Below are 113280 nucleotides of genomic sequence, written 5' to 3' on the forward strand. Positions count from 1 at the left end.
CAGGCGGAAGCCGTGGGTCTTGGCGCGGCGACGGTTGTTCGGCTGGAAGGTGCGCTTGCTCACTCGGGGGCTCCAGAAATGATTCGTTGGCGGCGGGACATCGCCTGGCTGTCACCGTGCGCCCACGAGTAGCTCGCGTATACGCCCGTGTGCACCGCTTCACGATCACAGATCGTGATCTTTGCCCATCGGAGGCAGGCGGCAGCAGCCATCGACAACTCGACCTGGTTACGGTACGCGCGGCTACGCCATCCGGTCAAACCGGCGGCTGACCGGGCCTCGGTATGCACAGGCTGTGGACAACAACTTGAACCACGTCAGTGGGCCCGACTACCGTGGCTGAACTCCGAATCTTTTCCCCATCTGTCCTTGCCTGTCTGTCTGTGCCAACCCATCCCGTCCCGAGAACCACACATTCGTGGGACCTGCGAGAGAGCGTGCCCTGTGGCTGACGTACCTGCCGATCTTGCCGCAGTGTGGCCACGAGTGCTGGAGCATCTCCTCGGGGAGGGGCAGCAGGGCATCGAGTCCAAGGACAAGCAGTGGATCGAGCGCTGCCAGCCGCTCGCACTGGTCGCCGACACCGCGCTGCTCGCCGTACCCAACGAGTGGGGCAAGCGCGTCCTGGAGGGCCGGCTCGCCCCGCTGATCAGCGAGACCCTGAGCCGGGAGTGCGGCCGCACCATCCGGATCGCGATCACCGTCGACGACTCGGTGGGCGAGCCCACGCCGCCCGCCCCGCAGCAGCCCTCCCAGCAACAGCAGCAGCCGCGCTACCAGGACGACCCCTACGCCCGGCCCGCCGACGACGGCCTGCCCACCGTGCGCCCCGCCTACCCCGGCGAGTACCAGCAGCGCCCCGAGCCCGGCTCCTGGCCGCGCGCCCAGGAAGACCTGTGGCAGCAGCCCCGCCTCGGCGGCTTCCAGGACCGCGACTCCCCGGGCGAGCAGTGGCGCGAGCCCTACGGCGGCGCCCGCCCGCAGCAGCCCCAGCACGACTACCGCTCACAGCAGCGGCCCGAGCGCGGTCAGTACGACCAGGACCGCGGCCAGTACGAACAGGGCCGCCCCTCCTATGAGCAGCCCAAGGCACAGCAGTACGAGCAGCAGCGGCCCGAGCGGCGCGAGCTGCCGGACGCACAGCCCCCGCAGCGCGGCGGCTCCGGCCACCTCGCGCCGTCCCCGTCCGGCGGGGCGCCCGCGCAGGGCGGCCCGGGCGAGCCGCACGCGCGGCTGAACCCGAAGTACCTCTTCGACACCTTCGTCATCGGCTCGTCGAACCGGTTCGCGCACGCCGCGGCCGTCGCGGTCGCCGAGGCGCCGGCGAAGGCGTACAACCCCCTCTTCATCTATGGGGAGTCGGGCCTCGGCAAGACCCATCTGCTGCACGCGATCGGGCACTACGCCCGCAGCCTGTACCCCGGCACCCGGGTGCGCTACGTGAGCTCCGAGGAGTTCACGAACGAGTTCATCAACTCGATCCGCGACGGCAAGGGCGACACCTTCCGCAAGCGCTACCGCGATGTCGACATCCTGCTGGTCGACGACATCCAGTTCCTGGCGAGCAAGGAGTCGACGCAGGAGGAGTTCTTCCACACCTTCAACACGCTCCACAACGCCAACAAGCAGATCGTGCTGTCCTCGGACCGGCCGCCCAAGCAGCTGATGACCCTGGAGGACCGGCTGCGGAACCGTTTCGAGTGGGGCCTCACCACCGATGTGCAGCCGCCCGAGCTGGAGACGCGTATCGCGATCCTCCGTAAGAAGGCGGTGCAGGAGCAGCTCAACGCCCCGCCGGAGGTGCTTGAGTTCATCGCGTCCCGGATCTCGCGGAACATCCGCGAGCTGGAGGGCGCGCTGATCCGGGTGACGGCGTTCGCCTCGCTGAACCGGCAGCCGGTGGACCTCGGGCTCACCGAGATCGTGCTCAAGGACCTGATCCCCGGCGGCGAGGACTCGGCGCCCGAGATCACCGCGAGCGCCATCATGGCGGCGACCGCCGACTACTTCGGTCTGACGGTGGAGGACCTCTGCGGATCCTCGCGCAGCCGGGTCCTGGTGACGGCCCGCCAGATCGCCATGTACCTGTGCCGCGAGCTCACCGACCTCTCCCTGCCCAAGATCGGGGCCCAGTTCGGCGGCCGCGACCATACGACGGTGATGCACGCCGACCGCAAGATCCGCGCGCTGATGGCCGAGCGCCGCTCCATCTACAACCAGGTCACCGAGCTCACCAACCGCATCAAGAACGGCTGACGCAGCCGGCACGGACACTCCGAGGGGCGCCCAGGGATCCATTCTCCGGGCGCCCTTCGGCGTTCCCGGCCCCCGATCCGAGCCCCGTCCGGACGCCCGAGAGCCCTCCAAGAGGCCCCTCGATACGTGCGTACGACGCCGAAGGAAGCGTGTGTACGAGTCCGGCGGAGCCCCCGGCGTTCGAATACCGGCTGGTCAGAGGCGGTTCTCCACAGATCTGGGGACTTTCCTCCGTCCACACCCTGGGGACTGTGAAGTTGTCCAGATTGCTTCCACAGGCACGGCGGCTGATACTCCATCACCCCAGGTCAACAGCCTGTGGATTTGTGGGCAGGCTCGCTCCACAGCTTGTGGACGAATCCTCTGTCCACAGCCTGTGGGTTCAGTTGTCCACCGGCGGCCCACAGGTCTTGATCCGTTGTCCCCAGCTTCTCCACACCCCTGTCCACTGTTCGGCAACGAAACACCCGGGATCACCGGACCGAGTGAAAGCCATCACACGAAGGGGACGGGTTGGCCTGTGGGGAACCTGGGTAAAGCTGGGGACAGCGTTGGGGAGAAGTACCCCTGTCCTGTGCATTGGATGTGCAGAACTTTCGGGCGTCCACAGAAACCCTGAGTTGTCCACCGGCTCCACCCACAGGGGCGGTGGACAAAAAAGTGGGCTTGACCTGCGCAAACGGGGTTATCCACGGTTTCCACAGGCCCTACTACTACTCCCACTCAGAGTTAGCTAGGAATCCGTTTCGAAGTGGGGCCTGTGCACAACTGGCCGCCGGAGCTCCTGGCGCCGCTCGACGCGACTTGACCCCGACTCGCACCGACTGTCAGCGGCGTACGTCAGACTGGTCCCCGGCGATACAGCCGACGACGAAAGCCAGCAGGGCGAGCCAGCAACAGCAGGAGGCGGTTCCGGTGAAGATCCGGGTGGAGCGCGATGTACTCGCGGAGGCGGTGGCCTGGGTGGCCCGCAGCCTCCCGGCCCGTCCGCCCGCGCCCGTACTCGCGGGCCTTCTTCTGAAGGCGGAGGACGGCGCGCTCAGCTTCTCCAGCTTCGACTACGAGGTCTCGGCGCGGGTCTCGGTCGACGCCGAGGTCGACGAGGACGGCACGGTGCTCGTCTCCGGCCGCCTCCTCGCCGACATCTGCCGCGCCCTGCCCAACCGGCCGGTGGAGATTTCCACAGACGGTGTACGGGCGACCGTGGTCTGCGGCTCCTCGCGATTCACACTCCACACCCTCCCTGTGGAGGAGTACCCGGCGCTGCCGCAGATGCCGACCGCCACGGGCACCGTTCCCGGTGAGGTCTTCGCCTCCGCCGCCGCCCAGGTCGCCATCGCGGCCGGCCGCGACGACACGCTGCCCGTCCTGACCGGTGTACGCATCGAGATCGAGGGCGACACCGTCACCCTGGCCTCCACCGACCGCTACCGCTTCGCGGTCCGCGAGTTCCTGTGGAAGCCGGAGAACCCGGAGGCCTCCGCCGTCGCCCTGGTGCCCGCCAAGACGCTCCTGGACACCGCCAAGGCGCTCACGAGCGGCGACACGGTCACCCTGGCGCTGTCGGGCTCCGGTGCCGGTGAGGGCCTGATCGGTTTCGAGGGCGCCGGCCGTCGCACGACCACACGTCTTCTTGAGGGCGACCTGCCGAAGTACCGGACGCTTTTCCCCACCGAGTTCAACTCGGTCGCGGTGATCGAGACCGCCCCGTTCGTCGAGGCTGTCAAGCGCGTGTCCCTGGTGGCCGAGCGCAACACCCCGGTGCGGCTCAGCTTCGAGCAGGGCGTCCTCATCCTGGAGGCCGGTTCCAGCGACGACGCACAGGCTGTGGAAAGGGTCGACGCCAACCTGGAGGGCGACGACATCTCGATCGCCTTCAACCCGACCTTCCTGCTCGACGGCCTGAGCGCCATCGACTCGCCGGTCGCCCAGCTCGCGTTCACCACCTCGACCAAGCCGGCGCTGCTCAGCGGCAAGCCCGCCCTGGACGCCGAGGCGGACGACGCGTACAAGTACCTGATCATGCCGGTGCGTCTTTCCGGCTGAGTGGCTTGAAGACGTACGCCCCGGGGAGCCCGGGGCGTACGTCTGAGCGGCTGACCCCGCAGGTGTGTACCAAGGCCCCGGCGTAGGCTCGGACGCGGGTACGAAAACGCCACAACGTCAAAGGATCATGTGATGGAGCTCGGTCTCGTCGGCCTCGGCAAGATGGGCGGCAACATGCGCGAGCGCATCCGCCGCGCAGGCCACACCGTCATCGGTTACGACCGCAACCCGGACGTCGCCGATGTCCACAGCCTCAAGGAGCTTGTGGACAGTCTCAAGGGCCCGCGGGTCGTGTGGGTGATGGTCCCGGCGGGCGCCGCGACGCAGTCCACCGTGGATGAGCTCGCCGAGCTCCTGTCGCCCGGCGACATCGTCGTGGACGGCGGCAACTCCCGCTGGACGGACGACGAGAAGCACGCCGTCGAGCTGGGCATCAAGGGCATCGGCTTCGTCGACTGCGGCGTATCCGGCGGCGTCTGGGGCCTTGAGAACGGCTACGCGCTGATGTACGGCGGCGACGCCGAGAACATCGCGAAGGTCCAGCCGATCTTCGACGCGCTGAAGCCCGAGGGCGACTTCGGTGCGGTGCACGCGGGCAAGGTCGGCGCCGGCCACTTCTCGAAGATGGTCCACAACGGCATCGAGTACGCCATGATGCAGGCCTACGCCGAGGGCTGGGAGCTCCTGGAGAAGGTCAACTCGGTCACCGATGTGCGCGAGGTCTTCCGCAGCTGGCAGGAGGGCACGGTCATCCGTTCCTGGCTGCTCGACCTGGCGGTCAACGCGCTCGACGACGACGAGCACCTCGACAAGCTGAAGGGCTTCGCGCAGGACTCCGGCGAGGGCCGGTGGACCGTGGAGGCCGCCATCGACAACGCCGTGCCGCTGCCCGCGATCACCGCCTCGCTGTTCGCGCGCTTCGCATCCCGGCAGGACGACTCCCCGCAGATGAAGATGATCGCCGCGCTGCGCAACCAGTTCGGCGGCCACGCGGTCGAGTCCAAGTAGCTGTAAAGAGCAGTAGGTAAGCCGGGGGAGGTCGGCGACACCATGCACGTCACGCATCTCTCGCTGGCCGACTTCCGCTCGTACGCCCGGGTCGAGGTTCCGCTCGACCCGGGCGTCACCGCTTTCGTGGGGGCGAACGGGCAGGGCAAGACCAACCTCGTCGAGGCCGTGGGCTATCTCGCCTCGCTCGGCAGCCACCGCGTCTCCTCGGACGCGCCGCTGGTGCGCATGGGCGCCGAGCGCGCCGTGATCCGCGCGGCCGTCACCCAGGGCGAGCGCTCCCAGCTGATCGAGCTCGAACTGAACCCGGGCCGCGCCAACCGGGCCCGTATCAACAGGTCCTCGCAGGTCAGACCCCGCGATGTGCTGGGGATCGTACGGACCGTGCTGTTCGCGCCGGAGGATCTGGCGCTGGTCAAGGGCGACCCGGGCGAGCGGCGCCGCTTCCTCGACGAGCTGATCACCGCGCGCTCACCGCGGATGGCGGCCGTACGGTCCGACTACGACCGGGTGCTCAAGCAGCGCAACACCCTCCTGAAGTCCGCCGCGATGGCCCGCAGGCACGGCGGCCGTGGCATGGACCTGTCCACTCTCGACGTGTGGGACCAGCACCTGGCCCAGGCCGGCGCCGAGCTCCTCGCCCAGCGCCTCGATCTGATCGCCGCGCTCCAGCCCCTCGCGGACAAGGCGTACGAGCAACTCGCCCCGGGCGGCGGCCCGTTGACGCTGGAGTACAAGCCGTCGGCGCCCGGCCCAGGACACACCCGCGAGGAGCTGTACGGCCAGCTCATCGCGGCCTTCGCGGACGTCCGCAAGCAGGAGATCGAGCGCGGTGTGACGCTGGCCGGGCCGCACCGCGACGACTTGGTGCTGCGCCTCGGCGAGCTGCCGGCGAAGGGGTACGCGAGCCACGGCGAGTCCTGGTCGTACGCGCTGGCCCTGCGGCTCGCCTCGTACGACCTGCTGCGGGCCGAGGGCAACGAGCCGGTGCTCGTGCTCGACGACGTGTTCGCGGAGCTGGACGCCAAGCGCCGCGAGCGGCTCGCGGAACTGGTGGCTCCGGGCGAGCAGGTCCTGGTGACGGCCGCGGTGGACGACGACGTTCCGGGGATCCTCGCGGGCGTCCGGTACGAGGTCGCGGCGGGCGAGGTGAGGCGGGTATGAGCGAGGAACCCGGACCGGCCGAGCAGCCGAAGGTGCCCGAGGCCTCCGGCATCGACCTGGCGCGGGTCGCGCTGCGCGCGGCCAAGGAGCAGGCCAAGGCGCGGGGCGAGGCCGCGCAGCAGCGGAAACAGGCCCGACGGGGCGGCGGGCTGCGCTCCGGCGCCCGCGCGGACGGGCGCGACCCGATGCCGCTCGGCTCCGCGATCAACCGGCTGATCAGGGAGAGCGGCTGGGAGACGCCGACGGCGGTGGCCGGGGTCCTCGGCCGCTGGCCGGAGATCGTCGGCGAGGAGCTCGCCAACCACACGACGCCCGGCCCGCACGACGCCGAGGAGGGAATCCTCGTCGTGCGGTGCGACTCGACGTCCTGGGCGACCCAGCTGCGGCTGCTCGCGCCCCAGCTGGTGGCACGCATCAACACGGACCTGGGCCACGGCACGGTCCGGCTGATCAAGGTGTACGGCCCGAGCGGGCCGCCGCAGCGCTACGGCAGGCTGCGGGCGCCCGGGAGCACCGGGCCCGGCGACACCTACGGGTGAGCCGCCCCGGCGTGCTCCTTCGGGCGCGCCGGCCTCTTCGCGCCCGCCTCTTTTAGGGGGCGTCGCGCCCGCCTCCATAGGAGGCGGCCGTCCGCACGTTCCGAGTGTCTCCCCCGCCCCTCCCCGGCAACCCCTGTGACGTGCGAAAACGGGGCGCTGGAGGGCTCTGGAACCCGGTGGGGAACATGAGGCGTCCCTCACGGTAGTCGGAGGTTGACAGGCCGAAGCGCTGAAAGCCCGTGTGAGGCTCTTGGGGCCCCTCCCCGAATATGGGGAGTCGGTCGGCGCCCGCTCAGGGCGGCACATGCGGACTCAGGTACCGGCAAACCCCCATTCATGTCGGCGCTACCGGTAGACTGGTCAATAATCCCGCCGTCCTCGCGGGACCCACCGAAAGACGCGGTCGGACGCTTGCCGCCACGGCAACGTCCGACGCTGACCATCGCTGAACGACGCAGCCGCTCCTGCCTGTACAGGGGAAGGCTTGTGCTGTGCCAGAAAGGGCGCTTCGTGGCCGATTCCGGCAACCCCAACGAGAACTCCCCGTCCACTGCCGTCGGCGAGAACGGCGAGGTCACCGCCTCGTACGACGCCAGCGCGATTACCGTCCTCGAAGGTCTGGACGCGGTCCGCAAGCGACCCGGCATGTACATCGGCTCGACCGGTGAGCGGGGTCTGCACCACCTGGTGCAGGAGGTCGTCGACAACTCCGTCGACGAGGCCCTCGCCGGTCACGCGGACACGATCGACGTCACGATCCTGCCGGACGGCGGCGTGCGCGTGGTCGACAACGGGCGAGGCATCCCCGTGGGCATCATCCCCTCCGAGGGGAAGCCCGCCGTCGAGGTCGTACTCACTGTCCTGCACGCGGGCGGCAAGTTCGGCGGCGGCGGTTACGCCGTCTCCGGTGGTCTGCACGGCGTCGGTGTGTCCGTCGTGAACGCGCTGTCCACGAAGGTCGCGGTCGAGGTCAGGACCGATGGCTACCGCTGGACCCAGGACTACAAGCTCGGAGTCCCGACGGCGCCCCTGGCGCAGAACGAGGCCACCGAGGAGACCGGCACGTCGGTCACCTTCTGGGCCGACGGCGACATCTTCGAGACCACCGAGTACTCCTTCGAGACGCTCGCCCGGCGCTTCCAGGAGATGGCCTTCCTCAACAAGGGCCTGACGATCAAGCTGACCGACGAGCGCGAGTCGGCGAAGGCGGTCTCGGGCGCGGACTCCGCGGAGGAGGCCGAGGAGCAGCAGCCCCTCTCGGTGACGTACTTCTACGAGGGCGGCATCGTCGACTTCGTGACGTACCTCAACTCGCGCAAGGGCGAGCTGATCCACCCGACCGTGATCGACATCGAGGCCGAGGACAAGGAGCGACTCCTCTCGGCCGAGATCGCGATGCAGTGGAACTCTCAGTACAGCGAGGGCGTTTACTCCTTTGCGAACACCATCCACACGCATGAGGGGGGTACGCATGAGGAGGGATTCCGCGCCGCGCTCACGGGCCTGGTCAACCGGTACGCCCGTGACAAGAAGCTGCTGCGCGAGAAGGACGACAACCTCTCGGGCGAGGATATCCGCGAGGGTCTGACGGCGATCATCTCCGTCAAGCTGGGCGAGCCGCAGTTCGAGGGCCAGACCAAGACCAAGCTGGGCAACACCGAGGCGAAGACGTTCGTCCAGAAGGTGGTGCACGAGCACCTCACCGACTGGTTCGACCGCAACCCCAACGAGGCCGCGGACATCATCCGCAAGTCCATCCAGGCGCAGACGGCCCGCGTCGCCGCCCGCAAGGCGCGTGACCTGACCCGCCGCAAGGGGCTCCTCGAATCGGCGTCGCTGCCCGGCAAGCTCTCGGACTGCCAGTCCAACGACCCCACCAAGTGCGAGATCTTCATCGTCGAGGGTGACTCCGCCGGTGGTTCGGCGAAGTCCGGCCGCAACCCGATGTACCAGGCGATCCTGCCCATCCGAGGCAAGATCCTGAACGTCGAGAAGGCGCGGATCGACAAGATCCTGCAGAACACCGAGGTCCAGGCGCTGATCTCGGCGTTCGGTACCGGGGTCCACGAGGACTTCGACATCGAGAAGCTCCGCTATCACAAGATCATCCTGATGGCGGACGCCGACGTCGACGGCCAGCACATCAACACCCTGCTGCTGACCTTCCTGTTCCGCTTCATGCGGCCGCTGGTCGAGGCCGGGCACGTGTATCTGTCGCGTCCGCCGCTCTACAAGATCAAGTGGGGCCGGGACGACTTCGAGTACGCGTACTCGGACCGTGAGCGCGACGCGCTCGTGGAGCTCGGCAAGCAGAACGGGAAGCGGATCCGCGAGGACTCGATCCAGCGCTTCAAGGGTCTGGGTGAGATGAACGCCGAGGAGCTGCGCGTCACCACCATGGACGTAGAACACCGGGTGCTCGGCCAGGTCACCCTGGACGACGCGGCCCAGGCCGACGACCTGTTCTCGGTGCTGATGGGTGAGGACGTCGAGGCACGCCGCTCGTTCATCCAGCGCAACGCCAAGGACGTCCGCTTCCTCGACATCTGAGGTCGGTCCTCGCTGACCGCTTCGAAAGGACTTGAGAACCAGCAATGGCCGACGAGAACACTCCCGCGACCACTGAATCCACCGAGGAAGACCCTGTACTGCGCATCGAGCCCGTCGGGCTCGAAACGGAGATGCAGCGCTCCTACCTCGACTACGCGATGTCCGTCATCGTGTCGCGCGCGCTGCCGGACGTGCGGGACGGCCTGAAGCCCGTCCACCGCCGTGTGCTGTACGCGATGTACGACGGCGGCTACCGGCCCGAGAAGGGCTTCTACAAGTGCGCCCGCGTCGTCGGCGACGTCATGGGTACGTACCACCCGCACGGCGACTCCTCGATCTACGACGCGCTCGTCCGCCTCGCCCAGCACTGGTCGATGCGCATGCCGCTGGTGGACTCCAACGGCAACTTCGGCTCCCCCGGCAACGACCCGGCCGCCGCCATGCGGTACACCGAGTGCAAGCTGATGCCGCTGGCCATGGAGATGGTCCGGGACATCGACGAGGAGACCGTCGACTTCCAGGACAACTACGACGGCCGCAACCAGGAGCCGACGGTCCTGCCGGCGCGGTTCCCGAACCTCCTGGTCAACGGCTCGGCCGGCATCGCGGTGGGCATGGCCACCAACATCCCGCCGCACAACCTGCGCGAGGTCGCCGAGGGCGCCCAGTGGTACCTGGCGAACCCGCAGGCCTCCCACGAGGAGCTCCTGGACGCGCTGATCGAGCGCATCAAGGGCCCCGACTTCCCGACCGGCGCGCTGGTCGTGGGCCGCAAGGGCATCGAGGAGGCGTACCGCACCGGCCGTGGCTCCATCACGATGCGGGCGGTCGTCGCGGTCGAGGAGATCCAGAACCGCCAGTGCCTGGTGGTCACGGAACTCCCGTACCAGACCAACCCGGACAACCTCGCGCAGAAGATCGCCGACCTGGTCAAGGACGGCAAGGTCGGCGGCATCGCGGACGTCCGCGACGAGACCTCCTCGCGCACCGGTCAGCGCCTGGTGATCGTCCTGAAGCGGGACGCGGTCGCCAAGGTCGTCCTGAACAACCTGTACAAGCACACCGACCTGCAGACCAACTTCGGCGCCAACATGCTGGCGCTGGTCGACGGCGTGCCGCGCACGCTCTCGATCGACGCGTTCATCCGCCACTGGGTGACGCACCAGATCGAGGTCATCGTCCGGCGTACGAAGTTCCGGCTGCGCAAGGCCGAGGAGCGGGCCCACATCCTGCGTGGCCTGCTCAAGGCGCTCGACGCGATCGACGAGGTCATCGCGCTGATCCGGCGCAGCGACACCGTCGACGTCGCGCGCGAGGGCCTCATGGGCCTGCTCTCCATCGACGAGATCCAGGCCAACGCCATCCTTGAGATGCAGCTGCGCCGGCTCGCCGCCCTGGAGCGCCAGAAGATCGTCGCCGAGCACGACGAGCTCCAGGCGAAGATCAACGAGTACAACGCGATCCTCGCCTCGCCGGAGAAGCAGCGGGCGATCGTCAGCGAGGAACTGGCCGCGATCGTCGACAAGTTCGGCGACGACCGGCGCTCGGCCCTGGTGCCGTTCGACGGCGACATGTCCATCGAGGACCTGATCGCCGAAGAGGACATCGTCGTCACCATCACCAACGGCGGCTACGTCAAGCGCACCAAGACCGAGGACTACCGCTCGCAGAAGCGCGGCGGCAAGGGCGTACGCGGCACCAAGCTGAAGCAGGACGACATCGTCGACCACTTCTTCGTGTCCACCACGCACCACTGGCTGCTGTTCTTCACCAACAAGGGCCGCGTCTACCGGGCCAAGGCGTACGAACTGCCGGACGCCGGACGTGACGCGCGCGGCCAGCACGTCGCCAACCTGCTCGCGTTCCAGCCGGACGAGAAGATCGCCCAGATCCTCGCGATCCGCGACTACGACGCGGCGCCCTATCTGATCCTGGCCACCAAGGCCGGCCTGGTGAAGAAGACGCCTCTGAAGGACTACGACTCGCCCCGTTCGGGTGGTGTCATCGCCATCAATCTGCGGGAGACCGCGGACGGCGGCGACGACGAACTGATCGGCGCGGAGCTCGTGTCGGCCGAGGACGATCTGCTGCTCGTCAGCAAGAAGGCGCAGTCCATCCGCTTCACGGCGACGGACGACGCGCTGCGCCCGATGGGCCGCGCCACGTCCGGCGTCAAGGGGATGAGTTTCCGCGAGGGAGACGAACTGCTCTCGATGAATGTCGTCCGGCCCGGTACGTTCGTCTTCACCGCAACCGATGGCGGGTACGCGAAGCGCACTCCCGTCGACGAGTACCGCGTCCAGGGTCGCGGCGGCCTCGGCATCAAGGCCGCCAAGATCGTGGAGGACCGGGGCTCGCTGGTCGGCGCGCTGGTGGTCGAGGAGAGCGACGAAATCCTCGCCATCACGCTCGGCGGCGGTGTGATTCGCACGCGAGTCAACGAGGTCAGGGAGACGGGCCGTGACACCATGGGCGTCCAACTGATCAACCTGGGCAAGCGCGATGCCGTGGTCGGCATCGCCCGTAACGCCGAGGCGGGCAGCGAGGCCGCAGAGGTCGACGGGGCCGACGACGCCGAGGGCGCTACTGCCGAGTCTGCTGCCGAGGGCGCCCAGCCCTCGGCCGGGGAGCACGAGGAGTAAAGCGTGAGTGGAGCCACGGGCGCCGGAGCGGCCGCTTCCGGAGCGAACGGTGCCCGTGGCTCTGCCGCGGACTCCCAGGGGGTAACGGTGACGGACACCCGGGGGCCTCAGGGCCGCGCGGAGTACGAGAGCGGGGCGCTGCCCGGCGAGCGCGGGAAGCCGGCCGGCGGCCAGCAGCCCTATCACCCGCCGCAGGCCTACCCCGCGCCGCAGCGCGGCGCCGAGGGCGTGCGCCGGCCGCGCACCGGGGCACGTACGGCGCCCCGTACGCGCAAGGCGCGGCTGCGGGTGTCCAAGGCCGACCCCTGGTCGGTGATGAAGGTCAGCTTCCTGCTGTCCATCGCGCTCGGCATCTGCACGGTGATCGCGGCCGCGGTGCTGTGGATGGTCATGGACGCCATGGGCGTGTTCTCCACGGTCGGCGGCACGATCAGCGAGGCCACCGGCTCGAACGAGTCCAACGGCTTCGACCTCCAGTCCTTCCTGTCGCTGCCGCGGGTGCTGCTCTTCACCTCGGTCATCGCGGTGATCGACGTGGTGCTCGCCACGGCGCTGGCGACGCTGGGAGCGTTCATCTACAACCTCTCGGCGGGCTTCGTGGGCGGTATCGAGCTCACGCTGGCCGAGGACGAGTAGCCGCAGTTCACAGCCGCTCGGCTATCGATTTTGGGACTGGCCGTCCCGTGCGCTAATCTTCAGAGGTCAGCGCGCGGGACATCCCGCAAAGCGCGGCGGGGCTATAGCTCAGTTGGTTAGAGCGCATCCCTGATAAGGATGAGGCCACAGGTTCAAATCCTGTTAGCCCCACAGAAGCAGTACCAGTGAAGAGGGCGTCTCCCCAGGTGGGAGGCGCCCTCTTTGCGTTTCCGGCTGCGCGCGGGTGTCGGCTTGCGTCGGTCTGGCCCGGAGATCGTGGGCGCGGCCCCACTTGATCGTCTCCCAGATTTCTCCCACGCCCCCGCCAGCGGGCCCTGTGCGCCTCGGAGGGCCGTCATTGCTCCCTCATGGGTCTGAGTGCCGGACGCGACGGCGAGGATCCCCTCCGCCCGGCTGGATCCTGCCTGGCGTGCTCAGCAACTGAGGGGGACATAGAAATGCCCGACCGCTGGCGACGGGGGATGCACCAGCGGTCGGGCTGTAGGTAACACTAACAACGCTGCTTGTGGGGCGGGAGCTGACTGCTCGTCTGAAATGACGAATTGTGACTGGGATCACGGCTACTTGGTCACGTGTCGCAAGGTGGCGCGTATGAGAGGCGAGGCAGATTCTCGTGCCACTTCTCCGGTGTCAGGACGCCCCGAGTGGTTGAACAGATGCGGCTAATGGCCTCGCTGGCGTCCAAGTTCCACAGCCGGACGGTGTCGCTGCCGCTCGATACCCCGAGCATGTGACTTTTGGGACTGAACGACAGGAAATTCCCCGTCTTGGCGTTGGGGCTCATCGATTGGCCGATCGGCGAGGCTGTGGACGGGTGGGCGATGTCCCAGAGCCGGACCGTGTTGTCGTTGCCGCCGCTTGCCAGGGTGCGGCCGTCCTGGCTGAACGTCAGGGACACGACCGCTTCGGTGTGGCCGATGAGCGGGGAGCCCAACCGGCTTGCCTTGGACGGGTGGGTGATGTTCCAGAGTCGGACGGTGTCGTCGTCGCTGCCGCTGGCCAGAGTCTTCCCGTCGGGGCTGTAGGAGAGCGTGTTGACGGGTCCCAGGTGCCCCGTGAGAGGTGACCCGAGCAGTGCCGCGTGACGCGGGTCGGCCACGTTCCAGAGCCGGATGGTGTCGTCCGCGCTGCCGCTGGCGAGAGTTCGGCCGTCCGGGCTGAAGACGAGGGAGTTGACGTAGCCCTTGTGGCCGGTGAGCGGCGCGCCGAGTGGAAGATGGTGCGACGGGTTGCTCATGTCCCACAGCTGGATGGTGCGGTCGTCGTAGTTGGTTGCCAGCGTCCGCCCGTCCGGGCTGAAGGCCAGCGCAGCGGGGCCCGAGAATCGGGTCCGCAACGCGACGGGCGGCCCGTAGGGGACGGGCCGAGTCGGGTCGGAGACGTTCCACAGCCGTACTGACTGGTTGCCCATCAGCACCGCGAGCGTGTGGCCGTCGGGGGAGAACACCAGCGAACGCGCGTCGCCTTCCCCGGGCGTGAACGGATTGCCCAGCGACACAGGCCGACCCGGAGCATCCACGTTCCACAGCCGAACCCTGTTGTCTCGCGCGGCCGTCGCGAGAACCCGCCCATCCGGGCGGAACGCTCCGACTCGGCCGATCATGTCCGACGTCGGTATCGACCACAGGCGGACCTTACTGTCACCACTTCCCGTTGCGAGGGTTCGGCCATCGGGGCTGAAGGCCAAGGCGTACATCTCGCCACTGCTCCCCGCGAGAGGCTCGCCGACCTGCGACGGGTATGCCGGATCGCTGACGTTCCACAGGCTCGCCGTGCTGTCCGCGCTGCTGGCGCCGAGCACGGTCCCGTCGGGGTTGAAGGCCACCGACCAGATGGGACCGGTGTGGCCGGTGAGCGGCGAACCGATCGCCGCCGGGTGACGTGGGTCGGCCACGTTCCACAGGCGAACGGTGTCGTCCGAGCCCCCGCTGGCGAGAGTGTGGCCGTCGGGGCTGAAGGCCACGGAGTGCACCGTGCTCGTGTGGCCGGTCAGTACCGTGTCGAACTGCACCGGATGATCCGAATTGGTCATGTCCCACAGCCTGATCGACCCGTTGTCGCCACCCGCTGCCAGCGTCCGTCCGTCGGGGCTGAACGCCACGGAGCGTACGGCGGTGGTGTGACCCGTCAGGACGCCACGCTCCCTTGGTTGGCGTGGGTCGGCCACGTTCCACAGGCGAACGATGTGATCTTCAGTGGCGCTGGCCAGAGTGCGTCCGTCTGGGCTGAACGCCAGGAGGTAGATCGTGCCGTCATGACCGGTCAAAGGCGCACCCAGCGGTTTCGGGTGGCTGGGATCCCGTACGTCCCACAGCCGCACCGTGCCGTCGTCCGAAGCGCTGGCGAGGGTGTGGCCGTCCGGGCTGAAGACGGCGCTGCTCACCCAACTCGTGTGGCCGGTGAGAGGTTCGCCCAACTGCTTGGGGCGAGCCGGGTCCGCCACGTCCCACAGCCGAACGGTCCGGTCGTAGCTGGCGGTGGCCAGGATCCGTCCGCTCGGGCTGAAAGAGGTGAGGTAGACGGCGCCAGTGTGGCCAAGGAGCGGCGTGGCCAGGGGCGCGTTGACTATCGAGATCAGCCGGTTTTCCGCGCCCTCGTCGTCCGGCCGCAGGTTGTGTGCCACCAAGGCGAGCTGAGCCGACAGTGACGGGTCCGTGTGCTGGACCCGATCGGCTTCGGCGACGACCTGCTCGAACACGGCATCGTCCCGCTGCTGCCATGCGACCACCGCCGCACCGACAGCCAGCATCGCCAGGACGACAAGAGCCGCAATCGCACCGCGCATGATCCAGACAGTGCGCTTGCGCAGCTTGACCGAAGCGGCCAGGAACTCCACCGCAGCCCGAGTCAGAAAGGTGTCGCCAGCAGACTTTGCCCAGGTACGGGTCTGTTCCAGACGCGACCCCCGGTAGAGCAGGGACGTGTCACGGTTCGATTCCTCCCAGGCCCTGCCGTCCTCCTCCAGCCGCTGGCGCAGCAGGTTGCCGGCCCTGTCCTCGTCGATCCAGTCACGCAGGCGCGGCCAGGCGTGGAGCAGCGCTTCATGGGTGATCTCCACGGTCTCGGCGTCGAGCGTCACCAATCGGGCGCGAACCAGTGCCTCAAGCGATTCCTCCGTCTTGTTGGAGTCCGTTGACTCCTCCGCCAGCTGGCGACGTGTCCCCCTCCTGCGGGTGGCCTGGGTGTCTTCGCCCAGCCTGACCAGCCTGAGGAGGAGCAGCCTCGCGGCTGTGCGTGCTGCCGGGTCGAGGTCCGACCAGGCGCGCTCGGCGGTCGCCGCCACCGCTCCTTGGATTCCGCCCGCCGCGCGGTAGCCGGCCAGCGTCAGCTTTCCTCCCTTCCGCCGTTGCCAGGTGGCGAGCAGGGCGTGGGAGAGGAGTGGCAGCGCACCCGCGTTCTGTGCCCCACGGGGGCCGTCGGTGCTCACCTCCCGGACGATCAGCTCCGTCAGTCCGGGTTCGAGTTCCATGCCCACGGCCTTGGCCGGGCCGATCACTGCTTCACGCAGCTCCGTGGTGGTCAGGGGGCCGAGCACCATGTGCCGGTGCTGCAGCGCATCGGCAAGTTCCGGATAGGCGAGGCATTGCTCGTAGAAGTCGGCGCGTATGCCGAGGACGACAAGCACGGGGGCCGGGCTAACCGAGTCGGCGGGCGTGCAGGCTGCATGCAGCAACTGGATGAATTGGCGCTTGTTCGCCTCGTCGGAGCAGAGGGTGAACGCTTCCTCGAACTGGTCCACGATGATCACTGGAGGGGCGGCAGGAGATGCCTGGCGTTGCCCCCAGGCCGAGACGGCCTGCCGCACCGCATGCCCGAATTGCGGCGTGCTGGGCGCCTCGTCGACTGGTTCCTTCACGGCAGAGACGACGGCTGCGAGCTCAGGGATCCGGTGGGCCAGCTCCCCGACAGGATCGGCTCCTGGTACGAGTTGAAGTACCTCCCGCGCCTGACCGTTTTCGCCGCTCAGAGTGCCGTCCTGCAGTGTGGGCACCAAGCCGGCGTTCAGCAGGGACGATTTTCCTGCCCCTGAGGCGCCCACGAGCATGACCAGGCCGCCCGTCTTCTCCACCGCGCGGAGCTGAGCAACAAGGGCATCCGTGCTCCGCTCTCGGCCGAAGAACCACCGGGCGTCTTGCTGACGGTACGAAGCCAGGCCTCGGTAGGGGCACACGCCACCAGGGACGGCCGGGGCTTCGGCTGGCGGCTGTTCCTTCTCTTCCGCGGATGGCGCGGGGCGGTCGCCGATCGGGTCGGCAACCGCGCGCTCCCACAGGCGCTGCCAGTGAGCCAGGTCGTACAGGCCCGGGGACACAGGGGCGGGCCGCGAGCGCCGCGCTTCGGGTATCAGGATGTGCAGCACCACTGCGAGGGCGCCGAACTGGGCAGGCACGTTCCTGGCCCGTCGCCAGTCGCTGATCCGCTGAGCGGACACCCTCACGGGTCGCCCTCGTTCGTCGACCCGCTGAAGCCGGACGACCCCCTCAGCGACGCGCTTGAGGGGAGGGTCGCCGGCTTCCTGGTACAGCAGCGCGAGACGTTCCGCGAAAGCCGTGCGTGCCCCTGAGCCTGAACTCAAGGTCTCCTCCACCTCTCACTAGCCCCCGCAGCTGGCACAAGCATCCGGACCGGAAAACTCACCCTATAGGGCTGACCTGCGGCTAAGCCGCTGGCGCGGTGTCCGGACCTCCTCGCCCGAAGCCGTACCTGGCAGGATCTCGCCGTAGCAGGGCAGCAACAGGACGTAACCCAGTCAGGCCACCAGCAAGTGCTCGGAGAGGTCAATCATGACGTCGCATGTTCTCGGTCAACTTACGTCGGAGTAACGAGATGGCGGCGACGGTCTCGTCGTGTGGGCTTGAGGATCCTGAGAGGCAGTCCGATGTGGACTGCTGTGGTGTCGACCACGGGTCCGGCCTTTTCTTGATCCGTGCCGCACTGGCTCGGATCGGCGTTGCCCGCGTGGTGCGGTACCGGTCCCAACAGGGGAGGGACCGGTGCCGCAGCATACGGGCGGTATGAGAAGCAGTGGGCGGCCGACGATGACGCCGACCGTGGACGACGTAGAAATAGAAGAGGCTGCTCTCTCAGAGAGCGGCCTCTTCTGCGTTTGCCGGGACGAGACCTCGGTCAGGCGCGTCAGAAGTGCATCATCGCCATCACGTCGGCGCTCCTGGTGCCGGTCGAGACCTCCTGAATCCGCTCCCCCGGGCGTATCCAGTCGGCGGCCTCGGCGGCTGCAACGGCGGCTTTCTCGGCCGCGTCTGCCTCGGCATTCAGGGTCTCGTTCTCGCCCAGGGCCCCCGCCACCGCAGCGGCCCCGGCGGCTTGGGCCGCTTTGACGGCAGCTCGGGAGGCTGCCGCGGAAGCCTCGCTGCCGGCGTCGTGAAGTTGGCCCATCTGGGCGGCTTGAGAGGCTGCCGCAGCGGCGTTCCTCGCGAAGCGGGAGTCGGCCGCAGGATTGGGTTGGCTTTCAGAGAGAGCGGCGAGAGCCTGAGCGGCCACGCGGGCAGCGTGGTTGGCCTTGAAGAGGATCTCGGCCCTTGCAGCCCCGTCCGAGCGCTTCTCGTCGGCGGCAGGCCCTTCGATGTGCTGGAGCACCGCGGCGGCACGTGAGGCAGCGCTCTGAGCGCGTGCCGTGTGGCTTGCCCTGAAGGGGTTCGCCGTCTCCTGATGCTCGGCACCTTCGGCCTGCGTGCCCGGTTCTTGGTCGTGGTTCTGCTCGCTCATTGCCTTCTCCTCGTCGACCAGGACGACAGTGCGCGTGACGCTCTCCGCCGGATGATCACGCCGGAGAGCAAACGATGCCGGGCAGGGTGGCATGGCGGGCACCAACAGACCAGGGATACGCGTCGGCGGATCCGGTATGCGCGGCGATCTGGCCGAGCGTCACGTCATGAGGCGGAGCGAGGAGGCGGAAGCAGGAGATCGCGCTCCGGATGCTGTTCGCCGGTCACGCTGCCGCTGACGCCGAGGTCTGCACGAGCGGCCTCGTGGAACGAGTTGATCGACCGGAAGACGGCACGGTTGCGGTCGCGCCAGTCCTCCAGGCTTCCGGAGGTTTTTCCGTTCGCCTGCCAGTCGACTTGGAGCCCCGCGGCGCTGAGGTCGTGTGCCGCCTCGACTACGTCGTCCCCGCCGAGCAGCATGACCCGTTCGAAGGCTCGCCCCCGCAGACGGCCGGCCTCCTTCATCTCCGCCAGGATCTCGGCGTCAGGCTGCTCGCGTTCGCGGAGACCTTCCTTCGTCTCGTAGAGCTGGACCGCGAGGAATATGCAGGAGCGGACGCTGTCGACGTACCTGTCGTAGGCATCGAGCTTCTTGTCGTCCCAGCGCGTCGTGAGCTGGTACTTCATACGGCTCCGCTCCATGAGGTGGTTCGTGACATGCGTCGTGACCGCACCCAGCAGCACGGCAGCGATCGTCACGAGCTGCTCGCCGGTCCCCACGAAATCCCCCCACCCCGAGGCCTACTCCTAAAGAGGCCTGGACGATCTTAGGAGTGCGGGTCGGCATGGGGTAGGGGCTTGGCTGAAACAGGGGGGGTATCACGGCTCGTCACGGTCGGCGGCGGTCTGGTTGCGGGGCGCGTGACGCTGTGACCGGTGTGACAGCCCCCCACTGTTTCAGCGTCTCTTTGAGGCTTCCGCTCGAACTCTGAGGCCGTCGAGAAGGGGCGATCACGGCGGTCCCCGCCTGGTTGTCCACCCGACAGCGGGCACCCGGCTCGCAGATCTACGTTGCGTACGACGGAGCGGCCACCCGCTACCTCCTACGCAGTGTTGGGTCTGCGAAGGAGAGGCAGGTGGCCGTAGGACCGCCTATCCCGGGCCTGTCTGCAGAAGTCGAGGGTGAAGCCGCGGTTTGGCTGCGGTTGCACTGGTGTCTGCGCAGGCGTGCAGGTGCTTGTACTCCGGCCGTGTCTCCACGCGCCGCGCCGTTGTGCGCTGCCGGGCGCCCCGTCAGCCGAAGAATTGGAGTCGCTATAGGCGGCCGAGTGGAGCCAATTGAGGGGGTCAGCCACGGGGCAGAAGGAGGCGGGAGAGGGCGGTGGTGGCGAGGAGGAGGGCGGCGACCGTGAGGAGACCGATGCGCATGCCCGGGAGGGAGAAGTCTCCGCCGGGGCCGGAGAGCAGACTGCCGAAGAGGGCGACAGCAAGCGCACCGCCGGTCTGGCGGAACGAGTTGAGCAGCCCCGACGCAGTCCCCGCGCGCTCTCCTGGGACGGCGTCCATCAACAGCGCGGTCAGCGCGGGCACCACGAGCGCGCCGCCGATGCTCAGCGGCAGCAGCAGGACGAGCACCAGCCATACCGGAGTTTGAGCAGCCAGCGGCAGCATGGCCAGCATCGCTCCGGTGAAGATCACCTGCCCGGCGACGATCACCGGCCGCCGCCCGATCCGCTCCGCCAGCCGCGGCGAGACCAGGTTGGTCGCCGTTACCACCGCCGACATGGGGATGAACATCAGCCCGGCCGTGATCGCCGACATCCCGCGCAGCTGCTGGTAATACAGCCCGAGCAGGAAGATCCCGCCGTAGAAGGCGGCGTTGACGGCGAAACCGACGACCAGGGGGACGCCCACCCGGCGGTCCGTCAGCATGTCCAGCGGGACCATGGGTCGGCGGTGCCGGGCCTCCACCAGGCAGAAGGCACACCCGGAGGCGACGGCGAGCGCGGTGGCGGCCAGCACGGGTCCGCTGGTCCAGCCCAGGTGGCCGCCCTCGATCACCGCGAAGACCAGCCCGGCGAGGGTCAGTACGGCGGTGAGCTGGCCGCCGCCGTCCACTGCGGCGGGCCGGCGCGCGGAGCGCGGCACCCGGACCAGCAGGCTCAGGATCACCGCGCCCACCGGGAGGTTGAGCAGGAAGACCGCTCGCCAGCCGACCGACTCGGTGAGCAGCCCGCCCAGCAGCGGACCCGCGGCCATCGCCACCGAACCACCGACCGTCCACAGGGCGATGGCGCGGGCACGCGCCCGGGCGTCCTCGTAGGCCTGCCGGATCAGAGCCAGCGAGGCCGGCATCACGACCGCGGCGGCGGCGCCCTGCGCCACACGCGCACCGACCAGCACGCCGATGCCGGGCGCCAGTGCGCAGCCGAGGGAGGCGAGGGTGAACAAGGCCACGCCCCAGGCGTAGGCGCGGCGGGCGCCCGCGCGGTCGGCGAGGGCGCCGGCGGACAGCATCAGGGCTGCGAACATCAGGGTGTACGCGTCAACCACCCACTGCAGTCCGGTCATCCCGCTGCTGAGGGATTCACCTATCGCGGGTAGGGCGATGTTCACGGCCGAGACGTCGATGGTGATCACCGTGAAGCCGAGCAGTGAAGCGACCAGCGCGACGCCGCCGCGACGCGGCACGGTGGGGGCGTCGGCGGGCGGCGCGGCTGGTCGGGTCCGGTGCGACTGTCGTCGCCGGAGCGTGGACGCCGCCGACTGCTGACCGTGCTTGTGGGCAGGCGCCGTGGACGCGGACGTGGAAAGGACAGGGGTGGACCGCATGATGAACACCTCTTTGAACAAAGGGGATTGACTGCCAATCGGCGGGCGGGCGGCTCCAGCCTGCCGGGGCCGCGGTCCTGTGCCTTGCACCCCCTGGGCCCCGGCGGCCGGGCCACCCGCTGCGGGAACAACTCTCCGCCTTCACGTGGCCGTCTGGCAGACCGGTCTGTTCCCGGGGTGCGGCATTCCAGGTCCTGACAGGGCCCCCCACGTTTCCCGGGCGGCCTGCCACAATGGGCCGAATGGCAGCAGCAGACGCACGGGGCTCCGAGCTCGGCAGATATCTGAAGGCCCGCAAGGCACAGGTCCGCCCGGAGGACGTCGGCCTCCCGGTAGGCGCGGGACTGCGTCGTACTCCCGGACTGCGCCGGGAAGAGTTGGCCGCACTGGCCGGAGTGAGCGTCGACTACTACATCCGCCTGGAGCGCGGCCGGGAGACCAACCCCTCCCCCGCCGTAGTGGACGCCCTGGGCCGCGCCTTGAGACTGCGCGGCGACGCTTACGAACGCCTTTATGAACTCGTGGAGTTGGCCTCCGGCCGGATCGGTGAACTGCCCGCCTCCTCCGATCACACCGTCCGCGACTCGGTGCTGCGGATGCTGGACTCTGTACGCCCGCTCCCCGCCTACGTGGTGAGCCGCTACAACCGCATACTGGGCGCGAACCCGCCCGGCCGGCGACTGCTGCCCGGACTCTGGGACTGGCCGCAGGACCAGCGCAACCTGACCCGCTATCTCTTCCTGCACCCGGTCGGCCGGACGCTGTATGAGCCGTGGGAGGAGACGGTCGCGCTCTCTGTGGCGCATCTGCGGGCGGTCGCCGGAGCCGATCCGGACGACCCGGAGCTGACCGCGCTCGTCGGGGAACTGGTACTGAAGTCACCGGAGTTCGCGCGACTCTGGGAGCGGTATGACGTCTGCGAACGAGGCGGCGGGCAGAAGTCCTTCCGGCATCCGAAGGTCGGACCGATGACCCTGACCTACGAGGTCATGCAACTGGCCCGGACGGGCGGCCAGCGCATGGTGGTCTACCAGGCAGCCCCCGGCACCCCGGACGAGACCGCCATGCTCCGCCTGGACTCCGCGGACACCCGACCGGAGTCGGCGCCCTCGGACCATCCGGAGCCGACCGCCGAGCCATGCCTCGCCAACAGGCCTTCCGCGGCCCACGCCTCTGCCAGCTGACCGGCGGAGGCCCGGCGAGCGTCAGGACTACACGAACAGCCCAAGCAGCTCATCAACAGACCAGGCCTGCCACCCCAGCCCGAACAGCAACACGCCTGACATCAGCGCCATCATGAGGTTCTGACCCAGTTCGGCCACGTCGTGGATCATCAGCACGAGATAGATCAGGTTGAGTACGAGCCCGCCCGCGAGGGCGATCGGTGTGAGCACACCGAAGATGAGGCCGAGCCCGAGGGCCAGTTCCGCGTACGCGACGACGTACGCCATCAACCGTGGGCGCGGCTTGACCACCAGGGCGAAGCCCGACTGGACGAGCTGCCAGCGATGCTTCTCGGCAACGCCGGCGGCCCATGCGATGCCACCGCCCCGGAACCAGTCCTCCTTGTCCTTGTGGCGCCAGCTCTCCAGCCACCACAGGCCGAGGCCGATCCGCAGGACGGCGAGCCACTCGGCCCCGCTGAGCCACATCGTTTGCATCAGGTCACCCCTCCAGGCCGCTGAACTGACGGCACGTCAGTTCAGCGGATGCACCTCGATCCCGCAAGAGCCAAGTTCGGTGCTGCCGCTTGCCGTTGGGTCCGTCGCGCCCATACGCTGAATCTGATGGACCGTCAGAAACAATCGCGAACCGGCAGGCAGTAGGGGGCAATCGCGTGGTCAGCAACGAAGCCAGCACCAAGGAACTCCCCCGGGTCATCAGCGTGGACGATCACGTGATCGAGCCCGCGCATCTCTTTGACCGGTGGCTCCCGAGCAAGTACCGGGACCGAGGGCCGAAGCCCTTCACCGCGGGCATCGGCGAGCTGGCGTACGTCGGCGGGAAGTACAAGTTCACGACGGATCCGGAAGGCCAGATCACCGACTGGTGGGAGTACGAGGGCGCGATCTTCCCGTACAAGCGCATCATCGCGGCCGTCGGTTTCTCCCGCGACGAGATGACGCTTGACGGCATTACGCGCGAGCAGATGCGCCGTGGCTGCTGGGACCCCAAGGCCCGCTTGGAGGACATGGACCTCAACCACGTCGAGGCCTCGCTCTGCTTCCCGACCTTCCCCCGCTTCTGCGGGCAGACCTTCGCCGAGGCCAAGGACAAGGAGGTCGGGCTCGCCTGCGTGCGCGCGTACAACGACTGGATGGTGGAGGAGTGGTGCGGCGACAGCGGGGGCCGGCTCATCCCGCTGTGCCTCATCCCGTTGTGGGACATCGATCTTGCTGTCGCGGAGATCAAGCGCAACGCTGCTCGCGGGGTCCGTGCGGTGACCTTCTCCGAGATCCCGACGTACCTCGGCCTCCCGTCGATCCACTCCGGCTACTGGGATCCGTTCTTCGCGGCCTGCGAGGAGACGGGGACCGTGGTGAATATGCACATCGGCTCGTCGTCGCAGATGCCAGCGGCATCACCCGACGCGCCCCCGGCGGTTCAAGCGGCGCTCAGCTTCAACAACGCCATGGCGTCGATGATGGACTTCCTCTTCTCTGGAGTCCTGGTGAAGTTCCCGCGCCTGAAGCTGGCCTACAGCGAGGGGCAGATGGGGTGGATTCCGTATGCCTTGGAACGTGCCGACGACGTATGGGAAGAGCACCGGGCTTGGGGCGGCGTGAAAGATCTGATCCCGGAACCGCCGTCCTCCTACTACTACCGGCAGATTTTCTGCTGCTTCTTCCGCGATAGGCACGGCATTGAGGCCATCGAGACCGTGGGCGTGAACAATGCGACCTTTGAGACGGACTACCCGCATGTCGACTCGACCTGGCCGCACACGAAGCAGGTGGCGGCCGAGCACATGGCCGGACTTCCTGATGATGTGGCGTACAAATTGCTGAGGGGGAACGCCATCAGAATGTTGGGTCTCCCTCTCGATCAAGGTCGGGTTTGATCCGAGGTACAGCCAGGGACATTTCTCGCACAGCGGGCCGGAGCTCAGGCGGCCTCTATGCCGTGAGGCGTGTCCGCTGTCTATGCCGGGGGTTACCGTGACTCGGGATCCACGGAAGGCGACCACATGGCTACCCCGCTCGCAGATGTTCTGGTCACCCTCGGCCGCAGGTACGTTCGTGATGCTCCAGGCATCATCGGCAAGGCAGAGTTGGCCGAGCGGTTTCTGAACTCGTACCTCCGGGATCATCCCCGGCAGCGTGTCGTCCAGGACCGATCGGGCGCCCGATTCGCCGTCGACACCACCGATCTGATTCAGCGCTTCCTGTACCTCTTCGGGGCATGGGAGCCGCACATGACCGGCTGGCTTCAGAGCCGGCTGCGCCCCGGCGACGTGTTCGTGGACGTCGGCGCCAACATCGGGGTGTTCGCCATTCTTGGCTCCCGCCTCGTGGGCAGTGCAGGGCGGGTGGTGGCGATCGAGGCATCGCCTACGTTCCACCGCAGGGTCCTGCAGCACGCGGCGCTCAATCAGTGCGACAACATCCGCGCGGTGAACACCGCTGTGTCGGACGAGCACAAGACGCTGACGTTCGTGCTCGCCAGCTCACGAAATATGGGCGCCAACTCGATCGTCCCGTACAACGGTCCGGCGGAGTCCACGTTCGACATGGAGGCTTCCCCTTTGCCGGAGCTCCTGCAGTCGGACGAGGTGGCCAGAGCGCGCGTGATCAAGATTGACGTGGAGGGGGCGGAGGGCGGAGTCGTCCGCGGCCTCGCTCCTCTCCTTGATCAGCTTCGACCGGATGCGGAGATCGCCGTGGAGGTGACCCCGGGTCGAATGGCACAACTCGGCGACTCAGCCGAGGAGTTGTTGGAGACCATGCAGAAGCACGGGTTTCACACCTACCGGCTGCCCACCGACTACTCGCCGGCGAGCTACCCGCGAGCGATGCGGCACCCCGTGGCGCCGGCCCGCTGGCGGGGGCCGATCGAAGGGGAGACAGAGCTCGTTTTCTCCCGCATCGACGCCGAGGAACTGACTGCCCTCCCAGGATCACCGCAAGCTTGAGGCTGGCTGTTCCCGGCAGCGGACCCGCTCACGGATCGGACTTCCTTGTGTGGGGGCGTGACCCGCCGAGCGGGCGCCGCCCTGACCGGTGCCTCTTGTTGGTCGGCCAGGGGCAGCGCTCACGAAGCATTCGCTTTCTCGGCTTGCTCGTACGCGCGGGCCTGGCGGCGGAGCTCGACATGGGCCGCAGGCAGTCGGCCTGATGCCGTCCCCCAGTACGGATGGCGGGCGATACGGGAGGAGAGCAGCTGTAGGCGGCGCCGGAGCACTGTCCTGAAGGGGCTGTGGGCGAGGGCTTCGTAGGTGTGGTTCCAGTCGCGCTGAGCCTGGACCAAGTCGCGGGGGAAGGGTGTCTGCGCCATTCCGAAATTCAAGCACGTGTTCGATTAGTGGCGCATCTTCTGTGCTTCAGACACGCGAGCCTGTGTGACTGAGCGTTGGGGTTGGCGGATGAGCGCTTGAGTTGGCGGGGCTGTGCGTCGGAGGTGGCGACTGGAGTCCCTCGCGCTCCTGAGCGGGGAAAACCATTCCAGCGGCTGCCGGACGTCTCCCAGTGGGCCTGCTCCTGGGCGTCAGCGGGGTCTCGACACAACGACGAGCTTCGCCCGACGTGGTGGTGCCGTGTCGGCAATGGTTCTGTCCACCGCCCAACAGCCGCCTCGCGCTCGGCGTTGGGGCCGATCTTCGCGCGCATGGTGGTTGCCCCAGGCGCACCCGCGGGGCGCATCGACCATGCCCTTACCGCCACGGGCTGACCTGGCGAAAGGACGGATCCAGGACGGCCGCAGGACGCAGATCGGTAGCTTCACCACACCGCGAGCGCCTGCGGGGGCCAGACGGTGCCGCACAGCTCCCCGCTGCCAGGACTACGGCTCCGGGGCCGACCCCAAGGGGTGGGACATGCCAGAAATAATCGGAGGGCAAGGGGTGCAACAGGGATGAAGCGGATCAGAAAGCTCGCCACGGTCCTGGCCGTAGGCGTAACAGCGCTTGCCTTCAGCACGCAAACTGCCAGCGCCAGCATCAATATCCCGAGCACAACCGTGAGGAACGGCGCCAGCGGTGACTGCGTCATTGAACGCAGCACTTCGTCGGCCGGCATAACAAACAACGCCTGCGGCTATGGCGGCACGTACTTCCGGATCATCAGCACCGCCCCCGACGCCGGGGGCCACGCCTACGTGCAGATCCAGACCACCCAAGACGACCCGTCCGGTCCCGGCTACTGCCTGTACGCCGTTGGACCGGACACCGGTCCTTCCGGTGCCTCTGCCGGTTCCTCCGACGTGGAATTGATCCCCTGCTCCTGGAACGACCCCCGTGCGCTGTGGGCTGTGTCCAGGGCCGGAGCCACCATCAACGGCTACACCCCCGAGACGTTCTTCACCTTCGGCGGGCGCGTCTGTCTGGACGGCGGTTTCGGGACGCTATACGCCTATCGCGAGGAGGGCTGCAACGGCGGCAACTCCTGGCAGGTGTGGAACGTGTACACCGGCTGAACCACGACGAAGCCCGATGCCGCGAGGCATCTCGGAGTCCCGCCCGGTACGTACGCCAGAACGAGCTCCGCGATCCGGAGCCGGCTCAAGGTAGCCGGCAGTGCTGCCGCCTACCAGCGCGCGCTGCGACAGATCGCGGCGGGTGAGGGAGCGTGCTCCTTGGCGGAATTGGTCGACCGGCTCGACCGGCTCGACCGGCTCGACCGGCTCGACCGGCTCGGCATCGAGGTGGGCACTTCAGTTGACGAACGCCGCCAACTGAAGTGCCCAGTCACACCCGTTGTGACTGAGGTGGCACTCTTGATCGCGATGGTTGACGCAGGGGCTGGTCGCGCCGGCTTCGGGGCGTGTGGGTTTGCGAAACTATTTGAACGCGAGTTCGCCGGTATTTAGCCTGGTCAGCGTCTCATTCTCTGTCGTCGGTCCGGTGTCAGCCGGAAGGCGGCTGGTGGAAGACGGTGCCCTCTGCCTTGGCCCGCTCCAGCAAGTCGTAGAGCACCGCCTCGACCGCGGCCTCGGAGACCAGCAGCCAATAGGCGTCTGAGCCGGGCTCCAGCCCGGCGGCACGGTGTCGCACGTCGTCGCGGATCGCGGGCATCACCCTGTGTTCGTCGGCTCGGCCGAAGCACCAAAGGAGGGTTTTGGCGTCCGGTGCCCAGTGCTCAGCGTCGCTCACGGCAGCCACCGTAGCGGCCCGACCGCGGGCGTGGGAGCGGCCTGTTGCGGGCCGGTCACCTCTGCACGTAGACGTAATTCCCTTGCTGGCGCCCCACGGTGCCAAGGGCCGGGGAGACGATCTGGAAGGTCACCGAGCCGACGTACGTGCCTGCCGCCGTGATCTTCTTGGGATCGTCCGGCACCGGCGTGTAGTACGTCACCTGCTGACCGTTGGTCGGCACGGTCTGGGTCTGGTCGGAGGTCGCGGCAGTGCCGGGCGGTCCCTGTGCAGGGTGGCCGGGCGAACCGCCGCCAACGTAGCCGAGTGTGCCCCACACCCGGAGGCTGACAGTGGGAACGTTGCCGTCAGTGCGGCAGCTCATCCGGGCCTTGACGATGACGCTGCCCGCGCCGTTGGAGAAGTGCGGGTTGTCGATCTGGGCGGTGCACACGGCGACGTCGTTGGCCGAGGCGGGCCGGAGGGGCCCCGGGGAGGCCGAGGCGGCGGAGGCTGTCGACAGGGCCAGCAGGGTGGCGGCCGTGAGGATGACACGACGCCGGGCAGTGGCGGAGGCGATGGGCACTGAATCTCCCCTCACGCGTCCCAAGACGCGACACGCAGGACGTCAGCCGCAGTTCGCGCTGATGTGGTTGGACTCGTGGAACTCATAACTGCCGTCTGCGTGCTGCGAGTTGATGTACGTGCGGAAGTCGTGGACGCCAGTACCCGCGCAGTTGTAGGTGATGGTCTGGGAATGCCGCCCATTGAAGTTCACGGTGGCCATGTCCTCCCAGCCGTACCAGCGCGAGCGCTGGATCACGAGCGTCGCCCCGCCGCTGCACGGCGAGACGATGGAGCCGGAGCCGGAGATGGTGTTGCCGTCCTGAAAGGTGCGGCCGATCGAGGTGCACGTGAGGTCGGCCCCGGCATGCCGGCCCGGGGCGGCGCCAGTCGTGAGCAGGACACTGACGGCCAGCGCCGACAGTGCAACGGCCAGCCGCAGGACACGGCGCTTACGGTTCCCCGGCCGCCCCGAGCCGCACTGCTCAGCGTGAGGGCTGCTGATGTCGTCGGTCATGTCAGTGGCCGTTTCCTTTCATCCCACTGGGCCTGCGGCTACGAACAGATCCAGGCGCCATAACGATGTGTAGTGAATATAGGACAGACGGTATCGACGCCACCCCGGCGCACAGGGGGGCACCGGGAGGATTCGTGCCACGCTGCGCGCCGAACGAGCGACGCCCGCCCTCCACTCCTGCGCCGCGCGCGGGCAGCCCTTACACCTTCCGCGGCGATGCCTCCGGAAGGCCGGCGCCGCCACACCGTCGACAACAGCTGGGCCCGGCACGCAGTCGCCCGATCCACTGACGGCAGAGACCAGGCGATCACCCTTACGTCAGTGGCCGACTAGCACGCTCAGAGTGGCCAACTCTGACGTTCGGTCGTACCCGTACGTGGATATCTGCGGTCACGGGGTGCTGCGCGGCCGGCGGGTGCACGCGGCGACGTCGGCCAGGGCCGCGGCGTGGATCACGTAGTCGCAGCGGGGCATGATCCAGTTGACCAGAGCCGTGTCTTTGATGTCTCCCGGGATCACGTCCGGGTCGGTGGCGTCGACGTCGAACAGATCCCGGTAGATGTGTGGCGGGTAGGCGTCCAGCGTGCACAGGGCGATGGGCGTGCCGCCCAACTGCCGTAAGCGCAGGGTGATGCGGCTGCCGATCAGTCCGGCGCAGCCGGTCACCAGCACAGTCGAGCCGGCCGGCGAGTGGAGTAGGTCGTCGTGGTGCATAGTGCCTCCTCGGAAAAGGGATGGTGGGGCTACCCCCGGGAGACGGGAGCCAGCGCCTCCCGGGGGTATCTGGAGGGGCTGGTTCAGCCCTCGGCCCCTTCGGCGAGCTTGGTCTGGCCGACGAAGATGATCGCGGCGACCTGGAGCGCGTTGCACAGCGCGCCCGGCCACTCCACCGGCACCGTTCAGTAGCTGAAGCCGTACTCCGCCGGCTCGTCGTCACCGACCCGGGGCACACCGATGTAGGACCCGAGGCCGAGGTACTTGGCGTGCGGCCCGAGGTCGGCAGGGGGCTCGCTCGGTCGCACCAGGGCGTAGTAGTGGCGGCCCTGTGGATCGTGAATCAACGGGCCCCGCAGGGCCTCCTTCATCACTGCCGAGACCACCTCGTGGTGGGCGCTCTCGGCCACCGCCTGGACGAGGTCCTGGGAGAGTCGTACCGCGGAGAACCGGCGTCCGAGCGCCAGCAGAGCGATGTGCCCCTGCTGCCACTCCACGTAGGCCTGCTCGGGGATATTCAGAGTCCCGGCAAGCCAGGTCGAGATCTCCCTTTCGTCGTCGGCTACGACATGCACGCCGGCTCCTTGCCCACGTGGCGTGAGGGGTGAGCGGTACTCGCCGGTCATCCCGCCACCTCCGTCTCGCCGACCGAGGCAGCTGCGGCAAACACAGTTTCCGAGCTGTGGCCAGGGAGTACCAGGAGCGCGGCCTCCACTACCCGACCCGAGGTATCCGTCGAAACCCGCTCGATGGCCAGGACGGCGGTGCCCGTGCCGATCCGGAGTGTCCAGGCCTCCTCGGAGTCGGGAACGCGTGCTGTCACACGGGAGACGGTGTTGGCCACATGGACCCCGGCCTCGGCGAGCCGGTCCCGAATATCGTCACCCAACGGAGAGTGGCCTTCTCCCGGCACCCCGAGATCCGCGACATCACACGGCACGTAGACACGCGCGAGGCTGCAGGGGAAAGCGTCGTAGGAACCGAGGTAGACGTACTCGGTCAGCGGGGTCGCCGGAGGTACCCGGAGGTGAGCCGCGAGTTCGGTCTCTGCGGGAAGACGGTCACCGGCGGAGAGGATTCCGGTGGTGATCTGGCGCCGGATGGCGTCGGCGATGTGCGAGTAGCGGTTCGTCGCCATAGGGGATCACCAATTCCTGACGGTCCGGGTCTCGGACAGTCGAGTCTGGGAGGGCATGGTCAAGGTCTCTTCGGTGGCGAAGCACAACTGCTCGGCCACTCCGGTGAGTTCGGCGAGGTTGATCGCCTTGAAGGCCGTGACGCCGGTCGTGATTGCCGCGTAGCGCTTTGTCCCGCTCGCCGGCGCGGGATGGAGTCGCGACGACATCAGCTGACCCCCACGGAGAAGTCGCGTGGGCAGATCAAGAGGACCCTTGGGCGCCGGGATGACCGCCGACGCAGGCGCCCTTCCGCGGCCAGGACGTACGGGCGGACTATGGCGTTCTCCTCGGCACGGATGAACTCCGCGTGCCTCAGCGCGACTAGGCGCGGCGGCTCCGGGAGGACGGCCCGGACCGGCGGATAAACGATCGGTGCTGCGGGGTGGCGCCGCTGTCTGGCCCATGTGGCAATGCGGCGGATACGCTCGAACACGCTTCAGCTCCCTCATGGCTGATGGCCATGCCCTCAGGTGATCCAGTTCGTCGTACCGGACGATCTAGGTCGTTGCGGGGGCGTTCTTCTGTACGAACGCCCTTGCGGTACGGCCTTCCTCGCTGCTGTCGAGACCCCACCGGTCAGCGGTCGCCAGCAAGGTGAGGAGCTCCAGCCACCGGTCCGTGGAGACCGTGTCCGGCACCTGCACCTCCATGGCGATGTGGTCCTGGAGGCGCGGACTGAATCCAGCGGTGGAAAGGCGCGCCGCAAGGCTGTGTCGCTGACGTGCTCGGACAGCGCATTGCGGATCAGGAATGGTCACCGGGCGATCAGTTGCCGCCGCGTTCGCAACTCGCGAAGGTGCGGGGTGAGCGAGGCCGTGATTCGGCGTGCGCAAGAGGCGCTCATCGCGAAAGGCGTCCTGGAGGGCCGATCCGGAGCCGGCACCTATGTCGCTCACCCGCGAAATCGGCTGCTGATGGTCCGGGGGCAGGAGCGGGAGCAGCAGGAATCGCCGTTCCGCGCGGACGTGGCCGCGCTCGGCCTCAAGGGCACGTGGGGGGCCCGAAGCGACGCGATGGTCCCGGCGCCTGCGGACATCGTCGCTCGCCTCGGCGTCCCCGAGGGGGACTACTGCGTACGGACCGCGTACGAGTACCTCGTGGACGGCAAGCCTTCGCATCTGTCGACGAGTTGGGAGCCGTACAGCCTGACCGGCGGCACGCTCGTCGTCATGCCGGACGGTGGCCCGCTCGCGGGGAAGGGTGTTGTGCGCCGGATGGCCGAGATCGGCGTCACGGTCAGTCGGGCCAGGGAGCGGACTGAGCCCGGACACGCAAACGCCGAGGAGGCTGTCCTCCTCGGCGTTCAGCGCGGTGCGCTGGTCACTCGTATCGAGCGCACGTATTACAGCGACGAAGGCCGTGCGGTCGAGACTGCGGACATCGTGGTGCCCGCTGCCGGGTGCGCGATCGAGTACGAGGTCCCGATCAGCCCGCGCTGATCGGGTAGCGCCACTGGAAGTGGTCCAGCGCGCGCGCCCGTGCTTCCACAATGGCCATGCGCGCGTCCCGCTCCGTGGCGTCGGTGTGTGCGGCCTGGCCGGTGGCCTGCCCCTCCCACTTGCGGTAGAGGAGCCCCACCTCCGACGAGAACCAACCCCGCGCCACGGCGTTCAGCGCGAGGAGAAGGCCCGTGTCCTCCGAGGCCGGGAGCGCCATCCAGCCGCCGAGCGCAACAAGCAGATCGCGACGGATGAAGAGCGTTGCCGGGTGCACCTGAGCCCGGTAGTCGTGCGCCGCCCAGTAGTCGACCACGGCCTTGCGCTCGATCGGGCCGTGGTCGGGGTCGCCGGGGAAGCCGACCGTCGAACCGTCGGGGAGCAGATCGAGTACTCGGGAGGTCGCCCACCCAAGGGACGGGTCGCCTTCGAGCGCCGCGAGGTCACGGGCGAGCGCGCCCGGGGGAAGCTGGTCGTCGGCGTCCAGGACCTTCACATACTCGCCGTCGGCGCGGGCGAGAGCGATGGTGCGAGCGACTCCGGGGCCGCCACGACGCCCTTGCCGGAACGAGACCCGCTCGTCGTTGGGGACGTGAGGGGCAACCTCGTCGCCCATGCCGTCCTCCTGGATGAGCCAGTGCCACTCCCACCCTTCGGGGAGCTCCTGCTCACATAGCGACTTGTAGGCGTCGGCCAGGAAGTGCGCCGACGGGGCGTGAACAGCCGTGACGATGATGATGCGCCGGCTCACGGCTCACCACCTTTCCAAGTGAGTCGTGAACAGCATTTCCGTGCGGTCGCCGGGAAGCGTGACGTCGGATACGTCCGCAACGCGGCCCTCGGTGTCGTACGAGGTCTTTCTGAGGATCAGCACCGATGTGCCGGGCGGGAGGTCGAGCTCCTCTGCCTCCTCCGCCGTCGGCGGTCGAGCGGTCACGCGCTCCTCCACGCGATCGATCTCGATGCCCACGGTGTAGAGCTGGTTCCAGGTGCCGCCCGGCCAGGGCTCCTTGGTCTCGTCCAGGAGGTCCGGGTTGCTCTCGACCCGCTCGCGGATCAGATACGAGGTGACCAAGCTGAACGGCGCGCGCTCGGCGTTGTACCGCGTGCGATACGTGCGCTCAACCAGAACGGTGTCCTCGGGCACTCCCATTGCCTCGGCGAGATCCTTGGGCGCCTTGATCTCGCGGTACGAGGCATGAAACACAAGGTCGTTGACTGCGAGGCCGGTGTCCTTCTCTGTGGCGCCGGTCTGGACCCGTTGCTCCTCGGGCTTGCGCGCACGGTCCTTCTCCCACTGATGCCGACTGTTCGTGCGCTGCACCAGTGTGCGCGGGCGACGGACGAAAGAACCGCGGCCGTGCTGTTTGTCGATCAGCCCTTCGGTCTGCAACACGCGCAGAGCCTCTCGGATCGTCACGTGGCTCTTGCCGAAGCGCTCAACTAGCGCCGACTCGGCGGGCAAGCGGTCGCCAGGGTTCAGCTGACCTGCGCGAATCTCCGCGCGGAGCTCGTCCGCGATCCGCTCGTATGCCTTTGCCATGGGTGCTCACCGATCCGTTGTCCGACGCGACTCAGCATATGACTCCTAAAGAGGTCTTGACGAGTGGAGGTGATGGTGGGCCTGGAGCCGGCCTTCGTGCGGGACGAGACCATTCGCGTGGAACAGCAGCTCGTCGAACTCGACTCGGGTGAGTTCCTCCTGTGTCCGCCCAAGGACGACAGCTATCGCACGCTGGACTCCCCCAAGTTCCTGACTTCCCTTGTGCGTGACCACGTCGTTCGTACGAGTCCGACGCCTTGCCCGTGCCATGGCAAGGCATTCGTCTACAGGGGTTTCGGCACCAAACGTCGATGGGGCCGGGGCGGAGGGCCCACGCTGAAGGACGTGGCCAAGCTCGCCGCCGTCAGCACGGGCACGGTGTCGAACGTCCTGAACCACCCGGAGGTGGTCACCGCGGAGACGCATCTACGGGTGATCGAGGGCATCGCCGAACTCGGCTATATAAGGGGGAAGACGCCGGAGGAGACCGCGGCCCACTGGCGCCGCTCGGCCTTCGGGTCGCGCATCTTCTATCCGGCCGCACACGGGAAGTACCGGGACACGGAGGAACGGCCCGGTGACCCGGTGCCCATCCAGGCGGACCCCTGGATGCCGGGCACGCTGGTGCAGGGAAGGGGATCCGCAGCACGGGCTACTTGCTGTTGGCTCCCCATCGCCGCGGGGCTCGTGGACCACGGCCTCAGGCACTCGCACCGGATGCGCATGGAGGAGATGGGGACGCCCAAGGTCCTCTTGGATGAGCGCATGGGCCACATCGACGGCTCGGTCTCCGCCCGCTACTGCCATGTCTCGGACGAGATGCGGATGCGGCTCGTGGAGGGGCTGACGCGCAACTGGGAGGCGTCGCTCGATGCCCGGCTGGCGCTGAGTCCACGGTCGTCTGTGGCCGTCCTGGACGCGCTGCTCGTGGCACGTGCAGCACAGCTTTTCTCCCCAACTTCTCCCAAACGATCAGTGCCAGATGGGAGAACTGGCCTCTGAACAGGCCTTATGCCTGCCAGAAGTGAGGCAAGGCCATTCCTGATAAGGATGAGGCCACAGGTTCAAATCCTGTTAGCCCCACAGTGCCGAAGACCCCCGAGGCGAAAGCCCGGGGGTCTTCGGCGTTCGCGGGGGCGGAGTGCGGTTGCTCAGGGGCCGGTCGTGGTCCCGGCTTCGGGCGCCTTGCGGACCGTACGGCAGTGGTGTGCGCCGGGACCGGGCGGGCCGGGTGGTGCACGGCGAGGGCGCGGGGCGCGCGGGCCCGGACAGCGGGGAATCCGAATCCGTGCAGCCCATGGCCCCGGGGACACCGAAGAGCCCGGCAACTCGGGGGAGTTGCCGGGCTCGCAGCTCGGGCAGAGCGGGGTGGGATCAGCGGGAAGGGCCCTCGGCCCCGGCCGAGTCGTCGGGGGCTTGCGCGGCGGTGTCGCCACCGGGTGCCGACGGGCTGTCGGGGGCTTCCACCCCGGTGTCGCCGCCAGGCGCCGACGGGTCGTCGGACGGGTCGTCGGCCGAGTCGCGGTCGTCGGCGCGGTGGCGCGAGGAGGGCGAGGCGCCGTGGGCCTCGGCGCGGATGCGCTGCTTCATGGTGGGCGGCAGGGCGGATGCGGCGGGCACGGCCCAATGCACGGCCGGTGCAACGGGGATGTCCGGTTCGCTGCGGTTGTACGTCGCGCTGTGCTGGGGTACGGAAGCCGCGGGGGCGGCGGCGGCCTGGCCGGCCAGGCCGAGGGAGGCGAGGAGGGCGACGAGCGCCCCGATGAGTGCGGTCCACCAGGTCGTGAGCTTGCTGGTTGCCATGACGTCCTCGCTTCTTCCGTAAGCAGTGTGTGCTGATGGCTTGCCCGAATTGCGTTGTATCCGATGATGTGCGGGAGGCATGCGGGAGGCGAGGAGCGACGCACCGTATCGCCGGATCTTCCGATGAACTACACACGGATGGAGCATCACCGATTGATATCGATCGGTGTGTATAGTCGGGCGACAGAGGTCCCTTACGTCAAGGAAAGACGAGGTCGCGCGGTGAAGAAGCTTCTCCTGGTCGCACTGGCCGCCATCGGCGGGCTCCTCGTGTACCGCCAGATCCAGGCGGATCGCGCCGAGCAGGATCTGTGGACGGAGGCGACCGACTCCGTGCCCGCAGGTTCGGGTGTGTGAGACCGAAAGACCCGGTTGCGAAGCCCCGGCCACTGAGGTGGCCGGGGCTTCGTGCTGTCCCGGGGGACGTCCCGGGCGCTGTTGAGTTCACGTGAGCAAATAGTTGACTTGCGAGGGCAAAGGTGGGGCGGGGCGACGTGAGGACGAGGCACAGCAGGTCCCGGCGGACGGCACGGCGGATCGGGGCGGCGATCGCCGCGCTCGGCGTGCTCCTGGCGGCGCCGGGGCCCGGGCACGCGGCCGGGCAGCCGCCTCCGTACCGGTTTCCCGACGGCGTGCAGGACGTGTCGGGGGGTGCCAAGAACACCGACGGGCCGGTCCTGAAGGCCGACACCGCCTATAGGTCGGTCATCAAGCCCGGTGGCAAGCTCTATTTCCGGCTGATTCTGGACGGCGAGAACGACGCCTACGCGTCGGCGGTCGCCCTGCCGGGGCCCGCGGGCGCGAAGCTCGCCTACGGCGACTCCATCAAGGTGTCGCTCCAGGACGCGGACGGCGAGGACTGCGATTCCCAGCGCCGTTCGATCGGCTCGGCGCAATACCCGCACCCCATCGCCGCGTACGCCTACCGCGCCCTGCGCAAGAGCCTGTCGACCTGTCAGGAGCCGGGCACCTACTACATGGTGGTCGAGCGGGAGAGCGATGCGACCTCCACGCCCTCGGACTGGGGGCTCGACCTGAGCTACACGACCGAGCCCACCCGCAGCGGGGCCGGGCCGAGCACGGCGCCCTCCGGCTGGTCCTCCGCGTCACCGGCTCCGCAGGACGCAACCCCGCGCCGAGCCCATGGCGGCACCGGCTTTCACGATGCGACCGCCCTGTCGCAGGGGCAGTGGAAGGACGCCATCCGGCCGGGCGAGACGCTCTTCTACCGGGTCCCGCTCGACTGGGGCCGGCAACTCTTCGCCAGCGGAGGTTTGGGCAGCGTGTCGGCCGCCAAGGACGGCTACATCGGCACCGCCCTCTCCCTCCAGCTCTACAACCCCGCGCGGGGCTTCGTCTCCGGGGCGTCGGCGCCGTACGACGGAAAGCAGAAGGAGGCCGCGCTCGACCCCCTCGCGCCGGTCGCGTACGAGAACCGCTACTCGACCACCGACGAGACCTCGGCGATGAGGGTCAGCGGCTCCTACTACCTGGCCGTCTCCCTCAGTCCCGAGGTGGGGCAGACCTTCGGGAACGCGCCGTACGACCTGACGCTGCGGCTGACCGTACGGGGCGGGGCGACGGCCGGTCCGGCCTATGCGGGCCGCGCGCCCGACTTCGGGGCGGGCGGTTCCTCTGCCGGCGACAGCTCGATGAAACTTGTCGCCGCCCTCGGAATCGGCACGGGCACGGTGCTCGTGGCCGGGCTCGGGGTGTGGACGCTGGTCGCCCGCAGGCGCGCGGCCGCCCCGGGGCCGCAGGGCTTCGGACCGCCCAGCGCCTGGTAGCCCGGACCCTCAGATCCGCGTCAGCGCCCAGAAGCCGACCGCGAAACACGCCAGCGCCACCAGGAGCACCGGCACCACGGCCTTGGCGGGCGGCCCCGGCCGAGGCCGTGGTGCGGAGGGCACGAAAGAGGTTCCCCGGACGGGAACTTGGGGTGGCACGGCCGCATTGGGGTACGGCGCCGTGTACGGGGTCGTCGCGGGCGTCGGCGGCGTCTGCTCGTACTGCGGAGGGATGTGTGCGGGGGCCGCCGTGGGAGGAGTGGGGGGCTGCTGCGGGGGCGGGGGGATGGCGTCGGGGACGGGGAGCGAAGGCATCTGGCCGGATGGCGAGGGCCCGGACGTGAACTGCCGCGACTGCCCGGTCTGTTGGGGCCGGCCTTGCTCCATGCGCCCGTGCATGTCCGGCTGTTGTCCGTCCTGCTGCCGTACGCCCTCCCTCCTTAAGGAGGCGGACGTTTCCGGGGACGGGGACGGGGCCGGGTTTTCGGGGCCCTGCTCGGCGAAGCCGGGGGGCAGGGGGCCGATCTGGTCGAAGACTTCGACGGGCTCCTCGTCCGGGTCCTGCTCGGGCAGCAGCTCCACCGCCGAGGCCAGCGCCTTGCGCGCCCCCGTGGCCGTGCGGAACCGGTTCTGCGGGTTCGGCTGGAGCAGCCCCGCGAGGACCTGCCAGAGGGGCTCGGGGATGCCCTGAGGGGCGCCGGGAGTGCCGTGGGCGGCGAAGTACTCGACGAGAGCCCGCGCGTCCGGCTTGCTGCCCTCCAGGAGGTAGAGCGCGACCAGACCGACGGCGAACAGGTCGGCCGGGAAGTCGGGTTCGGCGCCCATCATCTGCTCGGGCGCGAAGTAACCCGGCGTCCCCACCACGTAGTTGGTCTCCGTGAGGCGGGGCTCGTCCTTGCGCATCGAGATGCCGAAGTCGGACAGCCGCAGATGCGGGCGGCCGCTTCCGGTGGCCTCCAGGAGGATGTTGGCCGGTTTGATGTCGCGGTGCACGACGCCCTCCGCGTGGACCGCGGCGAGGCCGGCCAGGAGCTGGTCGAGCAGGGTGCACACGAACCGGGGCGGCAACGGCCCGTAGTCGCCGATCAGATGGGCCAGCGAGCCGCCGCCGACCAGGTCCATGGTGAACAGGACCTGGTCGTCGTCGGCGGCCCAGCTGGCCGGTGCGAGCACGTGCGGGTGGTCGATCCTGAGGGCCTGCTCGCGGACGAACCGCAGCAGGGTGTGGGCATCGCTCTGCTGGAGCACCTTCGCCGCCACATAGCGGCGCCGGCGCCGGTCCCAGGCGCGCCAGACAGCTCCGGCCCCGCCCCGCCCGACCGGGTCGACCAGCTCGTACCGACCGGCGAAGACCTCGCCCACCCGATGCCCCCAGGATCGATCGGACCGTTGTCAGCTCTGGTGTGACTCGTAGTGCGAGACCGCCTCGGCGGTGCGACCCGCGCCGTACACCCGGAGGAACTCTGCCAGCTCGGGGTGGGCGGGGGCGAGGGTCTCGGCGGCGTCGATGATGTCGCCCGCGGCCGCCACGGAACGCAGCAGCGACTGGATCTCGCGCACCACACGACGTACCGTCGGGGCGCCCGAACTGGACGTCGTCTGGCCGGTGTTGGTCAGCACCGAGCCTCCCTGGGACTTCTTGATCTCTTCCATCCGGTCGGTGGCCTCCACGGCGCTCACACTGCCGTCGGCGACCTGCCCCGCCAGGTCCTGGAGCGCCTGGACGCGCTGCACAACGGCCGGATTGCCGATCTTGGCGCGCTGCCCGCTCATCAGCTGCGACAGCATGGGCGCCGAGAGCCCCAGAACAGCGGCGAGCCGGGCCTGATTGAGCCCGAGGTCGTCTATCAGCCGTCGGAAGAGCGCCCCCAGCGGCTCCCCGTACCAGCTCCGCTGAAGCTCCCTGGCTCTGGCGGTCGCTTCCTGCTGTGCTGTGTCCATTGCGCGTCTCCCCATCGCTTCCCCATTGAGGCCGCTTCACGGGTGCGAACCTCGACGAGCATCTTACGGAGAGTGGTCGTTCACCGGGAGTCCCAATCCTTTTGCGAGATCCCCGGTTCCACCCGGTACTCTGGTCCCGCACCACCTCATCCGGGGCCTTAGCTCAGTTGGTAGAGCGCTGCCTTTGCAAGGCAGATGTCAGGAGTTCGAATCTCCTAGGCTCCACATCACCAGAGGTCCCCTGACCGGCGGAAACGCGAGTCAGGGGACCTTTTTCGTGCCCGGGACGATCTTGGTTGTCGGGAGGGGACGCAGCCTGGCGATGTCGTGAAGGCGGACGTCGAACCTCCACGTGGCGTAGGTGAGTTGAGGATGGGAAGCGAGCGGGCCTCGGCCGGCCGGGTGGTCTGGGGCGTCGGCGGCGGCGCCTGGTGCCTGGTGCGGGCCGGAAAGCAGCGGGCCTGACGGCAGCGCGGCCAAGACGGACGCCCGGCGGCCTCAACAGGCCGCCGGGCGTCCGCCGCGTTTCGTGCCGATCGGTTCCGATCGGTTCCAGTCGGTGTCGCTCAGTTCTGATCAGTGCCGTTCGTCGCGCTCCGCTGCCTCTTCCGCGGCCTGTTTGGCCTGGACCTCGGGGTCGAGGGCGTCGGTCGCGCTGCCGTCCACGGAGGTGAGCGGGGGGCGGTCGGCGACCTCGGTCGGCTCCGGGGGCTCGACCAGCCAGTCCGGGTTGGCCTGCTTGTCCCACCACCGCCACGCGGCGAACGCGCCGCCCGCCAGGATGCCGAGGATCGCGAGGCCCTTGCAGGCGCGGGCCGCCGTGGCCCGGCGCCGGTGCTTGCGCGCGAGCTTCTCGATCTCCTGCGTCGTCACCTGCCCGCGCAGCGCCGCCAGGGCCGCCGCCGACCGCGCCATGGCCTCCTCGCGCAGCGGCTGGGCGGCGGCGACCGCCTGTTCCACGCGCGGGGCGGCGTAGTCGGCGGCCTGCCGGGCGGCCCGGCGCGAGCGCTCCGCGGCCTGGTGGGCCACCTCGTCCACCCTCGCCGGAACGCGCGGCGCGAGGTGGACGTCGTATTGCTGCCGGGCCTGGGTGCGGGCCTGGGCCGCGGCCTTCGACACCTTCGGCGCGACGCGGACGCGCGCTTCCTGGGCGTAGTGCTGGGCATACTGTGCGGCCTGCTGCCTGGCCGAGTCGGCGTAGGGCGCCACCACTTCCGCGGCGTGCAGCACGCTCTCCTTCGCCGTTCCGGTCGCGGCGCGCACGCTCTCCATGCGGGTCACGTGATCCTCCTCCTTGGTGGCGGTTCGGTATGTCGCCTTTCCACCCATCTCGAAATCATGCCTGTCCTGCGGGTACCCGGCATGTGCTCAAAGGCATCCGGGTGGGCATCGAGTGTTCGAAGCACCTGGGGGCGCGGTGCGGGGCGCAATACTGGAGGGAGCTTGCCGTCGACAATGCCACGGTTGCGGGCAGTACGGGACCGTTCAGCGGGTATCTGTCGGTAACCGGGCGCTTTCCCGTTCGCCGGTGCGGTCCGTGCGAGGATCGTGGGACGTCAGCGCAGACCTCTAAGGAAGGCAGATCGTGGCCGAGCAGCTTTACGCCACCCTGAAGACCAACCAGGGCGACATCGAGATTCGGCTCCTGCCGAACCACGCACCCAAGACGGTCAAGAACTTCGTGGAACTCGCCAAGGGCGAGCGCGAGTGGACGAACCCGGCGACCGGCCAGAAGTCCACGGACCCGCTGTACGACGGCACCGTCTTCCACCGCGTGATCAGCGGCTTCATGATCCAGGGCGGCGACCCGCTGGGCAACGGCACCGGCGGCCCGGGCTACGAGTTCGCCGACGAGTTCCACCCGGACCTCGGCTTCGACAAGCCGTACCTCCTTGCCATGGCCAACGCCGGCCCGGCCACCAACGGCTCGCAGTTCTTCATCACCGTGTCGCCCACCGCGTGGCTGACGCGCAAGCACACCATCTTCGGCGAGGTCTCGAACGACGCGGGCCGCAAGGTGGTGGACGCCATCGCCGCCGCCAAGACCAACCCGCGCACCGACCGCCCGGTCGACGACGTGGTCATCCAGTCGGTCGTCGTGGAGACCCGCGAAGGCTGATCTCCGGCTCCGCAGGGAACCTTTCCGCCCCGCCCGTCCGTATGACGAGCGGGGCGGAGCTGCTGCACGAGGACGAGGGAGCCCGATGAACCAGGACGAGGATCAGGCGCGGCAGGCCGACCTGCCCAGCTGCTACCGGCACCCCGGGGTGCACACGGGCATCAGCTGCGCCCGCTGCGAGCGCCCGATCTGCCCCGAGTGCATGATCAGCGCGTCGGTCGGCTTCCAGTGCCCCGAATGCGTACGCTCCGGCTCCGGCACCGGTCACGCCCCTACCGCGAACCAGCCGCGCACGCTGGCCGGCGGGGTCCTGGCGGCGGGCGACCCGCAGCTGTTCACCAAGCTCCTCATCGGGATCAACGTCGCCCTGTTCCTGGTGCAGGAGACGGTCGGGTACCGGTTCACCGACGCGTTCTTCCTGCTTGGCCGGGCCGGCATCCCGGGCTTCGACGGTGTGCAGGGTGTCGCCGAGGGCCAGTGGTACCGCCTGCTGACCTCGATGTTCCTGCACGGCGGCATCGCCCACATCGCCTTCAACATGCTCAGCCTGTGGTGGCTCGGCGGCCCCCTGGAGGCCGCGCTCGGCCGGGCCCGCTATCTCGCGCTGTACTTCGTGTCGGGCCTGGCGGGCGGCGCGCTGACGTATCTGCTCGCCGCCTCCAACGAGCCCTCGCTCGGCGCATCCGGCGCGATCTTCGGCCTGTTCGGTGCCATGGCGGTGCTGATGCGGCGGATGAAGTACGACATGCGGCCGGTCATCGGGCTGCTCGTGGTCAACCTGATCATCACGTTCGCGTGGTCGGGCATCGCCTGGCAGGCCCACGTGGGCGGTCTGGTCTCCGGCGTCCTGGTCGGCATCGGCATGGTCCACGCCCCGGCCGAGCGGCGCGGTCTCGCGCAGTGGGGGACCTGTGCGCTGGTGCTCGCGGTCTCGGCCGTCATCGTGGTGATCCGCACCACGCAGCTCACCTGACCACAACGGGTACGAGCTTTCCCCAGAGTTGTCCACAGCGAGTGCTCGAACTTGTGCACCGGATGGGGAACGCCTGCGCCCCTCGCTCCTGACCTGGGTCTTTCCAGGCGGGGCAAGGGGCGTATGGGCTGTGGAGGCCCGCGGAACCAGTCACACCGGCGTCAACCTTCCGGAAGTTATCCACAGATCGTCTGAGTTATCCACTCCCCGTGGATAGCGCTGTGGATAACTGGGGGCAGAGCTTGCTTTCGCCGCTCCCGCCCCTACGCGAACAGCGCTACTTCCACTGCGTGGACACGCCGAATCCACCCGCGATGAAGCCGAAGCCGACGACGATGTTCCAGTTGCCGAGCGCCTTGAGCGGTAGGTCGCCCTCGGTCACATAGAAGAGGACGATCCAGGCGAGCCCGATGAGGAAGAACGCCAGCATCACCGGGGCCACCCAGCCGCGGCTGCCCAGTTTGATGGCGGTCGCCTGCTTCGCGGGCGGTGGCGTGAAATCGGCCTTCTTGCGGATACGTGACTTCGGCACGAGGAACTCTCCTGTCGATGCGCTGCGTGACCGCGCAGGGAACTGTGGCGGCGCCGGGGGACTGGACTGCGGGGGAAGCCTCCCCCAAGCGTCCGTTAGCGTAGTGCTTCCGTGGCGCTGAAGGAGATAAGGGTACGTTGAGCAATTCTGCCGACTCCCCCGACGGGGTCCCCGAGCAGCCCCGGCGCCGCCTGCGCGCCCGCCCCGTACGGCTGCTCTCCGCCGCCGTGTTCGCGCTCGCCGGCCTCATCTTCGTCACCAGCTTCAACACGGCCAAGGGCACCAACATCCGCACCGACGCGTCGCTCCTGAAGCTGTCCGACCTGATCAAACAGCGCGACCACAAGAACAAGGAACTCGGCGATTCCACCGCGGCGCTGCGCGGCGACGTCGACGCGCTCGCCCAGCGCGACGACGGCTCCACCAAGGCCCAGGACCAGCTCCTCAACGGACTCAAGGACGCCTCGGGCACCGCGCCGGTCTCCGGCAAGGGCCTGACCGTCACGCTCAACGACGCCCCGCCCAACGCCACCGCAGCCCCCGGCTACCCCGCCCCGCAGGCCAACGACCTCGTCATCCACCAGCAGGACCTGCAGGCCGTCGTCAACGCGCTGTGGCAGGGCGGCGCCCAGGGCATCCAGGTCATGGACCAGCGCCTGATCGCCACCAGCGCGGTGCGCTGCGTCGGCAACACCCTGATCCTCCAGGGCCGCGTCTACTCGCCCCCGTACAAGATCACGGCCGTCGGGGACGCCGGGAAGCTGCGCGGGGCGCTCAGCGCCTCCAAGGCGATCCAGAACTACCAGCTGTACGTGAAGGCCTACGGGCTCGGCTGGAAAGTCGACGAGCACAAGACGATGACTCTCGCCGCCTACTCGGGCACAGTGGATCTCCACTACGCGAAACCGGTGAAGTAGCGCGCGGGAGGGGGCATCTCCGATGTCCGTGCGGATCGTCGTGAGGACCTTCAGCGAGCTGTGCCTGACCGTCGGCACCCTGATCGTCCTGTTCGTCGTGTACCTCCTGTACTGGACCGGCGTGAAGGCCGACAACGCCGCGAGCGACCAGATATCCGGCCTGCAGCAGCAGTGGGCCCAGAGCCCGCCGCCCCGCCCGGCCGCACCGCAGAAGGCCGCCCCGCCGCCCGCGTACACCGAAGGCCGCTCCTTCGCCGTCATGTACATCCCCCGGCTCGGCGAGGAGTGGCACAAGCCCGTCCTCGAAGGCACCGCCGTCAAGGACCTCCAGAAGGGCCTCGGCCACTACGCCAACACCACCCGGCTCGGCCAGCAGGGCAACTTCTCCGTCGCCGGCCACCGGCGCACCTACGGCGACCCGTTCAAGGACTTCCCGGAACTGCGGCCCGGCGACGCGGTCGTCCTGCGCGACGACACCACCTGGTACACCTACCGCATCGACAACAAGCCCTACCGGACCGTGCCCAGCGACGTCGGCGTCATCGACCCCGTCCCCGCCGAGTCGCCGTTCCGCTCACCGGGCCGCTATCTGACCCTCACCACCTGCGACCCGGAGTGGGGCAGCAGCCACCGGCTGATCGCCTGGGGACACCTCGACTCCACCCAGCCCGTGACGCAGGGCAAACCCACAGCTTTGGACGGCTGACCCCACACCACAGCCCGGCCCCTTAGTCTGGTGCCGTAACGATCGTCGGAAGGGACAGCGGGGACAGCATGTACGGCTGGATCTGGCGGCATCTGCCGGGCAACGCGTGGCTGCGGGCGCTCATCTCGCTCGCGATGGTGCTCGTGATCGTCTACGTGCTCTTCCAGTACGTCTTCCCGTGGGCGGAGCCGCTGCTCCCGTTCAACGACGTGACGGTGGACCAGGGGATGGGGACGGCAGCCCGGTGAGCGCGCGCATTCTCGTAGTCGACAACTACGACAGCTTCGTCTTCAACCTGGTCCAGTACCTGTACCAGCTCGGCGCCGAGTGCGAGGTCGTCCGCAACGACGAGGTGTCCCTCGAACACGCCCAGGACGGCTTCGACGGCGTCCTGCTCTCCCCCGGCCCCGGCGCCCCCGAACAGGCGGGCGTCTGCGTCGACATGGTGCGCCACTGCGCCGCAACCGGCGTCCCCGTCTTCGGCGTCTGTCTCGGTATGCAGTCGATGATGGTCGCGTACGGCGGCGTCGTGGGCCGGGCCCCCGAGCTGCTGCACGGCAAGACGTCGCCGGTGCTGCACCAGGGCACAGGCGTTTTCGCGGGGCTCCCCTCTCCTTTCACGGCGACCCGCTACCACTCGCTGGCCGCCGAGCCGGCGACCCTGCCGGGTGAGCTCGAAGTCACCGCCCGCACCGAGGACGGCATCATCATGGGGCTGCGCCACCGTGAACTGCCGGTCGAGGGCGTCCAGTTCCACCCCGAGTCGGTCCTGACCGAGCACGGTCACCGCATGCTGGCCAACTGGCTGGTCCGATGCGGGGACGCGGGGGCCGTCGAGCGGTCGGCGGGGCTCGCGCCGGTGGTGGGCAAGGCCGCGGCGTGACTGCGGTGCGTCCGGAGCACGAGTACGACCCGCTGACGGACCCGCTGCCACCGGGCGGGCACGGATCGCCCTGGTTCCGGGCCGACAACCTGCCACCCGATGCTTCAGCCCCCGTACAGGAGCCCGTATCCGGGCCTGTGGCCGAGCCTTTGGCGGCGCCCGCCCCCGAGCCGCTGACGGAACCTCAGCAGGGTTACGAGCCGGGCCCCGCGGCCTATCAGCAGGACTGGTATCCCGCGCAGGAGCCGATAGCCGAGCCGGTCGCGCCGGACTTCCGGGCCGAGCCGGAGATACCCGTCCCGGAACCGATAGCGGTCCCATCGGCCACCGCGGTCCCGCCGGCCACCGGAGGGCGGGCCGAGCGGCGCAGGGCCGCCAAGGGCAAGGGACGCGCGGCCCCCACTCCCGCTCCCGAGCCGGACGGGCGGCGGCTCACCCGGGCCGAGGCGCGGCGGGCGGCCAAGGCGCGCAAGGACAGTGCCGCGGTGATCGCCAGCCGGGTCCTGGGCGAAGCGTTCATCACGCTGGGCGTGGTGATGCTCCTGTTCGTGACGTACCAGCTGTGGTGGACCAACGTCCGCGCACATCAGGAGGCGGGCAGCGCCGCCAAGAAGATCGCGCAGGACTGGGCGGACGGCCGCAAGCCGGGCACGTTCGCGCCCGGCCAGGGCTTCGCCATCATGCACATCCCCAAGCTGGACATCGTCGCCCCCATCGCGCAGGGCACCAGCAAGGCGAAGGTCCTCGACAAGGGCATGATCGGCCACTACGACGAGGGCTCCCTCAAGACGGCCATGCCCGCGGACGCGACCGGCAACTTCGCGGTCGCCGCCCACCGCAACACCCACGGCGAGCCCTTCCGGTACATCAACCGGCTGAAGGCGGGCGACAAGGTCGTCGTCGAGACGCAGGACGCGTACTACACCTACGAGATCACCAGCGAGCTCCCGCAGACCTCGCCGGCGAACGTGTCGGTGCTCAAGCCGATCCCCGTCGGATCCGGATTCACCAAGCCCGGCCGCTATCTGACACTGACGACATGTACGCCGGAATTCACGAGTACCTACCGGCTGATCGTGTGGGGCAAGATGGTCGACGACCGACCGCGCAGCAAGGGCAAGCCCGACGCGCTCGTGGAATGACCGAACGGACAGCAGGGGCGGGTGCGGTGGCGACAGGAACCGACCACGACGAGCGGACCGGCACGCCGGGACCTGCTCCGGCCCGGCGCGGCCGCGGCGCCGTCGCCGGAGTCATCAGCGTCTTCGGCGAACTCCTCATCACCGCGGGCCTGGTGCTCGGCCTCTTCGTCGTCTACTCGCTGTGGTGGACGAACGTCATGGCCGACCGCGAGGCGTCCGCGCAGGGCGACAGCGTACGCCGCGACTGGGCGGCGTCCACCGGCCCGGGCGCCCTCGACACCAAGGGCGGCATCGGCTTCCTGCACGTGCCGGCGATGAAGAACGGCGAGGTGCTCGTCAAGAAGGGCACCGACACCGACGTCCTCAACGGCGGTGTGGCCGGCTACTACACGGACCCGGTCAAAGCGACGCTGCCCGGCGCGGGCAAGAACGGCAACTTCACGCTCGCCGCCCACCGGGACGGCCACGGCGCCAAGTTCCACAACATCGACAAGGTGAAGACCGGCGATCCGGTCGTCTTCGAGACCAAGGACACCTGGTACGTCTACAAGGTGTTCGCGGAGCTGACCGAGACGTCGAAGTACAACGTCGACGTCCTGCAGCCGGTCCCGAAGGAGTCGGGCGCCAAGAAGCCCGGCCAGTACATCACCCTGACGACCTGCACCCCGGTCTACACCTCGAAGTACCGCTACATCGTGTGGGGCGAGCTGGTGCGCACCGAGAAGGTCGACGCCAAGCGCACCCCGCCGGCCGAACTGCGCAAGTAGTACGCCGAGTTGCTACGCCACCGCCTGTACGGCGCTGAGACCGAGCCAGTACGGCACTGAGCCCCGGCACCCTGTGAGGGTGCCGGGGCTCAGTGCCGAGGCGCGGTGGCCGACTAGGTCAGCGGGGCGCCACCGGAGGGCCCGCCGAACGGGAAGTTGCCCCCGCCGTCCTGGCCTTGGGACCCGCCGATCGTCGTCAGCGTGACCGGCTGGTTCGGGTCGACCATGGTGCCCGAGCCGGGCGTGACCATCGTGACGTGTGCCTTCTCGTCGTTCGAACTGCCCGGTGCGAACTGGATGTTGCTGAAGCCCGCGTCGTTCAGGATCTGCGTGGCGTTCTTCACGGTCTTCAGGACCAGACCCTGCGGAATCGCCACCTGGCCGCCGGGCGGAGTCTGGCTCTGCGGGCCCTTGGAGACCTTCAGGACGATCTGGACGTCCTTGGTCTGGTTGGTGTTGCCGGTCGGGGTCATCGAGACGACCTGGTTGAGCGGCTTGTCCGCGGAGTCCACGTCCTGGCGGGAGACGTTCGTGAAGCCGAGGGCACTGAGCTGCTGGACCGCGGTGTTGTAGTCCGAACCCGTCACATCGGGCATCTTCGTGGTCTGCTTCTTGGCGATCTGAAGCGTGACCGTCGAGTTCTTCTCCGCCTGCGAACCGCCCGTCGGGTCCTGGTTGACGACCGTGCCCGGCGTCGCGCTGGACTCGACCTCCTTGGTCTTCACCTGGAAGCCCTTGTTCTGGAGCAGCTGCGTGGCGCTGTCCTTGTCCTTCTGCGTGACGTCCGGGACCTCGATCTTGGGCGCGCCCGTGGAGACGGTGACCGAGACGGTCTGGCCCTTCTTCATGTTGCCGTTCGCCGGGTCCTGGGTGCAGATGTTGCCTTTGGGCTGGTCCGCGCACGGCTCGTTCTTGGTCACGGACATCTTGACCCCGGCGTTGGTCGCCAGCTTCTCCGCGTCGCCCTGGCTGCTGCCGACGAGGTTCGGCACGCTCACCGAGGTGCTGTCGGCGTTGCCGCTGAAGACGGACTTGCCGATCAGGATCGCGCCGACCAGCACCAGGACGCCCGCCAGGATCAGCAGGACCGTCGAGGTGTGGGACTTCTTCTGGCGGCGCCGGTCGGGGCGGTCGTCGTAGCCGTAGCCACCGTCGTCCGGATTGACCGGCGGCAGCATCGAGGTCTGGCCCGCACCCGGGTCGGCCTGGCGCAGCGCGGTCGTCGGCTGGTCGTTGCCGTAGCCGTTGTTGTACCCGTTGCCGTTGCCGTAGCCGACCGCGCCCAGGGCGGCGGTCGCGGCGACCGGCTGACCGTCGAGGTAGGCCTCGATGTCGGCGCGCATCTCGTCCGCCGACTGGTAGCGGTAGTCGGGGTCCTTGACCAGCGCCTTCAGGACGATGGCGTCCATCTCGGGCGTGATCTCGGCGTCGAAGTTGGAGGGAGGCTGCGGCTCCTCGCGTACGTGCTGGTAGGCCACCGCGACCGGCGAGTCCCCGACGAAGGGGGGCCGGACGGTGAGCAGCTCGTACAGCAGGCAGCCCGTCGAGTACAGGTCGCTTCGCGCGTCGACCTGCTCGCCCTTGGCCTGCTCCGGGGAGAGGTACTGGGCGGTGCCGATCACGGCGGCGGTCTGCGTCATCGTCATGCCGGAGTCGCCCATGGCGCGGGCGATGCCGAAGTCCATGACCTTGACCTGGCCGGTGCGCGTCAGCATGACGTTCGCCGGCTTGATGTCGCGGTGGACGATCCCGTTGCGGTGCGAGTACTCAAGCGCCTGGAGGATGCCGATGGTCATTTCCAGGGTGCGCTCGGGCAGCAGCTTGCGCCCGGAGTGCAGCAGCTCACGCAGGGTCGAACCGTCGACGTACTCCATCACGATGTACGGGATGGAGACGTTGTCGACGTAGTCCTCGCCGGTGTCGTAGACAGCGACGATCGCCGGGTGGTTGAGCGAGGCGGCCGACTGGGCCTCACGGCGGAACCGGGCCTGGAAGGACGGGTCGCGGGCGAGGTCGGCCCGCAGCGTCTTCACGGCGACGGTGCGGCCGAGCCGGGTGTCGTGCGCGAGGTAGACCTCCGCCATGCCACCACGGCCGAGCACCTGGCCCAGCTCGTACCGGCCGCCGAGGCGACGCGGCTCTTCCATAGCTAATCCAGCCCTCTCCGTCTGTCCCGACCGTACCCATGGGTGGTCCGGCGGTGTGCTGTTCGCGCATACGCTACCGGGCACCGCAAGCCGATCAGCTCGCGACCGCCACCTGATACCGGACCGGTACAGGGCACGTGTGATGTTTCACGTGAAACGAGCGACCGTTTCACGTGAAACAGCCCGGATCACTTCTTGCTGTCGAGCACCGCCTTCATCACGTTCCTGGCGATGGGGGCCGCAAGCGCGCCACCCGCGATGTCGTCACGGGTCGTGTCGGAGCCTTCGATCACCACGGCGACCGCGACCGGGGAGCCGTCCCCGGTCTTCGCGTAGGAGATGAACCAGGCGTAGGGGTTGCCGTTGTTGTCGACACCGTGCTGGGCGGTACCGGTCTTGCCGCCGACGGTCACGCCCGGGATCTGGCCGTTCTTGCCGGTGCCGTCGGTGACCACGAACTCCATCATCTTCTGCAGCTTCTGGGCATTGGCGGCCGACAGCGGCTGGCTCATCTGTTCCGGCTGGGTCTTGGAGAGCACATCCACGTTCGGCGCCTGGAGCTGGTCGACCATGTACGGCTTCATCAGCTTGCCGTCGTTGGCGACGGCGGCGGCGACCATGGCCATCTGGAGCGGGGTCGCACGGTTGGAGGCCTGCCCGATGCCCGCCATGGCGTTCTGCGGGCGGTTGTCCTTCGGGTAGATGCTGGCGTCGGTGCGGACCGGGTTGAAGATCTGCTTGTTGAAGCCGAACTTCTCGGCCTCGGCCTTCATCTTCTCGTTGCCCAGGTCGGCGCTGATCTTGCCGAAGACGGTGTTGCAGGACCACTGGAGAGCCACCTTCAGCGTGGCGTTCTCACAGGGGATGTTGCCCTCGTTATTCAGCGGCTGGTGGGCAGTGTCCGGCAGGATGTACGGCACTGGCGACCGCGTCGGGTCGTCGATGCCGGAGTACAGCCCGTTCTCCAGGGCCGCGGCGGCGGTGACCACCTTGAAGGTGGAGCCCGGCGGGTAGGTCTGGCGCAGCGCCCGGTTCAGCATGGGCTGGTTCTTGTCGTCCAGCAGCGTCTTGTAGGCGCTGCTGTCCTTGTTGCTGCTGCCCGCGAACACCGACGGGTCGTACGAGGGCGTCGAGGCCAGCGCGAGGATGGCGCCGGTCTGCGGGTTGATCGCCGCGACCGCGCCCTTCTTGTCGCCGAGGCCCTGGAACGCGGCCTTCTGAGCGGCGCTGTTCAGGGTGGTGACGACGTTGCCGCCCTGCTTCTTCTCGCCGGTGAACATCGACAGCGTGCGGTCGAAGAAGAGCCGGTTGTCGGTGCCGGAGAGGATGCCGTCCTCGATCTTCTCCAGCTGCGACGCGTCGAAGACCTGCGAGGCGTATCCGGTGACCGGCGACCACATGGAGCCGTCCTTCCAGACCCGCTTGTACTTGAAGTCCGTGCCCGAGGTCTCCGTGGAGCCGGTGATCGTCTGGCCGTCGGCCGTGATGATGTTGCCGCGCTCGTGGGCGAACCGCTCGATCTGGACGCGGCGGTTGAAATCGCTCGCGTTCAGCTCGTCGGCCCGGACGTACTGGAGCCAGTTGTCGCGGATCATCAGCGACAGGATGAGCAGCCCGCAGAAGATCGCGATCCTGCGCAGGGGCTTGTTCACGGTCGGACCACCTGGGTCATCTCGGCGTCGGGGGACGGGGCGGGCGCCGGCGCGGGGCGGCGCGCGGTGTCGCTGATCCGGATCAGGATGCCGATCAGGGCCCAGTTGGCGATGACGGACGAACCGCCCTGCGCGAGGAACGGCATCGTCATACCGGTCAGCGGGATGAGGCCCATCACACCGCCGGCCACGACGAAGACCTGCAGCGCGAAGGCGCCGGACAGACCGATCGCGAGGAGCTTGCCGAACGGGTCGCGGGCGGCCAGCGCGGTGCGCACCCCGCGCTCCACGATCAGGCCGTAAAGGAGCAGCAGCGCCATCATTCCGGCCAGGCCCAGCTCCTCGCCGACGGTGGAGAGGATGAAGTCGGCGTTGGCGGCGAAGCCGATGAGGTCGGAGTTGCCCTGACCGAGGCCGGTGCCGAGCGTGCCGCCGGAGCCGAACGACATGATCGCGTCGCCGATCTGCTGGCAGGCGCCGTCCGTCTTGTAGCAGGCGAAGGGGTCCATCCAGGCCTTCACGCGCTGCTGCACATGTGACTCGAAGGTGGCCACACCCACCGCGCCGACCGCCGACATCAGCAGGCCGAACACGATCCAGCTGGTCCGCTCGGTGGCGACGTACAGCATGATCACAAAGAGGCCGAAGAACAGCAGCGAGGTGCCGAGGTCCGTCTCGAAGACCAGGATCAGGATGGACATGGCCCAGATGACCAGGATCGGTCCGAGGTCACGGCCGCGCGGCAGGTACAGGCCCATGAATCGGCGGCTGGCCAGCGCGAGCGCGTCCCGCTTCACCATCAGGTAGCCGGAGAAGAAGATCGCGATGATGATTTTCGCGAACTCGCCGGGCTGGATGGTGCCGAGGCCGGGGATCGAGATCCAGATCTTCGCGCCGTTGACGGCCGGGAAGAACATCGGAATGACCAGCAGGAACAGCGCGGCCGCCATCGAGATGTACGTGTACCGCTGCAGGATCCGGTGGTCCTTGAGCAGCAGCAGCACGCCGATGAACAGGGCGACGCCGATCGCGGTGAACAGCAGCTGGTGCGGGGCGTCCGGGGAGAACTTGCCCCACGCGCTCTTGGCGCGCTGGATCAGCCGGGGCGACTGGTCCAGGCGCCAGATCAGCACCAGGCCGAGCCCGTTGAGCAGCGTCGCGAGCGGCAAAAGCAGTGGATCGGCGTACCTGGCGAACTTGCGCACCACCAAGTGCGCCACACCCGCCATCAGGCCCAGGCCCAGACCGTATCCGAGCATGCCGGAGGGAAGCTTGCCGGTCATGGCAAGCCCCACGTTGGCGTACGCGAACACCGGGATGGCCACGGCGAAGATCAGCAGGGCCAGCTCGGTGTTGCGGCGGCTCGGTGCTTCGATCGCGCCAATGGTGGTCGTGTTGGTGACAACGCTCATGGTGTGGAAAGGCCCCCTACGGCTGCCTACTGCTTACCGCACTGCGGGACCAGCTTCTGCTCGTCCTCCGAGAGGCTGGGGCCGGGTGTGGGAGATGCGGTGGTGGTGGGTTTGTTGGACGGGGCGCCGGTCGCGCCCGTGCCGGGCTTCGAGGCGTTGTTGCTCTCGGCGGCGCGGCGCGCCTCCTCCTTCTGACAGGCGGACGCCTGTGTCGCGAACTCCTTGATCTTGGCCTGCGCCTTGTCGAGGCTGCTCGCGGCGATCGTCGAGTCGATCTGGTTGCGCTGGTACTGCGGGAGGTACTTGAGTTCGATCTCGGGGTGGTCGGTCTCCACCTTGGAGAGCTTCACCCACGCCAGGTCCTGGCTGATGCCCCGGTACAGCGCCACGTGCGGAGTGCCGTCGTTGTTGGTGCCGACGAAGTACTGCGTCTGCGTCCAGCGGTAGCCGCCGTACAGGCCGCCGCCGACGACCGCCAGGGCCAGCACGATGTACAGGGACCGGCGGATCCACCGGCCCTTGCCACGCCGGCGCGGCTTGACGAAGTCCTCGTCCGTGTACGAACCGAAGGCGCCCTCCGGCGGACTGCCGTAGCCGCCGCTGTCCTCACCGCTGCCGGGCGGGCCGAAGCCGCCCGGGGGCGAGGGCGCGGGGCGGCCGAGCCCGGAGGCGCGGCCCGCCGGGGTCTGCATGGCGCCGCCGTCGTTCAGCTGCAGCTGGTTCTCGGCGACCGCGCCCACGATGACCGGGGTGTCGTTGAGCTGCCCCGCCAGGGTGTCCCCGGCGTCGACGTCGAGCACATCGGCGATGATCACCGTGATGTTGTCGGGGCCGCCACCGCGCAGCGCGAGCTGGATCAGCTCCTGCACGGTCTCCTGCGGGCCCTGGTAGCTGGCGAGGGTCTCCTCCATCGTCTGGTGGGAGACCACCCCCGACAGACCGTCGGAACAGATCAAGTACCGGTCGCCGGCCCGCACTTCACGGATCGACAGATCGGGCTCGACATGGTCGCCGCTGCCCAGCGCCCGCATCAGGAGCGAGCGCTGCGGATGAGTGGTGGCCTCTTCCTCGGTGATGCGGCCCTCGTCGACCAGCCGCTGCACCCAGGTGTGGTCCTGGGTGATCTGGGTGAGGACGCCGTCGCGCAGCAGATAGGCGCGCGAGTCGCCGACGTGCACGAGGCCCAGGCGCTGCCCCGTCCACAGCAGAGCGGTGAGCGTGGTGCCCATCCCCTCCAGCTGGGGGTCCTCCTCGACCATCATGCGCAGCTGGTCGTTGGCCCGCTGCACGGCGGTGCCCAGCGAGGTGAGGATGTCCGAGCCGGGTACGTCGTCGTCGAGCGTGACCAGCGTGGAGATCACCTCGGACGAGGCGACCTCACCGGCGGCCTGACCGCCCATGCCGTCGGCGATGGCGAGGAGACGGGGACCGGCGTAACCGGAGTCCTCGTTCCCCTCGCGGATCATGCCTTTGTGCGATCCGGCGGCGAAACGCAGGGAGAGACTCATGCGCACCTCGCCTGTCGGCTCGGGGTACAGCCGGTCATGTCGAGCCACACTGCCCACCCTCCGGTCGGGAGCCCGTCCCGGTCCCTGAGGACCGCCGCGGCTCGCTCGCTCCGCTCGCTCATTGTCGTACTACTTCCGCAGCTCGATGACGGTCTTGCCGATGCGGATCGGCGCGCCCAGCGGAATCGGGGTCGGGGTGGTGAGCCGGGTCCGGTCCAGATAGGTGCCGTTGGTGGACCCGAGATCCTCGACGATCCAATTGCCGTCCCGGTCCGGATAGATCCTGGCATGGCGGCTCGACGCGTAGTCGTCGTCCAGGACGATCGTCGAATCGTGCGCCCGGCCCAGCGTGACGGTCTGGCCCTGCAGCGCGACCGTGGTGCCGGTGAGGGTGCCCTCGGACACGACCAGCTTGGTGGGGGCACCACGACGCTGCCGCCCGCCACCACCCTGCTGCTGGCCGCGCTGCGGCGGTGGCGCGGCGCCTGCGGCGGCCTGCCTGCCGGTCTGCTGCTGCCGGTTCGCGTCATTGCCCCGGCGCGAACCGCGCTGGGTGACGCGCGTACCGAACAGGTCGCTGCGAATGACCTGGACGGCCACGATGACGAACAGCCACAGTACGGCGAGGAAACCCAACCGCATGACCGTGAGGGTCAGCTCTGACATTGCCCCCGCTTCACCCTTCGGCTTGCCGGTAAACGATGGTGGTGCTGCCCACGACGATCCGCGAGCCGTCGCGGAGCGTAGCGCGGGTGGTGTGCTGCCCGTCCACCACGATGCCGTTGGTGGACCCGAGATCCTGGATCGTCGGGGGCGTTCCGGTCCGGATCTCACAGTGCCGGCGCGAGACGCCGGGATCGTCGATCCTCACATCCGCATCGGTGCTGCGGCCAAGGACCAGAGTCGGGCGGGAGATCTGGTGGCGGGTGCCATTGATCTCGATCCAGCGTCGCACCTGGCCGTGCCCGCCAGGCATCGGCCCCGGACCCGCCGGACGGCGGTCGGCGGTCGAAGCGGCCGGGCGGCCCGGAGGCGGCGCTGCGGGCATGGGCGGGGCCGCGGCCGGCGGGTACCCGTAGCCGCCACGGCCGCCCTGAGGGGCCGCGGGCGCGGGACGCTGCGGGGCACCCGGGCCGGGGCCCTGGGGACCCTGCTGGCCCTGCTGGTCGGTGCTGGACGCGAGCGTGCGGCTGCGCACCCGGTACAGACCGGTGTCGAGGTCCTCGGCCTTCTCCAGGTGCACCTTGATCGGGCCCATGAAGCTGTAGCGCTGCTGCTTCGCGTAGTCACGCACCAGGCCGGACAGCTCGTCGCCGAGCTGGCCCGAGTACGGGCTGAGCCGCTCGAAGTCCGGAGCGCTCAGCTCGACGATGAAGTCATTGGGGACGACCGTGCGGTCCCGGTTCCAGATCGACGCGTTGTTGTCGCACTCGCGCTGGAGCGCGCCGGCGATCTCGACGGGCTGGACCTCGGACTTGAAGACCTTCGCGAAGGTGCCGTTGACCAGGCCTTCGAGACGCTGCTCGAAACGCTTCAGGACTCCCATGGGGCACCTCCTCCGTCGTTGCCGTCCTGGTGTTGCTGCCGGTTCTGCTCTGGGTCACGCTCTTGGTACTGCTTACTGATCGTATCCACGCGTCGGGAAATCGGCTGGTTCCCCTTCTGTGCCTTGTGGACGAGTGTCACCTCTCACACGCACCTCTCGTACGGATCGTAGAGGTGGCTTCCCGACAGTGTCCCGCACCCGGGGTGCACTCAGGAGGAGCGGGTAACGATGCCGGGGGTTGCCTCTCTCCTGATCTGCTCCTCTCCACAGGGTCGCCGCAAACAACGGATGTGAATCCACCCTGCGCAGCGTGCTAATCTTCTCGACGTCGCCAGGCAATCACACCAAACAGTGAGAGAGCCCAGCACACCACTCTTGCGCGAGTGGCGGAACGGCAGACGCGCTGGCTTCAGGTGCCAGTGTCCTTCGGGACGTGGGGGTTCAAATCCCCCCTCGCGCACAAGTCGGAAGCCCCGCAGATCCCCGGATCTGCGGGGCTTCCTTCGTATGTCCGGGCTCTGCGCCGTATGTCCGGGCGCGGTGCGAACGCACACCCCCCGGGTTCCGTCTCACGATGTTCTGCCTCACGCGCCCTGTCCCTTCCTCTGTTTCTTCTGTGTCATATGTCGCGTTCCAGGGCGGGCAAACCCAGGAGTCGCTCGGGTGCCATGAACAGGTCGACTTTTGTCTCGGCGAGGCGCGACGAAAGAGAGCCGTCGCCAAGGGGGCACGCTGCCTAGGGTGCGGGCGTGGATGTGTCATCGAGGGTCCGTAGCGGATGGCGCCTGCTGAAGGGGCCCGAGCCCTGGACGCGGCGCCGGATCGTCGGCGAGGCCGCGCTCGCGCTCGTACTGGCCCTGATGTCGGGCGGGATCGGGCTGCTCGCCGGAGGACCGCTGCGGGCCGCGGCCGTCGCCCTCGGCGTCGCGGCGCTGTCGCTGCTGCGCCGCTCCCTTCCCGCGAGCGTGCTGCTCGCGGCGGCCGCCCTGTCCATGGCGGCGGGCGAAACCGCCCCTCTCCTGATGGTCGCGGCCTGGTCCGCGGGACGGCGCATCGTCGGCGCGGGACGGGCCCTCGCCGCCTTCACGGCCGCTTTCGTCATCTACCTGGTGCTCGGCGTCATCACGCTGTGGCCCATCGCACAGCCCATCCTCATGGGCGTCTTCAGCACCCTGTTCTTCCTGGCCGTGGCTGTCGTACCCGGCCTCACCAGCCGGTACTGGTCCCAGCGGCGCACCCTGCTGCGCGCCATGCAGGAACACAACGCCCAGCTGCTCCGCGAGCGCGCCATGGTCGCGGGCCAGGCCCGGCTGCGCGAACGCCAGCGCATCGCCCAGGACATGCACGACAGCCTCGGCCACCAGTTGGCCCTCATCTCCGTGCACACCGGCGCCCTCGAAGTCGACCCCGAACTGACCGGCCGCCAGCGCGAGGCCGTCGGCGTGCTGAGGCAGGCCTCGGTCGCCGCCATGCACGAACTGCGCGAGGTCGTCGGCATCCTGCGCGACGGCATCGAAGCCCCCGCCGCACCCGACGGAGCCCAGCCCGCCGCCCGCGGCACCGCGGGGATCCAGGCACTCGTGGCCGCCGCACGCGCCGCCGGGAACACCGTGGAACTGCGCGCCAGCGGCGAGCCCCGGCCGCTGGCCGCCGCCGGCGACCACGCGGCGTACAGGATCGTCCAGGAAGCCCTGACCAACGCGTACAAGCACGCTCCGGGCGCCCCGATCGCCGTGGAACTGCGCTACGAACCGGACTCCTTCGTCGTCGAGGTCGTCAACGGCGTCGTCGACCGCGCCGCCGCGGACCAGGCCGGCGAAGTGGTCAGCGGCGGCCAGGGCCTCACCGGGCTGCACGAGCGGGCCCGGCTCGTCGGGGGCATGGTGCACACCGGCCCCACCGACGACGGCGGCTTCCGCGTCGCGGGCGTACTGCCCTACGGGGCGGCCGAGACCGCGACGTTCGTCGATGCCCCCGACGACTTCCGACAGCAGTCACCCGCCCCGCCGCTCGGCGACGGTGGTCCGGTCGTGGACTGGAACATCGCGGAGAAGGAGCTGGGCATGGGCGGCAGGAACAGGGCCGGAGGCGTCGCGCTGGGCTGCGGAATCGCCGTGGGGGCGGTGGTACTGCTCGCTATCGCGGCCGGAGTCGGACTGTTCTTCCTCGCCGGATCGGCCGAGAAAGGCATGATCGATCCGTCCCAGTACGACAGGATCAAGGTCGGCACCTCCGAAGCCGAGGTCCGCAACGAGCTGCCGAGCGGCGACACCGTGCTGACCTCGGGCCTCGCCGGAAAGGGCCCCGCCGAACCGGACGGCTCCCAGTGCCTGGTCCTGATGTCCTCCGACACCGGTGAGGGCCTCAAGACCGAGCCGGTGTTCCGGTTCTGCTTCAAGGACGGCAAGCTGATCGAGAAGAAGTCGTACGAAGTGGCGCGCTAGCGGCGGCGCGGGGCGGCCGGAGGCCGGCTCGGGCGCGGCTCCGGCGGCGTACAGGACAGGATCAGGACAGGATTTGGGTGTGACGGGACCACGCATCAGGGTCGTGATCGCCGACGACGAGCCCCTCATCCGGGCCGGGATCCGCATGATCCTCACCTCGGACGCGGCGATCGACGTCGTCGCCGAGGCCACCAACGGCCGCGAAGCCGTCGAACTCGCCCGCTCCCACGCCGTGGACGTGGTGCTGCTCGACATCCAGATGCCCGAGATGGACGGGCTGAGCGCGCTGGCCGAGCTGCGCCGGACCGTACCGGCGGCGCGAGTGATCATCCTCACCACGTTCGGGGAGCGGGAGAACGTCCTGCGCGCCCTCGAACACGGCGGCGCCGGATTCCTCCTCAAGGACACCGCGCCCGCCGAACTGATCCGCGCGGTACGCGCCGCCGCAGCGGGCGACGCCTACCTCTCGCCCGCCGCCACCCGGCACGTCGTCGACCAGCTCGCCACGGGCCGGGCAGCGGCCCGCGCCGACGAAGCCAGGCGCCGGGTCGGCGTGCTGTCCGAGCGCGAGCGGGACGTCCTGGCGCTGCTGGGCGAAGGGCTGTCCAACGCCGACGCCGGCAAGCGGCTCCACATGAGCGAGGCCACGGTGAAGACGTACGTCAGCCGCATCCTGGCAAAGCTGGACTGCGAGAACCGGGTCCAGGCGGCGCTGCTGGCGCGGGACGCGGGGCTGTAGGGATTCGTGGTCGGGCCTGGTCCCGATCCCGCGCCCTCCCGTTTCCTGGTGTCGGCCCTGCCGTCCTTTCGCTGTTTCACGTGAAACGACGGAAGGCCTGGCTGTCGAGAAGGGTGCTGGCGATCCCCTGTGCCCAGGCAGTCGACGCAAGCGGATTCCGGGCCCCCGAAGAGTTATCCACAGGGGGAGACGGCCTTTCGCCAGCGCCTGTACCGTCAGGGGCAGTTGAGCTCTTGATGTTGAACGAGAGCGCTGCACAAGGACGTTACAAGGACGTTGTACGAGACGGGGGAGGCGGCACGCCATGGGCGAGGTCGACGCGATGGTTCCGGCACAGCGGGCCGGGGCGGAGGACGGGCGGGGCCGGATCCCCGAGGTCCCCGGATTCGCCCGCCGCCCGCACGCATCAGGAACGGAAAGGCGCCGGGCGCAGGGATCACCGAAGGCCGAAGGGAAGGCGCTGAGGGACCGGTTCCCGCGCGCCTCGCACGACTCGCTGCTGCTCTCCGCCGACCGGCCGGACGCCGTCCGCGCGGTGGAGGAATCCAACGCGGGCCGGGTGCCCGAGCTCACGCCGATACGCGTGGGCCGCATGGCCGCCAGCCCCTTCGCGTTCCTGCGCGGCTCGGCCGGACTGATGGCGCACGACCTGGTCGGCACACCCGTCACCGGCGTCGGCGCGCAGATATGCGGAGACGCGCACGCGGCCAACTTCGGCCTGTACGGCGACGCACGCGGCAGTCTCGTCATCGACCTGAACGACTTCGACGAGACCGTGACCGGCCCATGGGAATGGGACGTGAAGCGGCTGGCTGCCTCGCTGGTCCTGGCGGGCCGGGAGGCCGGCGCGGACGAAGTCACCTGCCGGGCAGCGGCGTTCGACGCGGTCGGGGCCTACCGCCGCACCATGCGCCTGCTCGCGAAGCTGCCGGTCCTCGACGCCTGGAACGCCATAGCCGACGAGGAACTCGTCTCCCACGCCGACGCCCACGACCTGCTCGGCACCCTGGAACGGGTCTCCGAAAAAGCCCGCAACAACACCAGCGCGCGCTTCGCCACCAAGGCGACCGAGCAGGGCGAGGACGGCAGCCGGCACTTCGTCGACGCGCTCCCGGTGCTGCGCCGCGTGACCGACACCGAGGCGGCAACGGTCGCCGCCTCGCTGGAGCAGTACCTGGGCACCCTGTCCGAGGACCGGCTGCCGCTGCTCGCCCGGTACGCGATCCACGACGTGGCCTTCCGGGTGGTCGGCACGGGGAGCGTCGGAACACGGTCGTACGTGGTGCTGCTGCTCGACCACCGGGGCGAACCGCTCGTGCTCCAGGTCAAGGAGGCCAGGCCCTCGGCGCTGCTGCCGCATCTGGCGAAAGCCGGGTTCAAGACGCCCGACGTCGGGCACGAAGGGCGGCGCGTGGTGCTCGGGCAGAAGCGGATGCAGGTGGTCAGCGACATCCTGCTCGGCTGGACGACCCTGGACGACCGCCCCTTCCAGGTAAGGCAGTTCAGGAACCGAAAGGGCAGCGTGGACCCCGCCGCGCTCGCCGCCGACCAGCTCGACGACTACGGGCGCATGACGGGCGCGCTGCTCGCCCGGGCGCATGCGCACAGCGTCGACCCGCGGCTCATATCCGGGTACTGCGGAAAGAACGAAGAGCTCGACGAAGCGGTGGCCGCCTTCGCGGTGACCTACGCCGACCGCACGGAGGCCGACCACGCGGTGCTGACCGCTGCCGTACGGGACGGGCGGGTCGCGGCAGAGCTGGGGGTTTGAGCGGGGGCGGGGAAGGGGGGTGGGGGGGAGGGGGAGGGCCCCCACCCCATCCCCCCGCCCGTACGCTGGACCGGTGACGGACGAAGCTGGCGGCGGTACGACTGCCCGGAACGAGGACCCGCGGACCACCCCGCCTTCGGGGGGCGAGCCCGGTATGCCGTTGGGCGAGGGCGCCGGGGACGGCATGGCGCAGGGGAGTCCGCCGGGCGGGGCTGGGGGCGAGCGGCCCGAGGCTCGGCTTGAGCGGGCGGTGCGGGCTGCCGAGCAGGCGCTGATCGAGTTCGAGATCGCGGTGGAGACCTTCCGGGTCGAGGTGGAGAACTTCTCCCGGCTGCACCATCAGAAGCTCGGCCCGATGTATGCCCGGCTCGATGAGCTGGACGCGCAGATCGCCGAGGCCAGGGCCGCGCAGAGCGGTGATGCCGAGGATCTGCGCAGGGCGCGGGAGGCGCGGGCGGCGGTCATGCCCATGCCGGGGGTCGACGAACTGTTCCACGACTGGATGGACTCCGACGGCCTCTCCCCCGAGGCTGCCTCGATGCTCACCGGCCAGCCGGTGCAGCCGCCGAAGCGGGTCCGGCCGAGCGAGGAGGTGCGCAGGCTGTATCGCGAGCTGGCCCGCAAGGCGCACCCGGATCTGGCGCAGGACGAGGCGGAGCGGGCGCGGCGTGACGAGTTCATCGCCCGGGTCAATGCCGCGTACGGGCGCGGTGACGAGGCGCTGCTGCGGGAGCTGGCCGAGGAGTGGGCGGCGGGTCCGGTGCCGGCCGAGGTGCGGCCCAGCGAGAGCGAGGAGCTGTACGCGCGGCTTGAGTGGCTGAGTCGACGCAAGGAGTTGCTCGCGTTGCTGGCCCGGGAGCTGGAGGACAGCGCGATCGGTTCGATGCTGCGGATGGCGCCGGACGATCCGGACCGGCTCCTTGAGGAGATCGCCGAGCAGTTGCTGGCCGAGGTGGCCGGTCGTGAGGCTGAGCTCGCGAAGCTGGTGCAGTAGCGTTCGGGGGACCTGCCGGGTTCGTACGAGAGAAGGCATGACCCATGAATTTCGCCCAGCTGCCCTCGGTGGATGTCGCTGAGGTGCCGGCCGACGCCCTGGTGCTCGATGTCCGGGAGGACGACGAGTGGGCGGCGGGGCATGCCGAGGGCGCGCTGCATGTGCCGATGAGCGACTTCGTGGCCCGCTTCGGTGAGGTGACCGAGGCGGTCGCGGACGGGCGCCGGGCGTATGTCATGTGCCGGGTCGGTGGTCGGTCGGCGCAGGTCACGCAGTATCTGGTGCAGCAGGGGATCGACGCGGTGAACGTCGACGGCGGCATGCAGGTGTGGGAGGCGGCCGGACGCAAGGTCGTCGACGATCAGGGTGCGCCGGGCACGGTCATCTAGCCCTCCCGGCCCCCCCCGGAACGCAGTCTTTACGCGCTCTGGCTGAGCGGGTGCGCGGCGAGGAGGTCGCCGAGGGCTTCCTCGTGGGCGGCGGCCGGGCCGAGCGAGAGTTCCAGTTGCTTGGCCCAGGCGTGGTAGCGGTGCAGCGCGTAGTCGGTGTCGGCGCCGAAGCCGCCGTGCAGGTGCTGGGCGGTCTGGACGACGCGGCGTACGCCTTCGGAGGCCCAGATCTTGGCGACCGAGACGTCTCCGGCGACGGGCAGTGCGCTCTGGGCGCCGGTGCTGATGCGCCAGGCCGCCTGCCAGAGGGTCGCTTCCATGGCGCGCAGGTCGATGTAGCGGTCGGCCGCCTGGACGGCGACGGCCTGGAACGTGGCGACCGGGTGCCCGAACTGCTCGCGTTTTCCGGTGTATTGGCTGGTCATGGTGAGGACGGCTTCCCCAAGTCCCAGGGCCAGGGCGCAGGTTCCGGTGGCGAGCAGGTTGAGCAGCCACTCCCAGGCGCCGTCCGCGTCGATGACCGCGGCTGTGTCGATGCGCACGGCTTCCAGGTGGAGTTCGGCGAAGCGTTCGCCGGTGGTGGAGATCTGGTCGGCGAGGGTGACGCCCTGCTGGGTGCGGGGGACCAGGGCCAGTACGGTGCGGCCGTCGGCGGTGTGGGCGGGTACGGCGATGCGGTCGCTGGCCTGGGCCCAGGGCACGCCGGTCTGGGCGCCGTCGAGTACCCAGTCCTCGCCGTCCCGGCGGGCGGTGACGGCGAGTCCGGCGTCGTCGTGGCCGGTGCGGCCGTTGGCGGCGACGGTCAGGACGAGCTCGCCCCGGCCGATCGCGGGCAGCAGTCGCCGACTCAACTCGGCCTGGCCGTACCGCTGTACGGCCAGGGCGACCGCGCTGGTCTCCAGGAGCGGCAGCCGGGCGAGGACCTTGGCCGATTCGCGCAGGACCAGGCACAGAGCGATCGGGTCGAGGCCCGCGCCGCCGTACTCGGCGTCGAGAACCAGGCTCAGCAGGTCCGACGCGGCGAGCTTGGCCCACAGCGGGCGGTCGAAGTCGTCGGCGACGGCGCCCGGAGTGAGGGCGGGGCTCGGTACCGCGTCGGGTGCGACGCCGGAGAAGACCGCCTTGGCCGCCTCGACGGCTGCCTGCTGCTCCTCGGTGAAGGTGAAGTCCACGGCCTTGTCCTCCCGCACGCACCGGCTCTGTCCGGGCCGGGGCGTCACGAGATGAAGTGCGCGCCACCCGACCCGATCTGACGGTTCGTCAAGATAGAACAGGTTCTACGGGATGGGAATGGGCAGGCAGCCGACAGGAGGGGAATGGGCACGCACCGAGTGCCCCACGGCCCGGCGCGCACCTCAACCCCTGACCATCTCCCACCCCTCACCGGTCGAAGTCCAGCTCCACCTCTCCCGTCGCGGGGTGCGACTGGCAGGCCAGTACGTAGCCCGCCTCCGTCTCTTCCGGCTCCAGCGCGAAGTTGCGCTCCATCCTTACCTCGCCCTTGACCAGGAATGCCCGGCACGTCCCGCACACCCCGCCCTTGCAGGCGTACGGGGCGTCCGCGCGGGCGCGCAGCACCGTTTCCAGGAGGGACTCGCCCTCCTGCACCGGCCAGTTGCCCGAGCGGCCGTCCAGGGTCGCGGTGAGCGTGGCGTGTGCCGGGGCGGCGGCATTGGCCATCGGGGCTGGTGCCGCGTCGACGTGGAAGATCTCCTGGTGGATGCGGTTGCGGTCGACGCCGAGCTCGCGCAGGGTCCGCTCGGCGCCCTGGACGAGACCGAAGGGGCCGCACAGGAACCAGCCGTCGATGTCCGCCACCGGGAGCAGCGCGGGGAGCAGCCCGGCCAGCCGTTCGCGGTCGAGCCGGCCCGAGGGCAGCCCGGACTGCTGTTCCTCCCGGGACAGCACGGTGACCAGCTGGAACCGTTCGGGATAGCGGTCCTTCAGGTCGGCCGTCTCTTCGAGGAACATCGTGGAGGCGGCGCTGCGGTCGCTGCGTATCAGGCAGAACTGCGCCTCGGGCTCGCGGGCTAGCAGGGTCGCCGCGATCGACAGGACCGGCGTGATGCCGCTGCCTCCGACGATCGCCGCGAAGTGCCCGGGGCGCGGTTCCAGGACGAAGCGGCCCATCGGCTCCATGACGTCGACGGTGTCGCCGACGGCGAGTTCCTTGAAGGCGTACGTGGAGAAGGAGCCGCCTTCCACCAGGCGGATGCCGACGCGCAGGACCGGCTCGTCCGGTGCCTCGACGGCGGGCGCGCAGATCGAGTACGTACGGCGGATCTCCTCGCCCCGCACGCTGCGGCGCAGGGCCAGGTGCTGGCCGGGCAGGTGCCGGTAGGCCTCGCGGAGCTCGGGCGGCACGGCGAAGGTGACGGTCACCGAGTCGTCCGTGAGCTGCTCGACCTCGCTGACCCGGAGCGGATGGAACATCTACAACTCCTTGAAGTGGTCGAACGGTTCACGGCACGACACGCAGCGGCGCAGCGCCTTGCACGCGGTGGAGGAGAAGCGGCTGAGCAGCTCGGTGTCGGTGGATCCGCAGTGCGGGCAGCGCACCGACAGGGTGAGCGCGACCGGCCCCTCGGCGGTGTGCGGGCGCGGCGGAGCTATGCCGAACTCGGCGAGTTTGCGGCGGCCTTCCGCACTGATGTCGTCGGTCGACCAGGCAGGGGACAGCACCCGTACGACCGAGACGTGCGGTATTCCGTGGTCGTGGAGGACGTGCTCGATGTCCGAGGACATGGCTTCCACGGCGGGGCAGCCGGTGTAGGTGGGGGTGAGCTCGACGCGTACCCGGCCCGGCGCTTCGACGTGCACATCGCGCAGCACGCCGAGCTCTTCGAGGGTGAGGACGGGCAGCTCGGGGTCGGGGACGGAGCCGGCGAGGCGGCGCAGCTCGGTCTCCAGGGGCGTCGGTGCGGTGCCGGTCACCATGACGCCCCCGGGTGGCTGCGGTGCAGGTGCTGCATTTCGGCGAGCATCCGCCCGAAGGATTCGGTGTGCAGTCCTTGCCGGCCCGCGCCCGCCGCCCAGGCGCCGGTGCGGGGGCCTTCGGGGACGGTCAGGGTGGCCCGGCCGAGGACCGAGGTCACTGAGGCCGTCCAACGCGTTTCGAGGTCGGCCCAGTCGAGGTCGAGGCCGGGCACCGGCTGGAACATCTCGCCGGTGAAGCGCCACAGCGCCTCGCAGGACCGCTGCATCCGCCGGTGGCTCTCCTCGGTGCCGTCGCCGAGCCGCAGGGTCCACTGCTCGGCGTGGTCGCGGTGGTACTCGACCTCCTTGACCGCCTTCGCCGCGAGGGCTGTGAACTCGCCTTCTCCTGCTGCCAGTTCGCCGTACAGCAGGTGCTGGTACGTCGAGAAGTACAGCTGGCGGGCGATGGTGTGGGCGAAGTCGCCATTGGGCTGTTCGACGAGCTGGAGGTTGCGGAAGGCCCGCTCCTCGCGGAGGTAGGCCAGCTCGTCCTCGTCGCCCACCTGCGAGAGCAGCACCCGGGCTTGGCCGAGCAGGTCGAGGGCGATGTTCGCCAGGGCGACCTCCTCTTCGAGGACGGGGGCGTGGCCGGCCCACTCCCCCAGCCGGTGCGATAGCACCAGGGCGTCGTCGCCGAGGGCGAGGGCGGCGTCCGTCGAAACGATGGCCGTCACAGGTGCTTCACCCCTTCCGGGATCTCGTAGAACGTCGGGTGGCGGTAGGGCTTGTCGGCGGCCGGGTCGAAGAAGGAGTCCTTCTCGTCGGGCGAGGACGCGCTGATCGCCGCGGACGGCACCACCCAGATCGAGATGCCCTCCGACCTGCGGGTATACAGGTCGCGGGCGTTGCGCAGCGCCATCTCGGCGTCCGGCGCGTGCAGGCTTCCCGCGTGGGTGTGGGACAGTCCGCGGCGCGAGCGCACGAACACCTCCCAGAGCGGCCAGTCGTGCGTGCTCATGCCGTTGCCTCTCCGTTCGGGTGCTGTGCCGCGGCGACGGTCGTCGCCTGCTGGGTCTCATGGGCGCGCTGCGTCTGCTGCTTCGTGGCGTAGGCGGCGGCCGCGTCCCGCACCCAGGCGCCTTCTTCGTGGGCCCGGCGTCGCTGGGTGATCCGCTGCTCGTTGCAGGGGCCGTTGCCCTTGAGGACCTCCCAGAACTCCGTCCAGTCGATCTCGCCGAAGTCGTGGTGGCCGCGCTCCTCGTTCCAGCGCAGCTCGGGGTCGGGCAGGGTGAGGCCGAGGCCTTCGGCCTGGCCGACCGCTATGTCCACGAAGCGCTGGCGCAGCTCGTCGTTGGAGTGGCGCTTGATCTTCCAGGTCATCGACTGCGCGGAGTGCGCCGACTCGTCGTCGGGCGGGCCGAACATCATCAGCGAGGGCCACCACCAGCGGTTCACCGCGTCCTGCGCCATCGCGTGCTGCTCGGGCGTCCCCTTCGACAGGGTGAGCAGCAGCTCGTAGCCCTGCCGCTGGTGGAAGGACTCCTCCTTGCAGATGCGGACCATGGCCCGGGCGTACGGGCCGTAGGAGCAGCGGCACAGGGGGACCTGGTTGGTGATCGCCGCGCCGTCCACCAGCCAGCCGATCGCGCCGACGTCGGCCCAGGTCAGGGTGGGGTAGTTGAAGATCGAGGAGTACTTCTGGCGGCCCGAGTGCAGCTTGTCGAGGAGCTCGTCGCGGCCGGTGCCGAGCGTTTCGGCCGCGCTGTAGAGGTAGAGACCGTGGCCGGCCTCGTCCTGGACCTTGGCCATCAGGATGGCCTTGCGGCGCAGGGACGGGGCGCGGGTGATCCAGTTCGCCTCCGGCTGCATGCCGATGATCTCGGAATGGGCGTGCTGGGCCATTTGGCGGACCAGCGAGGAGCGGTACGCCTCGGGCATCCAGTCGCGTGGCTCGATTCGCTCGTCCGCGGCGACGGCCGCGTCGAACACCGCCAGGTACGACGCGTCCGTCCCTGCGGCTGCCGTGGCTGTCGCGGTCACTCCGGTCATTCCGGCCCCCTGCCGATCTGCTGTGCGGCTGTCCACCAACCGACCGATCGTTCGGTTCAATGACTTCAATGGTGAGTCGACGGCCCGTAGGGTGTCAACCCTGTGGATAACTCAGTGGGTGCCGATCGGGGCGGGATGGATTCGTACAAGGACGAGACCGGAGCCGGGGGCAAGGCCGACGGAGCGGGATCTGGGCAGGTCAGAGCCGCTTCAGCCGGGTCCGGCGACCCTGCCGCGAGCAGTCCCGGAGCTTCGGCCGGACGGGGTACGGCTCCGGAAACCGGCGCTGCTTCCGGCCCGGGCGATGACGCCGTTTTCGATTCTTCGGCGGATCCGGACCGGGATTCCGCCACGCGGGCGGCGGCCGATCCGGCCCGGGATTCCGCCAGCCACCCGGATCTCGTTACCGTCCCGGACCCCGTTTCCGGCCCCGCTGAGGCACCCGGCCGCGCCGACTCCGGCCGCGCCGACGCCCCCGGCCCCATGGGCTCCGGCGGCGCGGGCGCGTCCTCCCGCGGGATCGCCGGGCTGCCCGTCCGGTTCCAGGTCGTGGCCGCCCTCGCGCTCGCGGTCATCGGCGTGATCGCCTGCGTGCAGATCGGGATGGTGTTCCTGCATGTCGCACCCTCCAACACGGTCAGCAAGGAGTACGGCAAGGCCGTCGACGACTGGATCTATCCCGAGTTCGAGCAGAACTGGAAGCTCTTCGCGCCCAATCCGCTGCAGCAGAACATCGACGTCCAGGCGCGCGCCGAGATCAAGATGCCGGGCGGCACGATCAAGACCACCGACTGGATCGACTTCTCGGCCCAGGACGGCGACGCGATCCGGCACAACCCGCTGCCCAGCCACACCGAGCAGAACGAACTGCGCCGCGGCTGGGACTTCTTCGTCGGTTCGCACACTGACGACAACAAGCCGAACGGCCTGCGCGGCGAGCTCTCCGAGCAGTACCTGCGCCGCATCGTGATGCTCCGGCTCGGCGCGCACCGCGACGGCGGCACGGTCGACCGGATCCAGGTCAGGTCCATGACCACATCGGTCAAGGGCCCCTCGTGGAGCGACGAGAAGACCGACACCCGGCCGTCCTACCGGGAGGTGCCGTGGTGGACGGTGACCCCGGCCGACCTGCCCAAGGGCGCCGGTGACGCACACACGGAGGCGAAGCGGTGAGCACGTACGACCACGACGGCCCCACCGCCCGCCCGGCGGAAAGCCCCACCGCCGGCTCTGCGGACGCCCGGCACCCCGCGGCCTCGACCGGCGCCCGGCTCGAAGCCCCCGAGTCCTCCGAAGCCCTCAGCGCGGCCGAGGCCGCCGCCGAGACCCGGGCCGCGCGCGCCGTACGCCTCGTCTCGGCCGCGGCCCTCGGCCCGTACCAGAGCGCGGTCGTCCGGATCGGCTTCTCCGCGACCTGGCTCTTCTTCCTGCTGCGCGAACTGCCCAACCGCCGCGAGCTGTACGGCCCCGACGGCCCCTGGAGCTGGGACCTCGGCAACCGTCTGGTGTCTGGCAACCACGCGTTCACCGCGCTGCTCTGGACCGACAGCACGGTCTGGTTCGAGATCGTGTACGCGCTGGCCATCGTGTCCAGCGCGCTCCTGATGCTGGGCTGGCGCACGCGCACCATGTCCGTCGTCTTCATGATCGGTGTGCTCTCTCTGCAGAATCGCTCCGTCTTCATGGGGGACGGTGGTGACAACGTCATCCACCTGATGGCGATCTATCTGATCTTCACGCGGTGCGCGCAGGTCTGGTCGCTGGATGCGCGGCGCCTCGCGCGCGGGGTGCGCCAGGACCGGGTCGGCCCGGTGCTGTGGGCGGTGTGCGGCCTCGGGCTGCTCGTCGGCACCTGGCGTACGTCCGGGCCCGGTGTCTTCGGCGGCGGCGAGTGGTGGCTGTGGGTCGTGTTCTGGGGCATGTGGGCCGTGCAGGGGCTGTGGTGGGCGGTGGGCAGGTTCGCCGACGCCGACGCGCGGGCGCTGCTCGACGTCCTCGGCAACCTGGTCCACAACGCGGCCATGGTCGTGATCATGGCGGAGGTCTGTCTGGTCTACGCGACCGCCGGCTGGTACAAGATCCAGGGCAGCCGCTGGCAGGACGGGACCGCGCTGTTCTACCCGCTGAAGCTGGACTACTTCTCGCCGTGGCCCGAACTCTCCTCCCTGCTGGGCACGAGCGGGGTGATCGTGATGCTGCTCACTTATGGAACGGTCATGGTCCAAGTGGCGTTCCCGTTCACGCTGTTCAATCGGCGGGTCAAGAACGTGCTGCTCGTGGCGATGATGCTGGAGCACGCCGGGATCGCGGTCCTGCTCGGGCTGCCGTTCTTCTCGCTGGCGATGATCGCCGCGGACGCCGTGTTCCTGCCGACGTCGTTCCTGCGCAAGGTGGGCGCGTACGCGGGCCGGCTGCGGCCGGGCGCGCGCCTTCCCGAGCAGCGCCGGGAGCGGGCGGAGCAGGCCGAGCGGCCACGTACGCTCGTGGGGTGAGCAGCACCGAACAGCCGGCCCCGGCCGAGGACGCCCCGGCCGGCGACCCCATCCAGTACGACGAAGGCTTCGGCCCGGCCGAGGTCGGGGTGGGCCCGCACCCTCAGCCCTGGCCCGAGGGCGAGCGGTACGACCCGGAGCTGCTCGCGCACGGCGACCGGCGCAACGTCGTCGACGCCTACCGGTACTGGACGCGCGAGGCGATCGTCGCCGACCTCGACACCCGGCGGCACGACTTCCACGTGGCCGTCGAGAACTGGGGCCACGACTTCAACATCGGCTCCGTGGTGCGGACCGCGAACGCGTTCCTGGCCAAGGAGATCCACATCGTCGGGCGGCGCCGCTGGAACCGGCGCGGGGCGATGGTCACCGACCGCTACCAGCACGTCCGTCACCACCCGGACACCGAGTCGCTGACCGCGTGGGCCCTCGCGGAGGGCGTGCCTATCATCGGCATCGACAACCTTCCCGGCGCGGTTCCGCTGGAGCGGACCGTGCTGCCGCGCCGGTGTGTGCTGCTCTTCGGCCAGGAGGGCCCGGGGCTTACCGAAGAGGCTCGTAAGCACGCCCATATGGTGTGCTCCATCGCGCAGTTCGGCTCCACGCGCTCCATCAACGCGGGAGCCGCGGCGGCCATCGCGATGCACTCCTGGGTGCAGAGGCACGCCACCATTCCCGACTGACGTACCTCCGCTCCCGCAAAGCCTGTGCTCAGGCCTGCCTGCGGACCTCCACCACGCGGAACCGGTTGGCCACGAACGCCCCGTCGCACAGGGCCGCGTTGGCCGCCGGGTTGCCGCCCGAACCGTGGAAGTCGGAGAAGGCGGCCGTCTGGTTGACGTACACCCCGCCCGTCAGGTTCAGCGACAGCTGGGCCGACTCGTCCAGGCAGACGTCCTCGATCGAGCGCTCCACCTCCGGGGAGGTGGTGTACGCGCCGACCGTCATCGCGCCCTTGTCGCGGACCGTGCGGCGCAGCAGCTCGACCGCGTCCGCCGTGGAGTCGACGGCGACGGCGAAGGAGACCGGGCCGAAGCACTCCGAGAGGTAGACGGCCTCCGCGTCCGGCTTCGCGCCGTCCAGCTTGACGATCACCGGGGTGCGGACCACCGCGTCCGGGAACTCGGGGTTGGCCACCTCCCTTGAGGACAGGGCGACTTCGCCGAGGCCGGGGGCCGCGTCCAGGCGGGTCTTCACGTCGGGGTTGACGAGGGCGCCGAGCAGCGCGTTGGCCCGGGCGTCGTCGCCGAGCAGGCCGCCGACCGCGCCCGCGAGGTCGCCGACGACCTCGTCGTACGACTTCTTGCCCGCGTCCGTGGTGATGCCGTCGCGGGGGATCAGCAGGTTCTGCGGGGTGGTGCACATCTGGCCGCTGTACAGGGACAGCGAGAAGGACAGGTTGGCGAGCATGCCCTTGTAGTTGTCGGTGGAGTCGATGACCACCGTGTTGACGCCGGCCTTCTCGGTGTAGACCTGCGCCTGGCGGGCGTTGGCCTCCAGCCAGTCGCCGAACGCGGAGGAGCCCGTGTAGTCGATGATCTTGATTTCGGGGCGGACCGCGAGGGTCTTGGCGATGCCCTCGCCCGGCCGCTCGGCGGCGAGCGCCACCAGGTTGGGGTCGAAGCCCGCCTCGGCGAGCACCTCGCGCGCCACCTTCACCGTCATCGCCAGCGGCAGGACCGCGCGCGGGTGCGGCTTGACCAGGACCGGGTTTCCGGTGGCCAGCGAGGCGAACAGGCCCGGGTAGCCGTTCCAGGTCGGGAAGGTGTTGCAGCCGATCAGCAGGGCGATGCCGCGCCCGGCCGGGGTGAACGTCTTGGCGAGCTCCAGGGGCTCGCGCTTGCCCTGCGGCTTGGACCAGGCGGCGCTGCCCGACGGCGTGCGGGTCTGCTCCTGGTAGGCGTACGCGACGGCTTCCAGGCCGCGGTCCTGGGCGTGCGGCCCGCCCGCCTGGAACGCCATCATGAAGGCCTGGCCGCTGGTGTGCATGACCGCGTGCGCGAACTCGTGGGTGCGCGCGCCGATCCGGGCCAGGATCTCGATGCAGACCAGGGCCCGCGTCTCGGGCCCGGCGGCCCGCCAGTCGGCCATCCCGGCCCGCATCGCGGGCAGCAGCACATCGAGGTCGGGGTGGGGGTACTGGACGCCCAACTCGATGCCGTAGGGCGAGACTTCGGCGCCCGTCCAGTCGTCGGTGCCCGGCTGGTCGAGGTCGAAGCGCCGGTTCAGAAGCGCGTCGAAGGCGGCTTTGCCGTCCTCTGCGCCCGTCTCCCCGTAGGCCTTGGGGTGCTCCGGATGCGGCGACCAGTACGCACGCGTGCGGATCGCCTCCAGGGCCCCGTCCAGGGTGGGCCTGTGCTTCTCGGTCAGCTGCATGGCGAGCAACTCCTCGTCGAGTCTTCGAGCTGGGCAGGGAGAGCCGGACACCGTTAGAGTAACCGAACGATCGGTCGGGACAAGAGGGTCCGGGGAAACCTGTGGACAACTACCGGCCACGCCCGCCACGGCCCCTGCCGGACACCCCCGGGAGGGGGCCCGTCGGGCCCGTGGGCAAGCCGTAGGGGAGGATCGCGTTCATGACCGAAACCGCCAGCGCCTCAGCGATCGCGCCGAGCCGTACCGTCGCCGTCGTCGGCACCGGAACCATGGGCCGGGGCATCGCCCAGGTGGCCCTCGTCGCCGGGCACCGCGTACGGCTCTACGACGCCGTGCCGGGCCGCGCGCGCGAGGCAGCCGACGCCCTGGCCGGACGACTGGACCGGCTGGTCGAGAAGGGCCGCTTGGACGCCGCCGGCCGCGACGGGGCGCTGGCCCGCCTGCATCCGGCCGAGCGGCTCGACGAGCTCGCCGACGCCGCGCTCGTCGTCGAGGCCGTCCTGGAACAACTCCCCGTCAAGCAGGAGCTGTTCGGTGCCCTGGAGGGCGCGGTCGGCGAGGACTGCCTGCTCGCCACCAACACCTCCTCGCTGTCCGTCACCGCGATCGCGGGGGCGCTGCGCCACCCCGGCCGCTTCGTCGGCCTGCACTTCTTCAACCCGGCGCCGCTGCTCCCGCTGGTCGAGGTCGTCAGCGGCTTCGCCACCGACGAGGCGGCCGCGGCCACGGCGTACGAGACGGCGAAGGCCTGGGGCAAGACGCCGGTGCGCTGCACGGACACCCCGGGCTTCATCGTCAACCGCATCGCGCGCCCCTTCTACGCCGAGGCCTTCGCCGTCTACGAAGAGCGTGGCGCGGACGCGGCCACCATCGACGCGGTGCTGCGCGAGTGCGGCGGGTTCCGGATGGGCCCCTTCGAGCTGACCGACCTCATCGGGCAGGACGTGAACGAGGCGGTGACGCGGTCGGTCTGGGAGTCCCTCTTCCAGAGCCCCAAGTTCACGCCGTCCCTGGCCCAGCGGCGCCTGGTCGAGTCCGGCCTGCACGGCCGCAAGAGCGGACGCGGCTGGTTCGGGTACGAGGACTCCGGCACGCCCTCAAAGGAGGCCGCGCGTCCCGAGCCGCACACGGCGCCCCCGGCGGAGGCCCCGGCGGCCGTCACCGTGGTCGGTGACCTGGGCCCGGCCCGCGAACTCGTCGCGATGATGACGGAAGCCGGAATCGACGTGAAGACCGTCAACGAGGGCGGTCCCTACATCGAGCTTCCGGGGGATGGACAGCTCGTCCCGGCCGACGGCAAGACGTCCGTCGAGTTCGCGGACGTCGTCTACTTCGATCTCGCCCTGGACTACCGGGGTGCCACCCGCATCGCGCTCTCCGCGAGCGAGGACACCTCCGAGCGCGCCGTCACCGAGGCCGTCGGCCTGTTCCAGAAGCTCGGCAAGGAGGTCAGCGTCATCGGCGACGTGCCGGGCATGATCGTCGCCCGTACCGTCGCGATGCTCGTCGACTTCGCCGCCGACGCCGTCGCCAAGGGCGTCGCTTCGCCCGAGGACATCGACACCGCGATGCGGCTCGGCGTCAACTACCCGCTGGGGCCCGTCGAATGGAACCGGCGCCTGGGCCAGGACTGGGCCTACGACCTGCTCTCGGCGCTGCACGAGCGCTGCCCCACCGGCCGCTACGCCCCTTCGCTCGCGCTCTACCGGCAGGCGTACGCGGGCGACGAGGAGACGGGCTCATGACGACCCCCAAGCGGGACACCTACACGCCCGAGACGCTGCTCACGGTCGCGGTGCGGGTCTTCAACGAGCGTGGCTACGACGGCACTTCGATGGAGCACCTGTCCAAGGCGGCCGGGATCTCCAAGTCGTCGATCTACCACCACGTCGCCGGCAAGGAGGAGCTCCTGCGCCGGGCGGTGAGCCGCGCCATAGACGGCCTCTTCGGCGTCCTGGACGAGCCGGGCGCGCTGCGCGGCCGCTCGATTGAGCGGGTCGAGTACGTCACGCGACGTACCGTCGAAGTCCTCATGGCCGAACTTCCCTACGTCACCCTGCTGTTGCGCGTCCGCGGCAACACCAAGACGGAACGCTGGGCGATGGAGCGCCGCAGGGAGTTCGACCAGCGCGTGTCCGATCTTTTGAAGGCCGCCGTCGCGGACGGCGATCTCCGCGCCGACCTGGACATTCGCCTCGCGACCCGGCTGCTCTTCGGCATGGTCAACTCGCTGGTCGAGTGGTACCGGCCGCAGCGCGAGGGCGAGGCGGACGGCGCCCTGGTGGCGGACACCGTGGTCAAGATGGCTTTCGAGGGGTTGCGGACCGGCCATTGAGCTCCGGGGCCGTTGACTGAGGCACCGAAGCGGATCAACATCCACGGTCATGGCTGCCTTGCGAACTCCTGCGCCCTTTGTGTCCGTCTGCGCCACGGTGCTGCTCGTGGGTCTGACGCTGGCCGGGTGCAGCGGTGAGGGCGGCAAAAACGATGCGGCGGCCAAGTCGCCGGACGCGAGAGCCGCGGTCAAGAAGGCCGAGGCCCAGCCCGCCGCACCGGCGCCGCCCGTCAAGGGGGACGACTTCGGCTGCCTGACGCCCGAGCAGGCCAAGGCGGACTCCATCGTCTTCAAGAGCGCGACGGGATCGCCCACTGGCGGCTTCCTGACCGGTAGTGGCAATACCGGGATCGTTCTCGCCCACCAGTCGGACGGAAACGTCTGCCAGTGGAAGGACAAGGCCGTCGAACTCGGCAAGGCGGGCTTCCGCGTGCTCGCCGTCAACAACACGACCGGTGACGCGGCCGACGAGATCGAGGGAGCGGCCACCGTGCTGCGCGGCGAGGGCGCCTGGAAGCTGCTCCTCATGGGCGCGTCCAAGGGCGGCACCGCGACCCTGGAGGCGGCCGCCCACATGCCGCTGAAACCGGACGCGGTGGTCGCGCTGTCCGCCCCCGAGACGTACGGCCCGATGGACGCGCTGGCCGCCGCCAAAAACCTCACCGTGCCGGTGCTCTACATGGCCGGCGACCAGGACGGCACGTTCGCCACGGCCGCGCGGGAGCTGAGCGCGGCGAGCACCAAGGCCCCGGAGAGCCGGCTCGTCCCCGTCAAGGGATCGGCCTCGCACGGAGTGGCCCTGCTCGCCGCCCCCGACAACTGGGAGACGGTCCTCGCCTTCCTGAAGAAGTACTGCACCTGAGCGGTGAGCACTGCGCGCAGGCCAGGCCCCTACGCGGGGTCCAGGTCCGTCTCCTCGAACACCAGCAGGGTGCGTGTCGACAGGACCTCCGGGATGGACTGGATCCGGGTCAGGACCAGCTCGCGCAGCGCCCTGTTGTCGGGCGTGTGCACCAGGAGCAGGACGTCGAAGTCCCCGCTGACCAGGGCGATATGGGCGGCTCCGGGCAGTTCCTTGAGCTGGGCGCGGACCGTGCGCCACGAGTTCTGCACGATCTTGAGCGTGATGTACGCGGCCGCGCCCTGGCCCGCCCTCTCGTGGTCCACGCGCGCGGTGAAGCCCTGGATCACGCTGTCCTCGACGAGTCGGTTGATCCGCGCATAGGCGTTGGCCCGCGAGACGTGCACCCGCTCGGCCACGGAGCGTATCGAGGCCCGGCCGTCCGTCTGCAGGATCCGCAGGATGTCGTGGTCGATCTCGTCCAGCGGGCGCGGCGGCACCGGCCGGATCTCGCCGGTGGCCATTTGTTCAGCTGCCATGTCCCCCCGCCTTCCTGTTGTGGACGACCTGTTCCCATCCCAGGCTGTGGAGAACCGTTTGTCCACAGGCTGAAGGTGGCTGTAGCCAAAATGCGTCCACGACCGAACAATCGGTAGGTGAGGGGCGTCACACTCACGCCCCTCCCACGGATGTCCGCTCCCCACAAGGAGGTGCATTGGCATGACGGTCCAAGAGCTCCCCGGTGCCGCCGCATATCGGCCGACCCCTCCGCCCGCCTGGAGGCCGCGCACCGACCCCGCGCCGCTCCTCCCGGACCCCGAGCCCCACCGGGTCCTGGGGACCGGCGCCGAGCTCGACCGCGCGCTGATGCTGAAGCTGTACGGCGAGCTGGTGCGCGGCCGCCGCTTCAACGCGCAGGCCACCGCCCTCACCAAACAGGGCCGCCTCGCCGTGTACCCCTCCTCGACCGGCCAGGAGGCCTGCGAGGTCGCCGCCGCCCTCGCCCTGGAGGAGCGCGACTGGCTGTTTCCGAGCTACCGCGACACCCTCGCCGCCGTCGCCCGGGGCCTGGACCCCGTGCAGGCGCTGACGCTGCTCCGCGGCGACTGGCACACCGGCTACGACCCGCGCGAGCACCGCATCGCGCCGCTGTGCACCCCCCTCGCCACCCAGCTGCCGCACGCGGTGGGCCTCGCCCACGCGGCCCGCCTCAAGGGCGACGACGTGGTGGCGCTCGCCCTGGTCGGCGACGGCGGCACCAGCGAGGGCGACTTCCACGAGGCGCTGAACTTCGCGGCCGTATGGCAGGCCCCGGTGGTCTTCCTGGTCCAGAACAACGGCTTCGCGATCTCCGTGCCGCTCGCGAAGCAGACCGCCGCGCCCTCCCTCGCCCACAAGGCCGTCGGGTACGGAATGCCGGGCCGCCTGGTCGACGGCAACGACGCGCCCGCCGTGCACCAGGTGCTGTCCGAGGCCGTCGCCCGGGCCCGGCGCGGCGGCGGGCCCACCCTGATCGAGGCCGTCACGTACCGCATGGAGGCGCACACCAACGCCGACGACGCGACGCGCTACCGGGGCTCCGCCGAGGTCGACGCCTGGCGCGACCACGACCCGATCCGGCTCCTGGAGGGCGAGCTGACCGCCCGCGGCCTCCTCGACGAGGACGGCATACGCGCCGCCGCCGAGGCAGCCGAGACCATGGCCGCGGCGCTGCGCGACCAGATGAACGCCGACCCGGTCCTGGACCCCATGGACCTGTTCGCCGAGGTCTACGCCGAACAGAACGGCCAACTGCGCGAGCAGGCGGCCCAGTTGCGCGCCGAGCTGGAAGCCGAGGCCCGCTGATGGCGACCGCCACCGACAAGAAGCCCGCCACCATGGCGCAGGCCCTGCAGCGCGCGATGCGCGACGCCATGGCCGAGGACCCCGCCGTCCACGTCCTCGGCGAGGACGTCGGCACCCTGGGCGGCGTGTTCCGGGTCACCGACGGGCTCGCCAAGGAGTTCGGCGAGGACCGCTGCACCGACACCCCGCTCGCCGAGGCCGGCATCCTCGGCACGGCCGTCGGCATGGCGATGTACGGGCTGCGCCCCGTCGTCGAGATGCAGTTCGACGCCTTCGCCTACCCGGCGTTCGAGCAGCTCATCAGCCATGTCGCCAAGATGCGCAACCGCACCCGCGGCGCCATGGCGATGCCCATCGTGGTGCGCGTGCCCTACGGCGGCGGCATCGGCGGCGTCGAGCACCACAGCGATTCCAGCGAGGCCTACTACATGGCGACGCCCGGCCTCCAGGTCGTCACCCCGGCCACCGTGGAGGACGCGTACGGGCTGCTCAGGGCCGCCATCGCGTCCGACGACCCGGTCGTCTTCCTGGAGCCCAAGCGGCTGTACTGGTCGAAGTCCGACTGGTCGCCCGAGGCCCCCGCGGCCGTGGCACCCATCGGCAAGGCCGTCGTGCGGCGGACCGGGAGCAGCGCCACGCTCATCACGTACGGGCCGTCCGTGCCGGTGTGCCTGGAGGCGGCCGAGGCGGCCCGCGAGGAGGGCTGGGACCTCGAAGTCGTCGACCTGCGCTCCCTGGTGCCGTTCGACGACGAGACGGTGTGCGCGTCGGTGCGCCGCACCGGGCGGGCCGTGGTCGTCCACGAGTCGGCCGGATTCGGCGGCCCCGGCGGCGAGATAGCCGCCCGCGTCACCGAGCGCTGTTTCCACCACCTGGAGGCGCCCGTGCTGCGAGTCGCCGGCTTCGACATCCCCTACCCGCCGCCGATGCTGGAGAAGCACCATCTGCCGGGTGTGGACCGGGTCCTGGACGCGGTCGCGCGGCTGCAGTGGGAGGCGGAGCACTGATGCCGAAGGTGTTGGAGTTCAAGCTGCCCGACCTGGGTGAGGGGCTCACCGAGGCGGAGATCGTGCGCTGGCTCGTCGCGGTCGGCGACGTGGTGGCCGTGGACCAGCCGGTGGTCGAGGTGGAGACGGCCAAGGCGATGGTCGAGGTGCCGTGTCCGTACGGAGGTGTGGTCACCGCCCGCTTCGGCGAGGAGGGCACCGAACTGCCGGTCGGCGCGCCCCTGTTGACCGTCGCGGTCGGCCCCGTGCACGAGGAGGACGCCACGGAGGAGGCCGAGTCCTCCGAGTACTCGGGCAACGTCCTGGTCGGCTACGGGACGGCCGCGGCCACCACCCGACGCCGCTCCCGTGTGCGGCCCACGACCCCGGCCGCCGTCCCGGCCGCGCCGCCCGCCCCGGTCAAGGCGGCCGGGCCCGTGCCGGTCATCTCGCCGCTGGTGCGCAGGCTGGCCCGTGAACACGGCCTCGATCTGCGGGAGTTGCGGGGAAGCGGGCCCGAGGGTCTGATCCTGCGTGCCGATGTGGAGTCGGCGATGCAGACGCCGGCGCCGGCTCCCGCTCCCGTCGCGCCCGCGACCCCGGCCTCCGCCCCGGCCGGTGAACGCATCGCGCTGAAGGGCATCCGGGGCGCGGTCGCCGACAAGCTCAGCCGCAGCCGTACCGAAATTCCCGACGCCACCTGCTGGGTCGACGCCGACGCCACGGAGCTGATGGCGGCCCGCGTCGCCATGAACGCCGCGGGTGGCCCCAAGGTGTCCGTCCTCGCGCTGCTCGCCCGCATCTGCACGGCGGCCCTCGCCCGCTTCCCCGAGCTCAACTCGACCGTCGACCTGGCGGCCCGCGAGATCGTGCGGCTGCCCGAGGTGCACCTGGGCTTCGCGGCCCAGACCGAGCGCGGCCTGGTCGTCCCGGTCGTCCGCGACGCCCACACCCGCAACGTCGACTCGCTGGGCGCCGAACTCGCCCGCCTCACCGAGGCGGCCCGCACGGGCACGCTGACCCCGGCCCAGCTGACCGGAGGCACCTTCACCCTCAACAACTACGGGGTGTTCGGCGTCGACGGCTCCACGCCGATCATCAACCACCCCGAGGCGGCGATGCTGGGCGTGGGCCGCATCATCCCCAAGCCGTGGGTGTACGAGGGCGAGCTCGCGGTGCGCCAAGTGGTCCAGCTGTCCCTCACCTTCGACCACCGGGTGTGCGACGGTGGCACCGCGGGCGGCTTCCTGCGCTACGTCGCGGACTGCGTGGAGCACCCGGCGGTGCTGCTCCGCACGCTGTGACGAACGGCCCCGCGAACTCGGGACGTTCGCCGGGGTAACGGTGATCGTCCGGCGGCCCATACTCGGGGGATGACCGCGTATGACGCCGCAGCACCCGCGTATGAGGCCGCAGCATCCGCACGATATGACGCCGTAGTACTCGCCGGAGGCGCCGCCAAGCGGCTGGGCGGCGCCGACAAACCCGGGCTCAGCGTGGGCGGCCGGGCCCTCCTCGACCGGGTCCTCACCGCCTGCGCGGGTGCCGCGACCACCGTGGTGGTGGGCGGGCGGCGGCCCACCGCGCGGCCCGTGCTGTGGACCCGGGAGGAACCGGCCGGCGGCGGACCGCTGGCCGCCCTGGACGCAGGGGTGCGCCGCACGTCGGCCGAGAGCGTGCTCGTGCTCTCGGCCGATCTGCCGTTCCTGGCCGCGCCGACCGTCGACGCCCTCCTCGACGAGCTGAGGCGCACCGGCCGCGAAGGAGCGCTCTGCACCGACGCCGACGGCCGCGACCAGCCGCTGGTTGCCGCCTACCGCGCCGAGCCGCTGCGCCGCCAGCTCGCGCTGCTCGCCACCCAGCACGGCTCGCTCGCCGGGCTGCCGCTGCGGCTCCTCACCCGCGAACTCGACCTCGCGCGCATCACCGCGGACCCGCTCGCCTCCTTCGACTGCGACACCTGGGAGGACCTCGCCGCCGCCCGGGCCCGGATCAGGGACGATGGGGGCGTGCTGGACGAATGGATCACCGCAGTCAAGGACGAACTCGGCATCGAGCTGGACGTCGACACCGGCGTGCTGCTGGACCTCGCCAGGGACGCCGCCCACGGCGTCGCCCGGCCCGCCGCCCCGCTCACCACCTTCCTGGTCGGCTACGCCGCCGCGAAGGCGGGGGGCGAGGGCAAGGACGTGGTGGAGGCGGCTCGCAAGGCAGCCGCGCTCGCCAACCGCTGGGCGGCCGAGACCGAGGCCGGCGACGGCCCGAAGAACGACGCCGGATGACCGCCCGGAGCCCGGCGGCGGACGACGGATCCGACGAGGCCCTCGCCCTGCTGCGCGACGCCAGGTCGGCGCCGGGCCCGGCCGCAGAGGCCCGGCCGACGGGCCAGGCCCGCGCGGAGGCGTCCGGTGATCGCCCGGCCCCGCGCCACCGGGCCTCCGCCTGGGCCCATGCCCGGAACGTGGCCGCCCGGGCGGGCCGGGCCGCACCGGCCCGCTTCCACCGGGTGCCGCTGGAGCAGGCCCTCGGGGAGATCCTCACCGAGCCGCTCGCCGCGCTCACCGACCTGCCGTCCTTCGACACCTCCGCCATGGACGGCTGGGTCGTCGCCGGGCCCGGGCCGTGGGCGGTGCAGGACGGTGGCGTCCTCGCCGGACACGCCGCGCCCGGCGCCCTCGCCGACGGCGAAGCCGTACGCATCGCCACCGGGGCCCGCATCCCCGCCGGTGCCACCGCGGTGATCCGCAGCGAGCACGCCCGCACCGACGAGGCCCGCACCCAGCTCCAGGCCGACCGCGTGGTGCTGCACGGCCAGGACATTCGCCCGCGCGGGCAGGAATGCCGCTCGGGCGACGTGCTGCTGCCCGCCACCGCACTGGTCACCCCGGCCGTGCTGGGCCTCGCCGCCGCCGCTGGATACGACGAGCTCACCACTGTGCCCCGGCCCCGCGTCGAGATCCTGGTGCTCGGCGACGAACTGCTCACCCAGGGGCTCCCCCACGACGGGCTGATCCGGGACGCGCTCGGCCCGATGCTCGGGTTCTGGCTGCGCGCGCTCGGCGCCGAAGTCATCGGGACCCGGCGGCTGAAGGACGACGCGGGGGCACTGCTCGCCGCCGTCACCGGTTCTCCGGCCGACCTCGTGATCACGACGGGTGGCACGGCCTCCGGCCCCGTCGACCACGTCCACCCCGTGCTGCACAAGGCCGGTGCCGAGCTCCTGGTCGACGGGGTCGCCGTGCGGCCCGGCCACCCCATGCTGCTGGCGCAGATCGGGGCGGGAAAGCACCTGGTCGGGCTGCCCGGCAATCCGCTCGCCGCAGTCTCCGGACTGCTCACCCTGGCCGAGCCGCTCCTGCGTGAACTCGCGCACCGGGCAAGGGCAGTGACGTACACCGCGCCCCTGCGCAACGAGGTGCAGGGGCATCCGCACGACACCAGGCTCGTCCCCGTGGTGCACCGCGCGGAACGGGTTGTGCCGTTGCACTACAACGGGCCGGCGATGCTCCGGGGGATCGCGGCCGCCGACGGGCTCGCGGTGGTGCCGCCCGGCGGGGCGCGGGCGGGCCAGGAGGTCGAGATCCTCGATCTTCCATGGGCTCAAGCGGGGTCCGCTGAAGGGTGTTTCACGTGAAACACCTCATGGCGTCCCGCGGCTTCGGCTCCCGTGCCACTTCCCACGTCAACTCCCGCTCGCCTGAAGGGCGTTTCACGTGAAACGGTGCGCCAGCGCCCACAACTCCCGCCTGGATGAAGGGTGTTTCACGTGAAACTGCCCGGCCATGACGCGATGGCACGCCAGGCGGGCGAGCACCTGATCACCCGGCGGGTCATGCTGCCCCGCCGGGTCGTCGACCGGCCGATGCGCCAGGTCGCCAAGCGGATCCTCATGGCGCTCGCCGTGCTGATACTGACGACCCTCATCGTCTGGATCGACCGCGAGGGCTATCACGACAACGCCAACGGCAGGGTCGACTTCCTCGACGCCGTCTACTACGCCACCGTCACGCTCTCCACGACCGGCTACGGCGACATCGTCCCCTACAGCGACAGCGCCCGGCTCACCAACATCCTGCTGGTCACGCCGCTGCGTGTGCTGTTCCTGATCATCCTCGTCGGAACCACTCTCGAAGTCCTCACCGAACGGACCCGCGAAGAGTGGCGGCTCAACCGCTGGAAGGCTCAATTGCGAGAGCACACCGTCGTCATCGGCTTCGGGACGAAGGGCCGGTCGGCGATCCAGACCCTGTGCGCGACGGGCCTGAAGAAGGACCAGGTCGTGATCGTCGACCCGAGCGCGAAGGTCATCGAGACCGCCAACGCGGAGGGCTTCGTCGGCGTCATCGGGGATGCCACCCGCAGTGATGTGCTGCTGCGTGCCGAACTGCAAAAGGCCCGCCAGGTCGTCATCGCCACCCAGCGCGACGACACCGCGGTCCTGGTCACGCTGACGGCCCGCCAGCTCAACCGGGGCGCGAAGATCGTCGCCGCGGTACGGGAGGAGGAGAACGCGCCGCTGCTGCGCCAGTCCGGCGCGGACGCCGTCATCACCAGCGCCAGCGCGGCCGGCCGGCTGCTCGGCCTCTCCGTGCTCAGCCCCAGCGCGGGCGCCGTGATGGAGGACCTGATCCAGCAGGGCAGCGGGCTCGACATGGTGGAGCGGCCCGTGAAGAAGAGCGAGGTCGGCCGTGGGGTGCGGGAGACCGAGGACCTGGTGGTGAGCGTGCTGCGCGGCCACCGGCTCCTTGCGTATGACGACGCGAAGGCGAGCCCGCTCCAGCTCACCGACCGGCTCATCACGATCGTACGAGCCGGTGGCGCGCAGGTTGAGGGTCAGCCGGAGTAGCGTCGGCCGCATGTATGCGATCACGATTCCTGAGCCGGGCGGTCCCGAGGCGCTGGTCTGGGCCGAGGTCCCCGACCCCGTGCCGAGCGAGGGCGAGGTCCTCGTCGAGGTGGCCGCCGCCGCCGTCAACCGTGCCGATGTGCTCCAGCGCCAGGGTTTCTACAACCCGCCGCCCGGGGCGTCCCCGTACCCCGGCCTGGAGTGCTCCGGGCGGATCGCCGCGCTCGGGCCCGGGGTGTCCGGGTGGAGCGTCGGCGACGAGGTGTGCGCGCTGCTGAGCGGCGGCGGCTACGCCGAGAAGGTGGCCGTGCCCATCGGGCAGCTGCTGCCCGTGCCCGACGGCGTGGACCTGGCCGCGGCGGCCGCGCTGCCCGAGGTCGTCTGCACCGTCTGGTCCAACGTGTTCATGATTTCCCACCTGCGCCCCGGCGAGACGCTCCTGGTGCACGGCGGGGCGAGCGGCATCGGCACGATGGCGATCCAGCTCGGCAAGGCGATCGGCGCCAAGATCGCAGTCACGGCGGGCGGTCCCGACAAGCTGGCGCGCTGCGCCGAGCTGGGCGCGGACATCCTCATCGACTACCGCGAACAGGACTTCGTGGACGAGGTGTTGAAGGCCACGGACGGCGTCGGCGCCGACGTCATCCTCGACATCATGGGCGCCAAGTACCTGGAGCGGAACGTGCGGGCGCTCGCCGTCAACGGGCGGCTCGCGGTGATCGGCCTCCAGGGCGGCGCCAAGGGCGAGCTGAACCTGGGCGCGCTGCTCACCAAGCGGGCCGCGGTCACCGCGACCTCCCTGCGGGGTCGGCCGGCCGCCGAAAAGGCGGCGATCGTGGCGGCCGTGCGGGAGCACGTGTGGCCGCTGATCGCCGACGGCCGGGTGCGGCCCGTGGTGGACCGGACGCTGCCGCTGTCGGACGCTGCCGAGGGGCACCGGGTGCTCGAAGCCTCCACCCATGTGGGCAAGGTGCTGCTGACGGCCTGACGGCCGGGGTGAACGCGGAGAGGGGGCGCCGGGAAGGCGCCCCCTCTCACTGCTCGATACGACGGGCCGGCGAGCCCGGTATGGGCCCGGTTACAGGTAGGGGCCCGAGCGGGCGCCCGCGTGCGGGCCGTCGTCGTCATCGTCGTCGTGCGAGACACCGGGCGGCAGCGCGCGGCGCATCTGCTCCAGCTGGGCGCGGGCCGCCATTTGCTGGGCGAACAGGGCCGTCTGGATCCCGTGGAAGAGACCTTCGAGCCAGCCCACCAACTGGGCCTGCGCGATGCGGAGTTCGGCCTCCGAGGGGATCGCCTCGTCGGTGAACGGCAGGGAGAGCCGCTCCAGTTCCTCGACCAGTTCCGGCGCCAGACCGTCTTCCAGTTCCTTCACGGACGAGGCGTGGATGTCCTTCAGGCGTACTCGGCTCGCCTCGTCGAGAGGAGCCGCGCGGACTTCCTCAAGGAGTTGCTTGATCATGCTGCCGATACGCATGACCTTTGCCGGCTGTTCGACCATCTCCGTCACCGGGACCTCGCGGGACTCGTCGTCTCCACCGCCGATGGCCATACCGTCCTGGCCTACGACCAGGATGTGGGGGCTGTCCGGCGACTTATCGTTCCTCGGCATCTCCATGCCGCCCATTCTCTCGCACACGTGCCTCACATCACGTTGTGCCCCCGGGAAGGGGTGATCCACCGCCCGCCGGGCGACGATTCCCTCCGGATGAGCGTGGTTTCACGTGAAACAGCGCCGTGCTTCCCACCGCCCCTTTCACGGTCGCCGGAGCCGCAGTGCCAGGAATCCGATCCCCAAACCGGTCAGTGCCAGGCCCGCTCCCAGCGAGAGGACGTGGACCCGCAGGTCGGATCCGGTGGACACGGCCTGCGGCGCCTGATGGTGCCGGGCGGGCGGAAGCACGCCGCCGACCGTGAGGGTGGGTCTTGGCGTGGCCTGCGGGGACTCCGGGGGCGGAACCTGCGGTGGGGTCCGCGGGGCCGCCCCGACCTGAGCCGGTGCCACCTCGTCGGGATCCGCCGCGTCGAGGGTGTCCGGCAGGAGGTCGTGCGGCGGCTCCACCCGGCCCGGCCGGATCCGGCCCTCGCCCGCCCGGCTGCCCGCAAGACGCCGCTCCTCGGAGAGGGTCGGCGAGGGGGTGGCGCGGGGCGAGGCGGGCGAGGGCTCCATACGGGGCGAGGCCCGCGTCGCGCCGGAGGCAACCGCCGTCGGAGGCAGGCCGGGTGACGGGGAGGCGGCGAGGGTGTCCGACAGGGGCGTCAGGAGCAGCGCCCCCGTCAGCGATGCGGCCGCGGCGAACGACCGGATCCCTGGAGCCATGGGAGGGCCCCTTCCCGTACGGACGTGCAGGATCGCCTGGGCTGACCGAATCAGCGTCACACGGGGCGAGTTGTGCGGCATCCCGGGAGCGGACGGGCGTGCGCCGAATGGGACGGGGCAGCGCCGTCCGACACCTCCTCCGCATGCGACAAGACCCGGCACCAGGGGTGCCGGGCCTTGTCCGCACGAGCAGTGTGCGCCTACTGCGCGGGCGCGTTGCCCGACGAGATCTGCAGCGTGAACTGCGCGTTCTTCTTGTCGACGTCCACACCGGCGGCGGGGAACTGGCTGATCACCACGTCCTGGCCCCACTGGCCGTTGTCGACGGTCTCGGTGTTGACCTTCCAGCCCGCGGCCTGGATGCAGGACTTCACCGACAGGATGTCCTTGTACGTGAAGTCCGGGGACTGGACCTTGCCCGGGTCCACCGTGGAGGTCTGCGGCGAGGTGCACTTCTCGGCGTCCATCGTGCGGTCGCGCTCCGGGCCCTTGTGCCCCGCGGCCGACGACGAGCTGCTGGCCTTGGCGTCGCCGCCGCCCGAGTCGTCGTTGTTGTTCATCATCACCGCGGTGACCAGGCCGCCGATCGCGAGCAGCGCCACCGCGATCGCGCCCACGATCACCGGGGTGTTCCGCTTCGAACCGCCGGAGGCGGCCGGAGTGGCCTGCGGGGAGATCGTGTACGGCGGCGGTGTCTGGGCCGCCATCGGGGCGGGCTGCTGCGGGGCCTGCTGCGGGTAGCCGTACGCGGGCTGCGGGGTCGGCGCCGGGGTGGGCGGACCGTAGGGGCCCGGCTGGTACGGCGTCTGCACGTTGCCCTGGAGGCCGGGCGCGGCCTGCGAGTCGAGCGGCGGGAAGACCGTCGCGCCGACGCCCGCGCCGCTGACGGGCGGGGCGCCGCCGGCGATGACCGGGGCCGCGCCCATCTGGCCGGCGTTGGCGATCCGCAGGATCTCGTCGTGCATGGCCTGGGCACTCGGGAAGCGCTCGTTCGGGTTCTTCTTCAGTGCGCGGGCGACCAGCGCGTCCACGGCCGGGGTGATCGACCGGTTGACCGAGGAGGGCGCGACCGGCTCCTCCTGGACGTGTGCGTACGCGATCGCCAGCGGCGAGTCCGCGTCGAAGGGGATGCGCCCGGTCAGCAGCTGGAAGAGCATGATGCCGACCGAGTACAGGTCGGAGCGGGCGTCCACGCCCCGGCCAAGGGCCTGCTCGGGCGACAGGTACTGGGGGGTGCCGACGACCATGCCGGTCTGGGTCATGGACGTGACGCCGGACTGCATGGCGCGGGCGATGCCGAAGTCCATGACCTTGACGACGCCGCGCTTGGTCATCATGACGTTGCCCGGCTTGATGTCCCGGTGGACCAGGCCCATCTCGTGGCTGACCTCAAGGGCGGCCAGCACGTCGGCGGTCACCTTGAGTGCCTTGTCGGCGGGCATCGCGCCGTACTGCTGGATGTCGCGGTGCAGCGTCGAGCCGAGCGGCTCGCCCTCCACGTACTCCATGACGATGTACGGCATCACGCCGTCGCCGCCCGCGGTGGAGCCGCTGAATGTCAGTGTGTCCTCGCCGGTGTCGAAGACGGAGACGATGTTGGTGTGCTGCAGCTTGGCGACGGCCTGGGCCTCGCGGCGGAACCGCTCGCGGAACGACTGTTCCCGGCCGAGTTCGGTGTGCAGCGTCTTGATGGCGACCTGGCGGTCCAGCGCGGAGTCGTACGCGAGGTACACCGAGGCCATGCCGCCCTCGCCGAGGAGGTCGCGCAGCTGGTAGCGCCCGCCCGCGATGGATCCGCCCGCATAGCGGCCGTGTGCGCCGTCCTGGCTCATGACTGTGCATCCCCCTTGGCGCGGTGGCCCGTGCTGATCCTCGATTTTTCAGGCCAAGTCTGCCCGAGGGGGCACCCACGTCAAGCCGGGTGCCCGTTCCGTGACCGTACGCACTGGAAGAGTCTCGCAAGCGTTACAGGACCGGCATCGAAAACGTACGGGATTTGCATGGGTACACACGGAACCGTTTGGATGGCCGGTCCATCCCGGACCGGCGCCCCGTGGTGACGCTGTAGCGTGCACTACTGCACAACCAGCGGAAGAGCACGACGGAAGACCGTAAGGAAGACCGCGGACGCGGCCAGATACGACGGCGAGGACTGATGGCACCCGAACCCGACGGAAACGGCGCCGGGATGGCCGATGCGCAGGACCACGAGTCGTGGGTCGGCGGACTCGTCGGCGACGGCCGCTATCGCCTCACCCACCGGCTGGGGCGCGGCGGCATGGCGGAGGTGTTCGCCGCCGAGGACGTGCGCCTGGGCCGCACCGTCGCCGTGAAGCTGCTCCGCGCCGATCTCGCCGAGGACCCGGTGTCCAAGGCGCGCTTCACGCGTGAGGCACAGTCGGTGGCCGGACTCAACCACCACGCGGTGGTGGCGGTGTACGACTCCGGTGAGGACTTCGTGGGCGGCCAGACCGTCCCGTACATGGTGATGGAGCTGGTCGAGGGCCGCACCATCCGCGACCTCCTGGTGGACGCGGACGCCCCGCCGCCGGAGCAGGCGCTGATCATCGTCTCCGGGGTCCTGGAAGCGCTCGCGTACTCGCATCAGCACGGCATCGTGCACCGTGACATCAAGCCCGCCAACGTGATCATCACGGACACCGGCGCGGTCAAGGTCATGGACTTCGGCATCGCGCGGGCGCTGCACGGCGCCCAGTCGACGATGACCCAGACCGGCATGGTCATGGGCACCCCGCAGTACCTCTCGCCCGAGCAGGCGCTCGGCAAGGCCGTCGACCACCGCTCCGACCTGTACGCGACCGGCTGCCTGCTGTACGAACTCCTCGCGCTGCGGCCCCCGTTCGTCGGCGAGACGCCGCTGAGCGTGGTCTACCAGCACGTCCAGGACATGCCGGTGCCGCCGTCGCAGGTGGCGCATGTCGCGCCGCCGGAACTCGACGGCCTCGTCATGCGTTCTCTCGCCAAGGACCCGGACGACCGTTTCCAGTCCGCCGAGGAGATGCGCGGCCTGGTCCAGTACGGCCTGCAGATGCTCCAGGCGCAGGGCGGCCACACCGGCACCTGGAACACCGGCCCGGTCGAGCTGATGCACGAGGGCGCCCACACCCCGGCGATGGGCAGCCCCGGCGCGACGGCGGCCATGGGCCACCCCGTGCACGGGGACACCTCACAGTTCGGCGGGCCGATCCTGCCGCCGATGAACCCGGACGACGGCGGTTACGACGGCTACGGACACGGCGGCCACAAGCAGGGTGGCGGCCGCGGCGGCAAGATGGTGCTGTTCGTGGTGCTCGCGATCATCGCGATCGCGGCGGGTGTCGCCTTCGCGCTGAACGCCACGAACAGCTCGGGCGGCGGCGGTGGCGGCGGTGGCACGACGTCGGAGACGCCGAAGACCTCGCCGTCGGTCTCCCAGTCGGACACCCCGTCGACGGCGGACACCCCGGGCACCAGCCAGGGCCAGTCGTACAGCAGCAGCTCGAACGGCAACGGGGAGTCGCCCTCCACGCACCGTTCGCGCTCCTCCTCGCCGACGCCGAGCAAGTCGCACTCCTCCCCCTCGCCGGGCACGGACCAGGGCACGACGTCCGGCACGAACCAGGGCACCGACCAGGGCACCAGCTCCGGGAACGAGGGCACGAGCTCCGGGAACACCGGCACGTCCAGTGGCAACACGGGGACGTCGTCCGGGAACACGGGGACCACCGACGGCACGAGCTCCGGGAACACCGGCACGTCCAGTGGCAACACGGGGACGTCGTCCGGGAACACGGGGACCACCCACGGCACCAGCTCCGGGAACACCGGCACCTCCAGCGGCCCCGGTGGCACCAAGCCGACCCCCTGACCGGAGCCGAGCTCACCCCGCGAAGGCCTCGCACACCGCCTCGTACTCGCGGGTCCACCAGACCGCCAGGGCCGACGCCGCAGGAAACTGCGGGTCGGCCCTTCGGTCGTGGAGCTGGTAGCGCCAGCGCAGGATCCAGAAGTCGTTGAGCCGCTCCCACCACACCCGGTGCACGGCGGCCGCCAGTTCCTCGGCATCCGCCCCGGCGGCCCGCCGGTAGGCCCGCGCGTACGCCCGTACCTTCGCCAGTTCCAGCTCGCCCGAGGGGCGTACGAAGAAGATCGCGGCGGCCCGGACCGCCTCCTCGGCGCGCGGCTGGACACCGAGCCGGTCCCAGTCGACGATCGCGGCGGGCTCGGCCGAGCGGCCCTCGCCCCGGTACAGCAGGTTCAGCGGGTGGAAGTCGCCGTGCACCCAGGCGCCGGTGGCGGGGGCCGGAGGGCGGCGGTGGGCGTGCTGGCCGAGCAGCACCCGCCGCTCCAGGAGCCGGTGTTCGGCGAGTTCGTCGAAGGCGTCCCGGGGCCGGTGCCTGCGGGCCCGCGCCACCAGGTCGTCGATGAGCGCGAGAGTGTCCGCGGGGTCGGCGCTGAGATGCTCGGCCTGTGGCACGTCGGGCTCCATGACCTGGGCCAGGCAGGTGTGCACGAGCCCGAGCAGGGCCCCGAGCCGGCGGGACTCCACGGCGCAGAGCTGGGCGCCGTCGCGGTGGCGGCCGTGGACCCAGGGGTGCAGGGCGTAGCAGTGGCCGCCGATCACCGCGACGGTGTCGCCGTCGGCGTCCGGTACGGGCGGGGCGACGGGCACGCCGAGGGCCTGGAGGCGTTCGGTGGCCCGGTGCTGGCGGGCGATGGCCTCGTGGTCGCCGTCCAGGTGGTGCTTGAGGAAGTAGTCGCCGCGGGTGGTGGCGAGCCGGTAGCCGCGGTTCAGCAGGCCCTGGGCGACCCGTTCGCAGGAGAGCGGCTCACCGGGGGACTCGTAGCGGCGAAGGAGGTCGCCCACAGGTGGAGTTGCAGATGAGCGCGGCACTCTTCAGATGTTAGATCACGCCGCGTACTTGAGTTGTCGCTCTTTGGAGTAGTCCAGCGAATGGACGGTCACGAACTGGGGTGCGATGCGCATGTACACGGCGTCGAAGGGCTTCCCGTCGACCTCGCGGGGTTCGTCGCCGAACAGCTCCAGCTCCTCGGCGGTCGGCTCGAAGAGGTCCGCGGTCCCGGTGAACTGCACCGACCACACGTCGAGCTCGCCCGAGCTGAGGTTGTCCGCGCCGTAGGCGACCACGCTGCCCAGACAGGCGTGGTGGTAGCCGAGGCCCGCGTGCAGGCGCAGCAGGACGCAGCCGTCGACCACGATGTGGCGGGCCGGGGCCACGAACGGCAGGGCTCGCATGCTGGTCGCGACGCGGCCGTACGGAACGCGGCCGAGCAGCTCGATGGCGCGGGCTTCCTCGAAGGACATGCCCCCACCTTCGCGGCCCGCGGCGGCCGGTGAAAGAGCCCGCGGCCCCGCGCATCAGGGCCCTAGGTCCCGAATGACCGGCCCGGGCCCCGTCGGTGAGAGGCGCTCAGTGGTTCTTCTCGGCCTGGATGCGGGCCACGTACGCGGCGGCCTGGGAGCGGCGCTCCATGCCGAGCTTGGAAAGCAGCGAGGAGACGTAGTTCTTGATCGTCTTCTCCGCGAGGTGCAGGCGCTCGCCGATCACGCGGTTGGTGAGGCCCTCGCCGATCAGGTCGAGGATCTTGCGTTCCTGCTCGGTGAGGTTGGCCAGGCGGTCGTCGCCCTTGCTCTTGCCGCCGTCGCGCAGCCGCTCCAGGACGCGGGCGGTGGCCACCGGGTCGAGCAGCGACTTGCCGGCCGCCACGTCCCGTACGGCCGTCAGGAGTTCGCTGCCGCGGATCGCCTTGAGGACGTATCCGGAGGCCCCGGCCATGATCGCGTCGAAGAGGGCCTCGTCGTCCGCGAACGAGGTGAGCATCAGGCATTTGATGTCCTCGTTCTGCGAACGGATTTCGCGGCAGACCTCGACTCCGCTGCCGTCCGGGAGCCGGACGTCGAGCACGGCGACGTCGGGGCGGGTGGCGGGAATCCTGACGAGGGCGTCAGCGGCGGTGCCGGCCTCGCCGACCACTTCGATGTCCTCCTCGACGGAGAGCATTTCGTGGACGCCGCGACGGACCACCTCGTGGTCATCGAGCAGGAATACGGTGATTTTGCCTGTTTCGCGCACGGAATCAGTCTCACACATTCATCCGAAGCACGCCGAAGAGTGCCATAAGTGACCCCTTCCCGAACCTGCGTGACCGGGATAACGTGCCGTTGTTCCGGCGGCCTGCAAGGCTGTGACCAGCGACTGTTCCCCAGTTTCTCGATTTACTTGGAAATCCAAGCAAAATCGCAGGTCAAGTGGGGTTTCGCAGTAATGCGCAGCACTGGGTAACGTGCCTTTGGCAGGGCGCTCGCCGGGGCACCTGTCACGCCTGATCCCCGGCCGAGCGCACACACCCCGTGCACTTGAGACGGACAGGCGAGCCTCCCCCAAGCTCTGGACGAGCCGGGGGGACCCCCAGGCTCACCGGCGAACCCGGGAGCCGGACAGACGGAGGAGCACGCACGTGACCGTGGAGAGCACTGCCGCGCGCAAGCCGCGACGCAGCAGCAAGCGCACCGCCGGTGCCGGCGCAAGGAAGACGGCCGCCGAGCCCGAGCTCGTACAGCTGCTGACGCCCGAGGGCGAGCGGGTCGAGCACCCTGATTACGACGTCGACCTGAGCCCCGAGGAACTGCGCGGTCTCTACCGCGACATGGTGCTGACCCGGCGTTTCGACGCCGAGGCCACTTCCCTGCAACGCCAGGGCGAGCTGGGCCTGTGGGCCTCGCTGCTCGGCCAGGAGGCCGCCCAGATCGGCTCCGGGCGCGCGCTGCGGGACGACGACTACGTCTTCCCGACCTACCGCGAGCACGGCGTCGCCTGGTGCCGGGGCGTCGACCCGACGAACCTCCTCGGCATGTTCCGTGGCGTCAACCACGGTGGCTGGGACCCCAACAGCAACAATTTCCACCTGTACACGATCGTCATCGGCTCGCAGACGCTGCACGCGACCGGTTACGCGATGGGCATCACCAAGGACGGCGCGGACAGCGCCGTGGTCGCCTACTTCGGCGACGGCGCCTCCAGCCAGGGCGACGTGGCGGAGGCCTTCACCTTCTCCGCCGTCTACAACGCCCCGGTCGTGTTCTTCTGCCAGAACAACCAGTGGGCGATCTCCGAGCCCACCGAGAAGCAGATGCGCGTGCCGCTCTACCAGCGTGCGCAGGGCTTCGGCTTCCCCGGTGTCCGGGTCGACGGCAACGACGTGCTGGCCTGCCTGGCCGTGACGAAGTCCGCCCTGGAGCGGGCCCGCCGGGGCGAAGGGCCCACCCTGGTCGAGGCGTTCACCTACCGGATGGGCGCGCACACCACCTCCGACGACCCGACGAAGTACCGGGCCGACGAGGAGCGCGAGGCGTGGGAGGCCAAGGACCCGATCCTGCGCCTGCGCACCTACCTGGAGAGCGCGGGCCACGCGGACGCCGCGTTCTTCGAGGAGCTGGAGACCGAGTCGGAGACGCTGGGCAAGCGGGTGCGCGAGGCGGTCCGTGCCATGCCCGACCCCGAGCCCATGGCGATCTTCGAGAACATCTACGCCGACGGCCACGCGCTGGTCGACGAGGAGCGAGCCCAGTTCGCCGCCTACCAGGCATCGTTCGCGGACGGAGAGGGCAACTAGCCATGACCGTACAGAAGTTGCCGATCGCCAAGGCGATCAACGAATCGCTGCGCAAGGCGATGGAGACCGATCCCAAGGTCCTGGTCATGGGCGAGGACGTCGGCAAGCTCGGTGGTGTCTTCCGGGTCACCGACGGCCTGTTCAAGGACTTCGGCGAGGACCGGGTGATCGACACCCCGCTGGCCGAGTCCGGCATCGTCGGCACCGCGATCGGCCTGGCCCTGCGCGGCTACCGGCCCGTCGTGGAGATCCAGTTCGACGGTTTCGTCTTTCCGGCGTACGACCAGATCGTCACCCAGCTCGCGAAGATGCACGCCCGCGCGCTCGGCAAGATCAAGCTGCCGGTCGTCGTCCGCATCCCGTACGGCGGTGGCATCGGCGCGGTCGAGCACCACAGCGAGTCGCCCGAGGCGCTGTTCGCGCACGTGGCAGGCCTGAAGGTGGTCAGCCCCTCGAACGCATCGGACGCGTACTGGATGATGCAGCAGGCCATCCAGTCCGACGACCCGGTGATCTTCTTCGAGCCGAAGCGCCGCTACTGGGACAAGGGCGAGGTCGACACCGAGGCCATCCCGGCACCGCTGCACAAGGCCCGTACGGTGCGCGCCGGTTCGGATCTCACGCTGGTCGCCTACGGCCCGATGGTGAAGGTCTGCCTCGAAGCGGCCGCCGCCGCTCAGGAAGAGGGCAAGTCGATCGAGGTCGTGGACCTGCGCTCGATGTCCCCGATCGACTTCGACGCCGTCCAGGCCTCGGTCGAGCGGACCCGCCGCCTGGTCGTCGTCCACGAGGCGCCGGTCTTCTACGGCGCCGGAGCGGAGATCGCCGCTCGGATCACCGAGCGCTGCTTCTACCACCTGGAGGCCCCGGTGCTCCGGGTCGGCGGCTACCACGCCCCGTACCCGCCGGCGCGCCTGGAGGAGGAGTACCTGCCGGGTCTCGACCGGGTGCTCGACGCCGTCGACCGCTCGCTGGCGTACTGAGGTGACGACCATGACTGAGAACGCTGCCCGCTACCGCGAGTTCAAGATGCCTGACGTCGGTGAGGGGCTCACCGAGGCGGAGATCCTCAAGTGGTACGTCCAGCCCGGCGACACCGTCACCGACGGCCAGGTGGTGTGTGAGGTCGAGACCGCGAAGGCGGCCGTCGAACTCCCCATCCCCTACGACGGCGTGGTGCAGAAGCTGCACTTCGAAGAGGGCGTGACGGTCGACGTCGGCACGGCCATCATCACTGTCGACGTGGCGCCGGGCAGCGGGCCCGCCCCGCTCGCCGAGGCGCCGTCCGCCGCCGAGCCTGCCGCGCTCGCGGAGCCCGCCGAGGAAGAGGCGCCCAAGGGTCGCCAGCCCGTCCTGGTCGGCTACGGGGTGTCCGAGGCCTCGACCAAGCGCCGCCCACGCAAGGGGATTTCGGTTCCCGAGCAGGCCCCGGCCGAGGCCCTGCGTGCTGTGCAGACCGAGCTGAACGGCCAGGCTCCGGCCTCGGCCCGCCCGCTCGCCAAGCCCCCGGTCCGCAAGCTCGCCAAGGACCTCGGCATCGACCTCGCCACCGTGGTGCCGACCGGCCCCGACGGCATCGTCACCCGCGAGGACGTGCACGCGGCGGCCGCACCCGCCGTCGAAACCGCGCCTGTTTCACGTGAAACAACTCCCGCTCCGGCGGCGGCCGTTCAGGCCTCCGACGCCCGCGAGACGCGAATCCCCGTCAAGGGCGTACGCAAGGCGACCGCCCAGGCCATGATCGGCTCGGCGTTCACCGCGCCGCACGTCACGGAGTTCGTGACGGTCGACGTGACGCGGACGATGAAGCTGGTCGAGCAGCTGAAGTCCGACAAGGACATGGCGGGCCTGAGGGTCAACCCGCTGCTCCTGATCGCCAAGGCGCTCCTGGTCGCGATCAAGCGCAACCCGGACGTCAACGCGTCCTGGGACGAGGCGAACCAGGAGATCGTCCTCAAGCACTATGTGAACCTGGGCATCGCGGCGGCGACCCCGCGCGGTCTCATCGTCCCGAACATCAAGGACGCCCACGCCAAGACCCTGCCGCAACTGGCCGAGTCACTGGGCGAGTTGGTGTCGACGGCGCGCGAGGGCAAGACGTCGCCCGCGGCGATGTCGGGCGGCACGGTGACCATCACCAACGTCGGCGTGTTCGGCGTGGACACCGGCACCCCGATCCTGAACCCGGGTGAGTCCGCGATCCTCGCGGTCGGTGCGATCAAGCTCCAGCCGTGGGTCCACAAGGGCAAGGTCAAGCCGCGCCAGGTCACCACGCTCGCGCTCTCCTTCGACCACCGCCTGGTCGACGGCGAGCTCGGCTCGAAGGTCCTCGCCGATGTGGCGGCGGTCCTGGAACAGCCGAAGCGGCTCATCACCTGGGGCTGACCGCCCCGCTCGGCCCCCGGCGCGTCTTTGTACGCGCCGGGGGCCGAGGCGTGTCCGGGCCCGGGTGGACAGGGCTGTGGGCCGGGCGGAGAGTGAGGGGACGGGCGGCGTGCTCCGCCCGCGCCGCGACCCGGTCCGGGCGCCGTGCCCCGGGTGTCACGCTGTGGCCCGAGGTGGCGCCCCGTGGCCGCGGGTGCCACGCTGTGGCGCGGCCGGCGTCCTGACCCGGGTGCCGCCCTGTGAGCCGCACAGAACGGGGTTCCCGAGGGAGTGTTCATGCCGATGTACGCCCGTGCCCCGCTCGGCGCCGCGATCGCCACGGCCGCCGCCCTCGCCGGAGCGCTGTTGGCCTCGACGGCCGCCACCCCGCAGACGCGCGCTCCGGCCGCCTCCGCCTCCGCCCCGGTCCGGGCTCCGGCTTCCAAGGCCTGCACCGCCTCCCTGGAGGCCGACATCGGCGCCGGCACCTCCGCGCTCATGACCCTGAGCCCCAGTGGCCCGACGGTCACCTTCAAGGACGGCCCCGGCCACCCGATCCCGAGCCTCGGCACGCTCGACCGCAAGCGCCCCGAGCTGCCCGCCTCGGCCGGGATCCACGCCGAGATCCTCAAGCCGTACGGCACCGCCCCGCAGCTCAGGACCAAGGTCGAGGGCGGCCCCGGTGTCCCGTACCAGGTGCAGGACTTCCCCAAGCTGCCCAAGGGCTGCAAGGTGACCGGCACCAAGTAGGCCCCCAAATGGGGCAAATCGCCACCGGTGTGCGGGATTGCCCGAGCCCCGTCCCGCGATCCGGACGCCACTTTCTGATGCACCCCTGTTGTATCTATCCTGTGCGCATGTCTCCCGCCCCGGCCCCCGCCACCAAGCAGCCCCCCGCCGCCGACCGCGTCTACATGCACGTCAAGCAGGCGGTACTCGACCGCCGCTACGAGGGCGGCACGCTGCTCACCGAGGGCGAACTGGCCGAGGCGGTCGGGGTTTCGCGGACGCCCGTGCGCGAAGCCCTGCTCAAGCTCGAAGTCGAAGGGCTGCTCAAGCTCTACCCGAAGAAGGGCGCCCTGGTGCTCGCCGTCTCCGCGCAGGAGACCGCCGACGTGGTCGAAACCCGGCTGCTCGTCGAGGAGTTCGCGGTGCGCAGAGCCGTACCCGCACCGGAGCGCCTCGTCGTACGCCTCCAGGAACTCCTCGCCGAGCAGAAGGCGCACGCCGCCGCCGGGGACCTGGCCGCCGTCGCCGTCAGCGACCGCTGCTTCCACGCCGAGATCGTGCGCAACGCCGGGAACGAGATCCTGGCCCGGCTCTACGACCAGATGCGGGACCGCCAGCTGCGCATGGGGGTGGCCGTCATGCACGCCCAGCCCGACCGCATCGCCAAGAACATCGCCGAGCACGAGGAAATGCTCGACGCCATCAGGGACGGCGACGGCGAGCGGGCCGCGCACTGTGTGCGCCAGCACCTCAGCTGGGTCAAGGTCCTGGTCAGGGGGGACGATCGATGAGTTCGGCAGCACTGCCGGCGCCACAGCCACTGGGCGGGCGCAGGGCCGCGTTCGTGTGGGGCATAGGCGTCGGCGTCTACTTCGTCGCCGTCATCTTCCGCACCTCGCTCGGGGTCGCGGGCCTGGACGCCGCCGACCGCTTCCACGTCAACGCCTCGGCGCTTTCCACCTTCTCCATACTCCAGCTGCTCGTGTACGCGGGGATGCAGATACCCGTCGGCCTCATGGTCGACCGGCTCGGCACCAAGAAGGTGCTGGTGCTCGGGACCGTCCTGTTCACCGTCGGACAGCTCGGCTTCGCCCTGTCGCCCTCGTACGCCACCGCGCTCGGCTCCCGCGCGCTGCTCGGCTGCGGCGACGCGATGACCTTCATCAGCGTGCTGCGGCTCGGCTCGCGCTGGTTCCCCGCCAAGCACGGGCCGATGATCGGGCAGGTCGCCGCCCTGTTCGGGATGGCCGGCAACCTGGTGTCCACCCTCGTCATCGCACGCGCCCTGCACGGCTTCGGCTGGACGGGGACCTTCGCGGGCAGCTCGCTCGCCGGGGTCGCCGTCCTGGTCCTGCTGCTGCTCTTCCTGCGCGACCACCCCGAGGGCCACGAGCCGCCGCCCGCGCACCACGCCGGGGCCGCGTTCGTACGCCGTCAGATCGCCGAGTCGTGGCGCGAGCCCGGCACCCGGCTCGGGATGTGGGTGCACTTCACGACGCAGTTCCCCGCGATGGTGTTCCTGCTGCTGTGGGGGATGCCGTTCCTCGTCGAGTCGCAGGGCCTCGACCGGGGCACGGCGGGCGGACTGCTGACCCTTGTGGTGCTGTCCAACATGGTCGTGGGCCTGGTGTATGGCCAGCTCATCGCCCGCCACCACGCGGCCCGGCTGCCGCTGGCCCTCGGCACCGTAGGCGCGACCGCCCTCATATGGGCCGCCACCATTGCCTATCCCGGGGCGCACGCGCCGATGTGGCTGCTCGTCACACTGTGCCTGGTGCTCGGCGCATGCGGGCCGGCCTCGATGATCGGCTTCGACTTCTCGCGCCCCGCCAACCCGCCGGAACGCCAGGGCACCGCGTCCGGCATCACCAACATGGGCGGCTTCATCGCCTCCATGACGACGCTGCTCGCGGTGGGCGTGCTCCTGGACGCGACCGGCGACAACTACCGGATCGCGTTCTCGTCGGTGTTCTTCCTGGAGGCCCTTGGCCTGGTCCAGATCCTGCGGCTGCGCGTGCGGGCACAGCGCCGCGAGCGGGAACACCTGGTGGCGAGCAGAGTGGAAGCGGTGCACGTCCCGGTGTAGCCGGGGCCTCGGCGGTGCGCCCCATAACGCGGTTATGGCTTACGGGGTGACCGCGAACGCCCGCAGGATCGCGTCCGCCAGCGCCTGGTCGCCCTCCGCCTTCACCCGGTCGACGACCGCGTGCGGGCGGACCCGGCCGCACGCGAGGCGTACGAAGGTCTCCCAGTCCATGGCCAGGGTGACCAGCGGGCCCAGCGAGGGCGCGCCGTCGACCGTGCCGTGCCCGTCCGCGTCGACCCGCACCGTGCGCAGGAACTCCACCGGCCCGTGGATGTCGAAGACGACGGCGGAGCTGGGCGGCGCGCCCGCGTCCTTCGCGACGACCCGGGGCAGTGTGTGCAGCAGGATGTCACGGGCCACGTACGCGCCCGGAGAGTCCAGGTTCCCCGGCTTGTTGAGGGCCCAGCGCAGATCCTGCTCGTGCACCCACACATCGAACGCCCGCATCCGCAGCGCGAGTTCCAGGGTCTGCTCGGCGCCGAGCGGGGCGCGCACCTTGGTCTCGGGGTCCCGGTTCTCGTTGCGCAGCTGACGCGCCCGGCGAATGATCGTGTACTCCAGCTCGGAGGTCATCTCCGGCGCTGTGTGGTGCCGGCGCACATCGACCTGCATCTCCATGTAGCGAGCGAACTCGGTCTGTACGTGGAAGATGTCGCGCGGCAGGGTGTGGATCGGCCTCGGATCGCCCAGCTGCTCGCACTCCATGCCGATGATGTGCGACACGATGTCCCGCACCGACCAGTTGGGGCAGGGCGTCGCACGGTTCCACTCGCCCTCGACGAGCGGCTGCACCAGCTCCGATATCGCCTCGATGGAGTGGGTCCAGGCATCGGCGTAGGTCTGAAGGCTGGGATGGACGGTCACGGGACCCCTCGGCGGTTCTTTTGTACGCGGGCTGGACTGCGGGACTGCGTGGGAGGATTGGTGGCTTGGGGGGTCCGGGGGTTTCCCCCGGAAAGTCACAGTACGCTGCCGGGCAGCACCCCGGCAGTGCTTTCGTATGACGATCGTAGGCTGTTTCCCATAGTGCTGACGGCTCGAAAGCCAGGACGGTGGTACCGTGCGCGCCTCGCTCATTCAGATCGATGTCAACCCGTATGAATCCGTCAATTCCCGCCGCGAGCGGGTGGGTTCGCTGATCCGGGAGCTGAGGAGCAGCGATCTGGTCGTGCTCCCCGAGCTGTGGACGGTCGGGGCGTTCGCGTACGAACTCTTCGCGGACGAGGCGGAGACGCTGCGCGGCACCACCGCCCAGGCGATGTCCGAGGCGGCCCGGGACGCCGGGATCTGGCTGCACGCCGGGTCCGTTCCGGAGCGGGGCGAGGACGGCGCGCTCTACAACACCTCCCTCGTCTTCTCGCCCGACGGCGAACTCGCGCACAGCTACCGGAAGATCCACCGCTTCGGCTTCGACAAGGGCGAGGCCGTCCTGATGGGCGCGGGCGAGGACCTGGTCACCGTTCCGCTGCCCGACCTCACCCTGGGCCTGGCCACCTGCTACGACCTCCGCTTCCCCGAACTGTTCCGGGGCCTCGTCGACGCGGGCGCCCACGCCTTCGTGATCCCGGCCGGCTGGCCCGAGCGCCGCCGCGCCCACTGGACGCTGCTCGCCCGCGCCCGAGCGGTCGAGAACCAGGCGTACGTGCTGGCCTGTGACACGGCGGGGACGCATGCGGGGGTCGAGCAGGCGGGCCACAGCATCGTGGTGGATCCCTGGGGCGAGGTCCTCGCGGAGGCCGGCCCCGGCGAGGAGATCCTGACCGTGGATCTCGACCCCGCGAAGGTCTTCGACACCCGCGAGGCGTTTCCCGCCCTGAAGGACCGGGTGCTGGGCCTGGAGGCGCCCAAGAGGTGAGCCTCCACGGGCCCGCTCAGTCCTCGTGACCGCGCTCCTTCTCGTCCATGCGGATCACGCAGATCACCACCGCGAGCAGCAGTGCCGCGTCCGCGTCCTCCCGTACGACGTTCACCGCGTACGTCTCGCGGACCCGGAACCACTTGCGCGACACGTGGGCCAGCAGTTCCCCGTCGTACTCGACGGTGAACTCGCGGTCCAGGATCTTGCCCGTCACGTCGAGCTCGGTGCCCTCGACCAGGCTGACCCGGTAGTGGTTGCGCAGCAGGGAGAGCCGCTTGCGGCGGACCTTCGCGAGGGTCTGGTCGTCCCGCTCGATGGTCATCGCGTCCCGCAGGCTGAACATCTTCTCCCGCAGCGTGATCAGCACCCGCCCCGACGGGTCCTTCAGCTCCAGGGTGTCGCGCAGCCGCAGCGCCTTGCCGTCGGCGAGGAACGCCTGGCGGCCGTCCTCGGTCTCGATCCAGTAGTCGTCACCGATGGCGAAGATCTTGTCCCGCACGAGGTATTTCATGGGGACACCCCTGCCCGCGCGGGGGCCCCGCCGAACGGCGACACGAGCTGTTCATACCGGGATGGCAAGCTTGAACCATGAACGATGCCGCCCCGGCGCCCACCCCCGCGCCCGCCCCCCGCCGTGCCCGAGTCCGTGCCCCCGAGCTGATCGGCAAGGGCGGTTGGTTGAACACGGGAGGCAAGGAACTCACCCTCGCTGATCTGCGAGGTAAGTGCGTTGTTGTTGATTTCTGGACCTTCTGCTGCATCAACTGCCTCCATGTGCTCGACGAGCTCCGCGAGCTGGAGGAGAAGCACCGGGACACCGTCGTGATCGTCGGCGTGCACTCGCCCAAGTTCGTGCACGAGGCCGAGCACCAAGCCGTCGTCGATGCCGTGGAGCGGTACGGGGTGGAGCACCCCGTGCTCGACGATCCCGAGCTCGCGACCTGGAAGCAGTACGCGGTGCGGGCCTGGCCCACGCTCGTCGTGATCGACCCCGAGGGGTACATCGTCGCCCAGCACGCCGGCGAGGGGCATGCTCACGCCATCGAGCGGCTCGTCGAGGAGCTGGAGGCCGAGCACGGGGCGAAGGGGACGCTGCGGCGCGGGGACGGGCCGTACGTGCCGCCGGAGCCCGTCGCCACCGACCTGCGCTTCCCGGGCAAGGCGATCGTGCTGCCCAGCGGGAACTTCCTGGTGTCCGACACCACCCGCCACCAGCTGGTCGAGCTCGGCCCGGACGGGGAGAGCGTCGTGCGGCGGATCGGCGGGGACGGGCAGTTCAAGGAGCCCCAGGGGCTGGCCCTGCTCCCGGACGGGAGGGTTGTTGTCGCTGACACCGTTCACCACGCTCTGCGCTCCTTCGACCCGGTCAGCGGGGACATCGAGCTCCTTGCCGGGACCCGGAAGCAGTGGTGGCAGGGGCAGCCGACGTCCGGGCCCGCGCTCGAAGTGGACCTGTCCTCGCCCTGGGACGTCGCCTGGTGGCGGGGCAAGGTGTGGATCGCCATGGCGGGCGTGCACCAGCTGTGGACGTACGACCCCGAGACCAGGACCGTCGAGGTCGCGGCCGGGACCACCAACGAGGGCCTTGTCGACGGGCCCGGCGCCGAGGCCTGGTTCGCGCAGCCGTCCGGGCTCGCGGCCACCGAGGACCGGCTCTGGGTCGCCGACTCGGAGACCTCCGCGCTGCGCTACGTCGACGCGGACGGGGCGGTCCACACCGCCGTCGGGACCGGGCTCTTCGACTTCGGGCACCGGGACGGGGACGCCGCGCAGGCGCTGCTCCAGCACCCGCTCGGGGTCACCGCGCTGCCGGACGGCTCGGTCGCCGTCGCGGACACGTACAACCACGCGCTGCGCCGCTACGACCCGGCCAGCGGTGAAGTGACCACGCTGGCAACGGACTTGAGGGAGCCGAGCGACGCGGTGCTCGCCGGGGACGACATCGTCGTCGTCGAGTCGGCGCGGCACCGGCTGACCCGGCTGCGGCTGCCCGAGGAGGCCGTACGGGTGGAGGCCGTGGCGCACCGCACCCAGCGTTCGGCGACCGAAGTCGCCCCGGGCAGGCTCCAGTTGGACGTCGTGTTCCAGGCGCCCGCCGGGCAGAAGCTGGACACCCGGTACGGTCCCTCGACCCGGCTGCTCGTCTCCTCGACCCCGCCCGAGCTGCTGCTCGCGGGCGAGGGCACCGGCACCGACCTCGCGCGCGAGCTCAGCCTGAACCCGGACGTCGCCGAGGGAGTGCTGCACGTGTCGGCGATGGCGGCCTCGTGCGACGACGACCCCGCGAACGAATACCCGGCCTGCCACGTCCACCAGCAGGACTGGGGCGTCCCCGTACGCCTCGCCGAGGGTGGCGCGAGCAGGCTGCCGCTGGTGCTCGCCGGGATGGACGCGGCCGGGGCCTCCTGACCGAGGCAGGCCCAGCCGAAGCCCGGGCCTAGCCGAAGCCCGGCCTGAACGGCCCGGTGCGCGGGGCCGGGCCGCACAGGGGCAGTGCGGCCGGGCGGCCGTGGGTGTCCAGGACCGCCACGGTGTTCACGGTGTCGGAGCCGGGCAGCGTCACGCGCACCGACGAGCCGTGGGCCGGGCAGCCGCGGAGCGGGGTGTAGTGCACCTTGGCGACCCCGTTCGCGCCGGGGTGCAGGGCGAAAGGCTTCGCGAACGGCTTGGCCGGGGTCGAGACGAGCGGGGAGCCCCGGCCGCTGTCGTCGAGGATGGTCAGCGTCGGGGCCCCGTGCAGGACGCAGGTGTGGCCGGAGGTGTTGCGGACCACCAGGACCGCGTCGGCGGCGGTCCGCACGTCCGCGCCGGGACGGGAGCCCGCCCCGCCACGGACGTCGCCCCCGGTGCGGAACGTGAGCGACAGTGCGCTGGGCGAGCAGAAGACGCGGGCGTCCTCACCGCCGTCGTCGAACGGGCCCGTGCGGGTGTCCGTCCCTGGGATGGCCGGCGTCGGGCTGGCCGGGGGCGGGCCGGGCGGGGTCGCGGGACCGGCGCCGGGCTGCGGGCTCTGCGCGGCCGTGCTGCGGCCGGTCGCGGGGGCGGACGGGTCGGGCGGCGTCTGCTGCGCGGCGCCGGAGCGGGGCGCGCCGGAGCTGTGCGACACCGTTGTCGTACCGGTGCCGGGAGCGGCGGCGGGCACGCGGTCCGTGCAGGCGGTGAGCGCGGCGAGCAGCACGGCGAGGCCGACTATGGCCGCCCCCCTGCCCCGGGCCCTGCGCATCGCGTCCCCCACTCCGAATCAAGCGATCAAGCAATCAAGTACATGTGCCGCACCACCATCAAGTGCGTATGTGCGCCGAGCCCATGTGCCGCACCAGCCTCACGGGCGTCCCTATCGTTTGGCTAATGCGCCCGGGAAGGCAAGACGTTCGGCACGAGGCGGCGCGTCGTTGCGAGTCGAGTCGAGCCGAGCCGAGCCGACCAAGGCTACGCGGGCGGCAGCCCCTCCAGGTTCGCCAGGTTGGCGCGGGCCGCTGCCGCGCCCTCCTCGTAGCCGTGGTCGTCGGCCTCGCGGGCCGCGTCGGTGAGCTGGCGGCGGGCTTCCTCGGTGCGGCCGAGGCCGGCCAGCGCCTCGCCGTAGCTGGTGCGCAGCAGCACCCGGCGCGGGATCGCCTCCGGTGAGGGGCCGAGTTCGAGGCCGCGCAGGGAGTGCTCCCTCGCGAGGTCGTAGGCGCCGGCGGTGAGGAAGTGGCGGGCCAGGTGCTGGTGGGCGAGCATCTCGGTGGAGCGGTCGCGGGCCCGTCCGGCCAGGGTGAGGGCGTGCCCGAGCAGGTCGCCGGCCCGGTCGACCTCGCCGTACTTGACGAGGATGAGGGCGAGGTTGATGCGGGCGATGGCCTCGCTGGTGACGTCGCCGGCCTGGCGGGCGAGGTCGGGGGCCTTCTCCAGGTGGGCGAGGGCCTCGTCGTAGCGGCCCTCCTCGTGCAGGACCCAGCCGAGCAGCGCGCGGGTGCGGGACTGCGCGTCGAGTTCCTGCTCCAACTCGGCCGATTCCAGGGCCTGTTCGAGGAGCGGGACCCAGCCGTCGCGGACCCGCCACAGGATGAGCGGCCACTGGAGGAGGACGAGCCGCCAGGCGCGGTCGTGCATCCCGGCGGCGACGGCGGCTGCGACTGCCCCGCGCAGGGTGGCCCGTTCGGCCTCGTACCAGGCGAGTGCGGCCTGGCGGTCCTCGAATTCGCGCACTGCGGCGGGGCGCCGGGCCCCGGGCGGCGGGGTGAAGCAGGGCTGGCTGCCGGGCTCGGCGGTGGCGGTTGCCACGAGGCCGGTGTGCAGATAGTGGTCCAGGAGGCGGGCGAGGCCGTCGGGGTCGGCCTCGGGGGCGAGCGCGCGGGCGTAGAGGCGTACCAGGTCATGGAGGGTGTACGAGTCCGGCCGGGTGCGCGGGTCACAGCCGTGCGGGCCGGATTCGACGACGAGGTGGGCGGCGGCGAGGCGGTCGAGGGCGGCGGCGGCCTGGTCGGGGGTGCAGCCGGCCAGGGCGGCCGCGGTGTAGCGGTCGAGTTCGGAGCCGGTGTGCAGGCCGAGCGCGCGGAACATCCGGCGGGCTTGCTCGGGCAGCTGCTGCACGGTCAGGCGCAGGGCGGCGGCGACCCCGGTGTCCTCGACGCGAAGGAGGCCCAACCTGCGCTGTTCGTCGGCGAGTTCACTGGCGAGGGCGCCGAGCGTCCACTGGGGGCGGGCGGCGAGGCGGGCGGCGGTGACGCGCAGGGCGAGCGGGAGGCCGTCGCAGAGCGCGGCGAGGTGGGCGGCGGCTTCGGGTTCGGCGGCGACCCGGTCCTCGCCGAGGACGGCGGCGAGCAGCGCGGTGCAGTCGGCGGCGGGCAGCTCGTCGAGGCGGACCGGGCGGGCGGCGTCGGAGGCGACGAGGCCGCCGAGCCGGTCGCGGCTGGTGACCAGGGTGACGCAGTGGTCGCCGCCCGGGAGCAGCGGGCGGACCTGCTCGGAGTCGCGGGCGTTGTCGAGCACGACCAGCATCCGGTGGTCGGCGGTGAGCGAGCGGTAGAGCGCCCCCATGCCGGCCTCGGTCTCGGGTATGCGCTGCACGGGCACGCCGAGTGCGAGCAGGAACTCCCGCAGGACGACGGTGACTTGGCGGGCCGGGGTGTCGCTGTAGCCGCACAGGTCGGCGAAGAGGCGGCCGTCGGGGAAGTCGCTCTGGCGCTCGTGCGCCCAGTGCACGGCGAGCGCGGTCTTGCCGACGCCGGCGCCGCCGGTGACCAGCGCTATGGCGCCGTACTGTCCGGCGGCGGCCAGGCCGAGCGCGGTGAGCTCGGCCTGCCGGCCGCTGAAGCCGCGGGGTCTGCGCGGCAGCAACTCCGGTATGGCGACGGTCAGTTCGGGCTCGTCGGCGGCCGGCGCGGGCGGGGTGGCGGGGGTGCTGGTGCGCAGGATCTCGGCGTGTGCCTCACAGAGTGCGGGGCCCGGGTCCACGCCGAGTTCGTCGGCGAGCAGGCGGCGGGTGCGGTGGAACCATTCGAGGGCGTCGGACTGGCGGCCCGAGCGGCTCAGGGCCAGCATCAGCGCGGCCGAGAGGGGCTCGCGCAGGGGGTGGGCGACGGCTTCGGTGCGGAGCACGGCGGCGGCCCGGCCGTGCTCGCCGAGTTCCCCGTACGCCTCGGCGAGGGCCTCCACCGAGGCGAGCCTGAGCTCTTCGAGGGTGTGGGACGCGGCTTGCAGGGGCGGGCTGGTGACGGTGCCGGTGAGGGCGGGGCCCTGCCACAGGGCGAGCGCCTCGCGCAGCATGAGCACCGCGTCGCCGGGGCGGCGCTGGCCGCGGGCGAGCGTGACGAGCTCCTCGAAGCGGTGCGCGTCGATGAGGGTCTCGGGGAGCCGGAGGACGTACGCGGGTCCCTGTGTGGCCAGTTCGATGCCGTACGCCTCGGCGCCGTGCTCGGCGAGCAGGGCGCGCAGCCGTGAGACGTGGCCCTGCAGAACGGTGCGGGAGTGCAGGGGCGGCTCTTCGTCCCACAGGGCCTCGGTGAGGCGTTCCACGGGTACGGCGATGTTGGGCTGGAGCAGGAGCATGGCCAGCAGGCTGCGGCGCTTGGCGGGGCCGAGCGCGAGGAACGCGCCGTCCTCGCTGGCCACGGCCACCGTTCCCAGGACGCGGAACTCCACGGTGGCGGTACCCCCTTGCTCCCCGTTCCCGGATTCCTCCGGACCTGGTCAGGGCCCGGACAGTCGAGGATACGCGGGGTGTAAGGGGTCGGGTTCACGTCCCGGGGCACAGGTGGCGCGGGTCACGTGAGGCGGTCGACACAGCCGGTGCCGGGGGTGCGGGTCAGGTCAGGCGGTCGTGGTCCTCCTCGACGATGGTGGCGCCCGGCACGACGCGCCGCCTGCGCAGCACGCTGGTGAAGACGGCCACGCCGATGATGCCGACGGCCATCAGGATCAGGCCCACGACGTCGAGGTTCACACCCTTGGCGTGCCAGTCCGTCGCGAACGTGAGGATCGCCCCCACCGCGATGAGGATGATGCACCCGCCCAATCCCATGGATCTCGCCTCCGTCAAGGTGGTGGACCGTCCGGGTACCCGGGTTCCGGGCGGCCAACCCCCTTGCGCGGTGCGGTGGTTCAGGCCGCCAGGAACGCGGTCAGGGCGCCGGCGAGCAGATGCGGGTCGTCGGCGCCGCACAGTTCGCGGGCGCTGTGCATCGACAGGATGGCCACGCCGATGTCGACGGTCTGGATGCCGTGCCGGGCCGCGGTGATCGGGCCGATCGTGGTGCCGCAGGGCATCGCGTTGTTGGAGACGAAGGTCTGCCACGGCACCCCGGCGCGCTCGCAGGCCGCCGCGAACACGGCGCGTCCGGCGCCGTCGGTGGCGTACCGGGCGTTCACGTTGACCTTGAGGATGGGGCCGCCGTTGGCGCGCGGGTGGTGCGTGGGGTCGTGCCGCTCGGCGTAGTTGGGGTGCACGGCGTGGCCGGTGTCGGAAGAGAGACAGATCGTTCCTGCGAAGGCGCGGGCGCGGTCCTCGTACGTACCTCCACGCGCGAACACCGAGCGCTCCATGACGTTGCCGAGCAGCGGGCCGTCCGCGCCGGTGTCGGCCTGCGAGCCGTCCTCCTCGTGGTCGAAGGCGGCGAACACCGGGATGAAGGGGAGGTCCTCGGAGGCGGACACCGCGGCAAGGGCGGCCGTCCCGGCGTGCACGGAGAGCAGGTTGTCCATGCGGGGCCCGGCCACCAGCTCCCGGTCGCGGCCCAGGTAGGCGGGCGCCTCGACGGAGTGCAGCATCAGGTCCCAGCCGGCCACTTCGCCCTCGTCGAGCTCGGCCTCCTGCTCCAGGAAGCGGATCAGATCGCCTTCCTGTACGTCGTCGCCGAGGCCCCAGATCGGCTGGAGGTGGCGCTGCCGGTCGAGCTTGAGCCCGTCGGTGTTGACCGAGCGGTCCAGGTGCACGGCCAGCTGCGGTACGCGCAGGAGCGGGCGGTCCACGTTGACCAGGCGGTGGCTGCCGTCCCGCAGGGTGAGGCGGCCCGCGATGCCGAGGTCGCGGTCGAGCCAGGTGTTGAGCAGCGTCCCGCCGTAGATCTCGACGGCGACCTGCCGCCAGCCGTACGCCCCCGAGTCGGGCTGCGGCTTCACGCGCAGGTTCGGGGAGTCGGTGTGGGCGCCGACGATCCGGTACGGGGTGTGGGGCTGGGCGTCCTCGGGGACGTACCAGGCCACGATGGCGCCGCCGCGCAGCACGTACTTCCCGCCGTGCGTGCCGTCCCAGGCGTCCGTCTCCTGGACCTGCCGGAACCCGGCCTTCTCCAGGCGTGCGGCCGCGTTGGCCACGGCGTGGTACTGCGACGGGCTCGCCGCGAGGAAGGTCATCAGGTCGTCGGTGTGGCCGCGGTCGAAGCGGGGCGGTGTGCTCATGCGGCCACCCTAGCGGCGGGGCGGATTGCACTCTGGGCGCTGCAGCATGCCTGGTGCTCCGCCCCAGACCCCGGGGGGTTCGCCCACCCACTCGCCCGCGCAGGGGGTTGGATGGCCCCGCCCCTGGGGCTCCGCCCCAGACCCCGGGGGTCTGCTCACCCACCCGCCCGTGCAGCGCATTGGACCGGCTGAGCCCTGGGGCTCCGCCCCAGACCCCGTTCGCGCCTGAACGGCGCTCGTCCTCAATCGCCGGACGGGCTGAGGATGCCTCTGCGAGCCAGCACCGCCCGTGCCCCGGTCCCGCTAAGGGGCGCGGGGAACTGCGCGACCAGCCACCTACGGTCCGTAGCCGAACGACACCCCCGGCGGGTTTCGGGAAGGGGTGGGGTGGGGGAAAGCACCCGGGCCCCCCTTGCCTCCCTGTACGGGAAATCCTGCTCCCCCGCACACGCGGAACGGGGGCTTCCGGGCAGCGGAAAGGGGCCCGGGGTCCGACCACCCCGAGCCCCCGGTTCCGCAGGGACCAGAAAGGCTAGAACGCCGCCTCGTCCAGCTCCATCAGCGAGTTGTCCACCGTCTCGGCCAGCGCACGCGCCGCGCCGACACCCGGCAGGACGTTCGCCGCGAAGAACTTCGCCGCGGCGATCTTGCCGGTGTAGAAGGGGACGTCCTTCGCCGAGGCCGAGGACAGCTTCTCGGCGGCGACCGCGGCGCCCTTGAGGAGCAGGTAGCCGACCACCACATCGCCCGAAGCCATCAGCAGGCGGGTCGTGTTGAGGCCCACCTTGTAGATGTTCTTGACGTCCTCGCCGGTCGCAGTCAGGTCGGTGATCATCGTGCCGACGATCGCCTCCAGGTCGACGGCCGCCTTGGCGAGCGAGTCGAGCGAGCCGCCCAGCGCCTCGTTGCCGTTCTGCTCGGCGAGGAACTTCTTGATCTCCTCGGAGAGCGCGTTCAGGGACGCACCCTGGTCCCGGACGATCTTCCGGAAGAAGAAGTCCTGGCCCTGGATCGCCGTGGTGCCCTCGTACAGCGTGTCGATCTTGGCGTCACGGATGTACTGCTCGATCGGGTACTCCTGGAGGTACCCGGAGCCGCCGAAGGTCTGGAGCGACTCGGAGGACAGCTTCTCGTACGACTTCTCCGAGCCGTAGCCCTTCACGATGGGCAGCAGGAGGTCGTTCAGGCCGACGAGCGCCTTGGCGTCCTCGCCCGCCGCCTCCTTCACCTGGATCGCGTCCTGGACGGCGGCGGTGTAGAGGACGAGCGAGCGCATGCCCTCGGCGTACGCCTTCTGCGTCATCAACGAGCGCCGCACGTCCGGGTGGTGAGTGATCGTCACCTTCGGCGCGGTCTTGTCCATGAACTGCGAGAGGTCGCTGCCCTGGACGCGCTCCTTGGCGTACTCAAGGGCGTTGAGGTAACCGGTCGACAGCGTCGCGATCGCCTTCGTGCCGACCATCATGCGGGCGAACTCGATGATCATGAACATCTGGCGGATGCCGTCGTGCTTGTCGCCGATCAGCCAGCCCTTGGCGGGGTGCTGGTCGCCGAACGTCATCTCGCACGTGTTGGACGCCTTCAGGCCCATCTTGTGCTCGACGTTCGTCGCGTACACGCCGTTGCGCTCGCCCAGCTCGCCGGTCTCCCAGTCGAAGTGGAACTTGGGAACGAGGAAGAGCGAAAGCCCCTTCGTGCCCGGGCCGTGACCCTCCGGACGCGCGAGGACGTAGTGGAGGATGTTCTCCTCCATGTCGTGCTCACCGGAGGTGATGAAGCGCTTCACGCCCTCGATGTGCCAGGAGCCGTCGTCCTGCTGGACGGCCTTGGTGCGGCCGGCGCCGACGTCCGAACCGGCGTCCGGCTCGGTCAGCACCATCGTGGAGCCCCAGCGCTTGTCGACCGCGATCTCGGCGACCTTCTTCTGCGCCTCGTTGCCCTCGGCGAAGAGGATGCCGGCGAACGCCGGGCCCGAGGAGTACATCCAGATCGCCGGGTTCGAGCCCAGGAGCAGCTCCGCGTACGCCCAGATCAGGGAGCGCGGCGAAACGGTGCCGCCGATCTCCTCGGGCAGGCCGAGCCGCCAGTACTCGGAGTCCATGAACGCCTTGTACGAGCTCTTGAAGGACTCCGGGACCGGAGCGGTGTTGGTCGCCGGGTCGAAGACCGGCGGGTTGCGGTCGGCGTCCGCGAAGGAGTCGGCCAGCTCGTTCTCGGCGAGACGGGCGATCTCCTCCAGGATCGACTTGGCGGTGTCGACGTCCATCTCCCCGAACGGGCCGGTGCCGTACAGCTTGTCGCGTCCGAGCACCTCGAAGAGGTTGAACTCGATGTCGCGGAGATTCGACTTGTAGTGCCCCATGGCGACGGCTCCGTAAGCAGGGTGTCGGTTACATCTACCAGCAAGTAGGTCAGTACCTCCGATGATGCTACCCACCGGTAATAACGCGCAACCTTTGGCCGAGAACTGTGACGTGTCAGGCAGAGGAACCCGGCTGGGCCGGGCGGGCCGGGTGGGGCGGTTCCCCCAGCGCCTCCGCGAGCGCCCGCGCGGTGGCCGTATTGCAGTTCCCGAGGATGACGAGCGGGGGCGTACCGAAGTCCCGCCCGAGCGAGGGCAGCGTGATGCCGTGCGCGGCGAGCGCGGCCCGCAGCCCCATGACGACCTTGTACGTGTCGTCGCGGCGGGCTGGGAGGGGGGTGGACGCGTTCATGGATGCCTCCTGTGAGTGCGGTATGTGACGAACCCCTCACAGAGTGCCGCCGAGTCCTTTACCTTCGGAAGTGGTTCACGTTGCGCCCGGCAACTGGCAAATGGTGGTGGTGAGTTGTGCCCCCTCGTAAGGAACCTGACGCGTCGGCGAACGTCCCGTCCTTCTATGGCGCCGAGTTGCGTTACAAGAGGGAGGCTGCGGGCCTCACGCTCGAACAGTTGGCGGACGGCAGCTTCAGAGGCGTCCCGTTCCTGAGCCAGATCGAGCGCGGCGAACGCCGGATGCCCCTCGACTTGGCCCAGCATGTGGACGAGAAGCTGGGGACCGACGGCTTTTTCGAGCGGCGCTGTGAAGACGCGCGGAAGGCGAAGCAGTCCGGGCATGCGGAGTACTTCGCTGATGTTGCGGAGATGGAACGGCATGCGGAGACGATCGAGGACTGGGCGCCCACGCTCATCCCAGGCCTGCTGCAGACGGAGGCGTACGTCCGGAAGGTCATTCAGAGCGGGGCCCCATGGCTGCGTCCAGCAGATGTCGAGAAGCAGGTGCAGGCCCGGCTGGAGCGCGCAAAGCTCTGGGAGTGCGAGGACCGCCCAGCGTTCTGGGGCGTCCTGCACGAGTCGCTGATCCGCAACCCGCTGCTGCCGCCCGGGGAGATGGCGGAGCAGTCGGACCACATCGCCCACGTGGTCCGTTCCACGCAAAGCGTTCTGCAGATCCTTCCGGAAACCGCCGGTGCCCATCCGTTGATGATGGGCGTCATCAAGGTTATGACCTTTCCTGATGCTCCACCGGTGGTCTACATCGAGAGTCAGCACAGCGGCCAACTGATCGACTATCCGGCCCTCGTGAAGGACTACCGCAGGTCGTACGATCTGCTCAGGGCCGCGGCGCTACCGCCGGAGACGTCCCTGGCCATGATCGAGCAAGCGGCGAAGGGCTACCGAAATGGCAAGCACAGAGCTTGACTTGAGCACCGCCCTGTGGCGCAAGAGCAGCTACAGCAACGCGACCGGTGGCGACTGCGTCGAGGTGGCCGAGGGTTTCCTCGGGGCTGCTCGCTGGCGTAAGAGCACGTACAGCAACGGCACCGGCGGCGACTGCGTCGAGGTCGCCGACAACCTCCCCGGGGTCGTGCCCGTACGGGACTCCAAGGTGTTGGACGGCCCGGCGCTGATCATCGCGGCCAGCGCCTGGGCGCTCTTCGTCGAGGCGGTCAAGGGCGCGGCGCTTCGCGCCTGAGATCGCGGTGTTCGCCGCCACGTCGCGTCGGTAGGCTGTGGCCCCATGTACGGCTACGACCAGAACCCGGGTTCCCAGCAGCAGTACGCCCCGCCCCAGCAGCAGATGCAGGGCGGGTACGGGGAGCAGCCGCTGTACCCCGAGCCGTCGCCGCCCTCGCTCGCCGACGCGGTGCGGGCGTTCACGACCGGGTCGCTCTCGGCCGAGGACTTCCAGCAGATCTTCGCCTCGTCGAAGGTGTACTGCCCACGCGGTGACAACCCCGGGTTCCTGGCGCTGCACAACACCCAGCAGCCGGTCATCCCGATGTTCACCTCGCTGAAGGAGCTGCGCCGGTACGCGGGCAAGGAGTCCAAGTACTTCGTCATCACCGGCGCCGAGGTCATCGACCTGCTGCCCACGGGGTACGGCTTCGTGCTCGACATGGAGGGCGACCACCGGATGGTCTTCGACGCGAAGGCCGTGGAGCAGATGGTCGACTTCGCGATGCGGCGGATGTACGGATAGCTCGTAGCTCTGAACGGCCTCGGTCTCGGGCCCGTACCCCTTGGGGTGCGGGCCCGAAGTGCGTTCCGGGGCCGCGCGGGAATGCGCCCGCATTGCCAGATGTTCAGCATTCAACTACTTTGGATGTAGAGCATCCCGCAAGGAGGGCCGTCCCATGCCTGCTGTGACCGTCGAAAACCCGCTGACCCTGCCGCGCGTATCCGCGCCGGAGGGCGCCTCGGCGCGGCCCGTCCTTGCCGTGACCACCGCGCCCCAGGGGTTCGAGGGGGAGGGATTCCCGGTGCGCCGCGCGTTCGCCGGGATCAACTACAAGTACCTCGACCCGTTCATCATGATGGACCAGATGGGTGAGGTGGAGTACGCGCCGGGCGAGCCGAAGGGCACCCCGTGGCACCCGCACCGCGGCTTCGAGACCGTCACGTACATCATCGACGGGATCTTCGACCACCAGGACTCCAACGGTGGTGGCGGCACGATCACCAACGGTGACACCCAGTGGATGACGGCCGGGTCCGGTCTGCTCCACATCGAGGCGCCGCCGGAGCAGCTGGTCATGTCGGGCGGTCTCTTCCACGGGCTCCAGCTGTGGGTGAACCTGCCGGCCCGGGACAAGATGATGACCCCGCGCTACCAGGACATCCGCAGCGGTTCCGTCCAGCTGCTCACCTCGCCGGACGGTGGCGCGCTGATGCGGGTCATCGCCGGTTCGCTCGACGGGCACGACGGCCCCGGCATCACGCACACGCCGATCACGATGGTGCACGCCACGCTGCGGCCGGGCGCGTCCGTCACGCTGCCGTGGCGGGAGGACTTCAACGGCCTCGCGTACGTGCTGGCCGGGCGCGGCTCGGTCGGCGCGGAGCGGCGGCCCGTGCACATGGGGCAGACCGCGGTGTTCGGCGAGGGCGGTTCGCTGACCGTCCGCGCGGACGAGAAGCAGGACTCCAACGCCCCCGACCTGGAGGTCGTGCTGCTCGGTGGGCAGCCGATCCGGGAGCCGATGGCGCACTACGGGCCGTTCGTGATGAACACGCGGGCCGAGCTGGAGCAGGCCTTCGAGGACTTCCAGAAGGGCCGCCTCGGCACGATCCCGGCGGTCCACGGCATGTAACCCCCGTTCCTGGGGCTCCGCCCCAGCCCCCTGAGGGGCTGCGCCCCTCGAACCCTCGCGGGGGCTCCGCCCCCTGCACCCCCGTTCGCGCCTTAAGGGCGCTCGTCCTCAATCTCCCCCAAGGCCTTAAGGGCCAGGGGGGACCCCCATGACGGGCTGGGGTTGCCGGTACTGGCCAGCATTAGTGCTGTTAGGGGCGCGGGGAACTGCGCGACCAGCCTTCGGCGGCCCGCAGCCGAAGAACTCTCCCCCGGAGGGTCTCGGGAAGGGGCGGGGCGGGGCAAAACTGACGGGCCATCACCCACGCGGCCCCGCACCTGAGGCGCGGCGCCCCGGGCCATGGTCGGCTGGCGGGGTGGAGACGTCCAGGCATCTGCTCC

Annotated in this window: 106 protein-coding genes, 3 tRNA genes and 1 pseudogene (2 of these 110 only partly in view); 60 read left to right on the forward strand and 50 right to left on the reverse strand. The window is 70.0% G+C overall.

The features are described 5' to 3' along the window. Positions 1-63: the beginning of a 50S ribosomal protein L34 gene (gene rpmH / locus OHA17_RS20050; protein ID WP_006381191.1), read on the reverse strand. The gene continues 75 nt to the left of window position 1, outside the view; the window shows 63 of its 138 coding nt (coding positions 1-63); it begins with the start codon at positions 61-63; its stop codon lies off the left edge, out of view. A gap of 381 nt (positions 64-444) precedes the next feature. Between rpmH and dnaA the strand changes: the two genes are divergently transcribed. The 9 genes from dnaA (at position 445) to OHA17_RS20095 (ending at position 13012) form a co-directional block, all read left to right on the forward strand. Continuing rightward, entirely contained in the window at positions 445-2256 is a 1812-nt protein-coding gene (dnaA, locus tag OHA17_RS20055; protein ID WP_406507730.1) for a chromosomal replication initiator protein DnaA, read from the forward strand. Between the two features lie 915 nt (positions 2257-3171). Continuing rightward, entirely contained in the window at positions 3172-4302 is a 1131-nt protein-coding gene (dnaN, locus tag OHA17_RS20060; protein WP_053724723.1) for a DNA polymerase III subunit beta, read from the forward strand. 132 nt (positions 4303-4434) lie between these two features. Next, positions 4435-5310, forward strand: a complete 876-nt coding sequence (gnd, locus tag OHA17_RS20065) for a phosphogluconate dehydrogenase (NAD(+)-dependent, decarboxylating) (RefSeq protein ID WP_053724724.1) — start codon at positions 4435-4437, stop codon at positions 5308-5310. Positions 5311-5352: 42 nt separating this feature from the next. Then, the gene (gene recF / locus OHA17_RS20070; RefSeq protein ID WP_053724725.1) at positions 5353-6474 is read left to right on the forward strand and encodes a DNA replication/repair protein RecF; all 1122 of its coding nucleotides are present in this window, start codon (positions 5353-5355) and stop codon (positions 6472-6474) included. Next, positions 6471-7013, forward strand: coding sequence for a DUF721 domain-containing protein (locus tag OHA17_RS20075; protein WP_406507731.1), 543 nt, complete (start codon positions 6471-6473; stop codon positions 7011-7013). The genes recF and OHA17_RS20075 overlap by 4 nt, the downstream gene beginning before the upstream one ends. Before the next feature lie 486 nt (positions 7014-7499). Continuing rightward, positions 7500-9563 carry a DNA topoisomerase (ATP-hydrolyzing) subunit B gene (gene gyrB / locus OHA17_RS20080; RefSeq protein ID WP_398874364.1) on the forward strand — a complete coding sequence of 688 codons (2064 nt, stop codon included), beginning with the start codon at positions 7500-7502 and terminating at the stop codon, positions 9561-9563. 44 nt (positions 9564-9607) lie between these two features. Continuing rightward, positions 9608-12205 carry a DNA gyrase subunit A gene (gene gyrA, locus OHA17_RS20085; protein WP_406507732.1) on the forward strand — a complete coding sequence of 866 codons (2598 nt, stop codon included), beginning with the start codon at positions 9608-9610 and terminating at the stop codon, positions 12203-12205. Positions 12206-12208: 3 nt separating this feature from the next. Further along, positions 12209-12841, forward strand: coding sequence for a DUF3566 domain-containing protein (locus OHA17_RS20090; RefSeq protein ID WP_078966185.1), 633 nt, complete (start codon positions 12209-12211; stop codon positions 12839-12841). A gap of 97 nt (positions 12842-12938) precedes the next feature. After that, positions 12939-13012, forward strand: a tRNA-Ile gene (locus OHA17_RS20095). Between the two features lie 418 nt (positions 13013-13430). Here the strand turns inward: OHA17_RS20095 and OHA17_RS20100 are convergent. The 4 genes from OHA17_RS20100 to OHA17_RS20115 form a co-directional block, all read right to left on the reverse strand. After that, positions 13431-17438: an AAA family ATPase gene (locus OHA17_RS20100; protein WP_406510768.1), complete on the reverse strand. Its 4008-nt coding sequence runs from the start codon at positions 17436-17438 to the stop codon at positions 13431-13433. Between the two features lie 560 nt (positions 17439-17998). Beyond that, positions 17999-18589 carry a hypothetical protein gene (locus OHA17_RS20105; protein ID WP_406507733.1) on the reverse strand — a complete coding sequence of 197 codons (591 nt, stop codon included), beginning with the start codon at positions 18587-18589 and terminating at the stop codon, positions 17999-18001. A gap of 164 nt (positions 18590-18753) precedes the next feature. Further along, positions 18754-19308 carry a hypothetical protein gene (locus tag OHA17_RS20110; RefSeq protein WP_406507734.1) on the reverse strand — a complete coding sequence of 185 codons (555 nt, stop codon included), beginning with the start codon at positions 19306-19308 and terminating at the stop codon, positions 18754-18756. A gap of 567 nt (positions 19309-19875) precedes the next feature. Further along, positions 19876-21168, reverse strand: coding sequence for an MFS transporter (locus OHA17_RS20115; protein WP_406510769.1), 1293 nt, complete (start codon positions 21166-21168; stop codon positions 19876-19878). Between the two features lie 434 nt (positions 21169-21602). Here OHA17_RS20115 and OHA17_RS20120 point away from each other — a divergent pair, with 434 nt between their 5' ends. Then, positions 21603-22544 carry a helix-turn-helix domain-containing protein gene (locus OHA17_RS20120; RefSeq protein ID WP_406507735.1) on the forward strand — a complete coding sequence of 314 codons (942 nt, stop codon included), beginning with the start codon at positions 21603-21605 and terminating at the stop codon, positions 22542-22544. 27 nt (positions 22545-22571) lie between these two features. Here the strand turns inward: OHA17_RS20120 and OHA17_RS20125 are convergent, their stop codons facing one another. Further along, positions 22572-23021 carry a DoxX family protein gene (locus OHA17_RS20125; RefSeq protein ID WP_406507736.1) on the reverse strand — a complete coding sequence of 150 codons (450 nt, stop codon included), beginning with the start codon at positions 23019-23021 and terminating at the stop codon, positions 22572-22574. A 176-nt stretch (positions 23022-23197) separates the two neighbouring features. Between OHA17_RS20125 and OHA17_RS20130 the strand changes: the two genes are divergently transcribed. Both OHA17_RS20130 and OHA17_RS20135 read left to right on the forward strand, forming a co-directional pair. Continuing rightward, positions 23198-24421: an amidohydrolase family protein gene (locus OHA17_RS20130; protein ID WP_406507737.1), complete on the forward strand. Its 1224-nt coding sequence runs from the start codon at positions 23198-23200 to the stop codon at positions 24419-24421. A 126-nt stretch (positions 24422-24547) separates the two neighbouring features. Continuing rightward, positions 24548-25492 carry an FkbM family methyltransferase gene (locus OHA17_RS20135; protein WP_406507738.1) on the forward strand — a complete coding sequence of 315 codons (945 nt, stop codon included), beginning with the start codon at positions 24548-24550 and terminating at the stop codon, positions 25490-25492. 119 nt (positions 25493-25611) lie between these two features. Here the strand turns inward: OHA17_RS20135 and OHA17_RS20140 are convergent, their stop codons facing one another. Then, positions 25612-25854 carry a hypothetical protein gene (locus OHA17_RS20140; protein ID WP_398874383.1) on the reverse strand — a complete coding sequence of 81 codons (243 nt, stop codon included), beginning with the start codon at positions 25852-25854 and terminating at the stop codon, positions 25612-25614. Positions 25855-26430: 576 nt separating this feature from the next. On the opposite strand from OHA17_RS20140, the gene OHA17_RS20145 reads away from it, so the two are divergent. Beyond that, complete coding sequence (locus tag OHA17_RS20145; RefSeq protein ID WP_406507739.1) at positions 26431-26991, forward strand: hypothetical protein; 561 nt, start codon at positions 26431-26433, stop codon at positions 26989-26991. 159 nt (positions 26992-27150) lie between these two features. After that, the gene (locus OHA17_RS20150) at positions 27151-27384 is read left to right on the forward strand and encodes a hypothetical protein (RefSeq protein ID WP_406507740.1); all 234 of its coding nucleotides are present in this window, start codon (positions 27151-27153) and stop codon (positions 27382-27384) included. A gap of 37 nt (positions 27385-27421) precedes the next feature. On the opposite strand, the gene OHA17_RS20155 is transcribed toward OHA17_RS20150, so the two are convergent. From OHA17_RS20155 to OHA17_RS20190, 8 genes are all read right to left on the reverse strand, one after another. Further along, a complete protein-coding gene (locus OHA17_RS20155) occupies positions 27422-27667 on the reverse strand; it encodes a hypothetical protein (protein ID WP_406507741.1) in 246 nt (81 codons plus the stop codon). A 55-nt stretch (positions 27668-27722) separates the two neighbouring features. Further along, positions 27723-28232, reverse strand: coding sequence for a hypothetical protein (locus OHA17_RS20160; protein ID WP_406507742.1), 510 nt, complete (start codon positions 28230-28232; stop codon positions 27723-27725). Between the two features lie 42 nt (positions 28233-28274). Further along, on the reverse strand, positions 28275-28727 hold the full coding sequence (locus OHA17_RS20165) for a hypothetical protein (RefSeq protein ID WP_406507743.1): 453 nt from the start codon (positions 28725-28727) through the stop codon (positions 28275-28277). A gap of 390 nt (positions 28728-29117) precedes the next feature. Further along, positions 29118-29441, reverse strand: coding sequence for an NAD-dependent epimerase/dehydratase family protein (locus tag OHA17_RS20170; protein WP_406507744.1), 324 nt, complete (start codon positions 29439-29441; stop codon positions 29118-29120). Between the two features lie 185 nt (positions 29442-29626). Further along, positions 29627-30016, reverse strand: coding sequence for a hypothetical protein (locus OHA17_RS20175; protein WP_406507745.1), 390 nt, complete (start codon positions 30014-30016; stop codon positions 29627-29629). Between the two features lie 47 nt (positions 30017-30063). Then, entirely contained in the window at positions 30064-30579 is a 516-nt protein-coding gene (locus OHA17_RS20180; RefSeq protein ID WP_406507746.1) for a UTRA domain-containing protein, read from the reverse strand. Between the two features lie 6 nt (positions 30580-30585). Next, complete coding sequence (locus OHA17_RS20185; protein ID WP_406507747.1) at positions 30586-30786, reverse strand: hypothetical protein; 201 nt, start codon at positions 30784-30786, stop codon at positions 30586-30588. Between the two features lie 330 nt (positions 30787-31116). Continuing rightward, positions 31117-31269: a hypothetical protein gene (locus OHA17_RS20190; protein ID WP_406507748.1), complete on the reverse strand. Its 153-nt coding sequence runs from the start codon at positions 31267-31269 to the stop codon at positions 31117-31119. A gap of 29 nt (positions 31270-31298) precedes the next feature. On the opposite strand from OHA17_RS20190, the pseudogene OHA17_RS20195 reads away from it, so the two are divergent. Then, positions 31299-32058: pseudogene (locus OHA17_RS20195) on the forward strand (GntR family transcriptional regulator). On the opposite strand, the gene OHA17_RS20200 reads toward OHA17_RS20195, so the two are convergent. Together OHA17_RS20200 and OHA17_RS20205 are read right to left on the reverse strand one after the other, a co-directional pair. Beyond that, positions 32045-32806, reverse strand: coding sequence for a glycosyltransferase family 2 protein (locus OHA17_RS20200; RefSeq protein ID WP_406507749.1), 762 nt, complete (start codon positions 32804-32806; stop codon positions 32045-32047). The pseudogene OHA17_RS20195 and the gene OHA17_RS20200 sit on opposite strands and share 14 nt — an antisense overlap. 3 nt (positions 32807-32809) lie before the next feature. Next, the gene (locus tag OHA17_RS20205) at positions 32810-33598 is read right to left on the reverse strand and encodes a GntR family transcriptional regulator (protein ID WP_406507750.1); all 789 of its coding nucleotides are present in this window, start codon (positions 33596-33598) and stop codon (positions 32810-32812) included. Between the two features lie 96 nt (positions 33599-33694). Between OHA17_RS20205 and OHA17_RS20210 the strand changes: the two genes are divergently transcribed. Continuing rightward, the gene (locus OHA17_RS20210) at positions 33695-34600 is read left to right on the forward strand and encodes a LacI family DNA-binding transcriptional regulator (protein WP_406507751.1); all 906 of its coding nucleotides are present in this window, start codon (positions 33695-33697) and stop codon (positions 34598-34600) included. A 372-nt stretch (positions 34601-34972) separates the two neighbouring features. Here OHA17_RS20210 and OHA17_RS20215 read toward each other — a convergent pair whose 3' ends face one another. Further along, positions 34973-35401: a DUF6344 domain-containing protein gene (locus tag OHA17_RS20215; RefSeq protein ID WP_406507752.1), complete on the reverse strand. Its 429-nt coding sequence runs from the start codon at positions 35399-35401 to the stop codon at positions 34973-34975. Between the two features lie 222 nt (positions 35402-35623). Between OHA17_RS20215 and OHA17_RS20220 the strand changes: the two genes are divergently transcribed. Both OHA17_RS20220 and OHA17_RS20225 read left to right on the forward strand, forming a co-directional pair. Continuing rightward, a complete protein-coding gene (locus OHA17_RS20220; protein WP_003958712.1) occupies positions 35624-35758 on the forward strand; it encodes a DLW-39 family protein in 135 nt (44 codons plus the stop codon). 137 nt (positions 35759-35895) lie between these two features. Next, positions 35896-37188: a hypothetical protein gene (locus OHA17_RS20225; RefSeq protein WP_406507753.1), complete on the forward strand. Its 1293-nt coding sequence runs from the start codon at positions 35896-35898 to the stop codon at positions 37186-37188. Between the two features lie 9 nt (positions 37189-37197). Here the strand turns inward: OHA17_RS20225 and OHA17_RS20230 are convergent, their stop codons facing one another. Further along, the gene (locus tag OHA17_RS20230; protein ID WP_406507754.1) at positions 37198-38550 is read right to left on the reverse strand and encodes a serine/threonine-protein kinase; all 1353 of its coding nucleotides are present in this window, start codon (positions 38548-38550) and stop codon (positions 37198-37200) included. 30 nt (positions 38551-38580) lie between these two features. Next, positions 38581-39129: a transcriptional regulator gene (locus OHA17_RS20235; RefSeq protein ID WP_053724731.1), complete on the reverse strand. Its 549-nt coding sequence runs from the start codon at positions 39127-39129 to the stop codon at positions 38581-38583. A 152-nt stretch (positions 39130-39281) separates the two neighbouring features. Between OHA17_RS20235 and OHA17_RS20240 the strand changes: the two genes are divergently transcribed. After that, positions 39282-39354: transfer RNA gene (locus OHA17_RS20240), tRNA-Ala, on the forward strand. Between the two features lie 351 nt (positions 39355-39705). On the opposite strand, the gene OHA17_RS20245 is transcribed toward OHA17_RS20240, so the two are convergent. Beyond that, positions 39706-40410 (reverse strand): DUF5324 family protein, encoded by a 705-nt coding sequence (locus tag OHA17_RS20245; protein WP_398874422.1) that lies wholly within the window; start codon positions 40408-40410, stop codon positions 39706-39708. A 304-nt stretch (positions 40411-40714) separates the two neighbouring features. On the opposite strand from OHA17_RS20245, the gene OHA17_RS20250 reads away from it, so the two are divergent. Both OHA17_RS20250 and OHA17_RS20255 read left to right on the forward strand, forming a co-directional pair. Next, positions 40715-41248 (forward strand): peptidylprolyl isomerase, encoded by a 534-nt coding sequence (locus tag OHA17_RS20250; RefSeq protein ID WP_406507755.1) that lies wholly within the window; start codon positions 40715-40717, stop codon positions 41246-41248. Between the two features lie 85 nt (positions 41249-41333). Next, positions 41334-42221, forward strand: coding sequence for a rhomboid family intramembrane serine protease (locus OHA17_RS20255; RefSeq protein WP_406507756.1), 888 nt, complete (start codon positions 41334-41336; stop codon positions 42219-42221). Between the two features lie 277 nt (positions 42222-42498). Here the strand turns inward: OHA17_RS20255 and crgA are convergent, their stop codons facing one another. Beyond that, positions 42499-42753 (reverse strand): cell division protein CrgA, encoded by a 255-nt coding sequence (gene crgA / locus OHA17_RS20260; protein ID WP_053724735.1) that lies wholly within the window; start codon positions 42751-42753, stop codon positions 42499-42501. Between the two features lie 137 nt (positions 42754-42890). Between crgA and OHA17_RS20265 the strand changes: the two genes are divergently transcribed. From OHA17_RS20265 to OHA17_RS20290, 6 genes are all read left to right on the forward strand, one after another. Beyond that, entirely contained in the window at positions 42891-43670 is a 780-nt protein-coding gene (locus OHA17_RS20265; RefSeq protein ID WP_406507757.1) for a DUF881 domain-containing protein, read from the forward strand. A 22-nt stretch (positions 43671-43692) separates the two neighbouring features. Further along, entirely contained in the window at positions 43693-44376 is a 684-nt protein-coding gene (locus tag OHA17_RS20270) for a class E sortase (protein ID WP_406507758.1), read from the forward strand. Positions 44377-44444: 68 nt separating this feature from the next. Beyond that, a complete protein-coding gene (locus OHA17_RS20275; protein ID WP_053724737.1) occupies positions 44445-44624 on the forward strand; it encodes a hypothetical protein in 180 nt (59 codons plus the stop codon). Next, positions 44621-45259, forward strand: coding sequence for an aminodeoxychorismate/anthranilate synthase component II (locus OHA17_RS20280; RefSeq protein ID WP_053724738.1), 639 nt, complete (start codon positions 44621-44623; stop codon positions 45257-45259). Before OHA17_RS20275 ends, OHA17_RS20280 begins: the two co-directional genes overlap by 4 nt. Then, on the forward strand, positions 45256-46401 hold the full coding sequence (locus tag OHA17_RS20285; protein WP_406507759.1) for a class E sortase: 1146 nt from the start codon (positions 45256-45258) through the stop codon (positions 46399-46401). Before OHA17_RS20280 ends, OHA17_RS20285 begins: the two co-directional genes overlap by 4 nt. A gap of 26 nt (positions 46402-46427) precedes the next feature. Continuing rightward, on the forward strand, positions 46428-47168 hold the full coding sequence (locus tag OHA17_RS20290) for a class E sortase (RefSeq protein ID WP_398874433.1): 741 nt from the start codon (positions 46428-46430) through the stop codon (positions 47166-47168). Positions 47169-47281: 113 nt separating this feature from the next. Here the strand turns inward: OHA17_RS20290 and pknB are convergent, their stop codons facing one another. The 6 genes from pknB to OHA17_RS20320 form a co-directional block, all read right to left on the reverse strand. Next, positions 47282-49315, reverse strand: coding sequence for a Stk1 family PASTA domain-containing Ser/Thr kinase (pknB, locus tag OHA17_RS20295; protein ID WP_406507760.1), 2034 nt, complete (start codon positions 49313-49315; stop codon positions 47282-47284). A gap of 188 nt (positions 49316-49503) precedes the next feature. After that, the gene (locus OHA17_RS20300; RefSeq protein WP_406507761.1) at positions 49504-50967 is read right to left on the reverse strand and encodes a penicillin-binding transpeptidase domain-containing protein; all 1464 of its coding nucleotides are present in this window, start codon (positions 50965-50967) and stop codon (positions 49504-49506) included. Then, positions 50964-52379, reverse strand: a complete 1416-nt coding sequence (locus OHA17_RS20305) for an FtsW/RodA/SpoVE family cell cycle protein (RefSeq protein WP_398874439.1) — start codon at positions 52377-52379, stop codon at positions 50964-50966. Before OHA17_RS20305 ends, OHA17_RS20300 begins: the two co-directional genes overlap by 4 nt. Before the next feature lie 26 nt (positions 52380-52405). Continuing rightward, positions 52406-53887: a Stp1/IreP family PP2C-type Ser/Thr phosphatase gene (locus tag OHA17_RS20310; protein ID WP_398874441.1), complete on the reverse strand. Its 1482-nt coding sequence runs from the start codon at positions 53885-53887 to the stop codon at positions 52406-52408. A gap of 129 nt (positions 53888-54016) precedes the next feature. Continuing rightward, the gene (locus OHA17_RS20315; RefSeq protein WP_053724745.1) at positions 54017-54553 is read right to left on the reverse strand and encodes an FHA domain-containing protein; all 537 of its coding nucleotides are present in this window, start codon (positions 54551-54553) and stop codon (positions 54017-54019) included. A gap of 10 nt (positions 54554-54563) precedes the next feature. Further along, positions 54564-55433, reverse strand: coding sequence for an FhaA domain-containing protein (locus OHA17_RS20320; RefSeq protein WP_406507762.1), 870 nt, complete (start codon positions 55431-55433; stop codon positions 54564-54566). 377 nt (positions 55434-55810) lie between these two features. Between OHA17_RS20320 and OHA17_RS20325 the strand changes: the two genes are divergently transcribed. The 6 genes from OHA17_RS20325 to OHA17_RS20350 all read left to right on the forward strand — a co-directional run bounded on the left by OHA17_RS20325 (position 55811) and on the right by OHA17_RS20350 (position 61770). Next, a tRNA-Leu gene (locus OHA17_RS20325) sits at positions 55811-55893 on the forward strand. A 289-nt stretch (positions 55894-56182) separates the two neighbouring features. Next, positions 56183-57877 carry a sensor histidine kinase gene (locus OHA17_RS20330; protein ID WP_406507763.1) on the forward strand — a complete coding sequence of 565 codons (1695 nt, stop codon included), beginning with the start codon at positions 56183-56185 and terminating at the stop codon, positions 57875-57877. A gap of 79 nt (positions 57878-57956) precedes the next feature. Then, positions 57957-58616, forward strand: a complete 660-nt coding sequence (locus OHA17_RS20335) for a response regulator (protein ID WP_398874448.1) — start codon at positions 57957-57959, stop codon at positions 58614-58616. Positions 58617-58920: 304 nt separating this feature from the next. After that, on the forward strand, positions 58921-60387 hold the full coding sequence (locus OHA17_RS20340) for a DUF2252 domain-containing protein (RefSeq protein WP_406507764.1): 1467 nt from the start codon (positions 58921-58923) through the stop codon (positions 60385-60387). 184 nt (positions 60388-60571) lie between these two features. After that, positions 60572-61381, forward strand: coding sequence for a J domain-containing protein (locus OHA17_RS20345; RefSeq protein WP_053729233.1), 810 nt, complete (start codon positions 60572-60574; stop codon positions 61379-61381). 44 nt (positions 61382-61425) lie between these two features. Beyond that, on the forward strand, positions 61426-61770 hold the full coding sequence (locus tag OHA17_RS20350; protein ID WP_053729231.1) for a rhodanese-like domain-containing protein: 345 nt from the start codon (positions 61426-61428) through the stop codon (positions 61768-61770). Between the two features lie 29 nt (positions 61771-61799). Here OHA17_RS20350 and OHA17_RS20355 read toward each other — a convergent pair whose 3' ends face one another. The 6 genes from OHA17_RS20355 to paaA all read right to left on the reverse strand — a co-directional run bounded on the left by OHA17_RS20355 (position 61800) and on the right by paaA (position 66735). Beyond that, positions 61800-62942, reverse strand: coding sequence for an acyl-CoA dehydrogenase family protein (locus OHA17_RS20355; RefSeq protein WP_406510770.1), 1143 nt, complete (start codon positions 62940-62942; stop codon positions 61800-61802). A gap of 208 nt (positions 62943-63150) precedes the next feature. Continuing rightward, complete coding sequence (locus OHA17_RS20360; protein ID WP_406507765.1) at positions 63151-64203, reverse strand: 2Fe-2S iron-sulfur cluster-binding protein; 1053 nt, start codon at positions 64201-64203, stop codon at positions 63151-63153. Continuing rightward, positions 64204-64707, reverse strand: a complete 504-nt coding sequence (gene paaD, locus OHA17_RS20365; protein ID WP_406507766.1) for a 1,2-phenylacetyl-CoA epoxidase subunit PaaD — start codon at positions 64705-64707, stop codon at positions 64204-64206. Beyond that, positions 64701-65420 carry a 1,2-phenylacetyl-CoA epoxidase subunit PaaC gene (paaC, locus tag OHA17_RS20370; RefSeq protein WP_406507767.1) on the reverse strand — a complete coding sequence of 240 codons (720 nt, stop codon included), beginning with the start codon at positions 65418-65420 and terminating at the stop codon, positions 64701-64703. The genes paaD and paaC overlap by 7 nt, the downstream gene beginning before the upstream one ends. Beyond that, a complete protein-coding gene (gene paaB / locus OHA17_RS20375; RefSeq protein WP_053729227.1) occupies positions 65417-65704 on the reverse strand; it encodes a 1,2-phenylacetyl-CoA epoxidase subunit PaaB in 288 nt (95 codons plus the stop codon). Before paaB ends, paaC begins: the two co-directional genes overlap by 4 nt. Further along, positions 65701-66735, reverse strand: coding sequence for a 1,2-phenylacetyl-CoA epoxidase subunit PaaA (paaA, locus tag OHA17_RS20380; RefSeq protein ID WP_406507768.1), 1035 nt, complete (start codon positions 66733-66735; stop codon positions 65701-65703). Before paaA ends, paaB begins: the two co-directional genes overlap by 4 nt. Positions 66736-67218: 483 nt before the next feature. On the opposite strand from paaA, the gene OHA17_RS20385 reads away from it, so the two are divergent. The 3 genes from OHA17_RS20385 to OHA17_RS20395 are packed head-to-tail and all read left to right on the forward strand — an operon-like array spanning position 67219 to position 69910. After that, positions 67219-67908 (forward strand): DUF5819 family protein, encoded by a 690-nt coding sequence (locus OHA17_RS20385; protein WP_406507769.1) that lies wholly within the window; start codon positions 67219-67221, stop codon positions 67906-67908. Next, positions 67905-69227, forward strand: coding sequence for an HTTM domain-containing protein (locus OHA17_RS20390; RefSeq protein ID WP_406507770.1), 1323 nt, complete (start codon positions 67905-67907; stop codon positions 69225-69227). Before OHA17_RS20385 ends, OHA17_RS20390 begins: the two co-directional genes overlap by 4 nt. Beyond that, positions 69224-69910, forward strand: a complete 687-nt coding sequence (locus OHA17_RS20395) for a TrmH family RNA methyltransferase (protein WP_406507771.1) — start codon at positions 69224-69226, stop codon at positions 69908-69910. Before OHA17_RS20390 ends, OHA17_RS20395 begins: the two co-directional genes overlap by 4 nt. 28 nt (positions 69911-69938) lie before the next feature. Here the strand turns inward: OHA17_RS20395 and paaN are convergent, their stop codons facing one another. Next, positions 69939-71603 (reverse strand): phenylacetic acid degradation protein PaaN, encoded by a 1665-nt coding sequence (gene paaN / locus OHA17_RS20400; RefSeq protein WP_406507772.1) that lies wholly within the window; start codon positions 71601-71603, stop codon positions 69939-69941. A gap of 200 nt (positions 71604-71803) precedes the next feature. Between paaN and OHA17_RS20405 the strand changes: the two genes are divergently transcribed. Genes OHA17_RS20405 through OHA17_RS20415 form a run of 3 tightly spaced genes read left to right on the forward strand, consistent with a single transcriptional unit; the run spans position 71804 to position 74800 of the window. Continuing rightward, positions 71804-73348, forward strand: a complete 1545-nt coding sequence (locus tag OHA17_RS20405) for a 3-hydroxyacyl-CoA dehydrogenase (RefSeq protein ID WP_406507773.1) — start codon at positions 71804-71806, stop codon at positions 73346-73348. Beyond that, positions 73345-73938, forward strand: a complete 594-nt coding sequence (locus tag OHA17_RS20410; RefSeq protein ID WP_406507774.1) for a TetR/AcrR family transcriptional regulator — start codon at positions 73345-73347, stop codon at positions 73936-73938. Before OHA17_RS20405 ends, OHA17_RS20410 begins: the two co-directional genes overlap by 4 nt. 49 nt (positions 73939-73987) lie before the next feature. After that, on the forward strand, positions 73988-74800 hold the full coding sequence (locus tag OHA17_RS20415; RefSeq protein ID WP_406507775.1) for an alpha/beta hydrolase family protein: 813 nt from the start codon (positions 73988-73990) through the stop codon (positions 74798-74800). A gap of 29 nt (positions 74801-74829) precedes the next feature. Here OHA17_RS20415 and OHA17_RS20420 read toward each other — a convergent pair whose 3' ends face one another. Continuing rightward, positions 74830-75318: an Lrp/AsnC family transcriptional regulator gene (locus OHA17_RS20420; protein ID WP_078966784.1), complete on the reverse strand. Its 489-nt coding sequence runs from the start codon at positions 75316-75318 to the stop codon at positions 74830-74832. Between the two features lie 181 nt (positions 75319-75499). Between OHA17_RS20420 and pdhA (OHA17_RS20425) the strand changes: the two genes are divergently transcribed. The 7 genes from pdhA (OHA17_RS20425) to OHA17_RS20455 all read left to right on the forward strand — a co-directional run bounded on the left by pdhA (OHA17_RS20425) (position 75500) and on the right by OHA17_RS20455 (position 83444). Further along, a complete protein-coding gene (gene pdhA, locus OHA17_RS20425; protein ID WP_406507776.1) occupies positions 75500-76624 on the forward strand; it encodes a pyruvate dehydrogenase (acetyl-transferring) E1 component subunit alpha in 1125 nt (374 codons plus the stop codon). After that, positions 76624-77631 carry an alpha-ketoacid dehydrogenase subunit beta gene (locus tag OHA17_RS20430; RefSeq protein WP_406507777.1) on the forward strand — a complete coding sequence of 336 codons (1008 nt, stop codon included), beginning with the start codon at positions 76624-76626 and terminating at the stop codon, positions 77629-77631. The genes pdhA (OHA17_RS20425) and OHA17_RS20430 overlap by 1 nt, the downstream gene beginning before the upstream one ends. Continuing rightward, the gene (locus OHA17_RS20435; RefSeq protein WP_406507778.1) at positions 77631-78914 is read left to right on the forward strand and encodes a dihydrolipoamide acetyltransferase family protein; all 1284 of its coding nucleotides are present in this window, start codon (positions 77631-77633) and stop codon (positions 78912-78914) included. The genes OHA17_RS20430 and OHA17_RS20435 overlap by 1 nt, the downstream gene beginning before the upstream one ends. Positions 78915-78983: 69 nt before the next feature. Beyond that, complete coding sequence (locus OHA17_RS20440; RefSeq protein WP_406507779.1) at positions 78984-79892, forward strand: NTP transferase domain-containing protein; 909 nt, start codon at positions 78984-78986, stop codon at positions 79890-79892. After that, positions 79889-81244, forward strand: a complete 1356-nt coding sequence (locus OHA17_RS20445; protein ID WP_406507780.1) for a molybdopterin molybdotransferase MoeA — start codon at positions 79889-79891, stop codon at positions 81242-81244. The genes OHA17_RS20440 and OHA17_RS20445 overlap by 4 nt, the downstream gene beginning before the upstream one ends. A 132-nt stretch (positions 81245-81376) precedes the next feature. After that, complete coding sequence (locus OHA17_RS20450; RefSeq protein WP_053729213.1) at positions 81377-82456, forward strand: TrkA family potassium uptake protein; 1080 nt, start codon at positions 81377-81379, stop codon at positions 82454-82456. A gap of 10 nt (positions 82457-82466) precedes the next feature. Then, positions 82467-83444 (forward strand): NAD(P)H-quinone oxidoreductase, encoded by a 978-nt coding sequence (locus OHA17_RS20455; RefSeq protein WP_406507781.1) that lies wholly within the window; start codon positions 82467-82469, stop codon positions 83442-83444. Between the two features lie 90 nt (positions 83445-83534). On the opposite strand, the gene OHA17_RS20460 is transcribed toward OHA17_RS20455, so the two are convergent. The 3 genes from OHA17_RS20460 to OHA17_RS20470 form a co-directional block, all read right to left on the reverse strand. Next, positions 83535-84074, reverse strand: coding sequence for a bacterial proteasome activator family protein (locus tag OHA17_RS20460; RefSeq protein ID WP_406507782.1), 540 nt, complete (start codon positions 84072-84074; stop codon positions 83535-83537). Positions 84075-84212: 138 nt separating this feature from the next. Further along, positions 84213-84776: a hypothetical protein gene (locus tag OHA17_RS20465; protein WP_406507783.1), complete on the reverse strand. Its 564-nt coding sequence runs from the start codon at positions 84774-84776 to the stop codon at positions 84213-84215. A gap of 200 nt (positions 84777-84976) precedes the next feature. Further along, positions 84977-86608, reverse strand: coding sequence for a protein kinase domain-containing protein (locus OHA17_RS20470; RefSeq protein WP_406507784.1), 1632 nt, complete (start codon positions 86606-86608; stop codon positions 84977-84979). 323 nt (positions 86609-86931) lie between these two features. On the opposite strand from OHA17_RS20470, the gene OHA17_RS20475 reads away from it, so the two are divergent. After that, complete coding sequence (locus OHA17_RS20475) at positions 86932-88644, forward strand: protein kinase domain-containing protein (protein ID WP_406507785.1); 1713 nt, start codon at positions 86932-86934, stop codon at positions 88642-88644. Positions 88645-88656: 12 nt separating this feature from the next. On the opposite strand, the gene OHA17_RS20480 is transcribed toward OHA17_RS20475, so the two are convergent. The 3 genes from OHA17_RS20480 to OHA17_RS20490 form a co-directional block, all read right to left on the reverse strand. Then, a complete protein-coding gene (locus OHA17_RS20480) occupies positions 88657-89670 on the reverse strand; it encodes a phosphotransferase (protein WP_053729207.1) in 1014 nt (337 codons plus the stop codon). A gap of 15 nt (positions 89671-89685) precedes the next feature. Further along, positions 89686-90102, reverse strand: a complete 417-nt coding sequence (locus OHA17_RS20485) for a pyridoxamine 5'-phosphate oxidase family protein (RefSeq protein WP_406507786.1) — start codon at positions 90100-90102, stop codon at positions 89686-89688. Positions 90103-90208: 106 nt separating this feature from the next. After that, a complete protein-coding gene (locus OHA17_RS20490) occupies positions 90209-90871 on the reverse strand; it encodes a response regulator (protein ID WP_053729205.1) in 663 nt (220 codons plus the stop codon). Between the two features lie 385 nt (positions 90872-91256). Between OHA17_RS20490 and pdhA (OHA17_RS20495) the strand changes: the two genes are divergently transcribed. The 6 genes from pdhA (OHA17_RS20495) (at position 91257) to OHA17_RS20520 (ending at position 97590) form a co-directional block, all read left to right on the forward strand. After that, positions 91257-92411: a pyruvate dehydrogenase (acetyl-transferring) E1 component subunit alpha gene (gene pdhA / locus OHA17_RS20495; RefSeq protein ID WP_398874498.1), complete on the forward strand. Its 1155-nt coding sequence runs from the start codon at positions 91257-91259 to the stop codon at positions 92409-92411. A gap of 2 nt (positions 92412-92413) precedes the next feature. Continuing rightward, positions 92414-93394, forward strand: coding sequence for an alpha-ketoacid dehydrogenase subunit beta (locus OHA17_RS20500; RefSeq protein WP_053729203.1), 981 nt, complete (start codon positions 92414-92416; stop codon positions 93392-93394). A 1-nt stretch (position 93395) separates the two neighbouring features. After that, the gene (locus OHA17_RS20505; RefSeq protein WP_406507787.1) at positions 93396-94796 is read left to right on the forward strand and encodes a dihydrolipoamide acetyltransferase family protein; all 1401 of its coding nucleotides are present in this window, start codon (positions 93396-93398) and stop codon (positions 94794-94796) included. A 276-nt stretch (positions 94797-95072) separates the two neighbouring features. Continuing rightward, positions 95073-95525: a hypothetical protein gene (locus tag OHA17_RS20510; protein ID WP_406507788.1), complete on the forward strand. Its 453-nt coding sequence runs from the start codon at positions 95073-95075 to the stop codon at positions 95523-95525. Positions 95526-95632: 107 nt separating this feature from the next. Continuing rightward, entirely contained in the window at positions 95633-96295 is a 663-nt protein-coding gene (locus OHA17_RS20515; RefSeq protein ID WP_398874507.1) for a GntR family transcriptional regulator, read from the forward strand. Further along, a complete protein-coding gene (locus tag OHA17_RS20520) occupies positions 96292-97590 on the forward strand; it encodes a nitrate/nitrite transporter (protein ID WP_406507789.1) in 1299 nt (432 codons plus the stop codon). Before OHA17_RS20515 ends, OHA17_RS20520 begins: the two co-directional genes overlap by 4 nt. 39 nt (positions 97591-97629) lie before the next feature. On the opposite strand, the gene OHA17_RS20525 is transcribed toward OHA17_RS20520, so the two are convergent. Continuing rightward, positions 97630-98454, reverse strand: coding sequence for a maleylpyruvate isomerase family mycothiol-dependent enzyme (locus OHA17_RS20525; RefSeq protein ID WP_406507790.1), 825 nt, complete (start codon positions 98452-98454; stop codon positions 97630-97632). 196 nt (positions 98455-98650) lie between these two features. On the opposite strand from OHA17_RS20525, the gene OHA17_RS20530 reads away from it, so the two are divergent. Beyond that, positions 98651-99445, forward strand: coding sequence for a carbon-nitrogen family hydrolase (locus OHA17_RS20530; protein WP_406507791.1), 795 nt, complete (start codon positions 98651-98653; stop codon positions 99443-99445). Between the two features lie 16 nt (positions 99446-99461). On the opposite strand, the gene OHA17_RS20535 is transcribed toward OHA17_RS20530, so the two are convergent. Further along, a complete protein-coding gene (locus tag OHA17_RS20535; RefSeq protein WP_398874516.1) occupies positions 99462-99959 on the reverse strand; it encodes an LURP-one-related/scramblase family protein in 498 nt (165 codons plus the stop codon). A gap of 77 nt (positions 99960-100036) precedes the next feature. Between OHA17_RS20535 and OHA17_RS20540 the strand changes: the two genes are divergently transcribed. Beyond that, entirely contained in the window at positions 100037-101857 is a 1821-nt protein-coding gene (locus OHA17_RS20540; protein WP_406507792.1) for an NHL domain-containing thioredoxin family protein, read from the forward strand. Positions 101858-101885: 28 nt separating this feature from the next. Here OHA17_RS20540 and OHA17_RS20545 read toward each other — a convergent pair whose 3' ends face one another. The 6 genes from OHA17_RS20545 to OHA17_RS20570 all read right to left on the reverse strand — a co-directional run bounded on the left by OHA17_RS20545 (position 101886) and on the right by OHA17_RS20570 (position 110040). Further along, positions 101886-102671 (reverse strand): DUF4232 domain-containing protein, encoded by a 786-nt coding sequence (locus OHA17_RS20545; protein ID WP_406507793.1) that lies wholly within the window; start codon positions 102669-102671, stop codon positions 101886-101888. 206 nt (positions 102672-102877) lie between these two features. After that, positions 102878-105571 carry a BTAD domain-containing putative transcriptional regulator gene (locus OHA17_RS20550; protein ID WP_406507794.1) on the reverse strand — a complete coding sequence of 898 codons (2694 nt, stop codon included), beginning with the start codon at positions 105569-105571 and terminating at the stop codon, positions 102878-102880. Between the two features lie 163 nt (positions 105572-105734). After that, the gene (locus OHA17_RS20555) at positions 105735-105950 is read right to left on the reverse strand and encodes a DUF6458 family protein (RefSeq protein WP_398874524.1); all 216 of its coding nucleotides are present in this window, start codon (positions 105948-105950) and stop codon (positions 105735-105737) included. A gap of 80 nt (positions 105951-106030) precedes the next feature. Further along, positions 106031-107326 carry a M18 family aminopeptidase gene (locus OHA17_RS20560; RefSeq protein WP_406507795.1) on the reverse strand — a complete coding sequence of 432 codons (1296 nt, stop codon included), beginning with the start codon at positions 107324-107326 and terminating at the stop codon, positions 106031-106033. A gap of 532 nt (positions 107327-107858) precedes the next feature. Continuing rightward, positions 107859-109688, reverse strand: a complete 1830-nt coding sequence (locus tag OHA17_RS20565) for an acyl-CoA dehydrogenase (RefSeq protein ID WP_406507796.1) — start codon at positions 109686-109688, stop codon at positions 107859-107861. A 115-nt stretch (positions 109689-109803) separates the two neighbouring features. Next, a complete protein-coding gene (locus OHA17_RS20570) occupies positions 109804-110040 on the reverse strand; it encodes a hypothetical protein (protein WP_406507797.1) in 237 nt (78 codons plus the stop codon). A 116-nt stretch (positions 110041-110156) separates the two neighbouring features. Between OHA17_RS20570 and OHA17_RS20575 the strand changes: the two genes are divergently transcribed. The 5 genes from OHA17_RS20575 to OHA17_RS20595 form a co-directional block, all read left to right on the forward strand. Further along, entirely contained in the window at positions 110157-111008 is an 852-nt protein-coding gene (locus tag OHA17_RS20575) for a helix-turn-helix domain-containing protein (protein WP_406507798.1), read from the forward strand. Continuing rightward, positions 110989-111282, forward strand: a complete 294-nt coding sequence (locus tag OHA17_RS20580; protein ID WP_406507799.1) for a DUF397 domain-containing protein — start codon at positions 110989-110991, stop codon at positions 111280-111282. The genes OHA17_RS20575 and OHA17_RS20580 overlap by 20 nt, the downstream gene beginning before the upstream one ends. Before the next feature lie 45 nt (positions 111283-111327). Then, entirely contained in the window at positions 111328-111789 is a 462-nt protein-coding gene (locus OHA17_RS20585) for an SseB family protein (protein ID WP_406507800.1), read from the forward strand. A 154-nt stretch (positions 111790-111943) separates the two neighbouring features. Next, the gene (locus tag OHA17_RS20590; RefSeq protein WP_406507801.1) at positions 111944-112900 is read left to right on the forward strand and encodes a pirin family protein; all 957 of its coding nucleotides are present in this window, start codon (positions 111944-111946) and stop codon (positions 112898-112900) included. A gap of 355 nt (positions 112901-113255) precedes the next feature. Continuing rightward, positions 113256-113280: the 5' portion of an AI-2E family transporter gene (locus tag OHA17_RS20595; protein WP_406507802.1), read on the forward strand. 1061 nt of this gene lie beyond the right edge of the window; only the first 25 of its 1086 coding nucleotides appear in the window; the start codon lies at positions 113256-113258; its stop codon lies off the right edge, out of view.

Source organism: Streptomyces sp. NBC_00212 (assembly GCF_045206365.1).
Lineage (GTDB): Bacteria > Actinomycetota > Actinomycetes > Streptomycetales > Streptomycetaceae > Streptomyces.

What these genes read in the sequence shown, in the direction of transcription:
- OHA17_RS20345 (WP_053729233.1), top strand. Translation starts at nt 60,572, where the DNA reads ATGGCGCAGGGGAGTCCGCCGGGCGGGGCTGGGGGCGAGCGGCCCGAG.
- gyrA (WP_406507732.1), top strand. Translation starts at nt 9,608, where the DNA reads ATGGCCGACGAGAACACTCCCGCGACCACTGAATCCACCGAGGAAGAC.
- recF (WP_053724725.1), top strand. Translation starts at nt 5,353, where the DNA reads ATGCACGTCACGCATCTCTCGCTGGCCGACTTCCGCTCGTACGCCCGG.
- OHA17_RS20555 (WP_398874524.1), bottom strand. Translation starts at nt 105,950, where the DNA reads ATGGGATTGGGCGGGTGCATCATCCTCATCGCGGTGGGGGCGATCCTC.
- OHA17_RS20205 (WP_406507750.1), bottom strand. Translation starts at nt 33,598, where the DNA reads ATGGCAAAGGCATACGAGCGGATCGCGGACGAGCTCCGCGCGGAGATT.
- OHA17_RS20440 (WP_406507779.1), top strand. Translation starts at nt 78,984, where the DNA reads ATGACCGCGTATGACGCCGCAGCACCCGCGTATGAGGCCGCAGCATCC.
- gnd (WP_053724724.1), top strand. Translation starts at nt 4,435, where the DNA reads ATGGAGCTCGGTCTCGTCGGCCTCGGCAAGATGGGCGGCAACATGCGC.
- OHA17_RS20460 (WP_406507782.1), bottom strand. Translation starts at nt 84,074, where the DNA reads ATGGAGATGCCGAGGAACGATAAGTCGCCGGACAGCCCCCACATCCTG.
- OHA17_RS20590 (WP_406507801.1), top strand. Translation starts at nt 111,944, where the DNA reads ATGCCTGCTGTGACCGTCGAAAACCCGCTGACCCTGCCGCGCGTATCC.
- OHA17_RS20275 (WP_053724737.1), top strand. Translation starts at nt 44,445, where the DNA reads ATGTACGGCTGGATCTGGCGGCATCTGCCGGGCAACGCGTGGCTGCGG.
- OHA17_RS20405 (WP_406507773.1), top strand. Translation starts at nt 71,804, where the DNA reads ATGACCGAAACCGCCAGCGCCTCAGCGATCGCGCCGAGCCGTACCGTC.
- OHA17_RS20510 (WP_406507788.1), top strand. Translation starts at nt 95,073, where the DNA reads ATGCCGATGTACGCCCGTGCCCCGCTCGGCGCCGCGATCGCCACGGCC.
- OHA17_RS20475 (WP_406507785.1), top strand. Translation starts at nt 86,932, where the DNA reads ATGGCACCCGAACCCGACGGAAACGGCGCCGGGATGGCCGATGCGCAG.
- OHA17_RS20255 (WP_406507756.1), top strand. Translation starts at nt 41,334, where the DNA reads ATGAACCAGGACGAGGATCAGGCGCGGCAGGCCGACCTGCCCAGCTGC.
- OHA17_RS20445 (WP_406507780.1), top strand. Translation starts at nt 79,889, where the DNA reads ATGACCGCCCGGAGCCCGGCGGCGGACGACGGATCCGACGAGGCCCTC.
- OHA17_RS20215 (WP_406507752.1), bottom strand. Translation starts at nt 35,401, where the DNA reads ATGGCAACCAGCAAGCTCACGACCTGGTGGACCGCACTCATCGGGGCG.
- paaD (WP_406507766.1), bottom strand. Translation starts at nt 64,707, where the DNA reads ATGGTGACCGGCACCGCACCGACGCCCCTGGAGACCGAGCTGCGCCGC.
- OHA17_RS20235 (WP_053724731.1), bottom strand. Translation starts at nt 39,129, where the DNA reads ATGGACACAGCACAGCAGGAAGCGACCGCCAGAGCCAGGGAGCTTCAG.
- OHA17_RS20535 (WP_398874516.1), bottom strand. Translation starts at nt 99,959, where the DNA reads ATGAAATACCTCGTGCGGGACAAGATCTTCGCCATCGGTGACGACTAC.
- OHA17_RS20165 (WP_406507743.1), bottom strand. Translation starts at nt 28,727, where the DNA reads ATGACCGACGACATCAGCAGCCCTCACGCTGAGCAGTGCGGCTCGGGG.
- OHA17_RS20350 (WP_053729231.1), top strand. Translation starts at nt 61,426, where the DNA reads ATGAATTTCGCCCAGCTGCCCTCGGTGGATGTCGCTGAGGTGCCGGCC.
- OHA17_RS20120 (WP_406507735.1), top strand. Translation starts at nt 21,603, where the DNA reads ATGGCAGCAGCAGACGCACGGGGCTCCGAGCTCGGCAGATATCTGAAG.
- pknB (WP_406507760.1), bottom strand. Translation starts at nt 49,315, where the DNA reads ATGGAAGAGCCGCGTCGCCTCGGCGGCCGGTACGAGCTGGGCCAGGTG.
- OHA17_RS20145 (WP_406507739.1), top strand. Translation starts at nt 26,431, where the DNA reads ATGAAGCGGATCAGAAAGCTCGCCACGGTCCTGGCCGTAGGCGTAACA.
- OHA17_RS20570 (WP_406507797.1), bottom strand. Translation starts at nt 110,040, where the DNA reads ATGAACGCGTCCACCCCCCTCCCAGCCCGCCGCGACGACACGTACAAG.
- OHA17_RS20470 (WP_406507784.1), bottom strand. Translation starts at nt 86,608, where the DNA reads ATGAGCCAGGACGGCGCACACGGCCGCTATGCGGGCGGATCCATCGCG.
- OHA17_RS20585 (WP_406507800.1), top strand. Translation starts at nt 111,328, where the DNA reads ATGTACGGCTACGACCAGAACCCGGGTTCCCAGCAGCAGTACGCCCCG.
- paaN (WP_406507772.1), bottom strand. Translation starts at nt 71,603, where the DNA reads ATGCAGCTGACCGAGAAGCACAGGCCCACCCTGGACGGGGCCCTGGAG.
- OHA17_RS20540 (WP_406507792.1), top strand. Translation starts at nt 100,037, where the DNA reads ATGAACGATGCCGCCCCGGCGCCCACCCCCGCGCCCGCCCCCCGCCGT.
- OHA17_RS20545 (WP_406507793.1), bottom strand. Translation starts at nt 102,671, where the DNA reads ATGCGCAGGGCCCGGGGCAGGGGGGCGGCCATAGTCGGCCTCGCCGTG.
- OHA17_RS20180 (WP_406507746.1), bottom strand. Translation starts at nt 30,579, where the DNA reads ATGGCGACGAACCGCTACTCGCACATCGCCGACGCCATCCGGCGCCAG.
- OHA17_RS20520 (WP_406507789.1), top strand. Translation starts at nt 96,292, where the DNA reads ATGAGTTCGGCAGCACTGCCGGCGCCACAGCCACTGGGCGGGCGCAGG.
- OHA17_RS20310 (WP_398874441.1), bottom strand. Translation starts at nt 53,887, where the DNA reads ATGAGTCTCTCCCTGCGTTTCGCCGCCGGATCGCACAAAGGCATGATC.
- OHA17_RS20185 (WP_406507747.1), bottom strand. Translation starts at nt 30,786, where the DNA reads ATGTCGTCGCGACTCCATCCCGCGCCGGCGAGCGGGACAAAGCGCTAC.
- OHA17_RS20125 (WP_406507736.1), bottom strand. Translation starts at nt 23,021, where the DNA reads ATGCAAACGATGTGGCTCAGCGGGGCCGAGTGGCTCGCCGTCCTGCGG.
- OHA17_RS20135 (WP_406507738.1), top strand. Translation starts at nt 24,548, where the DNA reads ATGGCTACCCCGCTCGCAGATGTTCTGGTCACCCTCGGCCGCAGGTAC.
- OHA17_RS20140 (WP_398874383.1), bottom strand. Translation starts at nt 25,854, where the DNA reads ATGGCGCAGACACCCTTCCCCCGCGACTTGGTCCAGGCTCAGCGCGAC.
- OHA17_RS20560 (WP_406507795.1), bottom strand. Translation starts at nt 107,326, where the DNA reads ATGAGCACACCGCCCCGCTTCGACCGCGGCCACACCGACGACCTGATG.
- OHA17_RS20500 (WP_053729203.1), top strand. Translation starts at nt 92,414, where the DNA reads ATGACCGTACAGAAGTTGCCGATCGCCAAGGCGATCAACGAATCGCTG.
- OHA17_RS20565 (WP_406507796.1), bottom strand. Translation starts at nt 109,688, where the DNA reads ATGGGGCACTACAAGTCGAATCTCCGCGACATCGAGTTCAACCTCTTC.
- OHA17_RS20435 (WP_406507778.1), top strand. Translation starts at nt 77,631, where the DNA reads ATGCCGAAGGTGTTGGAGTTCAAGCTGCCCGACCTGGGTGAGGGGCTC.
- OHA17_RS20105 (WP_406507733.1), bottom strand. Translation starts at nt 18,589, where the DNA reads ATGAGCGAGCAGAACCACGACCAAGAACCGGGCACGCAGGCCGAAGGT.
- paaB (WP_053729227.1), bottom strand. Translation starts at nt 65,704, where the DNA reads ATGAGCACGCACGACTGGCCGCTCTGGGAGGTGTTCGTGCGCTCGCGC.
- pdhA (WP_406507776.1), top strand. Translation starts at nt 75,500, where the DNA reads ATGACGGTCCAAGAGCTCCCCGGTGCCGCCGCATATCGGCCGACCCCT.
- OHA17_RS20305 (WP_398874439.1), bottom strand. Translation starts at nt 52,379, where the DNA reads ATGAGCGTTGTCACCAACACGACCACCATTGGCGCGATCGAAGCACCG.
- OHA17_RS20580 (WP_406507799.1), top strand. Translation starts at nt 110,989, where the DNA reads ATGGCAAGCACAGAGCTTGACTTGAGCACCGCCCTGTGGCGCAAGAGC.
- OHA17_RS20415 (WP_406507775.1), top strand. Translation starts at nt 73,988, where the DNA reads ATGGCTGCCTTGCGAACTCCTGCGCCCTTTGTGTCCGTCTGCGCCACG.
- OHA17_RS20410 (WP_406507774.1), top strand. Translation starts at nt 73,345, where the DNA reads ATGACGACCCCCAAGCGGGACACCTACACGCCCGAGACGCTGCTCACG.
- OHA17_RS20420 (WP_078966784.1), bottom strand. Translation starts at nt 75,318, where the DNA reads ATGGCAGCTGAACAAATGGCCACCGGCGAGATCCGGCCGGTGCCGCCG.
- OHA17_RS20270 (WP_406507758.1), top strand. Translation starts at nt 43,693, where the DNA reads ATGTCCGTGCGGATCGTCGTGAGGACCTTCAGCGAGCTGTGCCTGACC.
- OHA17_RS20385 (WP_406507769.1), top strand. Translation starts at nt 67,219, where the DNA reads ATGGGCTCCGGCGGCGCGGGCGCGTCCTCCCGCGGGATCGCCGGGCTG.
- OHA17_RS20340 (WP_406507764.1), top strand. Translation starts at nt 58,921, where the DNA reads ATGGGCGAGGTCGACGCGATGGTTCCGGCACAGCGGGCCGGGGCGGAG.
- OHA17_RS20320 (WP_406507762.1), bottom strand. Translation starts at nt 55,433, where the DNA reads ATGGGAGTCCTGAAGCGTTTCGAGCAGCGTCTCGAAGGCCTGGTCAAC.
- OHA17_RS20515 (WP_398874507.1), top strand. Translation starts at nt 95,633, where the DNA reads ATGTCTCCCGCCCCGGCCCCCGCCACCAAGCAGCCCCCCGCCGCCGAC.
- OHA17_RS20315 (WP_053724745.1), bottom strand. Translation starts at nt 54,553, where the DNA reads ATGTCAGAGCTGACCCTCACGGTCATGCGGTTGGGTTTCCTCGCCGTA.
- OHA17_RS20455 (WP_406507781.1), top strand. Translation starts at nt 82,467, where the DNA reads ATGTATGCGATCACGATTCCTGAGCCGGGCGGTCCCGAGGCGCTGGTC.
- paaA (WP_406507768.1), bottom strand. Translation starts at nt 66,735, where the DNA reads ATGACCGGAGTGACCGCGACAGCCACGGCAGCCGCAGGGACGGACGCG.
- OHA17_RS20075 (WP_406507731.1), top strand. Translation starts at nt 6,471, where the DNA reads ATGAGCGAGGAACCCGGACCGGCCGAGCAGCCGAAGGTGCCCGAGGCC.
- OHA17_RS20430 (WP_406507777.1), top strand. Translation starts at nt 76,624, where the DNA reads ATGGCGACCGCCACCGACAAGAAGCCCGCCACCATGGCGCAGGCCCTG.
- OHA17_RS20190 (WP_406507748.1), bottom strand. Translation starts at nt 31,269, where the DNA reads ATGGAGGTGCAGGTGCCGGACACGGTCTCCACGGACCGGTGGCTGGAG.
- OHA17_RS20485 (WP_406507786.1), bottom strand. Translation starts at nt 90,102, where the DNA reads ATGTCCTTCGAGGAAGCCCGCGCCATCGAGCTGCTCGGCCGCGTTCCG.
- OHA17_RS20170 (WP_406507744.1), bottom strand. Translation starts at nt 29,441, where the DNA reads ATGCACCACGACGACCTACTCCACTCGCCGGCCGGCTCGACTGTGCTG.
- OHA17_RS20360 (WP_406507765.1), bottom strand. Translation starts at nt 64,203, where the DNA reads ATGTTCCATCCGCTCCGGGTCAGCGAGGTCGAGCAGCTCACGGACGAC.
- OHA17_RS20465 (WP_406507783.1), bottom strand. Translation starts at nt 84,776, where the DNA reads ATGGCTCCAGGGATCCGGTCGTTCGCCGCGGCCGCATCGCTGACGGGG.